The sequence below is a fragment of the Paraburkholderia phytofirmans PsJN genome, assembly GCF_000020125.1.
In the GTDB taxonomy this organism is placed as follows: Bacteria; Pseudomonadota; Gammaproteobacteria; order Burkholderiales; family Burkholderiaceae; genus Paraburkholderia; species Paraburkholderia phytofirmans.
Map to the genome: position 1 here is coordinate 799,341 of NC_010681.1, position 115,012 is coordinate 914,352.

Here is a 115,012-nt window from a genome sequence, read left to right on the forward strand (position 1 = left end):
TAACACTGGTTTTCGACCGCCCGGGCGCGCAGCAGCATTTCCCAGTGCGCGCGGCCGGTCGTGTAGGTGAACGCCGACGGCACCACGACCAGCGCGCAGTCGCCCATGCGCCGGTACAGCTCCGGAAAGCGCAGATCGTAGCAGACCGACAGACCGACGCGGCCGAACGGCGCCTCGAAGGTGCGAACCTCGCCGCCGGGGCAGATGGTGCGCGCCTCGTCGAACGATTCCTCGCCCTTTTCAAAGTTGAACAGGTGGATCTTGTCGTAACGCGCGACCTCGTTGCCTTGCGGGTCGAACACCAGCGTGGTGTTCAGCACGCGCGCGGCTTCGGGCGACATCAACGGCAGCGTGCCGCCGATCACCCAGACCTGGTGGCGGCGCGCCGCGTCGGCGAGAAAGCGCTGGATCGGACCGTCCTGATAGGGTTCGCGCACGGCCAGCTTGTCCGTGTCCTTGAAGCCCATGAAGCAGAAGTATTCAGGCAACAGGACGAGTTGCGCGCCTTCGGCGGCGGCTTCGGCGATCAGGCGGCCGGCCTCGGCCAGATTGCGCTCGCGATCCGGCGTGCTCACCATTTGCAGCGCGGCGACACGGAAGGCACCTTCCAGAGAGCCGCTGGAGACGGTTGAAGAGACGTGTGTTTCGCTCATGAGCGTTTCGAAAAACTCCCGGCAAGGCGGCGGCGCGAACCGCTGGCGCCGCATACGTCGTTCAAGGCTGGCTGGAGCCGCTGGTGCGCCACGGCGCCTGTCCGGCCAGACAGGGCGCCGGATACAGGCTCAGTTCGCTTCCACGGTCGAAGCCGGAGCGTCCATCTTACCGCGATCGCTCCGCACCCGCTCAACGTGCGGTTTCGACCACGAACCGGTAATCGCATAGTCGCGCGCGAACGCGTGCGAGACCGTCTGGCTGAAGGCGACATCGGCCACCAGCGCGCCCAGTCCGAGCAGCGGATTGATAACCGCCGCGGCGATCACGCCGGCGCCGGCGCTGATGGTCGGCACGACGTGCACGCGCAGATCCTGGCTTTCCTGAGCGAGGTCGACCGAGCCCTTCATCTCGGCGCGCGCCGGCGCGGTCACCAACTCGAAGTTCTCGGTGCGGCCGATGCCGTTGTGAACCTGCGCGGTGCCGGTGACATGTTCGAACGGCAAGCCTTCGCCGATCACGTCGCGGAAGTTCAGCGTCGCGAAGCGCGCGAGGCTTTGCAGGCTGAGCACGCCCAACAGTTTGGCGACGCCCGGATCGACCTTGAGAATCTGGCCATGACGCAGATCGACGGCCAGATTGCCGTTGAAGGTCGGATAGTCGATTTTGGTCGGGCCGCCTTGCCACACCACCTTGCCCGACAGCGAGCCGGCGCCGCCCTTGAGCGTGCGCGGCTGACCGAAGCGCTCGAGCAGCGCGCCGGCGTCCTTGATGTCGAGCTTGAAATCGAACACGGTGCGGCGCGGCGTGGCTTCGTCGGCGCTATTGCCGAGTTCGGTCGAAGTGCGCCAGTTCGCGGTGGCGGTCAGCGTGGCGGCGGAGTTCGTGATGTCGAGCTTGTCGAGTTGCCAGACGGGTACGCCGTTTTCGTCGAAGTTGTGCGCGTCGACTTCGAGCCGGCCGACGTTGCGGTCGCGGAAGATCAGTTCGTTGACCACCAGATCGATAGACGGCATGTTCTGCGCCGGCGCGGACATTGCCTGGCCGATCAGATCCTTGTCGGTGGCGGACGGAATCACCACGCGGGCAAAACGCGCCTGCAGCGTGCCGGGCGATTCTTTCGTCGCGCCCGGCAGCCACGACACGTGACCCGACACCTGGTTCGACGCGATGTTTGCCTGCCAGGTGCGGTCCGTATGGGAAGCGCCGACGATCACACTGTCCCAGTGGCGCTTGAGCAGCGTCAGCGTGCCGACGTGCAGCGCGAAGCGGCTCGGCAGGAATTGTGTGACGGTCGGATTCGGCGTGACCGGCGTCGCCGCGGCGGGGGCGGGCGCTTCTTTACTGCGCATCTGCGTGATCAGCGCGCGCCACGCGTCCGCGTCGAATGTGTCGAGGTCGACGGCGGCGATTACGCCTTCGGACGGCAGGTCGGCCGGCTTGTTCACGCCGACCGCGCCGCGCACGACCGTCGGCGCCGTTTGCGGCTGATAGCGCAGCAGATAGGTGGCGGCGATCGGGCCGAAGGTGAGCTCGGCGCGCTGCAATCCAGCCTCGCCCGGCGCGGCGGCGGGGCTGACGGCGAAACGCAGCGGCATCGGCGTGCCGACCGGCTTGTTGAACGGTGCGGGGAAGTCGAGCGCGAGGCCGGTCAGGTCGGAGTTCGCTTTCACTTCGGGCAACCGTCCCTTGGCGCCGCGCACGTTGAGCGCGTAGGGCGCGCTGCCGCTCATGCGCGTCAGCACCTGGGCGGCCGGGCCATGCAGATTGAGATCGCGCGCCGCGTCGACAGCGATATGGCCGCCGAGGTCGAGCGCATACGTGCCGTCCTGCTTCAAGCCGCCGTTCGCATGCACGTCGCCGCCGAGGAACTGCCCGGAGAGCCGGTCCACCTGCGCCGTGTGCTCGGTGAAATGCACCTTGCCCTTGAGTTGCGACAACGGAGGCACGTTGTCGACGCTCAAGCGGTTGTTCTGGAAGCCGAGCGCGCCTTCCACGGCGATGTGCGGCTTCGGCGTGCGCGGCACCGTGAGTTGCAGCGCGAGCGACGCGGGCCCTTCGGCGCGCACCTTCTCGGTTTCATGCTTGGCCATGATGCCGAGCGAACTGGCGTTCACGTAGTCGAGCATGTCGGCGAGCGGGCCGTGGCCATCGCCCTTGATGACGAGGCTCGACGCCTTGGTGCCGAGATCGTCGATCCGGCCGCTGACGCCCATCAGCGCGACCTGCTTGTAATGCGCGCGGTCGACGTCGAAGCGCAGCACGTTCTGCTTGAGCTCAAACACGCCGTCGATGCCGTCGAGCGCCGGCCACACGTTCGGCGTGCCATTCCTCATGTTGCGTGGCGGGAAGGGCGTCGGATCGAACTTGCCGCCCTTGAACGGCGCAACGATATGGAACTGCCCGGCTGCCGGATCGCGCGAGTAGGGGAACTTGGTCAGATCGCCGTGAATTTCGATAGTGGCGCCGTGCGACATGCCGGCCTGCAAGCCGTGGCCGAGATAGATGCGCAGCTTTTCGCTGATGCTGGTCGGCAGATAACGGACGATGCGCGTCACCTGCGCGCGCTGGAAGTCGGCTTTCAGGTCGAGCGAGCCGCGTCCGTGGCCCGGGTTGCTGTAGTCGGCGGAGGCGGTGGCTGCGACGTCGGCGTTCGAGACGCGGAAATCGGCCAGCTTCACGGTGAAGGCAGGGCGGTTTTCGCCCGGCTTCTTCGGGGTGATGGTCCAGTCGGCGCGGCCATGCAGATAGTCGAGCTTCAGCCGCGGATCGTCGAACACGCCCGGCAGGGTGATGGCGACATTGGAGGTGTCGAGCAGCGCGGTGCCGCGGGTCTCGTCGGCATCTACATTGCCCCACAGATTCTCGATGCCGGGAATGCCCGCACGCGGGTGGTTCAGCGGCGTGAGCCCCGGCGGCGGTTCCTGAGCGGCGACGCTGATGCCCTGCAGATCGCCCTTGAAACGATAATGTTCGATCGGTTCGGCGCCGCTCGGGTAACGGTCGCTGCCTGCTTCGCCGGACGCCGGCTTGCCGCGCTCGACTTCGATCACATAGTTGGCGACCAGGCCGCGCGGATTGAAACGCACGAGATTGTTCAGCAGGCGTCGCGGCAGCGGCAACGCGCGGCTGAATTCGGCGAGGATGCCCAGGTCGACCCGATCGCCGCTCACGCTGAAGAGTTGTCCGTGTTGCTGCGAGGCGGTCCGGTAGCGGCCATCGAGCGTGGTGAGCGCGAGCGTGCGGGTGAGCGGCGTGCCGTCGTCGAGCGGCGGCTGGCCGAGTTCGGCGTGCAGGTTGGTCAGTTGCAGTTTGTAGTCGCCCTCGGCGGCTTCGAGGCGCCATGAAAAATTGGCGACTGGCACGAGCAGCTTCGGCTGGGTCGGACGTACCCGCAGGGCGACATCGGTGCCGGCCAATTGGCCGCCTGCCGACTTCATGCGGCCCTCGGCGAAGTCGATCCAGATGGCGTTGTCGATACGGCCGGCAAACGTCTCGATCGGGAAATTGACGTAGCGCGCGAGCGTCGGCAGATCGACGGGGCCGGTCGAGACGTAGACCTGGCCGGTCCAGTTGATCGGCTTGCCGATCGCGGAGAGCGGCGCGTGTTTGAAGTGCGTGCGGAAATCGAGCGGGCCGTGCAGGACCTGGCCGTCGGCGGGCGCCTGCAGCGCGAGGCGGTGATCGTAGCCGTCGTTGAGGATCGCGATACGAATATCGCGTAGCGCCAGCTCCGGCGCGTCATGCTGCGCATCGCGCCAGCGCAGTGCGCCGCCGCGCACCACGATCGCCTGCTGGCGCAGCAGCCAGGTGGACAACGTGTCGTTGCCGCTGTGACGGGTCGGCACCGGCACGCCCGCCACCGAGAGCACGCCGTCGCTGCTGCGCGACACCAGCACGTCCGGCTGATCGACGATCAAACTGGAGAGCGCGGGACGAAACTGCCAGAGCGAGCGCCACGAGAGCGTGGCGGTGGCGTGCGGGATCGTCAGCGCGGCTTTGCCGTCGTGATCGCGAATTATCAGGTTGGTGACGTCGAGGCCCGGCTGGAAGCTGCTCCAGTGCGGCGCGAGCTTGCCGATGGTGAACTGCGCGTGCAGCTTTTCCGAAATGGCCGCTTCGATGCGCGGCCGGAACGAGTCCACGCGCGGCAGCACCACGTAGCGCAAGCCGAGAAACAGACCCATCGCAATGAAGTACAGGACGAGCGCGAGCGCGAGAACCACGTGCAGGATCCGACGCAGCACGATGTGGTCGCTTCCGCTCACAGGCCGGACCTGCACAGTTTCGCGCGGATCGGCGGATTCGTTTCGCTCGGACATGCTGCGGCGGGTGGGCGTATGGTAGTTTTGCGAATTAACGACGAAATGTAACACACGGGAAAGCGTAGGCGGACCTCCTGCAAACCCTGTCTGCATGCCGCCTCGCGACCTGCGGGAGGTGGCCTTACCCCTGTGCTACTGCGAACTGAACCACGCTGATCAAGCAACGAGCGAGCCAGACCCTTGATGACTGACGCCACTCTCCTGAGTTCCAACTATTCACACTACGCGGCGCGCGCTGCGGCCGCCCGTCCGCAACTCGTGGCGCGGGTGGCGGCGCTCGCGTCCGGGCCGCTGACGCGCGAGCGTATCGACGCCCGTTTCGACGCCTTGTGCGCAGAAGCGGCCGGCGCGACGGACGCGCCATTGAACGAAGATGCACTCAAACGGGCCTTGCGCCAATTGCGCACCGAGGTCTTTTGCGCCGTGATGGAGCGTGATCTGGCGGGCGAGGCGGACGTTGCCGAAGTCACCGGCGCGATGACCGACCTGGCGGAGACGACGATCCAGCGCGCGCTCGCCGTCCTGTCAGCGGAACTCGAAACGCTATACGGCGAGCCGCGCGGGCCGCAAGGCGAACGGCTCTCGCTCGGCGTGGTGGGCATGGGCAAGCTCGGCGGGCGCGAGCTGAACGTGTCGTCCGACATCGACTTGATCTTCATTTATGAAGAGGACGGCGAGACCTCGGGCGGCCAGCGTTCGCCGATCGCCACGCAGGAATTTTTCACGCGCCTCGGCAAGCGCCTGATCGGCGCGCTCGCCGAAGTGACCGGCGACGGCTACGTGTTCCGGGTCGACATGCGGCTGCGGCCGAACGGCGACTCAGGGCCGCTCGTGTGCAGTCTCGGCATGCTGGAAGAATATTTCTACGTGCAAGGCCGCGAATGGGAGCGCTATGCGTGGATCAAGGGGCGCCTCGTGTCCGAAGGTGCGAGCGATGCGGCGCAGCGGCTGCAGAAGCAACTCGATGCGATCGTCACGCCGTTCGTCTATCGCCGCTACCTCGACTTCGGCGTGATCAGTGCGATTCGCGCGCTGCATCTGCAGATTCGCCAGGAGGCGCAACGGCGCGCGTCGATGCGGCCCGACAAGGCCGACGACATCAAGCTCGGGCGGGGCGGCATCCGCGAAATCGAATTTAGCGCGCAGGTGTTCCAGTTGATCCGCGGCGGCCAGGACGCGGGCTTCCGCGTGCGGCCGACACTTGCGGTGCTGCGTCATGCGGCCACGCATGGGCTGCTCGACACGTCGGTTTGCGTGAAGCTCTCGCAGGCTTATCGCTTCCTGCGCGAACTCGAGCATCGGCTGCAATACCGTAACGATGCGCAGACCCATGCGATGCCGGTCGATCCGGAGGACCGTTCGGCGCTTGCCCACGCAATGGGCTGCGACGACTATGCCGCGCTGATGACCAAGCTCGATGCCCATCGCGAATTCGTCGAACAGCAGTTCGACCAGATTTTCGCTGACAAAGTAAACGGCCGCGACGGCTGTGGCGCACCCGAAGACGGCGCCGCCGCATGGGTCTGGAGCAGCGCGCTCGCCGACGACAGCGCCGACGAAGCCTTACAGTCGCGCCTCGTCGAACTCGGCGTGGCCGAGCCGGGCGAACTGGTCGCGCGGCTGCGCGCGATCTGGCAGTCGTCGCGTTATGCGGGGTTGGCCGAGCGCAGCCGGCAACGTTTCGACATCGTCGCGCAACGAGCGCTGGAAGCCGCCCGCACGCTGGAACCTGCGGAGCGCCGCGGCGATACGGTCGCGCGCTTCTTCGACCTGCTCGAAGCGGTGAGCCGGCGCGGTGCCTATCTGGCGCTGCTGACCGAATATCCGCAAGCGCTGCATCGTGTGCTGTCAGTGCTCGGCGGTTCGCGTTGGGCGGCGGGCTATCTGATCCGCCATCCGCAATTGCTTGATGAATTGCTGGACGATGAAGCGATCAATAGTCCGTTCGACTGGCCCGAGTTCAAGCGCACGCTGCGCCTGCGTCTGGCCGCGGCGGACGGCGTCGAGCAGCAAATGGATCTGCTGCGCCACGCCCATCAGGCCGAGGTGTTTCGCATTCTGCTGATCGATCTGGCCGGCAAGCTGAGCGTCGAGCATGTGAGCGACCGGTTGTCAGAACTGGCTGACGCCGTGCTCGACGTCACGCTCCAGGCTGTCTGGAATCAGTTGCCGAAACGCCATCGCGACGTGCCGCGTTTCGCGGTGATTGCGTACGGCAAGCTGGGCGGCAAGGAACTGGGTTACGCATCCGACCTCGACCTGATCTTCCTCTACGACGACCCCGACGATGCCGCAGCCGACGTCTACGCCACTTACACCCGCCGCCTGATCACCTGGCTGACGACCGCAACCGGCGCCGGCACCCTGTTCGACGTCGACTTGCGTCTGCGGCCGAACGGCGAATCGGGCCTGCTCGTCACCGATCTGGACGCGTTCCGCCGTTACCAGCTGCGCGAGGGCGACGCGGCCAATACGGCATGGGTCTGGGAGCACCAGGCATTGAGCCGCGCGCGTTACTGCGCGGGCGACGCCGAGATCGGCGCGAAGTTCGAGGCCATCCGCGAACAGGTGCTGACCACGCCACGCGAAGCGGCGCCGCTCATGAAGGAGATCGTCGAGATGCGCGCGCGCGTCGAAGCCGGGCATCCGAACCATACGGCGCTGTTCGACCTGAAGCACGATAGCGGCGGGATGGTGGATATCGAATTCACCGTGCAGTACTGGGTGTTGTTGCACGCGGCGAGCGATCCCGAACTGATCCGCAATACCGGCAACATCGCGTTACTGCGGGAAGTGTCGCGCTTCGGCTTGATGAGCGAGGCGGAAGCGGAGACGGTGGGCGCGGCGTATCGCACGTACCGTAAGTTGCAGCACCAGTTGCGGCTGGATGGGATGGAGAAGGCGCGAGTCGAGCCGGCGCTGGTGGCTAAGGAGCGGGAAGCGGTGCTGGCGCTGTGGAAGCGGGTGTTTGGGTGAGGGTTGGCCGGGAGTTCGCGGTTTGTGCGAGCGGGATTGTGCAGCTTGGTGCCTTGAAAGGGGGCGTGAGCGAATTCGTGGCGTTCGCTCTCCGAAACGGCATGAAGGGTGGTGAGGCCAAGCGAGGTGAGGTGCGGCGAAGCAAGACGTCAGGTCGGCTCGCCTACGATCTTTCGCCGCCGCGGGCATTGTGCCTGCGAGCCGCACGGGTGCTGGTTTTTCCGCGACCAACCGGGCGGCTAACTTTTCCGCGCCAGACGCAGATGGCGAAGGCGCCCCTAGCCAACAACTACGCCGCCAGCATTTCCTTCGCGTGTTTCCGCGTGGTCGGGGTGATCTCCAACCCGCCGAGCATCCGCGCGACTTCTTCGACGCGGCTCGCCTTGTCGAGTGAAGTCACGCTGCTGACCGTGCCGCCTTTGCCGTTGCCCGCTTTCGCCACCTGGAAGTGATGATCGCCGCGCGCGGCGACTTGCGGCAAATGCGTTACGCACAGCACCTGGCGTTGCTGGCCAAGCTGATGCAAAAGCCGCCCGACCACTTCGGCGACGCCCCCGCCAATGCCCGTGTCCACTTCGTCGAAGATCAGCGTGGGTGTCGGGCTGGCGGCGCTGGCAATGACCGCGAGCGCGAGGCTGATCCGCGCCAGTTCCCCGCCCGAGGCAACCTTCGCGAGCGGCCGCAGCGGCACGCCGGCATGACCGGCGACGCGGAACTCGACCTGTTCGAGCCCATGCGCGCCGCCTTCGGGCAGCGGCACCAGCGCGACTTCGAAGCTGCCGCCTTTCATCGACAGTTCCTGCATGCCGGTGGTGACCGCCGCGCCCAGCGCCTTGCCGGCCTTGGCGCGCGCCTTCGAGAGTTTCTTCGCTTCGGTCAGGAAAGCTTCCTTGGCCTTGGCTTCAGCGGCGTGCAGGCTGTCGAGGTCGGCGGCCGCGTCGAGCGCGGCGAGTTGCGCGCGACGCGCCTCATGTTCCTCAGGCAACGTCTGAGGCTGCAGACGAAACTTGCGTGCGGCTGAATGCAGTGCGTCGAGGCGTTTTTCGACCTGGGCGAGCCGGTCCGGATCGAGTTCGAGCTTTTGCGCGTAGTGGCTCAGCGAATAAGCCGCTTCCTGCAACTGGATTTCGGCGGGCTCCAGCGCGGCCAGCACGTCGTTCAAAGCCGGGTCGATTTCCGCCAGGTCGCGCACCTTCGAGACGATCGAGGACAGATGCGTGATCATGGCCTCGTCCGATTCGGACAGTGCGCCGAGCGCGCCCTGCACGCCGTCGATCAGATTGGCCGAATGCGACAGCCGCCGATGCTCGGCGTTGACCTCTTCCCACTCGCCCGGTTGCGGCGCGAGCTTGTCCAGTTCAGTGAGTTGCCAGGCGAGACGCTCGCGTTCGAGTTGCAGTTCACGGTCACGCGTTTGCGCATGCTCGACCGCCTGAACCTTCTCGCGCCACGCGCGCCACGCCCGCGTGACGCTTGCCGCGGTGTCCGACAGGCCCGCGTGGGTGTCGAACAGTTCGCGTTGCGCGTCGGGACGCATCAGCAATTGGTGCGCGTGCTGGCCATGAATGTCCACCAGCATTTCGCCGACCTCGCGCAACTGCGCGAGCGTCGCCGCGGTGCCGTTGATAAAGGCGCGCGAGCGGCCGTTGGCATCTACCACGCGCCGCAGCATCACCGTGTTGCCGTGATGGCCGTCCTCGCCGGTCGTGCCGAGCGCCTGCTCGTCGAGCCATTGCTCGACCTGCGCATGGGTCTCGAACTCAGCGGTGAGGTCCGCGCGGCTTTCGCCAGTGCGCACGACGTTCGCATCGGCGCGGGCGCCGAGCGCGAGCGCCAGCGCGTCGATCAAAATCGATTTGCCGGCGCCGGTTTCGCCGGAGAAAACAGTAAAGCCGCTGTCGAATTCGAGGTCGAGCGCGGCGACGATGACGAAGTCGCGTATCGAGAGGTGGCGAAGCATGGAGGTCGTCTGGTGAGCTTGATGTTCGGGTTTCGGCAGCGGCGGCGTTCGCGTTCCGGTGTGCTCGCCGCTCAGGGCTTGGAGTCTTCTTCGTGCGACGGGTATTCGTTCCAGTGCAGTTTCTTGCGCAGCGTGGTGAAGAAACTGTAGCCGACCGGATGCAGCATCGGCACCGTATGACGCGAGCGGCGCACTTCGATCGTGTCGCCCAGTTCGAGCGAGGTGAACGACTGCATGTCGAAATTGACGTTCACTTCGCGCCCCGAAACGATCTGGATGCTCACCTTCGAGTCGTCCGGCAGCACGATTGGCCGGTTCGAGAGCGCGTGCGGCGCGATCGGTACCAGCACGATACCCTGCAACTGCGGATGCAGAATCGGCCCCTGCGACGACAGCGCGTAGGCAGTCGAGCCGGTGGGCGTGGCCACGATCAGACCGTCCGAGCGCTGGTTGTACATGAAGCGGCCGTCCACCGAGACATGCAGCTCCGCCATACCCGAGAAGCCGCTGCGGTTGACCACCACGTCGTTGAAGGCCAATGCGTGATAGATCGGATTGCCACCGCGCATGATGCGCGCTTCGAGCAGTACGCGTTCCTCGCGTTCGAAATTGCCGGACAGCATTTGCGGCACGATCTCGCGCATGTCGGAGATCGGAATGTCGGTGATGAAGCCGAGCCGCCCGTGGTTGATGCCGATCAACGGCGTGCGGTACGGCGCGAGCTGACGGCCGATACCGAGCATGGTGCCGTCGCCGCCCAGCACGACCGCAACGTCGGCGCGCGCGCCGATCTCGGCGGGACGCAGCGCCGGGTAGTCGGTGACGCCGATCTCGGCGGCGGTGTCGGCTTCGAATACGACCTCGAAGCCGCGCTTCGCGATGCACGAGGCGAGCGCGGTCAACGGCTCGGCGATGCCCGGCGTATTGTTGCGCCCGACGAGCGCGACGGTCTTGAACTGGCTGGTCACTTGCATGCCGGCATTACACCATAGGTAGGGCCTGAAAAGAACCGCAGACAGACCCGGTAGCGGGCCGGCGCGCGCGGGCCGTCAGCGCATCTCGCGATTATCGTTAGAATGGTGAAGCCTTGATGACATGTGCGCCGTGTAAAGTGCGGCCGGGCGCCGGCAGCCGGGCCGCCCAGAAGGTGGCTCGCAAGGTGGTTTGCACAGCGCCGGGTGGAACGCCGGCTTACGGGCCGGATCGAAGGCAGTGCGCCGCCCTTGCAAACGGCGGCGCGTTCGTCAGGGATGGGTGCCCCTAGCGCTCGCGGTAGTCGTGCCATTGAGCTAAAATTTTCCCTCATGCTAGATCCTCGCGCACAAACCCTCCTCAAAACGCTGATCGAGCGCTACATCGCCGAAGGTCAGCCGGTCGGCTCGCGCACGTTGTCGCGCTATTCGGGCCTCGAACTGAGTCCGGCCACGATCCGCAACGTGATGTCTGACCTCGAGGACCTCGGGCTCGTGATCAGTCCGCATACTTCCGCGGGCCGCATTCCCACACCACGCGGTTACCGCCTTTTCGTGGACACCATGCTCACAGTGGAGTCCGCCGCGGACGAAGAAGCCGTGACGCGTACCGTCAAGACTACGCTGCAGGCAGGCGAACCGCAGAAAATCGTTGCGGCGGCGGCCAGTGTGCTGTCCAACCTGTCGCAATTCGCCGGTGTGGTGCTCACACCGCGGCGCAGCCACGTGTTCAAGCAGATCGAGTTCATGCGTCTGTCGGACAAGCGCATTCTGCTGATTATCGTGACGCCGGAAGGCGACGTGCAGAACCGCATCATGGCGACCCAGCGCGACTTCTCGCCCTCGCAACTGGTCGAGGCGTCCAATTACATCAACGCGCACTTCGCGGGCCTGTCGTTCGACGACGTGCGGCGCCGCCTGCGCGAAGAAATCGACGCACTGCGCGGCGACATGACCACGCTGATGCACGCCGCCGTCACGGCCAGCACGGACGAATCCGACACGGGCGAAACCGTGCTGATTTCCGGCGAGCGCAATCTGCTCGAAGTGGCCGACCTTTCGTCGGACATGGCGCGCTTGCGCAAGCTGTTCGATGTGTTCGATCAAAAGACCAGTCTCCTTCAGTTGCTCGACGTGTCGAGTCACGCGGCGGGCGTGCAGATTTTCATCGGCGGCGAGTCGAATCTCGTACCGATCGAGGAAATGAGCGTGGTGACCGCGCCGTACGAGGTGAACGGCAAGATCGTCGGCACGCTCGGCGTGATCGGGCCGACCCGCATGGCCTACAACCGCGTGATCCCGATTGTGGATATCACCGCGCGCCTGCTTTCGCTGACACTCAGCCAGCAGTAGGCGGCTTCGACTCCCGGCTGCGGTAGCGCTTGGCTCCTGCTCCTGCCGCAAATGATGCGTGACGGCGCGCGGCTTGCCAATTGGCCGAATGGCCAGGGGTGTGCGGCGGACCGGTGCATGAAGCGCGCCGCTATAATGAATCCCACCTCAACCGACTCTCCGCCAACACCGGTACTTTGCTGCCTATGCGCTTCGACCTCGAGCGGCCCTCACAGAACGCCAGTTCACACCGTGTCGCCGTGCTGCTGATCAATCTCGGCACGCCCGACGCGCCGACGCCGCGCGCGGTCCGCCGCTATCTCGCGCAATTTCTATCCGATCCGCGCGTGGTCGAAATTCCGGCGCTGCTCTGGCAGATCATTTTGCGTCTGCTGATTTTGCCGTTTCGGGGCGTCGCCTCCGCCAAGAAGTACGCCGCGGTATGGATGCCCGAAGGCTCACCGCTGCGCGTCAATACGGAGAAGCAGGTGGAAGGCCTGCGCCATCTGTTGCAATTGAACGACTACACGGTGCTGGTCGATTACGCGATGCGTTACGGCACGCCGGGCATCCCGGCCATGCTGAATCAGCTCAAGCTGGCGGGCGCCGAGCGCGTGCTGTTGATGCCCATGTATCCGCAGTACTCGTCGTCGACCACCGCCACCGCGTTCGACGACGCCTTTTCGGCACTCAAGCGCATGCGCAATCAGCCGGAAATCCGCACAGTGCGCCAGTACGCGGACCATCCGGCCTACATTGCGGCGCTTGCGGCGCAGGTGCATAACTATTGGCATCAGCACGGCCGGCCGGATTTCGCCGCGGGCGACAAGCTGGTGCTGAGTTTCCACGGAGTGCCCAAGCGCACGCTGGATCTCGGCGACCCGTACCACGAGCAATGCCAGCAAACCGGCGCGCTGCTGATGCAGGCGCTCGAGCTGACGCAGGTGGAATGCCGCATCACGTTCCAGTCGCGCTTTGGCAAAGCCGAATGGCTGCAGCCGTACACGGCGCCCACGTTGAAGGAACTGGGCGCGGCGGGCGTACGGCGCGCCGACGTGTTCTGTCCGGGCTTTACGGCCGACTGCCTTGAAACCATTGAGGAAATCGGCATGGAAGTGCGCGACGAATTCCTCCATGCGGGCGGCAAGGATTTTCATCGGATTCCCTGCCTGAATGCCTCGCAGGCGTGGATTGCCGCGCTGGGCGAAATCGTTGCGCAGAACCTGCAGGGCTGGCCGGTGCAGGCGTTGCCGGTGCCGCATACGACAGGAGCTTGACCAGGCTCATGAACAACAGGATTGCAACCGACGCGGGCGCGAAGCTGCGCATCGACAAATGGCTCTGGGCGGCGCGCTTCTTCAAGACGCGCTCGCTCGCGGCGGACGCCGTCGAAAAAGGGCATGTGCGGATTGGCGGCGCCAGCGTCAAGCCGGCTAAAGACGTGCGGGTCGGCGACCTGGTCGAGATCGAGATCGAGCGGATCGTATGGCAGGTGCAGGTGCTGGGCGTGTGCGACGTGCGCGGCCCGGCGAGCGTCGCGCAAACGCTTTATGCGGAAACCGAAGAGAGCAGGGTAAAGCGGCAGGTCGAACAGGAGCGGCGCAAGACGTATCGCGAACCGGCGGCCGCATTGCACGGCCGGCCGACCAAACGCGACAGGCGCACTATCGACAAACTTTCAGGTGGGGGTTGAACAGCTGTTCCATGGTCGCGTGCACACCGCCGTATTCGGTAGTGTGGTCGTTGACAGCCCCGGACATGCAGATGGTCGTGGTGCCCGCAATCAGAACCAATGCGACCACCGAGATTGCAAAGGTCAGTTTCACGGTACTCCCCTCGGGAAGGTTCAGAATAAAGACGGGCGAATCGGGTGGGAACTGCAATATATCGGAAAGGTTTACGTCAGATTAGGGTTAACGTGTCTTTTCCGATGCTTAAGTGGAGCATAGGCCACTTGTCAGCGGCACTCAATCTCAATTTGATTGCGCAGCAATAATGGTTGTAACCAGGCATTTCCGCAGCACGTCCGCGGTGCGAAAAGTTCCGGGAGAACCGCTTGAAATGGTTGCTCCCGGCCTCATCTGCCGTTTTGATTCACGGTGACTCGCGAAGTTGTCTGTCGCGATTTTGCAACGCACAAACCGCGCCAGGTTTGATGTGCTGCCAGCACCGTTGGCTTTTACCTCGCTTTCACCTATTTAACGACTTTCAGCGACATGGAAAACACGCAAGAGAACCCGACGAGCCAGAATCCCACGCCCGCCGACGAAACCGCGCGCCAGGCCGCCGAGGCCGCAGCACCTCAGCAGGAAGCGGCAGCCAACGCCGCAACCGACTCGCCGGTCAACGCGGAGCAGTCGGCCCTGGCCGAAGCCGAAGCGAAGATCGCCGAATTGCAGGAGAGCTTCCTGCGCGCCAAGGCTGAGACCGAAAACGTCCGCCGCCGCGCTCAGGAAGATGTCGCCAAGGCGCACAAGTTTGCAATCGAGAGCTTCGCCGAGCATTTGCTGCCGGTGATCGACAGTCTCGAGGCCGCGGTCGCCCACTCGTCCGACGATCTGCAGAAGGTGCGCGAAGGCGTCGAACTCACGCTGCGTCAGCTCACCGGCGCGCTGGAAAAGGGCCGCGTCGTCGCCCTGAATCCGGTTGGCGAGAAGTTCGATCCGCACCGTCATCAGGCCATTTCCATGGTGCCGGCCGAGCAGGAGCCGAACACCGTGGTAGCCGTGCTGCAAAAGGGCTTCGTGATCGCCGATCGCGTGCTGCGTCCGGCACTCGTGACCGTCGCCGCGCCGAAGTAAGTGCAGAAGATTCGGTAAGCCGCTTCGTCCGGCAGGCAATGCGCCACGGCAGACACCTCCCGTCGACGCCACCGCGCTCGCCCCAACGGTTTCACAGCAGCGCTGACTGGCATCGCGAACCGGGTTGGTGCTTCATAGCGCGCGGCGTACCTATATGGTTTTCTTCTACCGGGGCAAGCGACCCGGTTGGCAAGGCCTTGAGCAGTTCGGAGCTGTGGCCGCGGTCAGGGAAAAAGATTCCGGCCGACATGCGGGCAAAATACCCGGCGCCAAAAAAAAAGCGGCGCTCAGGCCGATGGAACAGATTCGGGCAAAAGTTCGCCCGATTGAAAAAAATTAAAGACCGCATCGTAAAAGAGGTCTTGAAAACGATGCGGACGCACTTATGTTGAGTGCAGGTAGGAATTGAGAGCGGATCGCCTTACCGCCGGCAGGGCAAACAAGGCGCTTCCCGCAGCGATCAAAGTTAGGAGAATAGGAAAAATGGGCAAAATCATCGGTATCGACCTGGGCACGACCAACTCGTGCGTGGCGATCATGGAAGGCAATTCGGTCAAGGTGATCGAGAACTCGGAAGGCGCGCGTACCACGCCGTCGATCATCGCTTACATGGAAGACGGCGAGATTCTCGTCGGCGCACCTGCGAAGCGTCAGTCGGTCACGAACCCGAAGAACACGCTGTACGCGGTCAAGCGCCTGATCGGCCGCCGCTTTGAAGAAAAAGAAGTTCAGAAAGACATCGCGCTGATGCCGTACAAGATCATGAAAGCCGATAACGGCGACGCATGGATCGAAGTGCGCGATCAGAAGCTCGCGCCGCCGCAAATCTCGGCGGAAACGCTGCGCAAGATGAAGAAAACCGCTGAAGACTATCTCGGCGAGCCGGTCACCGAAGCCGTGATCACGGTTCCCGCGTACTTCAACGACAGCCAGCGTCAGGCCACCAAAGATGCAGGTCGCATCGCGGGTCTGGAAGTGAAGCGGATCATCAACGAACCGACCGCAGCCGCTCTGGCTTTCGGTCTGGACAAGGCCGAAAAGGGCGACCGCAAGATCGCGGTGTATGACCTGGGCGGCGGTACGTTCGACGTGTCGATCATCGAAATCGCTGACGTCGACGGTGAAATGCAGTTTGAAGTGCTCTCCACGAACGGCGATACGTTCCTGGGCGGTGAAGACTTCGACCAGCGCATCATCGATTACATCATTGCCGAGTTCAAGAAGGAGCAAGGCGTCGATCTGTCGAAAGACGTGCTCGCGCTGCAACGCCTGAAGGAATCGGCTGAAAAGGCGAAGATCGAACTGTCGTCGAGCCAGCAAACCGAAATCAACCTGCCGTACATCACGGCCGACGCGTCGGGTCCGAAGCACTTGGACCTGAAAATTACGCGCGCCAAGCTGGAAGCGCTGGTTGAAGAGCTGATCGAACGCACGATCGAACCGTGCCGCGTGGCGATCAAGGACGCAGGCGTGAAGGTCGGCGAAATCGACGACGTGATTCTGGTCGGCGGTATGACCCGCATGCCGAAGGTGCAGGAAAAGGTCAAGGAGTTCTTCGGCAAGGATCCGCGCCGTGACGTGAACCCGGACGAAGCCGTGGCCGTTGGCGCCGCGATTCAAGGCCAGGTTCTGTCGGGCGACCGTAAAGACGTTCTGCTGCTCGACGTGACCCCGCTGTCGCTCGGCATCGAAACGCTCGGCGGCGTGATGACGAAGATGATCAACAAGAACACCACGATCCCGACCAAGCACGCACAGGTCTACTCGACGGCTGATGACAATCAGGGCGCCGTGACGATCAAGGTGTTCCAGGGCGAACGCGAAATGGCAGCCGGCAACAAGCTGCTGGGCGAGTTCAATCTGGAAGGCATTCCGCCGGCGCCGCGCGGCACGCCGCAGATCGAGGTGAGCTTCGACATCGACGCGAACGGCATTCTGCACGTCGGCGCGAAAGACAAGGCGACCGGCAAGGAAAACCGCATCACGATCAAGGCGAACTCGGGTCTGTCCGAAGCCGAAATCGAGAAGATGGTGAAGGACGCCGAAGCGAACGCTGAAGAAGATCACAAGCTGCGTGAACTGGCCGATGCTCGCAACCAGGGCGACGCGCTGGTCCACAGCACGAAGAAGGCGCTCACCGAATACGGCGACAAGCTGGAAGCTGCCGAGAAGGAAAAGATCGAAGCCGCGCTGAAGGACCTCGAAGAAACGCTGAAGAGCGGTTCGGCGGACAAGGCTGCGATCGAAGCCAAGATCGAAGTGGTGGCCACCGCCTCGCAGAAGATGGGCGAGAAGATGTACGCCGACATGCAGGCTGCGCAAGGTGCTGAAGCTGCGGCAGCTGGCGCGGCGGGCGCGGGTGCAACGGCGGGTGGCGCGAGCCAGCAGCAGGACGACGTGGTCGACGCCGAGTTCAAGGAAGTCAAGAAAGACTAAAGCCAGGTCGCGTTTCGACCGTAAAGCCGCACACAGCTCTGTGTGCGGCCCGGCTGCACCAGAGACTGCGCCCGCATTGCAGGACAAACGGGACAGCAAACGTGCAAGAGCGGTTATCTCGCCTGGCGAGCCTTTTAGGCTCTCCGGGCACATTTGTTTTATGGAGGGCGTTGTTTTGAGCCGCATTCAGGCGGCATGAAACAGCGGCCGGACGAGTCGTGAGACTCCAGCATTCAAGAGGAGCCACCGGGCGCATTGCGCGAGTGGCGTTGAACCGATATGGCGAAACGGGATTACTACGAGGTTCTGGGCGTCGCAAAGAACGCGAGCGACGACGAAATCAAGAAGGCTTATCGCAAGCTGGCGATGAAGCACCACCCCGACCGCAATCCGGGCAACAAGGATGCGGAAGGGCATTTCAAAGAGGTGAAAGAAGCCTATGAAATGCTCTCGGACTCGCAAAAGCGTGCCGCGTACGATCAGTACGGCCACGCGGGCGTCGATCCGAACATGGGCGGGGCCGGGGCACAAGGCTTCGGCGGCTTTGCCGACGCATTCGGCGATATTTTCGGCGACATCTTCGGCCAGGCGGCCGGTGGCGCCGCACGCGGCGGCGGCCGCGCGGGTCCGCAGGTGTATCGCGGCGCCGACTTGCGCTATAGCATGGAAATCACGCTGGAACAGGCCGCGCACGGCTACGACACGCAGATTCGCGTGCCGAGCTGGGTGTCGTGTGAAATCTGCCACGGCTCGGGTGCCAAGCCCGGCACGAAGCCGGAAACCTGCCCCACCTGTAGCGGTTCGGGTTCGGTGCGGATGTCGCAAGGCTTTTTCAGCATTCAGCAGACCTGCCCGAAGTGCCACGGCACCGGCACCTATATTCCTGAACCGTGCGGCCACTGCCACGGCGCGGGCAAGGTGAAGGAAACCAAGACGCTGGAAGTGAAGATCCCGGCAGGTATCGACGACGGCATGCGGATCCGCTCCGCCGGCAACGGCGAGCCGGGTATCAACGGTGGCCCGTCGGGCGATCTGTACGTCGAGATTCACATCAAGCAGCACTCGGTGTTCGAACGCGACGGCGACGATCTGCATTGCCAGATGCCGATTCCGTTCACCACTGCGGCACTCGGCGGCGAAATCGAAGTGCCGACACTCGCGGGCCGCGCCAGCTTCACCGTGCCGGAAGGCACGCAGTCGGGCAAGACGTTCCGTCTGCGTGGCAAGGGCATCAAGGGGCTGCGTTCGAGCATTGCCGGTGATCTGTACGTGCACGTGCAAGTCGAAACGCCGGTCAAACTCACCGAGCCGCAACGCGATCTGCTCAAGCAGTTCGAAAAGGCGTTGGTTGAAGGCGGTTCGCGGCATAGCCCGCAAAGCAAGAGCTGGTTCGACCGGGTGAAGAGCTTCTTCGATTAATGGCGGTTTGAAGTTGGCGGTAGGTATGACGGCAGATGAGCGCGGCGCCGTGTTCGCGTTGCTCGACGATTGCGACGCGACGGCGGCGCGCCGTTCGAGTCGTCTGTACACGGGTTTTGTGCAGGAACGGGTGTGCGCGCACGCCGCGCAGCTCGAAGCCGTGTGCGAAACCGTGGCAGCGCAGATGCAGCGCGGTCTGCATGCCGTCGTGCTCGCCGACTATGAGTTCGGCCGGCATCTTCTCGACGGAGATTTGAACCGGTCTTTGAAAACGCAGCGTGGCGATGCCACGCTGCGTTTTTTATTATTCGAACGTTGCGAGAACCTCAGTCGTGAAGAGGTCGACGCGTGGCTCATGGCGCGCGACGAAGGCGCGGCAGAGCCATCAGTGGCGGGCACGATGAACGTGCGTGCGAGCGTCGACCCGGCTGAGTTCAATGCGGCGATCGATGCGATCCACTCGGCCCTGCGCGCCGGCGATTCCTATCAGGTCAACTACACGTATCGGCTCGGCTTTGATGTATTCGGCTCGCCCACCGCGCTGTATCGACGCTTGAGGGCGCGTCAGCCGGTGCCGTATGGCGCGCTGATCGCATTGCCGGGCCGACAGTGGGTGCTCTCGTGTTCGCCCGAACTCTTCATCGAGAAGCAGGGCGCGACGTTGCGTGCGCGGCCGATGAAAGGCACCGCGCCGCGCTCGGACGACCCGGCGGTGGACCGGCGCGCTGCCGAATTCCTCGGCAACGATCCGAAGAACCGCGCCGAAAACGTGATGATCGTCGACCTGTTGCGCAACGATCTGTCGCGGGTGGCGCAAACGGGTTCGGTCAAGGTGCCGGCGCTGTTCTCGGTCGAGCCGTATGCGTCGGTGTGGCAAATGACCTCGACCGTGGAGGCGGCGCTAAAGCCCGCCACGTCGTTCGCCCAGACGTTGCGCGCGCTGTTCCCTTGCGGCTCGATCACCGGCGCGCCGAAGCATCGCACGATGCAGTTGATCGACGAGCTCGAGAGCACGCCGCGCGGACTCTATACCGGCGCGATTGGTTGGCTGGACGCGCCTTCATCGTCTGCTGACACCGCGGACGCGACCACGTGCGATGCAAACCACACCGCCTGCGGCGACTTCTGCTTATCCGTCGCGATCCGCACACTGACGTTGGGCCCGTCGACGCAAACCGGTCATCTGGAAGGCAAGATGGGCGTCGGCGCGGGCATCGTGCTCGACAGCGTCGCCGCCGACGAATATGCGGAGTGCCAATTGAAGGCCAGCTTTCTGACCGGCGCCGAACCGGGTTTCGAGCTGTTCGAAACGATGTATGCGACGCGCGAAGAGGGCGTACGGCACCTGTCCCGCCATCTCGCGCGACTGTCGTCGAGCGCCGCGACGCTCGGCTTCAAGTTCGACGACGCAAACGCCATTGCGGCAGCGATCGCGGTGAAGTGCGCGTCGCTGCCCGCTCAGACGCCGCATCGCATGCGGCTTGCACTGAGCAAAAACGGCACGATTCAGATCACGGTCGCGGTGTTGACGCCGCTGGCCGAATCGATCGTTGGTGTGCTGCTTGGCCCCGATCACGCATTCCCGGCAACCGACGCCGCCGACCCGCTGCTGCACCACAAAACCACGCGCCGCGCCGAATACGATCGCGGCTGGCGCGAAGCCGAAGCGAAGGGCGCATTCGACACGCTGTTCTTCAACGCGCAAGGCGAGTTGACCGAAGGCGGCCGCTCGAATGTGTTTGTGAAGCTGGCTGGACGCTGGTGGACGCCGCCGCTCGCATCGGGCGTGCTACCCGGCGTGATGCGGAGCGTTTTGCTTGAGGAAGCGTTGGAACTGCAGGCGGGCGAACGTGTGCTGACCCGGACCGATCTGCTAAACGCCGAAGCGCTAATGGTGTGCAACGCGCTGCGAGGCGCAGTGCTGGCGCGGATCGTGGGCTGATAGAGGCGGGAGCGCAAGCCGCTAACGGCAGCAAACAACGCTGCGCGGGGCCGCCGCCCGCGCCTCAACCGTGAAATGCATGCAGCAGCCGAATCATCCAGCCGCTCAAACATGCACGCAAACGTGAGTGCAAACCCGATTCGCGCACGTCATGCGGCACGGTCGCGTGATCGCGGATTCCCGCTAGGTCGATCAGGCAAAATGGGCTCATGGCGGTCTCTCCTCGGCTCGCGGTCAGGCCGCATAAACAGGAAGACGAAGATAGACAGCCAGCTTTGCATGCAATCTCGGATCAATCTCAAAACGGGCAGGAAGTGGCCCGCCTTGCCGCAAACTCGATCGATTTGAAACTCAGAACGTATGCTCCGGCCCAGGAAACGAACCATCCTTCACCGCCGCCACATACGCTTCCACAGCAGCGAGAATACTCGGCTGCCCATGCATGAAATCCTTCACGAAGCGGGGCCGTTTGCCGGGGAAAATGCCCAGCATGTCGTGCAGCACCAGCACCTGACCCGAGCAATCCAGGCCCGCGCCGATGCCGATCGTCGGAATACGCAACTGCTTCGTGACGTCGCTGGCGAGCAGCGTCGGAATCGCTTCCATCACAATCAATTGCGCGCCGGCCTGCTGCACGGCGAGTGAGTCGCGCATCAACTGCGTCGCGCCCGCTTCGGTCTTGCCCTGCACCTTGAAGCCGCCGAACGCATGCACGGATTGTGGCGTCAAACCGACGTGCGCGCATACGGGAATCGAGCGCTCCACCAGGAAGCGCACCGTGTCCGCGAGCCATTCGCCACCCTCGAGCTTCACCATCTGCGCGCCGGCCCGCATCAACTCCACCGAGCTTCTGAATGCGTCTTCCGGCGTGCCGTAGGTGCCGAACGGCAAGTCGGCCACGATCAGCGCCGCGGGCCGCGCACGCGCCACGCTAGCCGTGTGATACGCGATGTCGGCGAGCGACACGGGCAGCGTGGTCGTCTGGCCTTGCAGCACATTGCCGAGCGAATCGCCGATCAACAACACGTCGACGCCCGCGCGGTCCAGTAGCGCGGCGAAGCTCGCGTCGTAGCAGGTGAGCATGGCGATTTTTTCGCCGGCGTCGCGCATTGCCTGCAGTTTCGGCACGGTGATGGCGTTCCGGCTCGCTTCCTGCAAATAGGTCATGGGGTCAATCCGTTGAGAAAAGAGAGGTGGCCGCGCCGCTTACAGCGACGTGCCTTTGACAAAGAATTCCTTGCGGCCGCGCATGGTTTCGATGCGTTCGGCGAGTAGCGCAAGGTCCGCGTCCGAGTCGAGCGGATTCAGATGTTCGGCGTTGACCGTCAGTACGGGCGTGCGGTCGTAGTGATAGAAAAACTCGTTGTACGCGTCGCACAGGGCGTGCAGATACGCGTCGGAAATCTGCAGTTCCATCGGCACCGCGCGCTTCTGGATTCGCGCGAACAACACTTCCGGGCTCGCCTGAAGATAGACCACGAAGTCCGGCGCCGGCGCATTGACGTCGATGCGAGCGGCGAGCGCGCGATACAACTGCCACTCGTCTTCCTGCAGCGTCAGACGCGCGAAGATGTCGTTCTTCTGCGTCATGAAATCGGCGACCAGCGGTGTGCCCGATGCGTGTGCCGCGCTCACGTCCTGAGCCTGCTGCGCGCGCTGCAACGCAAAGTGCAATTGCGTAGGCAGCGCGTAACGCGCCGTGTCGCGATAAAAGCGTTCGAGGAACGGATTGTCCTGCGGCCGTTCGAACAGTTCCTGCATCGACCAGCGTTGCGCGAGGCGCCGTGCGAGCGAGGTCTTGCCGACGCCGATCGGCCCTTCGATCGCGAGATAGCCGAACGGAGGCCGCAGTTGCGGCGCCGTGACGGTAAGCGGCGTTGAATTCATTCGCAACGGCCTTTAGGAGTGGTGCTTTCACCTGCGGCCAATGCATTTAGCATGGGGCACTGGCAAGGCCCCTTCACTTTCTTGATGCGCTGATCGCTCACGCCGCTAAGCAGCGCTTCGGCACGGCCGTGCTGCGGGATCACGAGTGAGGGATCGATTTCGACGAGCGGCACCAGCGCGAATGCGCGTTCGACCAAGCGTGGATGCGGCACGATCAGATCGGCTTCGTCGATCGATTGATCGCCGAACAGCAGGATGTCCAGATCGAGCGTGCGCGGTGCGTTGCGAAACGGCCGCTCGCGGCCGAACTGATGCTCGATTTTGTGGCAGAGCGCAAGCAGATGCCGCACGGGGAGCGTCGTATCGATCTTCACGACGCAGTTGAAATAATCGTCGCCGCCCGCGTCGATCGGGGCAGTGCGATACAGGCTCGACTTGGCGAGCACGGAGATGGTGTGCTGTTGTGCGAGGCACACCACCGCGTCTTTCAGGGTCTGGCGCGCGTCCCCGAGATTCGCGCCGAGGCCGAGATAAGCAACCGTCATGGCATAACTTCCTGCAACTATCGTTCGACGGCAACAGCCAACGCTATGTCAGTCTTCGTGCGGGCCGTCATGGCCTGCGTCTTCGGCTGTGCGTTCGGCTGGCGTGCCGCCCTCCAATCCGTCCCCCGGCTTGCGGTTTCTACCGCCGCTGCTGCGCCGCCGTCGTTTTCTGGGGCTTCGGTCCTTCCCGCCCTGCGTGAGCAATGCCTCACGCGCGGCGATGTCTCCTTCTATGAACTCCGTCCACCACGCGCCGACCGACTCATCGAGTTCGCCCGATTCGCAGCGCAACAGGAGGAAATCATACCCCGCTCTAAATCTTTGGTGTTCCAGCAGCTTCAGCGCGCTTCTTCCGGAGCGTTTTTCGAGGCGCAACTGCAGGCCCCAGATCTCGCGCATATCCGACGAGAAGCGCTTGTGGATTGCGAGTTTTTCCGTTTGCATGTCGAGGACGTCGTCCATCGCGCGATGCAATGCGGGCACCGGATATTCGCCGTTCGCTTCAAACTTTTGCCAGCGCTGCTGCACGTCGTGCCACAACAGCGTAGCGAACAGGAAGCCCGGCGACACCGGCTTGCCCGCGCGCACGCGGGCATCCGTGTTGTTCAGCGCGAGCGTGATGAATTTTTCGCCGATGGGCTGTTCGAGCACCACGTCGAGCAAAGGCAGCAGGCCATGATGCAGGCCTTCCTGGCGCAGGCGTTTCAAACACGCGAGCGCATGGCCCGACAGCATCAGCTTGAGCATCTCGTCGAACAGACGCGCGGCGGGCACGTTGTTGATCAGATCGGCCATGTTGGCGATCGGCTCGCGCGTGCTGTCCTCGATCTCGAAGTCGAGCTTGGCCGCGAAACGGACTACGCGCAGCATGCGCACCGGATCTTCGCGATAACGCGTGGCCGGGTCGCCGATCATGCGCAACAGACGTGCACGCATGTCGGCCATGCCGTTGTGATAGTCCAGCACGGTTTGCGTGGCCGGATCGTAGTACATCGCGTTGATCGTGAAGTCGCGGCGCGTGGCGTCCTCGTGCTGCTCGCCCCACACGTTGTCGCGCAGCACGCGGCCGCTCGCGTCCACCGCGTGGGTGCGGCGGTCGAGTTCGTCGCGCTTCAGGCGGCGAGCCGGAGGCGCGTCGGCCGCGGGCGGATCGACCAGCGCGCGAAAAGTCGAGGTCTCGATGATTTCCTGACCGAACTGCACGTGCACGATCTGAAACCGCCGGCCGATGATGCGCGCGCGACGGAACAGCTTTTGCACCTGTTCGGGCGTGGCATCCGTGGCGACGTCGAAGTCTTTCGGCTTGATGCCGAGCAGCAGATCGCGCACCGCGCCGCCGACGATAAACGCGCGGTGCCCCGCCTGTTGCAGACCTTCGGTGACGCGAATCGCGTTCCTCGAGATCAGCGCCTGGTCGATGCCATGCACGTCGTGCGGAATGATGATCGGCACGTCCGGATCGCGCACGGTCTTGACGGGCGCGCTGGAACGGGCGGGTTTGCGGCGCGCTTTGCTCGCGCCTGACGGAGTGCGCGTGGGTGCGCTGCCGGTTTCGTCTGTCTCGGCTTCGGCGGGCAGGTTGTCGTCAGCCGGCGCCGAGTCCTGGCCGAATAGCTTGCGGATAAGTTTTTTGATCACGAGGGTTGAAAGAGTTCGAGGATGCGCCAGCCTTTGGCCTGCGCATGGGCGCGCAATGTGTCGTCCGGATTGGTCGCGATCGGGTCCGTGACTTTTTCGAGCAGCGGAATGTCGTTGTGCGAATCGCTATAGAAATAGCTGCGCTCGAAGTCGCTCCACGTCTTGCCGAGCGAGGCGAGCCACGCTTCGGTGCGCACGATCTTGCCTTCCTTGTAGCTCGGCGTACCGGTGGGACGGCCGGTGTACGGCGAATGCGGCTCGCCGTCGACGGTTTCGGCTTCGCAGGCGATCAGCGCGTCGACGCCGAATGCCTGAGCAATCGGGCGGGTGATGAATTCGTTGGTGGCGGTGACCACGCAGCACAGGTCGCCGGTTTCGCGGTGCTGCTTCACCAGTTCCAGCGCGACGGGAAATATGGCCGGCTTGATGACTTCGTGCATGTACTGCGCGTGAAAGTCGGCGAGTTGCGCGCGCGTGTATTTCGACAGCGGCGTGAGCATCGCGATCAGATAGGCGTGAATGTCGAGCTTGCCGGCCTTGTAGTCGGCGAAAAAGCGGTCGTTTTCACGGGCGAAATTTTCGGCGTCGACCATGCCGTGTTTCACCATGAAGCGGCCCCATTCGTGGTCGCTGTCGGTGGGGATGAGCGTGTGGTCGAGATCGAAGAGTGCGAGGTTAGCCATGGGGGCCTATTTTACTTGAAGCGGCGGATGACGCGGATGAGGCCGCCGAGGTCGGCCCGCCGCGCCGTTCTTCGGCGTCGGGCGAAGCCAGCATGGTACGCAAGAGCGGCAGCGTGACCGCGCGTTTCTGTTCGAGCGAGAAGCGGTCGAGCGCGTCGAGCAGCGCCATCAGACTGGGCATGTCGCGGCGAAAATGCGTGAGCAGGTAGGCCGGCACGTCGTCGGCGAGCATGATGCCGCGCTCGCGCGCCGCGTGTTTCAGCACCGCGGCCTTGCCCTCGTCCGGCAGCGGCGCGAGATGAAACACGAGACCCCAGCCGAGGCGCGTGCGCAAATCCTCGCGCACCGTCATGCCGATGGGCGGCGCGTTGCCCGCGGCGACCAGCGCGCTGGTGGGATGCGCGCGCACCTCGTTGAACAGGTTGAAGACGGCGATCTGCTGCGCGGCCGACAAGGCGTCGCAATCGTCGATCGCATAGAGCGCGACGCGCGGGTCGAAGCTGAACGCGGCGAGACTGCTTTGCGGGCCGGCGAAACGCGCATGCCCCGGCGATGCTTCGTGCACGAGCGCCTGCAACAGGTGCGTGCGGCCGCTGCCCGACTCGCCCCACAGGTAGAAGGTGCGATCGGCCACCGGCCCGGCGGCGAGCGCGTTCTCGAGCTCGCGTAGGCGCGTGACCAGCTCGGCGTTGGCGCCGGCGAAGAAATTGTCGAATGTCGATGGCGGCGGGGTGCCGAGATCGAGCGTCAGTTGACGAAGCACAGTAGGTGAATGCCGAAAATGAGGCTTGGGCCGCAAGCGGCCGTATGACGGGCCGAAATAGTCAAGGAACAGTCAGTTGTTATAGAGCGTGCTCGTCAGATAGCTTTGCCGCAACTCGCGCACGGCGACCGACAGAATTGCGCTGACCGGCAAGGCCAGCAATACACCGAAAAAGCCGAACAACTGCCCGAACGCGAGCAACGCGAAAATCACCGCGAGCGGGTGCAGCCCGATCCGTTCGCCCACCAGCCGCGGCGTGAGATAAAAGCTTTCCAGGATCTGGCCGACACCGTAAATCACGGCGACCGCGCCGAAGCCATACCAGTCGCCGAATTGCAGCAGCGCCGCGAGCAGCGCCAGCGCGAGGCCGGTTGCGAAACCGATGTACGGAATGAACACCGCCAGTCCCGTAAAAATACCGACCGGCAAGGCGATCTCGAAGCGCGCGATAGTCAGCGCCACCGCGTAAAACACCGCCAGTACGCCCATCACGAGCAACTGGCCGCGCAGGTATTGCGACAGCATCTGGTCCATATCGCGCGCGAGTTGCAGCGTCTTGTCGAGCCAGCGGCGCGGCACGACAACCTGCGCACGCGCGAGCATGCGGTTCCAGTCGTACAGCAGATAGAACAGCACGAGTGGCACCAGCACGACGTTGCCGACCACGGTCACCATCACGTTGCCGCTCGTGCGGATATAGGTCCACGCGTACACCGCAACGGTTTGCGCGCTGCCTTCCAGTTGCCCCATGACGAGATCGCGAATGCTGGCGAAATCGAGTGAATCGGCGAGTCCGAGCATGGCCAGCTTGGGTTGCAGCCAGGCGTTCACGTGTGCAAAAAATACAGGCACCTGCTGCTTGAGTTGCGGCGCTTCTTTCTGGATGACAGCCAGAACCAGCAGCACGAGCAGCGTCATGACGAGCGTGAACAGCAGCATCATCAGCAAGGCGGCCAGACCGCGCGGCACGCGCCGGCGCACCATCCACGCCACGCCCGGCTGCAGAATGTACGCGAGAATCGCGCCGAGCAGAAACGGTGTGAGGACCGGGCTCAGCAGCCAGAGCAGAATGCCGACGCCCAGCGCGATAGCCAGCCAGATGAAGGCGCGGCGCTGAACAGGCGTCAGGATCGTAGAGTTCTCTTGCAAGGTGGTTTTCCAGGTGTCGTCGCGACCGGATCAGGTAAAATCGCATTTTACCGACCTTCGAGCTCTTCCCCATGAATCAACCGAAATCCGCCCCGAATTCAACTGATTCGGCCCAAGGTCTGTCGTATCGCGACGCCGGCGTGGACATCGACGCGGGCGACGCCCTGGTCGACGCCATCAAGCCCTTTGCCAAAAAGACGATGCGCGACGGCGTGCTGGGCGGCATCGGCGGGTTCGGCGCGCTGTTCGAAGTGCCCAAGAAGTACAAGGAGCCGGTGCTGGTGTCCGGCACCGACGGCGTCGGCACCAAGCTGCGTCTCGCGTTTCAGCTGAACAAACACGACACCGTCGGCCAGGATCTGGTGGCGATGAGCGTGAACGACATTCTCGTGCAGGGCGCCGAGCCGCTCTTCTTCCTCGACTATTTCGCCTGCGGCAAGCTGGACGTCGGCACGGCGGCAACGGTCGTGAAGGGCATCGCGCATGGCTGCGAACTGTCGGGCTGCGCGTTGATCGGCGGCGAGACCGCGGAAATGCCGGGCATGTACCCCGACGGCGAGTACGATCTGGCCGGTTTCGCGGTCGGCGCGGTGGAGAAGAGCAAGATTATCGACGGCAGCACCATCGCCCCGGGCGACGTCGTGCTGGGTCTGGCTTCGAGCGGCATCCATTCGAACGGTTTTTCGCTGGTGCGCAAGATCATCGAGCGCGCGCAACCGGATCTGAACGCGGATTTCGACGGCCGCTCGCTCGCCGACGCGCTGATGGCGCCCACGCATATTTATGTGAAGCCGCTGCTGGCGCTGATGCAGCAGATCGCCGTCAAGGGCATGGCGCACATCACCGGTGGTGGCCTGGTCGAGAATATTCCGCGCGTGCTGCGTGAAGGCCTGACGGCCGAACTGGATCATCGTGGCTGGCCGTTGCCGCCGCTGTTCTCGTGGCTGCAAAAGCACGGCGGCGTGGCGGATGCGGAAATGCATCGCGTGTTCAACTGCGGTATCGGTATGGCGGTGGTCGTGTCGGCTGCTGATGCCGATGCGGCAATCGGTCTGCTGTCGGCTGCCGGCGAGCAAGTCTGGAAGATCGGCGTGATTCGCGAAAGCGCGGCCGGTGAAGCTCAAACCGTCGTGGTCTAAAGTCAAAGCTTCTGGTACCCGCGTGGTGTAAGAATCGTCTTCAACTCGGTCTTCACCTCGCGGGTTCAAAACTTTGCAGCAATCTCAAAGCAACGCTTCAATCGCTTCAAGCACCCGCGCCGTCGCGTGCGGATCGCAGCAATCCACCACCACCCGCTCTGGCATGCTTCGCAGCCATGTGAGCTGTCGTTTGCACAACTGCCGCGTCGCAAAGACGCCCTTGTCGCGCATGGTCGAATAATCGACCGCGCCATCCAGATACTCCCAGACTTGCCGGTAGCCCACACAGCGCATGGACGCCATCTCGGGCAATAAGTCGCCGCGCTCGCGCAGCTTCACCACTTCATCGATAAAACCGCCGGCCAGCATCGCATCGAAGCGTTTCTCGATGCGCGCATGGAGCACGCTGCGCTCGGACGGCTCCAGCGCAATCGGCACGAAGCGCCACAGGGCAGCCGAGTCGTCTTGCATGACGGGCGCGGCCAGCAGCGCGGACATGGTCTGTCCGGTCAGCATAAAGACTTCGAGCGCCCGCTGAATCCGCTGCGAGTCGTTTGGCGCCAGCCGCGCAGCCGTTACGGGGTCGAGCGCGGCAAGCCGAGCATGCAGGGCCGGCCAGCCTTCGCGTGCGGCGTCGGCGTCGAGCGTGGCGCGCACTTCCGCGTCGGCGGCGGGCAGATCGTTGAGCCCTTGCGTGAGCGCCTTGTAGTACAGCATGGTCCCGCCGACCAGCAAAGGCAGCCGCCCGCGCGCGTGAATCTCGGCGGTCAGCCGTAAAGTGTCGGCGCGGAATTGCGCGGCGGAATAGGCGTCGGTGGGATCGACGATATCGATCAGATGATGCGGCGCCACCGCGCGTTCCTCAGCGGTTGGCTTGGCCGTGCCGATATCCATCTCGCGATAGACCAGCGCTGAATCGACACTGATGATTTCCACCGGACGCCGCGCGGCGAGCGCCAGCGCGGCAGCGGTTTTGCCGGATGCGGTCGGGCCGAGCAGGCACGGCACGACCGTGGGCATACGCGACGTCATGTGCGCGGTCATGGGCAAGCGGGTGCGCGTCGAAGCAGCGTCACGTCATTGCCCGCGCATGAACAGCCGATCCAGATCGGACAGCGTCAACTGATACCACGTGGGACGCCCGTGATTGCATTGATCGGCGCGCTCGGTGGCTTCCATCTGACGCAGCAGCGCATTCATTTCATCGAGCGTCAGACGACGATTCGCGCGCACCGCGTGATGGCAGGCGAGCGTGCCGAGCATCTCGTGCTGACGTTCGGTCAACACGCGCGAGCCGCCGTACGCATGCAGATCGGAGAGAACCGCGCGCGCCAGCGCCTGCAGATCGGCGTCTTTCAGCAGCGCCGGCACGGCGCGGATCGCGAGCGTGGTGGGCGACAGCACGGCGAGGTCGAAGCCGAGCGCGTCGAGCGTGTCGCGCTCTTCTTCCACGGTGCCGATTTCGATCGGGTCCGCCTGCATGGATTGCGGGATCAGCAGCGGTTGCACGGCAATCGTGCGATCGGCCAGCGCGTTCTTGAACTGCTCGTACAGAATGCGCTCGTGGGCGGCGTGCATGTCGACGATCACCAGACCGTGCGCGTTCTGCGCCAGCACGTAGATGCCATGGATCTGACCGAGGGCGAAGCCGAGCGGTTGATCGTCGGCGGCGTGGAAAGCGGGCGCCGGGTAGGGCGCGGACGCGTTGTACGGCGATGGCGATTCGGCTGCCGAGTCGCGCGCTTCGAACAGCGTGGCGCCTTCTGCCGTACCGGTGTTGGTGTCTTTGCGGCCAAACAGCGCGTCGTAAAACGCGAGCGGTTGTGCGACCGGCAGCGTGCCCTGCGTCATGCGAGCCTGGCGCATCCACGTGTTGCCTGGCTGGCCTGGTTGCGACGAGCCGAAGCCGCCGCCCGATGTGCCACCCGAGCCGCCGCCGAAGCCGCCTGCGCCGTTGCCCGCACCGAAAGCGCCGCCGCCGATGCCCGCGCCATCCAACGGCGTTGCGCCAAACGAGGCCGGTCCGCCGGCCGTGGGCTCCAGATGCGCCGCATGCCCGCCCGCCGTCGTTTCCGGCGATGCGCCCGCATGTCGCGCCAGCGCGCGCTGCACGGCGTGAAAAACGAACTGGTGAATCGAGCGCGAATCGCGGAACCGCACCTCGATCTTCGACGGATGCACGTTCACATCGACCGCTTCAGGCGGCAGATCGAGGAACAGCACATAGGACGGATAGCGCTCGCCGTGCAAGACATCTTCATAAGCGGCGCGCACGGCGTGCGTAAGCAGCTTGTCGCGCACAAAGCGGCCGTTGACGAAAAAATATTGCTGATCGGCCCGCCCGCGGCTCGCGGTCGGCAGACCCGCGCAACCGTAGACGGCCAGCGGTCCGGCGGATTCGTCGAGCGGCAGATGGGCGGTCGCGAACGTCTCGCCGAGAATCTTCGCGACCCGCACGGGCGGCTCGCTGGCGTTCCAGTGTTCGATTGCCTTGCCGTTATGCAGCACCGAAATCGCGACATCCGGCCGCGCCAGCGCCGCGCGGCGAATCTGTTCGAGACAATGGCCGAGTTCGGTCTGCTCGCTCTTCAAAAACTTGCGGCGTGCCGGCGTGTTGAAATACAACTCGCGGACTTCGATCGTGGTGCCCTGAGTGCCCGCCGCCGGGCTCAGCACGCCGGTGTCCGCATCCACCCGCACCGCGTGCGCCGCGTCGGCCGTGCGGCTCGTGATGGTCATCTGCGCGACCGAGGCAATCGAAGCCAGCGCCTCGCCGCGGAACCCGAGCGTAGCGACGGCTTCCAACTCGGCAAGCGAGCGGATTTTGCTGGTCGCATGGCGCATCAGCGCGAGCACGAGTTCGTTTTCGGGGATGCCGCAGCCGTCGTCCGTAATCGAGATCCGTTTGACGCCGCCTTCGTCGAGCAGGATGCGCAGCGACCGCGCGCCCGCGTCGAGTGCATTTTCCAGCAGTTCCTTGACGACCGAGGCCGGCCGCTCGACCACCTCGCCGGCGGCGATCTGGCTGATCAACTGATCGGGAAGGGGCTGGATCGCGCGTAACGGGCGTGGGGCGGGCGCGGCGGCGGAAACCGCAGTCGCGGCGTCGAGGCCGGCAGGCGTTTCGGAGAATTCGGACATGGCGAAATTATAGCGATTCGGCGCGGCAAGCCCGCAGCGCGCGCAAGCACACCTACGCGCGGGAGATTTTTAATTGTGGCCGGGCACTTTCTGTATCATGACGCGGTCAATTTCCGGCGGCGAGTGAGCGCTTGCCGCCATCGCCAACAGGCCTGTTCGCACGGCTGTTCTTGCCATCGTCATATTCGCTTCATAAAGGATTCTCTTTGGACACGTTGCTACATTTCGTCAACCTTGTCTTGCATATCGACAAGTTCCTCGGAGACTTCATTCATGTGTACGGCGCCTGGGTCTACGCGGTGCTGTTTCTGATCGTGTTCTGCGAAACCGGGCTCGTGATCCTGCCGTTCCTGCCGGGCGATTCGCTGCTGTTCATCGGCGGCGCTTTTTGCGCGACTGGCGAAATGAACATTGGGTTGCTGATCGTGTTGCTGCTCGTTGCGGCCATCGCCGGCAATACCGTCAACTATATGATCGGGCGGGCCATCGGGCCGCGAGTGTTCAATTCGCACATTCCGTTTCTCGAACGCTTTCTCGATCGCAGCGCACTGCAGAAGACGCACAACTTCTATGAGAAGCATGGCGGCAAAACCATCGTGCTGGCGCGTTTCATTCCGGTGGTGCGGACCTTCGCGCCGTTCGTCGCGGGCGCATCGGAAATGACGGTGAGCCGGTTCCAGTTGTTCAACTTTGCCGGCGCTTTTTTCTGGGTGTTGCTGCTGACGTTGCTCGGCTACTTCTTCGGCAATATTCCGTTCATCCGTCAGTATCTGAATGTGATCGTGCTGGTGGGTATCGGCGCGGCGGTCGTGCCCGTCGTGCTTGGAGCGTTGTGGAAGATGATGCGCAAGAACACGTCGAATGCGAACAACCGCTGACGTTCTACAAGCAGAGCCAGCCAGATGAAAAAAACGGCGTCGCGAATCTCGCGACGCCGTTTCTTTTGGTCCTTCCGATCTCGATGATCTAACAATTGACGATGCGAGACATCCGCGTCTCACGACCATGCTCAGGTCACCGCACGCGGCGCCAGCGGCGTTTCCGGCGTGGGGTAGCCGGCTTCCTTGAACGTCTGGATGATTGCGCGATTGGTGTCGAAATAGACCTGCCAATAGTGCTCATTGTTCGTGTAAGGCCGCACGCAAAGCAGGGGGCCTTCCGGTGTGAAGGTCAGCACTTCGATGTCCGGCGCGGGACTCTCGGCCACGTTCGGAATCTGCGTGACGGCTGCTTTCAATCGGTTCATGGCGTCCGTCGGATCGACGCCGTTGGCGATCTTGGCCGTCAACTCGACGCGCCGCACCGGCAGGATGCTGTAGTTCGAGATAGTGTCGGAAAAAATCTTGTTATTGCCGACGATGGTGGTCACGTTGTCCGGCGTCACGATGGTCGTGCCGAACAAACCCAACTCCGAAACCGTGCCGGTGACGCCTCCCGCGGTGACGAAATCGCCGACCTTGAACGGCCGCAATACCTGCATAAACACGCCCGCTGCGAAGTGGGCAAGCAGGCCGCCCCAGGCAGTGCCGATCGCGAGACCCAGGCCGGCGAGCAGCGCGGCAAACGACGTCGTCTGGACACCGAACACCTGCAGGATCGCGAGGATCAGCAGCAGGTTCAGCAGTGCGCCGAGAATCGAGCCGAGATAATGCGCCAGCGTGGGATCGACACGGCCATTGCGCGCCAGCACTTTGCGCAGTAGTCCGGTGATCAAGCCGATGAGCCAGCGGCCGACGATCCAAAGGACGATCGCCCCGACGACCTTGGTGCCGAGGTCGATGCCTCGGGTCATGATGAAGACGCGTACTGTTTCGAGATCCAAGATGTTCCTCGCTGGGTGAGTTGCCTTCGACTGATTGGACAGCGGTGGTGCAATACAGCGGCAAATGCCCGGCGGCGGGCGCAATGGTAACGCGGGGTAACACTCGGTCTTCGGAAGTTATAGGCGACGGCGCGGGCATGCGCAAGGACCGTTCCAGTTGCTCATATGCCGCATCTGGCGGGAAAAGCAGGCGGCTCGGCGGACGCTTTCAGCGCGATGGCGCTTGCCGTGGCTTACATCGGCAGATTCGATTTCGAATACGGCGAAGTGTGGATGACGAGCGTTTTGTCGGCGCTGACTTTTGCCCTGCGTGCGACACGACGCCGGCTGAGAGCCGCGATGATCGCGAGCAGGTAGGCGCCGCCGCGCTCGAAGAATGCAGTCGACGTGCTGAACTGACCGTAGCGGCTCTGTGAGTCGGCGAACACTAGGAAGGTCAGCGCGGCATCGAGCAGGAATGCGACTGATGCCAGCGCGGCGAATATATGCGAGCCATTGAGTGACGCGCCGGGGACGAAGCGATTGCACAGGTGACAGGCTGCCAGCACGAAGGCAAGCAGAGCCAGGTTCGAGAACAGGTCGAACAGAAAATTAGTCATATTGATGAAATGAAAGCGCAGGGGGCTGCGGCGTTGCCAAAGCGTCTGCTCACGCAGAGTCGCAGCGCATTTCGCCGGATCGGCCGCGATCATTGCACGTCTTTACGTCTCAATAAATGTCCAGTTCGGAGTCCGTTGTTTCCTGTTTGTACCAATCGTGTTGGCGTGGGAAAACGCGGTTGTGTTGAGGAAATGGCGTTGAGTGTGGCGGGAAATTTCCTCAACGTGATTGGTATTTATATGTGGCTGCGATATAAATTTCGCGAGCGCTTTTGCGTGACTTTCCGGGTGTATCTGCGCGAAAGGAGGGCGTGCCGGAGAGGTCGGCGTGAATGCCACTTTTGCCGGCGATCGGTTAGCAGGTGCAAGCTCAACCGCAGTCAAACGCTTGGCTTGCCGTCTCTCGATTTCCATCAGCACCCGGCTATCGACTCTGCGTACCGAAAACTCCGAATACCGAGGGCACCTCCTCTCGCGCGTGAACAGATATTTATGAGCCCGGAAATCTGTAAAGCTGGTTTGTCCGCAGGGAAAGTTGCGTGACGAGAGTATTGACAAGTTCCCGCGATACCGCGAGCGCGGCGTCGACGTTCCCGCGCGCGAACCGATCCCGCATACGGTCGGCCTCGACCCGGTCGGTCTTTGCAACCCGCGCGTAGTCCTCCTCAAACTGCAATTGCTTGTCGGCAATCGCCAATGCCAATGCGTCGTATCGGCTACGCACGATTGGAGCGAGGTGCGCGAAGTCCTGCATCGCGAGCAACTGGACCTTGCGGAATTGCCAGAATGCGCTGCTGTCGTCCGAATCGCCGGTGACACCCCGATAGGATTCCGGGATCGCCGCGCCTTGATAAAACGGAAGGTAGATTCCGAGCGCAGTCATGCCAAGGTCGAGGTACTCCACGTTGGCGATTCCTTCCGGCAGTCCTTTGCGCGTCTGTAGCACATGCGACTGGTAGGTGCGATAGACTGAAATCGGTCTCGCCGTAGCCGCCGGATTTGCGCTTGTGTAAGGATCGCTCGGCGTCCCGGCGAAGTAATCCTGCAGGGCTCGCTGGACATCCGTCACCGCCACCGGGTGATCCGGTCGCCGGAACGTCGGAAAGCCGTTTGCCGTGACGGACTGATCCGCAGCATTCGCAGTAAACCACTTCTGGAGTTGCGCGACCCGCGGGTAGTTGTACCTGACGTCGATCTCATTGTCACGTCCGAATGCACGGCGAAAGCTGAACGGCCCTTCTGTTTCGCGATCGTACAGGCCATGCGTTTGTGCGAAACCAACCAGATTCGGGGACGAAAGAAAGTTGTGGTCGTCAGGATCGAATTCGCCAAGTCGCGACTGGTTAGCCGACACAAAATAGCTGTCGTCCGGGATCCTCATGGCAAGCCATTGATGGCCGCCCGCGTTTTCCAGATACCACGCTTCGTTACTGTCGACGAACGCGACGCCAAAGCCCTCCGCCGATCCGTGTGATTCAACAAGCGCACCAAGCAGTTCGACTCCTTCGCGCGCCGACTTCGCCTGCGAAAGAATAATGGTGGGAATCACTTCTTCGACGATGCCCGTTTCCTTTACGTAGGGATCGACGGACAGAGTCCGCGCGTTACTTACGATGGTTTCGGTAGCCGATACGCCGACGCCGGCATCGTTAAACCCCGACTCGTCGTAGGCGCTGCCGCTTCCTCTTGGAGAACCTGTGTAGCCCATCAGATGCGAGGGCATCTCATATGAAAACTTGTTCTTCATGACGCTGCGCAGTGTGTAGCCGTCGCGCCTCGGGGGATGATAGAGGAAGTTGACGGCAGTTATTCCCGGACCGTCGTCATTGCGCGCCACAAGGATTGAGCCGTCCACCGTCGCTTTCTTGCCGACGATAATCGTGGTGCAGGCCAGCGATAGCTGAGCTGACGCAACGAAAGCGAAGATCGTCGCAAATATTCGTTTCATGTTCATATCCTGAATGTGAGGGAACCCTTGGGCGAGGAGCCCGGCGGCGACCGTTGGACACAGCTCCAAAGCGTGTGACGAACCCGTCGATCGACGCCGCGACGCACACACCCGGATACGGAGAAACCCTGCCGGGTGGGATCGCAAGTGGAAGTGGCGCTGATCGTCCCATCCCGCGAAACCGGGAGGACGACATGGCCGCGACGTGGTCGGGTCGCGGCCTGTTCCGGCAACGGCGACTAGAAGCGGGTGATCATGCCGACGCCGATACCAACCTGGCTGCGCGAGGACGACGGCGTGCTGTTTTGGCCATCACCGATCGACGCGGTGGCGTTGACGATGCTGGTGCTCGTGGCGCTCGCCAGGAGCGTCTGGCCCCCGGCGCGCTGATAGGCCTCCGCGGCATACAGGCCTGTCCGCTTGGACAGGCTGTAGTACTGCACGAGATTGAACTGCGAATAGCTTGCAGGACTGGAGATGCGGTTCGCCTTCGTCGCACGCGTGTAGCTATAGCCTGCGGCCAGGTCCAGTGCCGTAAGTGGCCTCCAGTGCACCACCGCGCCACCTGTATTGAAGATCGCCGTGTCGCGGAATGCGGAACCTGTGCCGGGAACATACTGCACGTTGGAGTACGAGGCAGTAATGTCCCATTGCGGGTTGATGTTATATCCCGCCGTCACCGCAAAGCGCTGCTGTGCTCTCGCCGTCTGGTAGCCGGTATTGATTGCCGAGACGGCGGGTTGGGAGCCGTTATTCGACAGGGTCGAGTTGGAGCCCCAGGGACCACCGTTCGTTGTCGCGTTATTGACCCGCATGAAGCCTGTAGCAATGCCGATTGGTCCATTGGTGTACTGGGCCGCCACGCTCCATGTCGAGCCGCTGTACAGCGATCCCGGAGTACCACTCAGCGCGTAGGAGCCGCCCAGCGTCAGGCCATTGAAGACCGGCGACGTATACTTGAGTTCGTTGCTGACACGATAGCTCGTATCGAGCGAGTCGATATCACCGGGGTGGGCACCGTATGCGCCGGTCAGCCATTTGGTCGGACTGTAGGGTGACAGAAGCTGATAATAAGACGTGTACTGGCGCCCCCCTGTGAACGTGCCGTAGCTTTTATTTTCCACGCCCACAAATGCCTGGCGATTGAACGCCAACCCGGACACAGACTGGGCGCCGGTTGCGCTGCTGAAGCCTTCTTCCAGTACGAAGATGGCCCTCGTGCCATCGCCCAGATCTTCGCTGCCTTTCAGCCCGAACCGGCTGCCCGACCACATGCCGCTGTTCATAGTAATTGACGATTTTCCGCCGGTCGCGCCTTTTGGCGTCGAACTGCTCAAGTATCCGATACCTGCATCAACGATTCCGTACAACGTAACGCTGCTTTGCGCGAAAGCAGGAGCGGCTGCCAGCACTGCGGTGCTGGTCAGGGTAATTTTCACGTGTTTTATTCGCTTCATCGTTCGCTTCCTTGGTGGTGTTGGGTTTGGCTCGAAGGATCTTTTTGTGTGGTGATCGGATCTGTTTTCCTGACTGCCAGAGAGTTGATTTAAATTGGCAGTACAAAGTTTTATGTGTGGATATTTTCGTTTTTGATTGCCTTCATAAGTGAATTAGATCTGAGGTGTTGGCACTGGGTTTAGAGATGAAAGTCGGCTGTGGCCGCTACTGCGCTTTAGACGTCTGCGCTCGGCCGGCGAGCGAATGTTCCGCAATATTGGCTAGCCACGTTGCTATGGTGATTGGTAGTCCGAATAATATTGAAAAATCGGAATCGACAATTTGACGCTACTGCCATTATTTTTGAGCGACATAAAAGTCGACGTATTTCTAGCAGTCTCTCTTTTACGTTACCGTTTATGAACGTTTTAGAAACTTCTAAACATTTCAAAAATAGGCTATCTGCGCTCTCGCATGTTTGCGTAGATAACTACTTTCGGCGTTTATCGATGATCCCTGCCCATTCCAGTCAGCTTGAAGTGGATCAATAGCTGCTCCACGTGCGATCTCATGCATGACTGCCGCCCGACGCGGCGAGGAATATTCCTTTTGGGAACGTCTCTCGCGGGCTCCTCTACTGAATGTGTCTCTTCTGCCTGCTATGCAAACCGTTGCCGTCCATGCCGCACGGGCGTCGTATGCCACCGTGCATATGACCGGCTCGCCGAACCTTCGCTATCGAACCACCGCTTAGCGCAAGCACAGATCGAAGCATATCGCCGCGAATCTACCCGAGGAAATTCTATTTCTTCGGTCGAGTATTCGACTTTGCTATACATAGTGTTTACGCGGACCAAAGATTCACTCTCGATCGCGCCGACTGAAAATCGAGCCGGGCAGTCAGCCTATCCCGCCAGTTTTTCTGGCAGGGTGTTTGGGGACGATCCCGATGACGATGATCGGCAACGTGCGGCGGATGTTCGATCGCCAGAATAGGTCGGCACGCGAGATAGCGCGTTTCGCGAGCCTGTCGCGCAACACGATTGGTAAATATCTGAACATGGATGTTCAGGAGGAGCTGAGGTATCGGCAGCGCTTCCAGCCTTGATTTCGACGCGGAGCGCGTGACCCAGAACAATTTGCGGGCGATGTGCCAAAGGCGCAGATCGCATTTTTGCGGAGCAAAGAAAAAGGGCTCAGCTTGCGCTGAGCCCTTCGTATCTTTGGTAGGCCGTACGGGATTCGAACCTGTGACCAACGGATTAAAAGTCCGCTGCTCTACCAGCTGAGCTAACGACCCAAAAGAGAAGCGAAATTATAGCGATAGCCTCGGCGCGCTGTCAACCCATCGCGGCCATCCGAGCGATCGGCGCTTCAGATAGTGAAGAGCCCGGGCATCACTGCCCGGGCTTTTCAGCGAGAGGCGCGCGTGGCTATGACGTCGGTCACTGCGCGTTACTGCCAACTACTTGAGCAATACCACAACTACTTGATCTGCGAAAGCTTGCTCTGCGCCGACTGTGCGACGTCCGAGCCGCCGTATTGCGCGACGATCTGCTCCAGCGTCTTCTTAGCCGCAGCCTTCTGACCTTGCTCGAGCTGATTGTTGGCAATTGCCAGCAGCGCTTCCGGCGCCCGCGGATGCTGCGGATATTTCTGCACCACGCCCTGCCAGGTCGCCGTCGAACCCTTGTAGTCGCGCAGTGCATACAGCGCGTTGCCGAGCCAGTACTGCGCGGTCGGCTGGTAAGGGCTGTTCGGGAACTTGGCGATGAAGGTGCGGAACGACGCCGCCGCATTCTTGAAGTCGCCGTTGCGGAATTGCTGTGAAGCCGCGTTGAACGAATCGGTCTCACCCGGCTGCACCTCGCCCTGGACGCCGTCCACCGTCTGCTGCTGCGGCTCGAATTTCTTCAGGCGCGTGTCCAGATCGGTGTAGTAGTCCTTTTGCTGCTTTTGCACCGTGGCGAGCTGGTTGGCCATGTCCTCGTTCTGTCCACGCAGCGTGGCGACCTGCTGATTCAGCTGGTCGAGACGGTTGGACTGATCGAGGATGGTGCGCTGCGCGGCCGACAACTGACTCGACAGGCTATCTGTCTTCGAACGCAGGTCGAGAATAGCCTGACGGGCCTGGTCGTCGTCGAAGATGCCCGCATGCGCGGGCACGGCCGCGAAGGCCGTGCCCGCGACGCAGGCCGCTGCGGCAAACCGCAGCCAGGAGAAACGATGCGTCATTCGGCTCATCACCCGTTACTTACTGTTGGTACACGAGGTCGGCGCGGCGGTTTTGTGCCCACGACGATTCGTCATGACCCGTAGCTTGCGGCTTTTCCTTGCCGAGGCTCACGGCTTCCATTTGCGAGTCCGTCACGCCCATCAGCGACAGCGAACGGCGCACAGCTTCAGCACGCTTCTGGCCGAGTGCCAGGTTGTACTCGCTGGTGCCGCGTTCGTCGGTGTTGCCCTGGATCAGGACGTGGCGTTGCGGGTGGCTCTTCAGGTATTGCGCGTGTTGTTGCAGCAGCGATTGGTAGTCGTCCTTGACCGAGTAGCTGTCGAAGTCGAAGTAAATGCTGCGCTTGGCCAGCGGGCTGTTCGGATCGTTCAGCGGGTCGACGTTGACCGTCGCGACATCGTTCGGATTCGGCTGTGCCGAAACCGTACCACCCTTGTTAGCGTTTTCGTCGAGCTTGACGCCCGAGTGGCACGCGGCCAGTGCACCGACCATCAATACGGCAAAAGCGAAGCGAAGTTTGGACATCATTTTGATAACTCTCCTTGTGTTATTGCATCAACGTTATTGCATAAACGGGCCCCAGGATGGCTCGCGTACGCTGCCACCCTGAACGGACAGGACCTGCCGAGTGCGACCGTCGGTCGATACTGCGGCCAACACGCCACGGCCGTTCACCTGTGTGGCGTAAAGAATGTACTGACCGTTCGCCGCGAAACTCGGCGATTCGTCATGTGTCGTGTCCGTCAGGCCTGTGGCGGTGTTGCCTTGCAGGTCCTGGATGTAGAGCTTGAACCCGCCGCCGACGCGCGAGATATAAGCGAGCTGTTTGCCGTCCGGGCTCACGCGCGGGCTGGTGTTGTAGCTGCCCGTGAACGTGACGCGTTGCGCGGCGCCGGCGTTTTCACCTTGCGCCGACATCTTGTAGATTTGCGGCTGGCCGCCACGGTCGCTGGTGAAATAGATCGACTGGCCGTCGGGCGAGAAGCACGGTTCGGTGTCGATCGAGCTGCCTTGCGTGAGACGGCGCAGGCCGCTGCCGTCCGCATTGACGGCGAAAATCTGCGTGTTGCCGGTGCGCGAGAGCGCGACGGCCAGCGTGCGTCCGTCCGGCGACCACGCCGGCGCACTATTGTTGCCCTTCTGGTCCGAAACGACCACGCGGCGGCCCGTAGGCAGGTCGTGGATGTAGACGATCGGCTTCTTCTTTTCGAACGAAACGTAAGCGACCTTGGTGCCGTCAGGCGACCATGCCGGCGAGATGATCGGCTCGGGGCTCGACAGCGCGATGTGCGCGTCCTGGCCGTCCGAATCGGAGATCTGCAGTTGATAACGGCCGCCCGTCTTGATGACGTACGACAGGCGCGTGGCGAACACGCCGCGGCCGCCCATCAGCTTCGCGTAGATGTAGTCCGCGACCTTGTGCGCGCTCATGCGCAGGCCGCTTTCCGGGCTCACCAGCACGAGGCCGCCGAGGCTTTCGCCCTTGACGGTGTCGTACAGCTTGAAGCGCACTTCGTACTGGCCGTTCGGCAAGCGGTTCACGCTACCCGACACGAACGCGTTGGCGCCCTTGGCCTTCCAGCTGCCGAGGTCGACGGAATCCGTTTCGGCAACCGGCGTGGAGCCCGCGTCGATATTCGTGAATTTGCCGCTGCGTTGCAGATCCTGACGCACGATCGTGCTGACTTGCTGCGGCGAGTTCGCTTCGTTGGCGAAATTCGCCGTTGCGATCGGAAACTGGGTGGACCCGACGCCTGTCACGAGGACGTTGAGTTGTGCGTGGGCGGCGCCGCCGACGGCGATCAGGCACGACGCTACAAGTGTCCGCAGGCCTAGCTTGGTCATCAAACTCATGCTGTATGGATTCCCCAAAAACGGTTTTACTAACACTTCAAGACAGCAGACAGACCCGAAAAGAACTAATTCGTTCCCGAGCGCGCCCCGGTGGGCAGGGAGCAGAGTCTGCTGTCAACTGATTGTCAAACTACAGTGAATCAACCGGCCGGGCGCAACGTAATCAGGAAGCTGGTCGGTGTCTTGCCATTGATGTCCAGAGGCATCGGATCGGTACGCTGGACGGCGCGCAGTGCGGCATCGTCCCACGCAGCGTTGCCGCTGCTGCGCGAAATCGTGGCGCCCAGCAAGGTACCCGTCGGTGAGCAGCGTACGGAGACCACTGTCTCCAGGCCACTCGTTTCGCCGCCCCACGAAATATTCGGGCGCACGGCGCGACGCACCTTGTCCGCGTAGCCCGGCGATGCCGCCGTGCCACCCGAACCGCTGCCCGTGCCGCTCTTGCCAAGCCCGTCGCTGTTCGAACTGGTGCCCCCGGCCGAACCCTGCATCATCTGAGCGACGCGCGCGCGATGCTCGGCATCCGCCTTCTTTGCTTGCGCCGCGGCTTCGGCCTGAGCCTTGGCCTTCGCTGCCTTCTGCGCGTCGGCCTTCTTCTGCGCTTCAGCCTCGGCTTGCTTCTGCTGTTCCAGCTTCTGTTCCTGCTGCTGTTCCTTCAGTTGCTGCTGCTTCTGCTGCTCGGCCAATTGCTGTTGTTTCAGCTTGTCGGCCTGTTGTTGCTGTTGCTGCTGTTTCAGCTTGGCCGCCGCAGCTTTCTGCGCGGCGAGTTGTGCCGCCTGCTCGGCAGCCAGTTGCTGCTGACGCTTCGCCTCGGCTTCCTGTTGCGCCTGCAGCTTCTGCTGACGTTGCTGTTCAGCCAATTGCGCCTCGCGAGCCGCTTGCTGCTGTTGACGCTTCTTTTCCTGCAGCGCGATGTCTGCCTGGTCGTCGCGCACCGGCGGAGGAGGGGCCACAACCGGAGCGGGCGGCGGCGGAACGGGACGCGGGATCGCCGTATCCGGCACCTCGGTCCACAACTCCGCTTCCGCGCCTTCCGGGGTGCTGTTTTGCCACTGAATGCCGTGGTACAGGAAGAACCCGAGCAGCGCGTGCATCACCAGCGCGAACGCAAAGGCTCGCCCGGTGCCGCGTTCACGCGGTGGCTGGAGCGGGTATTCGGAATTCTTGCGGATCATTGCGATTTGACGAGCAATCCAACGCGCTTGACGCCGCGAGCTTTCAACTCGGACATCACGTTCATGACGACTTCGTACTTGACGGTCTTGTCGGCGGCGATCACGACCGGCTGATCAGGATGCGATTGCGCGCGATCGGCGATGAAGCCGTTCAGATCGGCTTTCGTCATGTTCTCCTGCTGTTGTGCGCCCGAGTCGTCCTTGTACTTGACGCTCATGTTACCGTCTGCGCGAATGTTCACGATCACGGGCGGCGTTTGCTGTTGCGGCGCGGCGCCGCCGACGGTCGGCAGATTGACGATCGACGGGGCCACGAGCGGCGCAGTCACCATGAAGATCACGAGCAGCACGAGCATCACGTCGATGTAAGGCACGACGTTGATGTCGGCCATCGCGCGGCGCGAGCGGCTGCCGCGCATGCTGGAGGAGCGAGAGCCTGCCATCGTGGACTCCTTACTGTGCCTGACGCTGCAGGATGTTCGAGAATTCTTCGATGAAAGTCTCGAAGCGGATGGCCAGGCGGTCGATGTCGTGCGCGTAGCGGTTGTAGGCAACCACGGCCGGAATCGCGGCGAACAGACCGATGGCGGTGGCGGTCAGCGCTTCGGCAATACCCGGCGCGACGTTGGCCAGCGTGGCCTGCTGCACGTTGGCGAGGCCGCGGAACGCATTCATGATCCCCCACACCGTGCCGAACAGACCGATATATGGACTGACGGAGCCGACAGACGCGAGAAACGCCAGGTTGGCTTCGAGCACGTCCATTTCACGCTGGAACGCGGCACGCATGGCGCGCCGTGCGCCGTCGAGAATCGCGCCCGAATCGTTCAGACGCTTTTCCTTGCCTTTCAGGAATTCGCGCATGCCGGACTCGAAAATCCGTTCCAGTGCGCCGATCGTGTGACGGTTGTTCGCGGCGCTCTGATACAGCGCCTGCAGGTCGCCACCCGACCAGAAATCGCGTTCGAAACGCTCAGTTTGCGCGCGCGCCCGGCGGATCGCAAACCACTTGCGGAAAATGAAAGTCCACGACAGCAGCGACAACAGCAGCAGCAGGGCCATGACAGCCTGCGCCAGCAGGCTTGCGTTGAGTACGAGTGAAACGATCGACAGATCTTGTGTAGTGTTCATAAAGGTTCGTTTTAACGTCCCGAAAGGGGGCGTCCGGCTGCAAGGCCGCTCGAAGCTTGCCGTGAGCAAAACGGAAGCATCGGCGATATTGCAAGCCGAACCATGCTTTGTGTTGCTTGATCGTTACGAGTTCACTGACCCCGTAACAACGGCGTTCATTCGTTGTCCGTTGACACGCGGGGCTCGTTCACGTTCGGGCCGCGCCGCAAGGCGTCGAGAACCGGCGGAGGAATCGCGGCCGGCCGCAGCGCAATGCGGTCCACGCAGCCGACCCGGATGGAACCGGTAGCAAGCAGCGTGCCGTCCCGCCACGCCTCTTGTGCGAAATCGACCGAGGCTCTACCGAGCCGTTCGATCCGGCTGACCACGTTCACTACATCGTCGAGCCGGGCCGGCGCCCGATAATCGACCGCGGTGCTGCGGACGATGAAAATCGCGCCTGCTTCGTCCGCCAGCCGATTCTGGTCGACGCCGCACGCGCGCAGCCATTCGGTGCGCGCACGTTCGAAAAACTTCAGGTAGTTCGCGTAAAACACGATGCCGCCGGCGTCGGTATCTTCGTAGTACACGCGGATTGGCCACGTGTAGCCGATTTCCGCGCCGGGCTGGCTGGTCGACATATTCATGCGGCGCATTTTACCGGAACGCACACCCCCAGGTCTGTTTCAAGATGTGCGCCCCGTCCGGCGGACTTCAGCCGGGATTTCAGCCGCGATGCACGGACAAGGCGGAGAACGATTGAGCCACCGGCATCAGTTCGATCGTGTTGATGTTGACGTGCGCGGGGCGCGTGGCGATCCAGTAGATCGAGTCGGCGATGTCGTCGGGCGTCAGCGGCTGCACGTTTTCGTACATTTTGCCGGCCTTCACGTCGTCGCCGCGAAATCGCACGTTCGAAAACTCGGTGCCGCCGCACAGGCCGGGCTCGACGTTCGTCACCCGCAGCGCGGTGCCGGCCACATCGGCGCGCAGATTCAGGCTGAACTGATGCACGAACGCTTTGGTGGCCCCGTAGACGTTGCCGCCCGCGTAAGGCCAGCTGCCGGCGGCCGAGCCGAGATTGAAAATGTGGCCGCGATTGCGTTCCACCATGCCGGGCAGGAGCGCGTGCGTTACCTGAACGAGCCCCGTGCAGTTGGTCTCGATCATGGTGTTCCATTCGTCGAGACTCGCTTTCTGCGCCGGTTCGATGCCGAGCGCGAGGCCGGCATTGTTGACCAGCACGTCGATGGCGGCGAAGTCGGCCGGCAGCGAGGCCGGCACGGCTTCGACGGCGGCGCGGTCGCGCACGTCGAGCTCGTACGGCAGAAGCGCGTCGCCGAGTTCGTCGGCGAGCTCTTGCAGGCGGTCCTTGCGGCGAGCGGTGGCGACGACGCGATGGCCGCCTTTGACGAAGGCGCGAGCGATGGCGGCGCCGAATCCGGCGGACGCTCCGGTGACGAACACGATCATTGCAGTGGTTCCCAGGCTGGTAAGAGAGAAAGGCCCCAAGCCTACTTCCATTGCGGCGCTGCGGCAAGGATGAACCAACCGCACGAGAGGCCGTGGCAGGGAGGCGACGCGAGTTTCCGTGGGATTTTCCTCAGACGGTTGTGCGCCGCATAAGAACGCTCTGCGGGCCGCCAGGCGGGCACCCGCGGGGGCGGCCGGAAGCCGGTTGCCTATTCGATCCGCTTCCAATAAACTAACGCGCTCATCCCTGCGTGACTGGCGATAGAACCGGTTCAAACAACCGGATTCAAGGTGGAGCAACCCACCGTGAAGCGCAGGGTGCCGTTTTGCCGTTCGCCTGGGCAGCCGTGATCCGCGCGCATCGATCTGCGCTGACGGTGGCTGTCCTGCCTCGCGTGTGCGGCGACTCTCCATCCGCCACGTCAGGGCTGGCCCAGCCGCCAGCAGCGCTGCGTACCCTCTACGCAAGATTCGGCGCACGATCCGGTCAACCTGAACACATTCAACGGAATCCGTATGTTTGACAGAGCCCAAAGCACCATCGCCAACGTCGATCCTGAACTCTGGAAGGTCATCGAGCAGGAAAACCGCCGTCAGGAAGAGCATATCGAACTGATCGCGTCGGAAAACTACACGAGCCCGGCTGTTATGGCTGCGCAAGGCTCGCAACTCACGAACAAGTACGCTGAAGGGTATCCGGGCAAGCGCTATTACGGCGGCTGCGAATACGTCGACGTCGCCGAGCAGCTGGCGATCGACCGCGTCAAGCAACTGTTCGGCGCCGAAGCCGCGAACGTGCAGCCGAACTCCGGCTCGCAGGCCAACCAGGGCGTGTTCTTCGCCATGCTCAAGCCGGGCGACACGATCATGGGCATGAGCCTCGCGCACGGTGGCCACCTCACGCACGGTTCGCCGGTCAACATGTCGGGCAAGTGGTTCAACGTGGTCAGCTACGGTCTGAACGAAGCCGAAGACATCGACTACGACGCTGCGGAGAAGCTCGCTCAGGAACACAAGCCGAAGCTGATCGTGGCGGGCGCCTCCGCGTTCTCGCTGCGTATCGACTTCGAACGCATGTCGAAAATCGCGAAGTCGGTCGGCGCGTACTTCATGGTCGACATGGCGCATTACGCCGGTCTGATCGCCGCGGGCGTCTATCCGAACCCGGTGCCGCACGCCGATTTCGTCACCACCACCACGCACAAAAGCCTGCGTGGCCCGCGCGGCGGCGTGATCCTGATGAAGGCCGAGTTCGAAAAACAGATCAACTCGGCAATCTTCCCGGGCATTCAAGGTGGTCCGCTCATGCACGTGATCGCCGGCAAGGCCGTCGCGTTCAAGGAAGCCCTGTCGCCGGAATTCAAGGCCTATCAGCAGCAAGTCGTCGAAAACGCGCGCGTGCTGGCTGAGACGCTCGTCAAGCGCGGTTTGCGTATCGTGTCGGGCCGTACCGAAAGTCATGTGATGCTCGTCGACCTGCGCGCGAAGAAGATCACCGGCAAGGCTGCGGAAGCCGCGCTGGGCGCCGCGCACATCACCGTCAACAAGAACGCGATCCCGAACGATCCGGAAAAGCCGTTCGTGACGAGCGGCGTGCGCCTCGGCTCGCCGGCCATGACCACGCGCGGCTTCGGCGTCAAGGAAGCCGAGCAGGTGGGCAACCTGATCGCCGACGTGCTGGACAACCCGGAAGACGCCGCCACGATCGAACGTGTGCGCGGCCAGGTCGCTGAGCTGACCCAGCGCTTCCCGGTTTACCGCTAAGCCGCCATGCATTGCCCCTTCTGCCGTCACGCCGATACGCAAGTGGTCGACTCGCGCGTATCCGAAGACGGCGCGACGATTCGCCGGCGCCGCCGCTGCCCGGCCTGCGACAAACGTTTCACGACGTATGAGCGGGTCGAGCTGGCGTTGCCGTCGGTCGTCAAGAAGGACGGTAGCCGCACTGAGTTCGACCGCCGCAAGATCGTCGCGAGCATGCAACTGGCGCTGCGCAAACGCCCAGTGGCAGCGGACGCGATCGACGCCGCGGTTGCCCGCATCGAGTATCTGTTGCTCGGCAGCGGCGAGCGCGAAGTGCGCAGCGAGCGCCTCGGCGAACTCGTGATGAACGAATTGCGCGCGCTCGATACCATTGCCTACGTTCGTTTTGCTTCCGTCTACCGGCGCTTCGAAGACGTCTCCGAATTCGAAGACGTGATTGAAGAATTTCGCCGCGCCTCTTCTCCTCCCAAGCCTTCCCGCAAACGCTGAACGCAGTCGCATCGCGCGTTGCGTTTGAAGCGCCGATCTGTTTCGCGTTGTTTCGCGCATCCGTATCTCCCGCTGCCGTTATGGATTGTCGCGTGCATTTTTGCGCGGGATAGCGTCTGAGTGCCATCTGGCCGTTCGGCCGATTGTTGGTCGATTTGCAAGTCGCTAGATTGACTGCATTCTTCGAATCGATCAGGGATGCAGATGAATCAGAATGCAGTCCGTCCGCCGCGATACCGCGGCTTCACGCTTGTCGAAACGCTGGCCGTTATTGCGTTGCTGGCCGTGGTCGCTGTAATGGCCACGCCGTCGTTCGTAGCGTGGCACGTGCGAGACCAGGTCGACGCCCGCGCGAAGGCGCTTGCCTCGACGCTCGCTTATGCGCGCAGTGAAGCGTTACGCCGAGGCGCGCGCGTCACCGTGTGCCGGACCGATGCCGCGCGCCATTGTCTCGCGGCGGGGCAGCCGTGCGGCAATGGCGTCGCTGACTGGTCGTGCGGCTGGGCCGTTCTGGCCGACCGTGGCGGCACGCTATCGCTCTTGCGCGCGCAACCTCTGCTTGCGGCCGTGCGTATCACCGGCACGCAGACGAATCTCACGTTCACGCCGCCGGCCGGACAATTGATCGGTACGTTTCGCAGTTTCGATATCGCGCCGCGTACACCGTCGAGGGTGACGCAAGGGGACAAGTGGCGACGCTGCATTCACATTGCTGCGGGCGGCCGCGCGCGGGTCGTCGAGGGCGCATGCGGAGCAGCGTCATGATCAGATATTCGCAGAGTCTGTACTTGCGCTGCTGCGATTCCAGATGTGGCGGCAGCTCATTGATCGAAGTCATGCTGGCTGTCGCCTTAATGGCGGTCACCGCGCTGGGCTTGATCGCCGGTCAGTTATGGACCGCGCGCGAAGCCCGCGCGATGTCCCAGCGCGAACATGCTGCCTGGATAGCCGATTCCGTCGCGGAGGCGATGTGCGCTCCCACTTCGGGCGACTCGGCGGTCAGGCAATGGAGCGCGCGGGCAGCGACACTTTTGCCGCATGGCGAAGCCTCGGTGGGTGACATAGGCGGTGTGTCCGCGGCGCGTGTGACCTGGACCGCACTACGCGACTTGCCACCTTCTGACGACGTCATCGACAAGCCCGCGCCCTGCGGCGGAGCGGATCTGCCCGCGGGCTCGTCATGCGTAGTGCTAGCGTTTGCAAAATGACGCGGCGTTCGAATTCTGCTCGCGGCCACACCCTGGTCGAATTCGTGATTGCGATGGCGCTGGGACTGCTAGTGACTGCGGGTGCCGTCTCGCTCTACACGACGCAGCGGATCGCATTCGAACGCGCGGGCGATGCGATGCGGATTCGCGAAGCCGGTCTGACTGCGCTGACGCTGATTGGCCAGCAATTGCAAATGGCGGGCTTCGTACCCGCGGACATCGTGCGGTACAACAGTCCGCCGCCGCTGTTCGGATGCTCGGGAGGCCGCCCGACCGGCGCGGACGATAGCCCTGCCTGCGAGACCTTGCCCAGTCACTCGGACGGCGTCGCGGTCCGTTATGTTGGCGACAACGTCTCCACGTGGCCGTCGGCCAGCGGGCAAACAACCGATTGCCTCGGACAGGCCGTGTCAGGCAGCAGCGCCGCGCTCGGCGACCAGGGCGTTGCGGTCGTCAACCGGTACTTCGCGAGGGTCAGCGGTTCGACCGGTGAGCCGGAGCTGTACTGCGAAGGCAACGGCAGGACGGGATCCGCGCAACCGCTGGTCGAAGGCATCGAGCGCCTGCGGATCAAGTACTGGTTAGCCGGTGGGCTGGCCGCGATCGACGCCTCTGCCGTGACGGCCGATCAATGGGCGAAGATCGTCGCCGTCGATCTTTGCGTGCTTGTACGCGGCGCGCCATTGGGGCAACAGCGTTCGCGCTATGTCGATTGCGATGGCGTAAACGCTCTCGGTGCGGATTCGCGAACGCGTCAGGTGTTCTCGCGGCGTGTGGCGATACGCAATCATGTGGAGGGTTCGCTATGACGAGATCGCGAATGGAAAAGCAGCCGTACCGCACAGAGGGCAAGTGCATGAGACTTCACGATCAATCGGCAAACCTGACAAACCTGGCAGGCCTCAATCGAATGAGGTGCAACGTACGACGCACCAGGCAACACGGCATGGTCCTGCCGATCGTCCTGTTGATTTCAACAATGATGCTGGTCACATCCGCGGCCTGGTTCGAAACCTCACTGGCGGCAGCGCGTGGCACCACCAATGTTCGCGATTATTTGCAGGCCTTTCACGCCGCGGATTCGGCGCTGACCTTGTGCGCCCGCAGTGTCATCGCGGCTGCAAGTACGCAGTCCGCAGCACCGCTGCCGGTCGCGTCCGGCACACCGGCGCAATGGAAACTCGCAGCCGCATTCGAAGCAGGGGCCGTGACGCCCGTGGCGCAATGGCCCGGATCGGCGCGCGCGCCGCAATGTCTGATCGAGGCGTGGCGTCTCGCCACTCGTGCCGACGCGCGGGCCTATCTATTGACGTCGCGAGGTTTCGGCCATACCAGCGAGTCGCAGGTATGGCTGCAAATGGAACTGGTGGTCGATGGAGAGAAGATCGAACGTCATTGGCGGCGCGTTGCCGCCAGGCCGTTTTGACGGAGGCGACATGAAGTCGCATGCATCCGGATTCACGCTGCTCGAGTTGATGATCACGCTAGCGATTGCCGCCACGCTGGCCGTCTTTGCCGTGCCTTCGTATCGCAGCCATGTTGCGCGAACTCATCGAATCGACGCGGCGTCCGCGCTCTATCGCGCGGCGCAATTCATCGAAGGAGGGACAAACGACAGCGCGCCGACATTGCCGCCGGGCCTCGATCAGGCGCCGCAATTCGGCACGGCTGTCTATCGCCTGCATGTACTGCCCGCGGACGATGCAAACGGTGGCTATGCGATCGAAGCAACGCCGAGCGAATCCGGCCCGATGCGCGACGACACATGCGGCATTTTCACGCTCGATGCGACAGGATTACGCGGCAACAAAAACGCGGCAACCGGTTCGACCGCCGCTAGCGGCGACTGCTGGAATACGAGCTAGCGAACCAAACCGAGGCGTAGGGGCATGCAGGGTTGCCCTCAGTACCCACCATCCGTCGACTCAACCTTGCCACCCGATGACGCCGCCGAATCCCTCTTCATCTGCTGCCAGATCCGATAGGCTTCCCACCCGGCAAGACCGAGGCTGCCCCATTTGAGCACGGGTTTCGCGCCGGCTACGACGGTTGTGCGTAGCGGCTTGGCAAGCACGATCGAGGCGATCGAACTGATGAGCGGATATTGTTTGAGCAGGGCGCCGAAGCTGCCGGCGTTGACAAAACTCGCCTTCGAGCCTTTGCCCATGCGCATGCCGCCGAAACCCGGCAAAATAAATTTGAGCCAACTGAAGTGCGTGACCGCTTGTCGCAACTCGATGGTCGCCTGAGCGAGTTCCATGCGCTCGACATCCGCGCGCACCAGCAGCAGCTCCTTGCGCAGTGCGCGCAAATGCGGCGCGCTCAGATCTTTGGCCTGATGGCGCTTGTTACGGAACGCGGTATCGGAATGGTTCTGGCTCATGGCGTGTCGGCGGCAGTGAAAGTGGAGCAGAGGAACGGCGCTGCAAATCGCGCAAGCTTGTTAAGCGAGACGCAGAACCAAAGAGACGCAGGACGCGAGTGCCACGCGGTTGCGTCTCCCGGCTCACGGTTTGCGGAACACGTCGCGGTCTTTTTCAAACTCGGCGAGGGTCGCTTCGAACACCATCGGCGCATTGCGCAAACCGCTGCGCGCTTTCAGCGCGCAGGTCAGCCCGGCAATCGCGTAGACCGCGGTGATGCCGGCCAGCGCTTGCCAGCGGTAAGTGTCCCAGAAGGCGATGGCGATCAACGCGGTCAGCGCGATCAAGGCCATGGTGGCGAGCATCATGGCGGCAAGGCCGAGGAACAGCACGGCGAGCAAACGGTCCTTCTCTTCTGCGAGTTCGATGCCGACCAGTTCCAGCCGCGTTTGCAGAATGGCAAACACGGAACCGATTATGCGGCGCAACGGACTATGTTCTCCGCGCTGCGATTGTGTTTCGATCGTCATGGCTGTGGGCGTTGCGCGTGAAGGCCTAACCGGCGCGCGCGCGCGCCAGAAGAAGCGGACCGGCCAGGCATGCGCCGGTCAACTCGATTCGCTGGTGCGCCGGACGAGAAATGCCCGGCGACATTGCCAGTGTTTTACTTGCGGTTGATCAACAGCCCAAGCAGCACACCGGCGCCAGCGGCAATGCCGATGGACGCCCACGGATGCTCGTGCACGTAGTCGTCGGTGGCGCGGGCTGCCTTCTTGCCTTTTTCGACCACCACGACCTGAACGTCGGCCGCCTTTTCCCTGGCTTGCTTCAGGCGCGTCAGCGCCGTTTCACGCAGTTCCGAAGCGCGCTCGCCGGTGGCGCTCGCGGCCTGTTTCAGCAGATCTTCAGCGTCCGCGAGGACGGTTTTGATATCCGACATCAATCTCTCCTTGTTGATTTCCGACATTGACAGCTCCCCTTCGTCTCACGCCACGCGTGAATCGTAACCAAAGAAACGGCCGCTGGCGAGCGCAGGGCTCGGTTGGTTCACAACTCCGCACGAACCGTTCCCGCTTGAAGCATAGCCACAAACAACGCCACCACCGCACAACGTGCAGACAAAGTTTGCTTAAGATGGAGTTGATCTGTCCCGCAAAGTTTCCACTAAATCGGTGAAAATTACAAAAACGCATAAAGTAGTGACGCGATGTTGGTTCGTCATACACCGTCACCCCCGTATGCTTTATCGTTGCGGGGCGCCGCGTGTGAATGCTCGTGCGGCAATGTCCAAACCCATAGGAGATGCACAATGAGTCTACGTCTTGGCGATATCGCGCCGGATTTCGAACAGCAGTCGAGTGTCGGCCCGATCAAATTCCACGAATGGCTGGGCGATAGTTGGGGCGTGTTGTTCTCGCATCCCGCCGACTTCACGCCGGTCTGCACGACCGAACTCGGTTTGACCGCCAAGCTGGCCGACGAATTCGACAAGCGCAATGTGAAGACCATCGCGTTGTCGGTGGACAGCGCCGAGTCGCACAAAGAGTGGATCAAAGACATTAACGAGACTCAAGCCGCCAATGTCGGCTTCCCGATTCTCGCGGACGGCGATCGCAAGGTCGCCGAGTTGTACGACATGATTCACCCGAACGCCAACGAGACGCTCACGGTGCGCTCGCTGTTCGTGATCGATCCGAAGAAGAAGGTGCGCCTGATCATCACCTATCCGGCCAGCACCGGTCGCAACTTCGACGAAGTGCTGCGCGTGATCGATTCGCTGCAACTCACCGATAGCCACTCGGTCGCCACGCCGGGCAACTGGAAGCAGGGCGATGACGTGGTGATCGTCCCGTCGCTGAAGGACGAGGAAGTCATCAAACAGAAATTCCCGAAAGGCTATAAGGCGCTGCGTCCGTATCTGCGCATGACGCCGCAGCCGAAAAAGTAAAAGGTTGTATCGCCGCGAAGCGCACCGTTAGCCACGGTGCTCTCGATCGGATGAAAAAAAGCCAGTTCACGAATGAACTGGCTTTTTTATCGCGCTGCGCAAACCTGCCGCAATCGGAGCAATCCGCGCGATCCGTTCTTCAGAAAACCTTCAGAAAAAAGCCTGAATGCCGGTTTGCGCGCGCCCGAGAATCAGCGCGTGGATGTCGTGCGTACCTTCGTAGGTGTTCACCACTTCCAGATTCACCAGATGCCGCGCGATGCCGAACTCGTCCGAGATGCCGTTGCCGCCGAGCATGTCGCGCGCGAGCCGTGCAATGTCCAACGCCTTGCCGCATGAATTGCGCTTCATGATCGAGGTGATCTCAACGGCCGCGGTGCCTTCGTCCTTCATGCGGCCGAGGCGCAGCACGCCTTGCAGGCCGAGCGTGATTTCGGTTTGCATGTCGGCAAGCTTCTTCTGGATCAACTGGTTCGCGGCGAGCGGCCGGCCGAACTGCTTGCGATCGAGCACGTACTGACGCGCGGTGTGCCAGCACGACTCCGCCGCGCCGAGCGCGCCCCAGGCAATGCCATAGCGTGCCGAGTTCAGACAGGTGAACGGACCGCGCAAACCGCTGACTTCCGGAAAGCGGTTCTCTTCCGGCACGAACACTTCGTCGAGCACGATCTCGCCGGTGATCGACGCGCGCAGACCCACCTTGCTGTGGATGGTCGGCGCCGACAGTCCTTTCCAGCCCTTCTCGAGAATGAAGCCGCGGATCGCGTCCTTGCCATCTTCTTCGAGCTTCGCCCACACGACGAACACGTCGGCGATCGGTGAATTGGTGATCCACATCTTCGAGCCCGACAGCGAATAGCCACCGTCGACTTTCTTGGCCCGCGTGACCATGCTGCCTGGATCGGAACCGTGATTCGGCTCGGTCAGACCAAAGCAACCGATCCATTCACCGGTGGCAAGCTTCGGCAAGTACTTCTGCTTCTGCGCCTCCGAGCCGAATTCGTAGATCGGCACCATGACCAGCGACGACTGCACCGACATCATTGAGCGGTAGCCGGAATCGACGCGCTCCACTTCGCGCGCGATCAAGCCGTACGCCACGTAGTTCAGACCGGGGCCGCCGTATTGCTCAGGAATGGTCGGGCCGAGCAGGCCGAGTTCGCCCATCTCGCGAAAGATCTCGATGTCGGTCTTTTCATGACGGAACGCTTCGAGCACGCGCGGCTGCAGCTTGTCTTGCGAGTAAGCCGCGGCGGCGTCGCGCACCATGCGTTCGTCTTCGGTGAGCTGCTGATCCAGCAGCAACGGGTCTTCCCAGTGAAACTGCGCGGCCTCGGCCATGGCTTATCTCCTGATTCCTTGCTTGACGGAAACGTGTTTGCGCTTGACTTGAGTTCCGCTATGCGAAACAATGTTTTGCAAACCACGTCCGAGTGTATCACCCCATGACGCCAACATCCACTCCCTCCGAACCGCTCGACGAGCGCAAATTTGTCGTCGCTCTGGCACGCGGGCTGGATTTGCTGCGCGCGTTCAAGCCGGGCGAAACGATGCTCGGCAATCGCGATTTCGTCGAACGCACGGGTTTGCCGAAGGCGACCGTCAACCGTCTTGCTTATACGCTGACTGTGCTCGGTTATCTGCGGCTCGACGAAACGCTGGGGAAATATGCGCTCGACGCCGGCGTGTTGTCGCTCGGTTTCGCGTTGCTTTCGGGTACGGACACGCTCGAACTCGCGCGCCCGCACATGCGCGTATTCGCACGCGACGTGGGCGCCGCAGTGTCGCTCGGTTGCCGCGACGGGCTCGACATGATCTATCTGGAGACGATCCGCAGCGAGACCGCATTGACGCTTGGGTTGGCGTCCGGTTCGAAACTGTCGATGCTGACGAGTTCGATGGGCCGCGCGTATCTGGCCGTGCAACCGTTCGACGTGCGCGCCGCGTTATTGGCGGAATTGAAAAAAGCGGCGGGCAAGGCAGGCGCCGAACTGGTCGCCGACGCCGAGCAGGAAATCGCCGCCTTCGCCGAGCAGCGCTGCTGCTATTCGTTCCGCGCGTGGCACGACGACGTGAACGCGGTCGCCGTGCCGTTTCGCGAGCCGCGCGACGGGCGCTGGCTGGTGCTGAGTTGCAGCGGGCCGGCGTCGTCGATGGGAGAGGATGTGTTTCGTGACAACGTCGCGCCGCGGCTGAAGGCGGTTGCGCGGCGTTTAGGCGATACCGGTTGACGCGAGCGGCGCGCGTTTGTCAATGCACCAGGTCAACGCGCTCCTCAAACCGCCCGGTCGTGATAATGCGCATTGAACAGCGGCCCTTGCACGAAGCGCACATCGTACTGCTGCAAAGCCTCGAACTGCGTTTCATCCACCACGCGGTTGAAGATCAGCGGGATTCGCAGCCGGCCCGCATAACCCACTAGCGGTTTAACCGTGGCATCGCGCAAAGCGGTCCCTGCATCCATCTTGAGAAAGTCGAGCCGCGCGGTCTCCGACACCGACAGAATCTGCCCTGCATTGGACAGATTGCCCGCCACCTTGAAGCCGTAGTGCTGGTAGCTCTTGGTCAGATAACCGAGAAAAGTCTTGTGCGCGACCGCCGCTGCGGGCAGCTCGATCACCACCCGCGAAGGGTTCAATCCGAACGACACCAGCACGCTCGAAAAATGCCGCCCGTGGTCGTACTTCACGCTCTTGAGCAGCCGCTCGTGCACGCGCAGAAATAGCAGACCATGCCGCTGGGCGCCAAAGAAATTGATGGCATGCAGCGCACGCGACATGCGGTCGAGCGCGACCAGTTCCTGATCGTCGGCGATGCGGTCGAACGGATCGAATACGTCGAACGGCGCCGCGTCGACCTGGTGCGTGACGGCCTGGAAGCCGAGTTCATCGCCGAAACGGTCCACCCCTTCGACCCCCGACGAAAGCGACTGCGCCAACGCATGCACGCTGATATCGAAGATCGGCTCATAGGCACTGGCGAGTTCGAAGCCGTCGAATTGCGCCAACGCGACGTCGTGATGCAAGCCTTGCCCCATCACCAGATGCTCGCAAAGAAACGGATGATCGGCGGAGCGGGCGATGAGGTTGGGGATGGTCGGCGGAATCATGTAGGCGTATGGATGGCGGTAGTGAGGCGCATCCATTGATGGTAGCAGTCTGAACCGCGCTCACATGAACAAATTGCTCATAACGTTATCCGGCCAACGCTTGTGCCGACGGGCCGTCCGGGGCTTTCAGGCGACGTTTCAGGGTTTACGTTGATTTCACTATACGTAATTCGTTTTACTATACGTAAATTGCGATGCGGCTTCCATCGCGTGATAGCTTGTGCCTTGCATGCAGCTTAGGTGCCGATCACAGGCGCTTTCCAGCAGTGTTCGGCCCCATCGCAACCACCGAACAAACCATCCAGTCAGCATCAGGAGACGACCCAATGAGCGCGAAACCGGCCGCGGCCGCTGCCAATGTGATCGAAGTCGAGCAGGTGCTCGGCGAAACGCATCACCCGGCATTCCAGTTGCTGCTGCTTGTGCTGTGCGGGCTGTGCCTCGTGATCGACGGCTTCGACGCGCAGGCAATGGGCTACGTTGCGCCGAGCGTGATCGGCGAATGGCATGTGTCGAAGGCGGCACTCGGTCCGGTGTTCAGCGCCAGCCTGTTCGGCATGCTGCTCGGCGCGCTCGGACTGTCGGTGCTGGCGGACCGCATTGGGCGCCGTCCGGTGCTGATCGGGTCGACGTTTTTCTTCGCGCTGTCGATGCTGGCCACGCCCTTCGTCACCACCATCCCCGCGTTGATCGCGCTGCGCTTCATCACCGGTCTCGGGCTCGGCTGCATCATGCCGAACGCGATGGCGCTGGTCGGCGAATTCTCGACCCCCGCGCATCGCGTCAAGCGCATGATGCTGGTGTCGTGCGGCTTTACGCTGGGCGCGGCGCTCGGCGGCTTTATCAGCGCGGCGCTGATTCCGGCTTATGGCTGGCGCGCGGTGTTCTGGGTTGGCGGCGCGGTGCCGCTGCTGCTCGCTTTGGCGATGCTTGTTGCGTTGCCGGAGTCGCTGCAATTCCTCGTTCTCAAAGGCCGCAGCGAGCGCGCGTTGCGCTGGCTCGCGAAGTTCAACCCGGCGCTGCCGATCGACGCGAACACACGGCTCGTCGTGCGTGAGAAGGGCAACGGCGGCGCGCCGGTCGCCGAGTTGTTCCGCGCCGGGCGCGGTCCGGTAACCTTGATTTTGTGGGCGATCAGTTTCATGAACCTGATCGATCTGTACTTCCTGTCGAACTGGCTGCCCACGGTGATGCGCGACGCCGGCTATTCGCCGAGCACGGCGGTGATCGTCGGCACGGTGTTGCAGACGGGCGGCGTGGTCGGCACCTTGCTGCTCGGCTGGTTCATCGAACGTTTTGGTTTTGTGCGCGTGCTGTTCGTGTGTTTCGCGGGCGCGGCGCTGGCGGTCGGCACGATCGGCACGGTGGCGCATGCGTTGCCCTGGCTGCTGCTCGTGGTGTTCGCGGGCGGCTTCTGCGTGGTCGGCGGACAGCCGGCGGTCAACGCGCTGGCCGGCCATTTTTATCCGACCACGCTGCGCTCGACGGGCATTGGCTGGAGCCTCGGCATCGGCCGGATCGGCTCGGTGATCGGGCCGCTGATCGGCGGCCAGTTGATCGCGCTGAACTGGTCGAACGCCGCGCTGTTTCATGCGGCCGCCCTGCCGGTGCTGTGCTCCGCGCTGCTGGTGATCGCGCTGGCCGCCGCGACGCGCCAACGCGGCCAGTCGCCGGAGCCGCGGACCGCATGAAATGACGAAATCGAGTATCAACGGAGAACCTAGCATGGATACCCCAACCCGTACGCCGCACAACGGCCGCTCGCGGCTCGAAATCGAGCCCGGCTATCAGTCGGGCTTCGCGAACGAATTCGCCACCGAGGCCTTGCCGGGCGCGTTGCCACAAGGCCGCAACTCGCCGCAGCGCGCGGCTTATGGTCTGTACGCCGAACAACTGTCGGGCACGGCGTTCACTGCGCCGCGCGGCCATAATCGCCGCTCGTGGCTGTACCGGATTCGGCCGGCGGCAGTGCATATGCCGTTCACGCCACTGCCCTCGGAGCGGCTCGTCGCCAACTTCGCCGAGGTGCCGCCGACGCCGCCCAACCAGTTGCGCTGGGACGCATTGCCGATGCCGGCCGAGCCAACCGACTTCATCGACGGCTGGGTGACGATGGCGGGCAACGGCGCGGCCGAGTCGATGACCGGCTGCGCGATTCACGTGTACGCGGCGAACCGCTCGATGCAGGACCGCTTCTTCTACACCGCCGACGGCGAATTGCTGATCGTGCCGCAGGAAGGACGCCTGCACATCGCCACCGAGTTCGGCAAGCTCGACGTCGGGCCCTTCGAAATCGCGGTGATTCCGCGCGGCGTGCGTTTCGCGGTGAGTCTGCCGGACGGCGTGGCGCGCGGCTACATCTGCGAGAACTTCGGGGCGTTGCTGCGTTTACCGGATCTTGGTCCGATCGGCTCAAACGGCCTCGCCAATCCGCGTGATTTCCTCACGCCGCACGCGGCCTACGAAGACCGTGAAGGCGATTTCGAACTCGTCGCCAAGATGAACGGCAACCTGTGGCGCGCGGACATCGGCCATTCGCCGCTCGACGTGGTCGCGTGGCACGGCAATTACGCGCCCTACAAGTACGATCTGCGCCGCTTCAACACGATCGGCTCGATCAGCTTCGACCATCCGGATCCGTCGATCTTTCTCGTGCTGCAATCGCAAACCGACACGCCGGGTGTCGATAGCATCGACTTCGTGATCTTCCCGCCGCGCTGGCTCGCCGCCGAAGATACGTTCCGTCCGCCCTGGTTCCATCGCAATGTGGCAAGCGAGTTCATGGGCCTCGTGCACGGCGTCTACGACGCCAAGGCCGAAGGTTTCGTGCCGGGCGGCGCGTCGTTGCATAACTGCATGTCGGGTCATGGTCCCGATGCGGAGACGTTCGAGAAAGCCTCGCACAGCGATACGTCGACGCCGAAGAAAGTCGGCGACACGATGGCCTTCATGTTCGAAACCCGCACGCTGATCAAGCCGACCCGCTTCGCGCTCGAAACGGCGCAATTGCAGGCGCATTACTACGAGTGCTGGCAAGGTCTCACGAAACACTTCAACCCGGAGCAACGATGAACGCATTGAGCGATCTTCAGGCGACGCTCGATCCGTCGCGCAAGAGTTGGGTCGAGTCTGCCAACGATTCGACCAACGATTTTTCGATTCAGAATCTGCCGTTCGGCGTGTTTAGCGACCACCTGAATGCGACTCGCCGCGTGGGCGTCGCGATCGGCGACGGCATCGTAGATCTGGCCGCGCTTGAAAGCGCGGGTCTGCTGAGCGTGCCTTCGTCGGCTGCGGGCAACAGCGTGTTCGTGCGCGACGCGTTGAACGATTTCATCGCACTCGGTCGTGACGCCTGGCGCGGCGTGCGCATTCAGTTGAGCAAGCTGCTGTCACGCGATAACGCGACGTTGCGCGACGACGCCGAACTCCGCGGCCGCGCGCTGATCCGCCAGGCCGATGCGCAATTGCATCTGCCGGTGCAGATTCCTGGCTACACCGATTTCTATTCGTCGAAGGAGCACGCGACGAACGTCGGCTCCATGTTCCGCGATCCAAAGAATGCGCTGCTGCCGAACTGGTCGGAGATGCCGATCGGGTACAACGGGCGGGCGTCGTCGGTAGTGGTGAGCGGCACGCCGGTGCGTCGTCCTAATGGGCAGTTGAAACTGCCGGATCAGGATCGTCCGGTGTTCGGCGCGTGCCGCAAGCTGGATATCGAACTGGAAACGGGCTTCGTGATCGGCGCGGGCAATGCCTTGGGCGAGCCGGTTGCGTGCGCGGATGCGGAAGCGCATATCTTCGGCATGGTGCTGCTGAACGACTGGAGCGCGCGCGATATTCAGCAATGGGAATACGTGCCACTCGGTCCGTTCAATTCCAAAGGTTTCGCCACGACGATCTCGCCGTGGATCGTGACGCTCGACGCACTCGAACCGTTCCGCGTCGCGCAACCGGCGCAGGAATTGCAGCCGCTCGCGTACCTGCGTCATGAGGGCGAGCATGCGTTCGATATCACGCTGGAAGTGAGGCTGCGCCCGCAGCAGGCGAAAGAGGCGAGCACGATTTCGCGGACCAACTTCAAGCATATGTACTGGACGATGGCCCAGCAACTCGCGCATCACACGGTATCGGGCTGCAATACGCGCGTGGGCGATCTGATGGGCTCGGGCACGATCAGCGGACCGACGGAAGATTCGTTCGGCAGCCTGCTGGAAATGACGTGGAACGGCAAGAAGCCGTTGAATTTGCAGGAAGGCGGCACGCGCAGTTTCATTGAGGACGGAGATGAACTGACGCTCGCCGGATGGTGCCAGGGTGACGGTTATCGTGTGGGTTTTGGCGCGTGTGTCGGAGAGATTTTGCCGGCGTTGAAGTGACGCCTTCATAGCGGGCGAGGCGCGGACCTATCCGTAATTTTGTGGGCGAGGGATATCATGAGAGGTAAAAGTCATGGATATGCCGATGAAGAAGAAACGCACCGTCGCTTCTCAGGCAGCGGCCCGAGGGCCGCTGCCTGCCCTGCCGGAAGGTCTGCTTGATGACCTGGTCAAAGGCCCGATGACGCCCAACGAGGTTCAGGACCTGATGCTGGCATTCAACAAGGCACTCATCGAGCGCGCGATGGGCGCCGAGATGAAGATGCATCTGGGCTACCCGGCGGGTCAGCCCAAACCCGACGGCCAGGGCAACGAACGTAACGGTGCCAGCGGCAAGACGCTCCTCACCGATTATGGCCCGCTGCGGGTCGATCTGCCGCGCGATCGTGACGGCAGTTTCGAGCCCATCCTGATCCCCAGACACGAGCGCCGTTTCACCGGTTTCGATGAGCGCATCATCGCCATGTACGCGCGCGGCATGAGTGTGCGCGAGATCCAGGCGTTTCTGGCCGAAACCTATGGCACCGAGGTTTCGCCCGATTTCATCAGCTCGGTTACCGACGAGGTGATGGCCGAAACGCTCGCCTGGCAGAACCGTCCGCTCGAGCCGATGTACCCGGTCGTGTTCTTCGATGCGCTGCGCGTGAAGATCCGTGACGAGGGCGTGGTCAGCAACAAGGCCGTCTATCTGGCGCTGGGTATCCAGGCTGACGGCCAGCGCGACGTGCTCGGCCTGTGGATCGAACAGACCGAGGGCGCAAAGTTCTGGCTCAAGGTGTTCAACGAGCTCAAAACGCGCGGCTGCCAGGACATCCTGATCGCCGTGGTCGACGGCCTGAAGGGACTGGCCGAAGCGATCGGCACGGCGTACCCGCGTACGGCCGTGCAGACCTGCATCGTGCACCTGATGCGCAATAGCCTGGAGTACGCGAGCTACAAGGATCGCAAGGCCGTCGCTGCCGCGCTCAGGCCCATCTATACCGCTGTGAACGAGCTGGCCGCGCGGCAGGCGCTGGAGGCCTTTGCCGAAGGACAATGGGGAACGAAGTATCCGACTATCGTGCAATCCTGGCGGCGGGCGTGGGAAAACGTCACGCCATTTTTTGTGTTTCCGCCGGAGATACGCCGGGTCATTTACACCACAAATGCCATTGAGAGTCTGAACATGCAACTGCGCAAGATCATCAAGACCCGTGGTCACTTCCCGAATGACGAGGCGGCCATCAAGCTGCTGTGGCTGGCGCTTCGCAACGTGCTGGCAAAGTCCGTACGCACCACCTTCGACTGGAAATCAGCCATGAACCAGTTTGCCATCCTGTTTGGCGAGCGCTTCACCAACGCACGCGGCTAAATCCGCTAACCGCCTCGCACACAAAAATGCGGACAGGTTCCGAGGCGCTCGCAGCGTGCATGACAAAAAACGGGGAAGCCGCGATCAGTGGCTTCCCCGTTTTGTTGTTCGCGCATCATCTTGCGCTGCGCCAGAGACTGTTGATCGATCGGCGATCGGCGATCAGCGAACCGCCGACTGCGTGCCGCAAACTGTGACCCGCGATCCCACCTCGCGATCCGCACCCGCCGCCTCTCTCAAAGCCGCCGCGAAAAACGCCAAAGCAGCGGAGAGCGGCAGATCGGCGATCGCATCGCTGCCGACGCCGCAGTGCTGCATGAAGATCAGCCGATCAACCCGCGACTCGCACGGGCGCGCGCCGTCTTTCCCACCAAACCGCCGCCAGAAACGCCAACGCAGCTACGAGCAGCACGCCGACCATCGCGTCGTTCCCGACGCCCTTCATCAACGCCCCAGCCACCAGCGGGCCGCCGAAACTCGCCGCGCTCCACGAGGCGCCCACCAGCGAACTCGCGGACACCAGTGCGACACCGCGAAAGCGTTCGCCGCAGGCAACCAGCGACAGCGTATAAATCGCACCGGCTGCCGCGCCAAGCACGTATAGCAGCGGCCAGCACAGCCACGGCGAGGCGATCGCCCACGGCAGCAAGGGCAACAGCGCCACGACGACCACACCGCAACCGATATGCACGCGCTCCCGTCCAAGCCGGTCGGCGAGCCAGCCAATCGGAAATTGCATCGTCGTATCGCCGAGCAACAACGCCGACGCGAACAGCACGGCCACCTCGCTCGTCATGCCGTGCGACATGGCGAAGAGCGGCAGCAGCGAAAGCGCGATCGTGTCGAACAACGCGAAGAAGCCGGTGCCGATCACGAGCGCGGGCATCTGCGGTAAAACACGACGCCAACTGCCGTGCGCCGAGTGCTCATCCTCGGATGCTTGCGGGGTCTTGCGGATCGTGGCGAGCATCGGCAGGGCCAGCAGGAAGATCGCGCCGCAAATCAGGAAGCGCCATTGCGCGAAGCCGGCAATCTGACTCACCAGCACCGGACCGGCCATCTGGAACAGCGTGAAGTTGGTCGCGTAAATAGCGATGACGCGGCCGCGCGTGGCGTCGTCGGCCAACTGGTTGACCCAGGCTTCGCCGATCGTGAAGAGGAGCATCAGCGCGGCGCCGCACAGCACGCGCAGCACGGCCCACAGCCACAGGTTCGAGGTGAGCTGCATCAGCGCGGTGGCGAACGCCACTACCAGCACCGCGCCGACGATCACCTGGCGGCCGCCGAAACGCGCGGTAATCCATCCCGCGAGCGGCACGATGACGAGCCCGCCACCCGCTTGCGCGGCGGTCAGCAGGCCGACGACGTCGGTGCCGTAACCGGCTTGCGTGAGCGCGAGGGCGGTGAGGGGAAGTGTCGCGCCGCTGCCGAGTCCGACGACGGCGACGCTCAGGATCAAAGCGAGGAAATCGCGAGTGAAGATGACTTTCATCGGCCGAGATGCTACTACGGCCGTGAGTCGACCGCACCTGCGTGCGGTTTGAGAGGACCGCGAAAAGGAGCGCTTAACCCACCATCGCCATGCGTTGCGCACGCCGGTCGATCGACACCGACCACAGCGTCAGCACCAGCGCGCCGATCGACGTCGCCACGCCCACCCACGGCAGCGTCGTGAGCGGTGCGCCCGCGCCGATCGCCATGCCGCCGAGCCAGGCGCCCGTCGCATTGCCGAGGTTGAAGGCGCCCTGATTCAAGGTCGAGGCCAGATTCGGCGCATGGCTCGCGCGGTCGACGATCAGCATTTGCAGCGGCGGCACGATCGCGAAGGCCAGAATGCCCCACACGAAAATCGTGATCATCGCCGGGATCTCAGCATGCATGGTGCCGGCAAAAATAGTCAGGATCACGACGATCGCCAGCAGGAACGCCACCAGCGAGGGCATCAGCCGCCAGTCCGCGAGCTTGCCGCCGAGCGTGCTGCCCACCGTCAGGCCGAGGCCGAACAGCAGCAACACGAGCGTGACGGCGTGCGGCGTGAAGCCGGTCACGTCTTCAAGAATCGGCGTGATGTAGGTGAAGGTGGAAAAGAGGCTAGCCGACGCCAGCACGCTGATGCCGAGCACCATCAGCACTTGCGGGTTCTTCAACACGCTGAATTCGCGCACGAGGCTCGCTTTCTGCATTTCGATCTTCGCCGGCAGGCACACGGCGAGCGCGGCCGCCGCGACGACGCCGATGCCCGTCACCGCCCAGAACGTGGCGCGCCAGCCGACCGCCTGGCCGAGCGCGGTGCCGAGCGGCACGCCGAGCACGTTGGCGAGCGTGAGGCCCGTAAACATCAACGCGATGGCTTGCGCGCGGCGGTTCGGCGCGACGAGGCCCGCAGCCACCACCGAGCCGATGCCGAAGAACGCGCCATGGCAGAACGCCGTCACGATGCGCGCGGCCATCAGCACCGCGTAGCCCGGCGCAACCGCGCACAGCAGATTGCCGACGATGAACACGCCGATCAGGCTCATCAGCGCCTTTTTACGCGGCATGTTGGCGACGGCGATCGCGACGATCGGCGCGCCGATGGTGACGCCGAGCGCATACGCCGACACCAGCATGCCGGCCGCCGGGATCGACACGGACAGGTCGCGCGCGACATCGGGCAGCAGCCCCATGATCACGAATTCGGTGGTACCGATTCCAAACGCGGCGACGGCAAGAGCAAGCAGGGGTAAAGGCATGGCGAAGGAGCGTGAATCGGCGCGACGGGAGGCGTCGCGCGGCCGGCGCGCGCTTTCGGGGCGAAAACGCGTGCGCCGTGCAGGGGGTAAAGCAGTAGGGGATTCTACCTAAGTCAAAACGGGCTTGCTGACCGTCGACACGGATGTTGTTTTTTGCTGAAAACCGCTGTCGACCGCGAGCCGCGCTGCGTATTTAGCGGCCGCCGTCATTGGGACCGAGCGAACTGCCGTGCCGGCCGGCGCCACGCGCGAAGTGTGCCGCGCCCGCCACGCCCTCGTCGAAAACCGCTTGATAGCCGCCGGCGCCTTCACGGCGCAACGCTTCGGCGAGATCGTCGAGCATGCTGTTTTCCAGCACCGAACGACGATCGGCGAGCAGTGCGGCCTGCGGAAAGGCGGCCAGTTCGGCGGCCAATTGCTCGGCCGCCGCGCGTGCCGTGCCTTTCGGTACGACACGATTGGCAAGACCGAAGCTGAGCGCTTCCTCCGCACTCACCGCACGGCCGGTCAGGATCAGGTCCAGCGCGCGAGACAGTCCGATCAGGCGCGGCAAGCGGATCGTGCCGCCGTCGATCAGCGGAATGCCGACGCGTCGACAGAACACGCCCAGCACCGCGTCCTCTTCGACGACTCGAAGATCGCACAGCGCCGCCAGTTCCAGCCCGCCCGCCACCGCATAGCCCGCAATCCCGGCAATCACCGGTTTGCTGAAGCTCATGCGTGTCGGTCCCATCGGACCGGGGCCACTGCCGTCCGCGTGCAGTTCGTTGCGGCGGGTGTCGTCGGCGAGAGCAGTCAGGTCCGCGCCGGCGCAAAAGGTGCCGCCCGCGCCGAACAGCACCGCCGCGCGCCAGGCCGGCTCCGCCTCGAAGCGGGCGAACGCGGCGCTGAGCGCCTCGGCGACAGGACGATCCACCGCATTTCGACGCGCGGGACGCTCAAGGACGATCGTGGCCACGCCGATATCCTGGTTAGCTTCGATGCGCACGTGGTCGTTGAAATTTTGCGTGGTTATCATCGTTGTCACCGTAGAAGTCATCAGCGTCTGCCCGCTTATTGCGGGGTTGTGAGCAGTGTGCTCATGCAGAGTAATTAATACCGTGGTCTGTCATGCTTCTTACACAATCGGCTCGTAGCGTAAGCGCTCTCCTAACACGCTGGCGTCTTTTCGCCAGCTTATCGAGCCTGCCTTTGCCCTTGTCCAATTCATCGTCAGCCGCCGCGCCGGCTTGTGCCGAAACGGTCTGGACCGTGCCTCTGCAAGAGCATCCATGGTACGACCATGTGCGCCTGAAACGCGTCTTCGTCACGGACGGCACGCGCCATCAGGTCGTGCTCGTCGACGTACGCAAGCTGCTCGCGTGCGCCGATCGCGACAACACCGATTACGTGCTCAAGCCGGTCGCCGAATGGCATTCGGGCAAGGCGCGCGGCATTCGCGAGTTTCTCGATCCGGAGAATCCGCGTATTCCGCAGATGCCGTACGTGACCATCTCGACGCGTCGTGCGCCGGGTCTGCTGGGTTGGTTCGGACTGGAGCGCGAAGGCGTGGTGGCGTTTCGCAACGGCCAGCATCGTGCGCGCTATCTGGCCGATGCGGGCGCGCGCTGGTTTCCGGTGGAAGTACACGAACGTGAGGCGACCTTGCTGCGCGAACTCTGCGGCGCCGCGGACGACGCGCGCACCGTGATCCGCGCGACGCCGCTGAACACCGGCGGCGTCTAGGCGGGCGCGCGCACCACATTGCGCGGCGTGCCGGCTTGCCAGGCCGCGACGTTATCGAGCGTGGTCTGGGCGATCTCGTTCATCGCCTCGCGCGTGAAGAACGCCTGATGCGCGGTGACGATCACGTTCGGGAACATCAACAGACGCGCGAGCACATCGTCCTGCAAAGGCAAGTTCGAGTGATCCTCGAAGAACAGGCCACTTTCTTCCTCGTACACGTCTAGCCCAAGATGGCCGAGCTGGCCGTCCTTCAGGGCGCCGATCAGCGCATTGCTTTCGACTAGGCCGCCACGGCCCGTATTGATCAGCATCGCGCCGCGCTTCATCTTGGCGAGCGCGGGGCCGTTGATGAGATGGTACGTGTCGGGCACCAGCGGACAATGCAGGCTGACCACGTCGGACTCGGCGAGCAGCGCGTCGAGCGGCACGTAGCGGGCGCCGAGCGCGAGCAGATCGGCGGCGGGCTTGCCCGGATCGTACGCGAGCACCTGCATGCCAAAGCCCGCCATGATGCGCCCGAATACGCGGCCGATCATGCCGGTGCCGATCACGCCCACGGTCTTGCCATGCAGATCGAAACCGAGCAGACCGTGCAGCGAAAAGTCGCCTTCGCGCGTACGTGCGACAGCGCGCGGCAACCGCCGATTCAGCGCCAGAATCAAGCCGACCGCATGTTCGGCCACCGCGTGCGGCGAATAGGCCGGCACCCGCGCGACCGTGATGCCGAGGCGCTCAGCCGCGGCGAGGTCGACGTGATTGAAACCCGCCGAGCGCAGCGCGATCATGCGCGTGCCGCCGGCATGAAGCCGCGCAAGGACCGCCGCGTCGACGTTGTCGTTGACGAACGGACACACCACGTCGTAGCCCTGCGCGAGAATGGCCGTCTCGCTGTCGAGGTGCGACTCCTGGCAGTGCAACTCATAGCGATGCGTGGCATTGGCTTCGGTGAATGTGTCACGGTCGTATTGGCGGCTGCTGAACAGGATCATGCGCATGTCGGGCTCCGAAGAATGCATGCCGGCGCTAAAGAAACGGACTCATGACGCGGCAGTGAGCGATCCAGTATAGGTTAGCCTCGCGCACGCACTGCATTGCCAATCCATTCGCCTTTGCTAAAAATCATTGTTTTGCGAAGTCAAGCGAAACGCGAGTTAAAAATAATATTGACAGCCACACAAAATTACAATATTCATTAAAAAACGCAGTTCCAAAAAAGCATGTTCGCTCATGCTGTTTTAAATTGACCATCAGCAGACGATGTCTTTTTCAAGGCGCAAGGCGACTTCGCGAGGAAAGAGTGACTGTCGAGCTATCGGAAGACTGTTTCAATGCGTGCCGCTGCAGTGCGGCAAATCAGCTCGGGCGCATTTCGCGTCATTTCATTGCCATAAATTAAATTTCACTCATTCGTGATGCGGGTTGAGTAAAGCGTGCGTCATACTGCGACGAATTAATCTATTCGAATTTTTCGAATGGTTATTCAGTCTCCTGCTAATAAACCCGTCAATCGGCGAGCCAACATGATCGGTGAATTGCTGACGTCTCAACCGGAGATCGCGCTGTTCGCAAGCCTTGCAATTGGATATTTCATTGGTTCGTTCCGCATCGGTCCGATTCAGCTCGGCGGCGTGTGCGGCACGTTGATCGTCGCGTTATTGCTGGGCCAGACGGGTGCGCGCATCGCCCCCGATCTGAAGAACATCGCTTTCGCGCTGTTCATCTTCGCGTTGGGTTTTACCGGCGGGCCGCAGTTCTTCGCCAACATCGGCCGCGGCTGGCGTTATGGGCTGCTGTCGGTGGTCGAGATCGTGTCGGTGCTGGCGCTGATCATGATCGCGGTGACCGTCATGCGGCTCGATGCCGGCACCGCGGCCGGTTTGCTGGCCGGCGCCGCAACGGAATCGGCCGTGATCGGCACGGCGTCCGAGGCGATTGCCAAGCTCGGCTTCGGCGACGCGGAAACGGTCCGGCTGCAGGCCAATATCGTGACCGCGTATAGCGTGAGCTACCTGTTCGGCCTGATCACCATCGTGCTCTTTACGAGCCAGTTCGCGCCGCTGCTGTTGCGCGTCAATCTGCGCGAGGAAGCCGAGCGCGTGTGGCGCAAGCTCGGCGGCGAAGGCTCGTTCGGCGAGGGCCAGCGCGCGGCTGCGCCGGCGCTGGTGGGGCGGGCGTTTTTTGTCGGCGCGGCGGCCGGCGCGACGATCCAGGCGTTCGAACAGCAGTACGGCTTCAACCTGACGGTCGAGCGCGTGCGGCGCAACGGCGCGAACGTGCCGGCCGAACCGCAACTGACGCTCGCGCCCAACGACGTCGTTCTGCTGGCGGGGCGGCGTGAAGCGATCGTGGCGGCCGCGTCCAGTCTCGGCGACGAAGTGAGCGGCGCGGACTTCGGCCTCGTGATCGCCGAAAAGGTCGATGCCGTGCTGACGCGCCGCGATCTGCACGGCCGGACCATCGCGCAGGTGCGCGAACAGGCGACGCCGGAAAACGGCCGCGGCGTCTACATCGCGGCGGTTACGCGGCTCGAAACCACGGTGCCGGCGCTGCCCGGCACCGAACTGAATCGTGGCGACGTATTGACGCTAGTGGGCGCAAAGGCCGATGTCGAACGCGGCGCGAAGCGTTTGGGCTACATACTCGTCGCGACGCAGAAAACCGACTTCGTCTATCTGGCTCTGGGCGTGCTGGTCGGTATGGCGATCGGCCATCTCGGCGGACGGGTGGGCGGCGTGTCGGTCGCGCTCGGTACCGGCGGCGGTTGTTTGCTGTCGGGACTGATGTTCGGCTGGATCCGCTCGCGGTATCCGCTGATCGGTTCGCTGCCTTCGGCGGCCGCGCAAATCCTCAAGGACTTCGGTCTTGCCACATTTATCGCGGCAGTGGGGCTGTCGGCGGGACCGGACGCCATCAAGCTGGTGCGTGAATACGGTCTCGCGTTGCCGGTGGCCGGAATTCTGATGGTGCTCGTGCCCGGACTGCTGTCGTTATGGATCGGCCGCATGTTCCTCAAGCTCGAGGCGCCCATGCTGCTCGGCGCGATTGCCGGCCAGCAATGCAGCACGCCGGCGATCAGCGCACTCGTCGGCGTGACGGGAAATTCCACACCGGTGATCGGCTACACGATCACGTATGCACTCTCGAACATTCTGTTGCCGCTGATGGGGCCGGTAGTGGTCGGCCTCGCCGGGAAATTCCACTAGGCGGGCAGATGTGCCGGACGTGCGCGACACGATGGCGCTCCGTGTGCACAGCGCGCAGTCAGTAAAGTACTCAGCATCGCCAACTATTCAGCGAGGGCACGATGGACTGGCTACATCACATCTTTCAGAAATCACCCGAGATTGCGCTGTTTCTGTCGCTCGCAGTCGGCTACTTCATCGGGCAGATCAACTTCGGCAAGTTCCAGTTGGGCGGCGTGGGCGGGTCGCTGCTGGCCGCGGTCGTGATCAGTCAGGCGGGCGTGACGATCGATAACGGCGTGAAGTCGGTCATGTTTGCCGTCTTCATCTACGCGGTCGGCTACGACTCCGGGCCGGGGTTCTTCAATTCGCTGAACCGCAAGACGCTGCGCGAGATCGCGATGGCCTTGTTTCTGGCGGTCAGCGCGCTGGTTACGGTGGTCATCTGCGCGAAGCTGTTCCATCTGAACAAGGGACTCGCCGCCGGGCTCGCGGGCGGCGCGCTCACGCAGTCGGCGATTATCGGCACGGCGGGCGACGCGATCGCGCGCCTCGGCTTGCCCGCCGATCAGGTCAAGTCGCTGCAATCGGATGTGGCGATCGCCTACGCGGTGACCTACGTGTTCGGCTCGCTGGGCGCGATCATCGTGTGCGTGAATATTCTGCCCAAATTCATGGGCCAAAGTTTGCGCGACGCCGCGATCCAGGCGGAACGCGAGTTGACATCAGGCGCGCCGTCCGTCGCGCCGGGGCAGCTTTCCGCGTTACCCGAAATGGTCGGCCGCGCGTACAAGATCGACGTCAGCGCGGGGAAAACGGTGAAGGCCGTCGAAACGCAGCATCAGGACCTGTTGACGATCGAGCGGATCAAGCGCGATGGCCAGCAACTCGACCCGGCGCCCGACCTCGTATTGAAGCCCGATGACGTGGTGCTGGTGGTGGGCCGCCGTGAAGCCGTGGTCGCATTCGGCGCGAGCGGCGGCGAGGTGGCCACCGTCGAGGACGTCGGTGTGGTCATGCAGACGCGCCAGGGCGTGTTCACGCGCAAAGGCATGAATCACACCACGATCGCCGCCGCGCGAGAAGTGGTGGACCGCGATATGCGCCACGGTGTCTACATCCAGGGTATTTCGCGCGCCGGTCAGCCGTTGCCGATTCTGCCGGAAACCGAACTCGAGCACGGCGACGTCATCACCTTCTATGGTTCGCCGAAAGACACCAAGCGCGCCGTCGAAGCCGCCGGCTACGAGTTGCCGTACAGCATCAAAACCGACTTCATCTACATGGGCGTCGGCCTCGTGCTCGGTTTGCTGATCGGGCTGATCGTGATCAACGTCGGCGGTATTCCGCTCACGCTCGGCTCGGGCGGCGGCTGTCTGCTGGCCGGCCTGCTGTTCGGCTGGATGCGCGGCAAGCATCCCATGTACGGCGTGATGCCTTCGGCGGCTTCGCGGCTGCTGCAGGATTTCGGTCTGGCGGCATTCGTGGTGGTAGTGGGGCTCAACTCCGGCTTGCAGGCCGTGGTGACGGTCAAGCAACTCGGCATCACGATTTTCCTGCTCGGTGTATTCGTCACGCTGTTTCCGTTGCTGCTCACCATGCTGTTCGGCCGCTACGTGCTGAAGTACAACAACGCGGCCATTCTGGCCGGTGCGCTGTCCGGCTCGCGCAGCGCGAATCCGGCATTCGGCGGCGTCCTCGACAAGGCGGAAAGCGCTGTGCCGACTGTGCCGTTCGCGATCACGTATGCCATCGCGAACGTCGCGTTGACGCTGCTCGGGCCGCTCGTGGTCGGGCTCGTCTAGCGCGGGCGCAATCGATCTCTCGCGCCGGCGCTCATCGAGCGATCATCGCCGCGCCGGCGTCTTTCACTTGACTCATTGGAGAACGCATCATGGCAAAAGAGAAGGGCGACAAGAAGCATGCAGATATGGCGCAAGCAGGCATGGCCGCGCTCAGCCCGTTCGAGTTGAAGGACGAGCTGATCAAGGCGGCCGGGGGCGCCGCCGTGGAGCGGCCCGCCAATGCATCGATGCTCAACGCCGGCCGCGGCAACCCCAATTTTCTGGCGACGATTCCGCGCCACGGCTTCTGGCAACTCGGCCTCTTTGCGATGCGCGAATCGGAGCGCTCGTTTGCCTACATGCCGGAAGGCGTGGGCGGCTTTCCGCGACGCGAGGGTCTCGAAGAGCGCTTCGATCTGTTCCTGCGCGAGAACAAGGGCGTGGCGGGCATCGACTTCCTGCGCGGCGCGGTGTCGTATGTGCGCGACCAGTTGGGATACTCGGCGGGCGACTTCCTGTATGAAATGTGCGAGGGCATTCTCGCTTCGAACTATCCGGTGCCGGACCGCATGCTCAAGCTGTCCGAATTGATCGTCGGGCAGTATCTGCGTAAGGAGATGATCGGCGACCATCCTTTTGTCGGCGAGTTCGACGTGTTCGCGGTGGAAGGCGGCACGGCGGCGATGACGTACATCTTCAACACGATGCGCGAGAACCACCTGATCAAGGCCGGCGACACGATCGCGCTCGGCATGCCGATCTTCACGCCGTACATCGAAATTCCGCGTTTGAACGACTACAGGCTCAACGTGGTGAATCTCGAAGCCGACGTGGCGAACGGCTGGCAGTATTCGAAGAAGGAACTCGACAAGCTGCGCGATCCGAAGGTGAAGGCGTTCTTTCTCGTGAATCCGAGCAATCCGCCTTCGGTGAAAATGGACGACGAAAGCCTTCGGTACATTGCCGACATCGTCAAGGAACGGCCCGATCTGATCCTGCTGACCGACGACGTGTACGGCACTTTTGCCGACGACTTCGTCTCGCTATTCGCGCTTGCGCCGAAGAACACCATTCTCGTGTACTCGTACTCGAAGTACTTCGGCGCGACCGGCTGGCGTCTGGGCACGATCGCGACGCATCGCGACAACGTGCTCGACAAGCTGATCGCCGATTTGCCGAAAGACGCGAAGAAGCAGTTGCACGAACGTTACGAGTCGATCACGACGGAGCCGGACAAGCTCAAGTTCATCGACCGCCTCGTGGCCGACAGCCGCACCGTCGCGCTGAATCACACGGCTGGTTTGTCGACGCCGCAGCAGGTGCAGATGGTGCTGTTTTCGCTGTTCTCGCTGATGGACACGCCGGACGCCTACAAGAACGCGTTGAAGCGGCTGATTCGCAAGCGCAAGCAGGCGCTCTACGAAGAGGTCGGCATTTCGTTCAAGGACGACGATCCCAACCAGGTCGACTACTACACGATACTCGACGTCGAATTCCTCGGCGAGCGGATGTTCGGACGCGAGTTCGTCGATTGGCTGCTGAAGAACACGGAGCCTTCCGAACTGCTGTTCCGTCTCGCCCGCGAAGCACGCGTTGTGCTGCTGCCGGGCCTTGGCTTCGGCACGCAACATCCTTCGGGACGGGTGTCGCTCGCGAACCTCAACGAGTCGGACTACCGGCAGATTGGCCGCGCCATGCGCAAGCTGATCGAGGAACTGGTGGAGCGCTTCAATGCCGCGACCGGCAAGAATCTCGACAAGACCAAGGTTAAATAACTGTCATTTGCGCGGATGCTGCACGAAATTTCGCGCACATAAGCACAGTCAAAAAACTTGCGCAATCGCGCGGATCAGTGAATGATCGGACACGCGGCCTCGCCGGCGTTACTGCCGGCGAGGCCGTTTGCTCCCTGGCGTTCCGTTATTCACGTACCGATCATCATGCCGACTTCCTCATTCACTTCCGCTGCTTCCATCGTGCCCTGCCCGGTTGTCGAATCGCTCGACGCCATTCTTCCCGAAGAGCCGCTTCTGATGATGGGCGCCGGCCCCGTGCCGATTCCCGCGGCCGTCGCCAAGGCCAACACCATCGTCATCAATCACCTGGGCGCCACGATGGTGAAGGTGATCGGCCAGGTCAAGACGATGGCGCGCTACGTGTTCCAGACCAAGTCGAAATGGGTGCTGGGCGTGGCGGGTCCGGGCTCGGCCGCGATGGAAATGGCGATCTCCAACCTCGCTTGGGAGGGCACGCGCGTGCTGTCCATCAAGAACGGTTTTTTCAGCGAACGGATGGCTGAAATGGGGCGGCGCGTCGGCGCGCACGTGAGCGTGCTCGACGTCGCGGACGGGGCGGTAGCGAGTCTCGACGAAGTGGCCGAGGCGATTCGCCGCGAGCGCCCTGAAGTCGTGACCGTGGTGCAGGGCGAGACGTCGAATACAGTGTGGAATTACCACCTGAAGGACATCGCCGCGCTTGCCAAGGCGGCGGGCGCGCTGGTCGTCGTCGACGCGGTGTGCACGTTGAGCACCATGCCGCTCGAAATGGATGCATGGGGCATCGACGCGGTGATCACGGGCGGGCAGAAGGGCTTGTCGTCGATTCCGGGCGTCTCGCTGATCGCGTTTTCCGACGCGGCCTGGACGCGCGTGAAAACGCGCACGGCGCCGAACGCGCATTGGTGTCTGGACGCGTCGCTGGCGGAGAACTTCTGGCACAACGCGGGCTATCACTACACGGCGCCGGTGTCCGGCGTGCTGGCATTGCACGAGGCGCTGCGGCTCGTGTGCGCAGAGACGCTGGAGAAGCGTTTCGCGCGGCATCTGAAATGCTCGCAGGCGCTGCAGGAGGGAATCTCCGCGCTCGGGCTCAAGCTATACGCGCCGCAGGCTTGCCGGCTGAACTCGGTGGTCGGGATCGAAGTGCCGGCCGGTTTGAGCCCTGGCGATATCTGCGGGCATATCTCGCGGCATCATCAGGTGGAGATTTCGGGCTCGTTCGGATTGCCGATCGTGCGCATCGGTCAGATGGGCGAGCAGTGCCGTGAGCACAACCTGTTCAGGACACTGCACGCGCTCGGCCGCACGATGGTCGATCTGGGGTCGGCGGTCGATCTGCCGGCCGGTGTGGCGGCGCTGGAGAAATCGTTGTCGGGCGGTGCGCGCGCGGTAGCGCGCTAACGGCGCGCAGGTTCACGCGAAGAGGTGAATGCGCGTGTGCGCGCATAGCGTGGACTGTGTGAACTGTGCGGGTTGTTTGGTGCGGCGGCATCGAATGACGGCCGCCGCGCATCCCATTGTTCGGCTGCGAATTCAGGTGATGGCAGGCGAGCCCGGCGCCCGCGCATTGCGCAGATAAAGCATGGTCGAGAGGCCGACCGCGGCGGCGGACGCAACCGCCGCGAACAGAAACACCTGCGCGTAGCCGAACTCGCCGGCAATGTAGCCGGCCAGCGGCCCGGTAATCCCCAGCGACAGATCCAGAAACACCGAGTACGCCGACAAGGCTGCGCCGCGGCTTGCCGGCGGCACGAGTCCGACTGCTTCCACGCCGAGCGCCGGGAACACCAGTGCGAAGCCGAAGCCGGTCAGCGCCGCACCGGCCAGCGCGATATGCGGTTCGGGCGCGAGCCACAGCATCAGCAGGCCGGCACATTCGAACGAAAACGAAGCGATCGCGACGCGGAAGCCGCCGTAGGTTTTGATCGTATTGGCGAACAGCAGGCGCGCGCCGATGAACAGCGTGCCGAAGACCGTCAGCGACAACGCCGCGTTCGGCCAATGCTTCGCGGCATAAAACAGCGTGATGAAGGTAGCAATGGAACCGAAGCCGGCTGAGCCGAGCGCAAGACCAAGGCCGTGCGGCAGTACGCGTGTGAAAACGCTGCGGTACGACATGCGCTCGCCGTGCACGATGGGCACCGGCGCGATCGGGCGGGCGAGGTAGAAGCCGAGCGCCGCTAGCATAATCACCAGAATGCCCAGCGCGGCAAAGCCCACCGTATGCGCGATCGCCACGCCGAGCGGCGCGCCGACTGCCAGCGCGCCATACGTCGCGATACCGTTCCACGAGATCACCCGAGCATTGTTGCTGGTGCCCACCCGGCCGATGCCCCAGAGAATCGCACCCGTGCCGCACAGGCTCTCGCCGAAGCCCAGCACAAGACGGCTGCAGACCAAAAGCCCAAGACTCACCACCGGCCAGCGCCCGCACAGCACAGCCAGCAGCAACAAAACCCCGCTCGCACCGCAACCCAACAAGCCGATTGTCACAGTCCGCTTCGGCCCCAACGTATCCGCGGAACGGCCGGCCAGCGGCCGCGACGCCAGCGTCGCCAGGTATTGCACGCTGATTGCCGCACCCGCCAGCACGGCGCTATAACCGAGGTCGTCGTGAACGTAGCCCGGCAGCACGGCCAGCGGAATTCCGATCGTCAGATAGCAAAGAAACGTGAAAAAGACGACCGGAATGATCTGCATGGTCGTCGCGAATTCGGTGCGAGGTGTCGCTGAGTCGGTGGACATGGGGAAAACGAGACTTGAAATCGGCGGGAAGGCGTGATTTTCCCATGGAACCGATTCTCTTGCAGGACTTGCTTAATAATTCGTCGGACGAAAAGCTGCTTCGGGAGCCATATAGTGGTCTGTTTTTGCCCCTTTAGTGCCTAATTTTTGAGCTCAGTCGACCAAACTACCGCAATTTAATATGTCCGTTTTGCTTCATTAAATTTTAAAACACTGCAAAACTTCCTAATCACCATAAGCCAACCGCCTTCCAAACTCATCTCGATATCGTTTGGCGGATATGTCCCGCATGCGGTCCGAGCTATGGGTTGTATTTATTGACGGTGATAGTTTTCGAACCATCACTGCTGCAGGTCCCCACGGACACAGAACATTCGAGAGTAACGAGACATGACTGAGCCGATTCGCTTCTACCACCGCAACGCGATCCGCGAGATCAAGGACGCGCCCGTCACCCGCACCGTCCTGCAATATCTGCGCGAAGACGCGCATTGCACCGGCACCAAGGAAGGCTGCGCCGAAGGCGACTGCGGCGCGTGCACGGTCGTGATCGGCGAGCGCAACGAGGCAGGCGGCGTCGACTTCAAGGCGGTCAACGCCTGCATCCAGTTCGTGCCGACGCTCGACGGCAAAGCGCTTTACACGGTCGAAGACCTGCGTCAACCGGACGGCTCGCTGCATCCGGTGCAGGAAGCGATGGTGGAGTGCCACGGCTCGCAGTGCGGTTTCTGCACGCCGGGTTTCATCATGTCGATGTGGTCGCTGTACGAAAAGCACGGTCACGAACATAGCTGCGCGAACAAGACCGTGCCGTCGCGCGACGCGATCAGCAACGCGCTGACCGGCAACCTGTGCCGCTGCACGGGCTATCGTCCGATCGTCGACGCGGCAGTGCGCATGTTCGAAGCGCCCGCGCCGAAGGCGCCGGTCGACATCGAAGCGCTGTCGAAAACGCTCGCTACGATCGAGCGCAAGGACACCTTCCACTACCAGCACGCCGGCCAGCAATTCGACGCGCCGCGCACAATCGAGGCGCTCGCGAAGATCAAGGAAGCCGCACCGGCCACGCGCATTCTCGCCGGCAGCACGGACATCGGCCTGTGGGTCACCAAGATGATGCGCGACCTTGGCAACATCGTGTATGTCGGACAGATCGCCGAATTGCAGAAGCTCGAAACCAACGACGAATGGATCGAGATCGGCGCGGGCGTGAGCGTCGAAAAGGCCTACACGGAAATCGTCAAGCAGTACCCGGAACTGTTCGAAATGCAGCAGCGTTTCGCATCGTTGCCGATTCGAAACGCCGGCACGCTCGGCGGCAATATCGCCAACGGTTCGCCGATCGGCGATTCGATGCCTGGCCTGATCGCCCTCGGCGCGCGCGTGATCGTGCGGGGCGGCGAGACCGAGCGCGAAATGCCGCTCGAAGATCTGTACCTCGCGTATCAGAAGAAAGACATGGCTGAGCACGAGTTCGTCGTCGGCCTGAAAGTGCCGTCGCGCACTGGCGTTCGCAAGAACCTGCAGTTCCGCTCTTACAAACTCTCGAAGCGTTTCGATTCTGATATCTCGGCGGTGTGCGCCGCGTTCTCGTTCATCGCGGACGGCAACGTGATTCGCGATCCGCGCATCGCGTTCGGCGGCATGGCGGCCACGTCCAAACGCGCGACGCACGCCGAAGCCGTGTTGCGCGATGCCGAATGGCACGAAGCCACGGCACAAGCCGCGATGCTCGCGCTCGGCAACGACTACGCTCCGCTCTCGGACATGCGCGCGACCAGCAACTACCGCCTCGAATCGGCGAAGAACACGCTGTACCGCTTCTGGCTCGAAACGCGGCCGAACAATCCGCTGCCCAAGAGCGCGCTCGATGTGCGCGCGGTCGCAGCGGCGTGCGCGCCTGCAGGCGTCTAAGCAGAAGCCCAACGGATACGGAGAACACACACAATGAATCAGCATGCCGAACCGTTCCTGAAAGACCTCAAGGAGCTCGACGACTTTACGCAGGTCCACGTCTCGCGTCCGCACGAGTCCGCGCATTTGCACGTGAGCGGCCGCGCGACCTACACCGACGACATCCCGACGCTTGCCGGCACGCTGCACGCCGCGCTCGGTTTGTCGTCGAAAGCGCATGCGAAGATCGTCTCGATATCGCTCGACAAGGTGCGCGCCACGCCGGGCGTGGTCGCGATCTTCACCGCCGACGACATCCCGGGCGTCAACGACGTCGGCCCGATCATCCACGGCGACGATCCGATTCTCGCCGACGGCCTCGTGCAATACATCGGCCAGCCGATCTTCATAGTAGTCGCAACATCGCATGACACCGCGCGTCTCGCCGCGCGCCGCGCCGACATCGTCTACGAGGAACTGCCGGCGATCCTGACGGCGCAGCAGGCGCGCGCCGCGAACCAGCACGTCCTGCCGCCGATGAAACTCGCGCGCGGCGAAGCGGACACGAAAATCGCCCGCGCCGCGCATCGCGAAGCAGGCGAAATGCTGCTCGGCGGCCAGGAGCAGTTCTATCTGGAAGGCCAGATTTCGTACGCGGTGCCGAAGGACGACGACGGCATGCACGTCTACTGTTCGACGCAACACCCGACCGAAATGCAGCACATGGTCGCGCATGCGTTGGGCGTGGCGTCGCATAACGTGCTGATCGAGTGCCGCCGCATGGGCGGCGGCTTCGGCGGCAAGGAATCGCAATCGGGTCTGTTCGCGTGCTGCGCCGCGCTTGCCGCATGGAAGCTGCTGTGCCCTGTGAAACTGCGTCCGGACCGCGACGACGACATGATGGTCACGGGCAAACGCCACGACTTCCACTACACGTATGAAGTCGGCTACGACGACAAGGGCGTGATCGACGGCGTGACGGTCGACATGACCTCGCGCTGTGGCTTCTCCGCCGACCTGTCCGGTCCCGTGATGACGCGCGCGCTGTGCCACTTCGACAACGCGTACTGGCTCTCCGACGTGACGATCGACGGCTTCTGCGGCAAGACCAACACGCAGTCGAACACGGCGTTCCGTGGCTTCGGCGGTCCGCAAGGCGCGTTCGCGATCGAATACATCATGGACAACGTCGCGCGCTCGGTGGGCGAGGATTCGCTCGACGTGCGCCGCCGCAATCTGTACGGCAAGACCGAGCGTAACCAGACGCCGTACGGCCAGATCGTCGAAGACAACGTGATTCACGAGTTGATCGACGAACTCGAAGCGACCAGCGAATACCGCGCACGTCGCGCGGCGATCAACGAGTTCAACGCGAACAACGAAATCCTGAAGAAGGGCATGGCGCTGACGCCGGTCAAGTTCGGCATCGCGTTCAACGTGACGCACTTCAACCAGGCCGGCGCGCTCGTGCACATCTATACCGACGGTTCAGTGTTGGTGAATCACGGCGGCACCGAAATGGGCCAAGGCTTGAACACCAAGGTCGCGCAGGTCGTCGCGCATGAACTGGGCATTGGCTTCAACCGCATTCGCGTCACGGCGACCGACACCAGCAAGATCGCCAATACGTCGGCGACGGCGGCTTCGACGGGTTCCGATCTGAACGGCAAGGCCGCGCAGGACGCCGCGCGCCAGTTGCGCGAACGTCTGTCGGCGTTTGCCGCCGAGCGTTTCGGCGCGGGGAACGTGAGCGCGTCGGAAGTGCGTTTCATGCATGACCGCGTCGTGGTCGGCGAAATGATCGTGCCGTTCGAAGAAGTGATCGCGAAGGCTTATGTCGCGCGTATTCAACTCTGGTCGGACGGTTTCTACGCGACGCCCAAGCTCTACTGGGATCAATCGAAACTGCAAGGCCGGCCGTTCTACTACTACTCGTACGGCGCGGCCGTGTCCGAAGTGGTGATCGACACGCTGACCGGCGAAATGCGCGTGCTGCGCGCGGACGCATTGCATGACGTGGGCGCTTCGTTGAATCCCGCGCTCGACGTCGGCCAGGTGGAAGGCGCGTTCATTCAAGGCATGGGCTGGCTCACGACCGAAGAGCTGTGGTGGAACCCGGGCGGCAAGCTGATGACGCATGCGCCGTCCACCTACAAGATTCCGACCGTCAACGATACGCCGCCCGATTTCCGCGTGCGCCTCTTCAAGAACCGCAATGCGGAGGACAGCATCCATCGTTCGAAGGCGACCGGCGAGCCGCCGCTGCTGCTGCCGTTCTCGGTGTTCTTCGCCGTGCGCGATGCGGTGTCGGCAGTCGGCGACCACAAGGTCAATCCGCCGCTCAATGCACCCGCGACCAGCGAGGAAATCCTCAAGGCGGTCGGCGCGGTTCGGGCCGCAACCATAGCGGCGCGTCAATAAGCGTGGTTATAGCGCGGCAATGAGCCGGGAAAGAAGCACGTGAACAACACACTCACTGGAATGATTGCCATGAACGATTTTTCATCCGTTCAGATCGGCCGACACAGCGCCGTGCAGATGCCGCGTCCGGCGCCGATGCATATCGTGCTGTTCGGCGCGGGGCACGTCGGGCACGCGCTCATCAAGCTGCTCGGCAGCTTGCCGTGCGTGGTCCAGTGGGTCGACGAACGCGACGAACTGTTTCCCGACGAAACGCCCGCCAACGTGCAAGTCGAAGCGACCGACACGCCGGACGCGATCGTCGATGCCGCGCCGCCCGGCGCCTACTTTCTCGTGATGACGCATAACCACGCGCTCGATTTTTCGCTCGCCGCGCGCATCATGCGGCGGCGCGATTTCGCCTACTTCGGCATGATCGGCTCAAAGACGAAGCGCGTGAAATTCGAGCGTCGTCTGCTCGATCGTGGCGTGGATCTGGATCGGCTGGTGGAGATGACGTGTCCGATCGGCGTGGCGGGTATCGTCGATAAGGCGCCTTCGGCGATTGCCGTGGCGGTGTGCGCCGAGTTGTTGCAGATTCGCACGCGACAGGTCGTGGCGCAACGCGCAACGCAGCAGTTCTGCGCGAGCGTTTGATGTCTGAGCAATAGACCGAATCAGAACGAGACGCTCGACCGGCGCCGATCGAACGGCAAAACTCAAAACGTCAGCCCGTTGCGGCTGACGTTTCCTTTTTGGGCGCCCGCTTCGCACGCCGCACCTTCTGCGCGACCAGCGTATCCGACACCTGCGACATGAGCGTACGCAGCCAGCCGACATCGCTCGGCCGGTCCGGCTGCGGATGCCACAACTGATAGCACTTGATGCGCGGAAACGGAATCGGCACGTCGATCACCGCGAGCGGCAGCATGCCCGCGTAGTGCATCGCAAAGCGGCGCGTCGTCGTGAAGATCAGATCGGATTGCAGCAGCGTCTGCGGCACCAGCCCGAAGTAGGGCAGCGTGGCGACGATGCGGCGCTCGGCGCGCGCCCGTGCGAAACCGATGTCGATGGCGCCGCTGCTCGCGCCGCTATACGGCGTCGGCGCGAGATGCGGCGCGGCGAGATACGCTTCGCGCGTCAACGGCATGCGCGTCAACGGATGATCGGCGCGCATCATGCACACCACGGTGTCGGAGAACAGATCGCTGCGCTCGAAACGCGGCTCGGGCTTCGGCCAGTTGCCGATCACCAGATCCAGTTCGCCGGCGTCGAGCGCGGCGGAATAATCGAGCAAAGGGCTGAGCGAACCGATCTCGAGCCGCGCATGCGGCGCCGCCTCGCGAAACTGCGCGATGACCGTCGGCATGAAGAAGTCGTTCAGATAATCCGGCGCGGCCACGCGAAACGTGCGGCGCGAGCGGCCGGGATCGAAGTCGCCGTGCGGCGTCGCCACGAAGTCCACGTCGCGCAGCACGCGTTGCGCGGCAGCCAGCAGCGATTCGCCATATTCGGTCGGCACCATGCCCGATTTGCCGCGCACGAGGATTGGGTCGTTCAGCGTTTCGCGCAGTTTGCGCAGCGCGGTGCTGATGGCGGGCTGGGTCTGATTCAGACGCAATGCTGTCTGCGTGACGCTGCGCTCGACCAGCAGCGTGCGCAGCACGCGCACGAGCCAGATATCGAGGGAAGCGGCGGTGTCGTCCATGGTTTAAGCAAGGCGGGGCAAACGAATCGGATCCGATGAGGCGTCTTACGGAGCCGCTCGCGAGATTCTCGCAAGCGCGCAGCGCCAACGCGCATGGCGCGAAGGTCATAACCTTAGGCCCGTTTGCGGTGTAGCGGCATAGCGGGCCCGGTATGGCCGGCATCAGCAAGGCTGTTTTGCCGCGACAAAGCCACGTAAGCGCCGTGCGGCGCGCGCTTTATCCGCGCGACGCTTACGTATCGCCTACGTTTGAATGTTCGCGAGCCCCGACGGCAGCGAACTGATCCGTTTGACTTCTCTCGACTCGAGCCAGTTCGGCGTGCGCGCGCAGTAAAGCACCATGGGCAGCGCGTCTTCGCCCCAGAACAGTTGATCGTTCAGATAGAAGGTCGGCACACCGTAGACGCCGAGGCCGATCGCATCCGCCGTATTGCGCTGCAATTGCTCGAGCACGGCTGCGCTTTTGACGATCTCCGGACCGTCGGGCATGCCGACGCGGTCGCACAACTCGGCAAAGGCCGCTTCTGTGGACGGATCGCGTCCTTCACGCCAGATGAAGCGGAATATCTCGCGCACGAACTGGACGTCGCCGTTCGCCGCGGTGGCTAGCAGCAGCGGCTTCATGGAATCGAACGGATGCGCCGGCGGCATCTTGTACGGAATGCCGAGTTGCTCCGCGCGAAAAAGCGCGTGCCGGTACAGGAAGGTGCGTTTCGAGGGCACCCCGTAAGCCGGCCGCTGTCCCCAGTGACGATAGAGATCGTTCAGTACGACCGGTGTGAACACGAAGTCGAAGCCCGGCCATTTGTCGTGTTGCTCCAGCAACAGATAGGTAAACGGCGAGACAAAGTCGTAAAACCACAGCGGTTGCCTGGCGTCGATGCCAACGGTCATAAATGTCTCCCGAATTGCCTGTTCCGCACGGCGCGTCTGCTGTACCGTCGGAATTGTAATGATCTTACGCGGTGCAGCCGCGGCTTGCACCCGTCAATATGGTTTGGCGTTGCCTTCGTCGCCGCCATCGCGTGTTTCGCCGATTTCGGCCGCTTCGTTCGCGGCGGGCGGTGTGGGCTCCGCACGATGTTCGCCTGAATTGCTCTCCGCGCTTTCCGCTTCGTTGGCGGCGTCGTCGCGCTGGGCGTCGCGGGCCTGCGTGAGCCGCTGGCGCACGAAGCCGATATGCTCGCGCAGCACGTAAAACTGATCCGCGTAGGCGAGCGGCATCTTCAGACCGTTGACGGACTCCTCGATCGCGTCTAGCCGCTCGATCAGTGAGGCGCGTTCGCTCGGCGAATGGTCGCTGAGCGCGCTGCGTTCGATCGCGATCAGCGCGCCGTACCAGCGATAGATGCGCGATTTCACCCGCCATGCATAGAGCGATGGCACCAGACGCAAGGCCGGCACCAGCAACACGATCAGCGGCACGACCACCACCAGCAGCCGGTCGGCGAGACTCGCGAGCCAGAACGGCAGGATGCGGTAGAGGAAGCTTTTGCCTGACTTGTAGTAACGGGCGGCGTCGTCGCTGATCGGGAAATCGTGAGCGAGCGGCGCGGGGAATTCGCCGGCGCGCTGCATGATGTTCGCCTTGCCGTGCACCTCGCGCGCGGCTTCGATCAACAGGTCCGACAGCGCGGGATGCAGCGAGTCGCGCGCCACCAGTTCGGCGGTCGGCGCCACCATGTGAATCGGCGCGGACGGCAGGTTCTTGCCGAGGTCGAACGCGCCCATCGGCATTTCGAGTTGCGTCAGGTAGGGAAAGCGGCGCGTGTAGGCGTCGGCCTGCGAGAAATCGTAGAACTGCACGTTCGGCGTGCGGTACAGCTTGCCCATCACCGCGGGTTGCGCCGAATCGCCAGCGAGGAACGCCGCGTCGACTTTGCCGGAGACGAGTGCCTGGGCGGCGTCGTCGCCGGAGAGCGGCAGGAGTTTGGTCGCGCCGCCCGGCACGATGCCGTTGGCCTTGAGCAGCGCAAGCGCGAGTTCGCGCGTGCCGCTGCCTTCGGCGCCCACCGCGAGCCGCTCGCCCTTGAATTCGGAAAGCCGCGTGACGGTCGGTCCGTGATAGAAGATCGCGAGCGGCACATAGGCCACGCTGCCGAGCGACATCAGCCCTTCAGCCGCCGGGCCGGGCGCGACGCCGTCCTGCACGAAGCCGACATCCACATCCGACTTCGGGTCCGACAGCCGCTTGAGATTCTGCAGCGAACCCTCCGACGGCAGCACCTTCAGCGTGATGCGGTTGCGCGCCAGAATCTCCTTGTACTTTTGCGCGGCATTCCAGAAGGTGCTGCCTTCGGGGCCGGCGCTGATGGTCAGCGTGCTGGGCGGCGCGGGCTGGATCAGCCGCACGGCGACCCAGATCGCGACGGCGACGATCAGCAGGATCGGCCCGAACGAGACCGCGAGATCGCGCCAGGAGATCGCGACGAAACGGGCAACGAGACGGGGAGGGCTTTTGCGGCCGGTGGCTGGCTTCATCGGATGACGTGACGGCTACGGTCGAAAGTGAACAGGGGCGGCGCACCGCGGCGCGCAAGCCGCGCGGCGGTGCGGCAGCGCGCGTCGCGCCGATGGTACCTGAGATTCACCGCCCGGCGAAACGCGTGGCGGCTACCGGCGCCGACAAACCCGTAACAAATCGTGAACGTGGCGAGACAGTCCGCACGCTGACGCGATTTGCATCTTAAGCATCTCGACTATCGCTAAACCCGACTAAACCCTTTGCGATTCTGGCCCGGCTAGATTAAATTGTGCATCGCTGCCGCAAACGGATGTTTTGCGCGGCGCGACCCGGCACGACATACAAGAACCGGGCGCGTCGGCGGACCTCGCGGCTTGCCGGTTTTCGTACCGCACTGCATGCCCGTCATCGCGTGTGGCAACGGCAACCGGCCTCTCTCGCCTCTCGCACATCGTGTTACAGCCATAGTCGGCCGTCGCTCGCGCGCGCCTTGTCGCGTGCGCCTCGCATGGTCGCCGGAAGTCGTAACGAAGCCGCTTGTCTATGCGGTCCAATGTGAAGCAAAGGAGAAGAAAAGCTATGAAATCGGTCGGTTTTCTGAAAACGCTGGGTTCGGTTGTGGCAATGGTGGTGGCGTGCAATGTGTACGCTCAGGCAAGCGACGCAACGGCAACCGGCACGACCGCCGCGCCGGCTGCGAGCGCCAAGGCGACCAAGAAGGCGAATAGCCAGCTGGGCCGCAAGGTGCGTAGCGCGCTGGCCAAGACACAAGGTGTCGACGTGTCGAACATCGCCGTGCGTGCTCGTGGCGGCGCAGTGACGCTGACGGGTTCGGTGCCTGACCAAGGCCAGATCGACGCTGCCGGCCAGGCCGCCAAGGGCGTTGCCGGCGTGACGTCGGTGTCGAACAAGCTGACCGTTGTGCAGCAGTAAGCAGGTTGCGGCACCTGGCGCGGGCGGTTCACGCCGTCACGCGCCATCGTGATGCAGACGTGGCACCAGGGTTCCGGCAAAAAACCGGAGCCTTTTTTTAATTTTTATCTGGCGATTATTGAAGCGGCGATGATGAGGCTTCAGCCGTTCGAACGGGACGGCGGCGCGGCCACGGTCCGTCTGTGCGCTGTGACACACTGCTGACGCGTTGCTAAGCGTACTGTGACGGATAGCAAACCGGAGTCAACGCCATGGAAACCTCGCCTTTGCGCTATACCGATCTGCCTATCGGCGATCGGGCGGCTTTCGAACTGGTGTGCGCGCGGCACGGTTTCGCACCGGCGCATTTCGACATCAGCGCCTGCGCGGATCCAGGCGATGTGGCGCACGAACGTCTCGTCACCGTGCGGCGCGGCGGCTGGGCGCAGTCCTATCATGACCGTCACGGTCAATGGATCAGGCAGTTCGAGTCCGATCTGACCTGCCGGTTCTTCAAATAGCCGCTGGACGTTTGCGTCGGCGCGATTGCGTCGGCGTGCGTCGATATTTTTCAGGCGGTTTCAGGCCAGCACGAGGCGCACGCCAACCAGCGTGAGCGTGGCGGCGAGCAGATTGCGCAGCAGCTTGTCCGGCGCGCGCGACGACAGATAGCTGCCTATCGCGATGCCCGGCAGCGAGCCCACCAGCAACGACAGCAGCATCGACCAGTCGATCGAGCCGAGCAGCCAATGGCCGGCGCCCGCCAGCAGAGTGAGCGGCACCGCATGCGCGATGTCCGAGCCGACAATGCGCGTGGTCGGCAAGAGCGGATAGAGCAGCAGCAACACCGTCACGCCGATCGCGCCCGCCCCGACCGAAGTCAGCGACACCAGCACGCCGAGCACCGCGCCGGTCAGCATGGTGAGCGCGAGCGTGCGTCCCTGACGCGGCGTGCGCTGCTTGCGCGCGCCGAGCGCCGCGAGTTGCGGACGAAATACCAGCGCCACCGCCGTCACCAGCAACGCCGCGCCGAGCACGACCTGGATCAGTCGGCCGGCGCCCGGCGTGTCCATCCCAAAACGATGCAGCAGGATCAGCGTGATGGTGGCCGCCGGCACGCTGCCAGCGGCGAGGCGCAGCGTGACCTGCCAGTCGACCGAGCCCTTCAGGCCGTGCACCAGCGTGCCGGTCGCCTTGGTGGCGGCCGCGTACAGCAGATCGGTGCCGACCGCGGTGGCCGGATGCACGTTGAACAGCAGGACCAGGATCGGCGTCATCAGCGAGCCGCCGCCGACGCCCGTCAGTCCGACCAGAAAGCCGACAAACAGGCCGGAGACGGAGTACAGCAGATCGATGTGGGGAAGTGCCATTGAGCGGACCGCTGACGGTCGGGTGAATTGGACGGGTTATGGGCGGCAAGTCCGGCGCGCCGGCCTTCGACGGTCGACGGAGAGCGGCGCCGAGGCCGCCGGGGCGCGGCGAAAGCCGCTATTGTCGCAAAACTGCCGCGTTTGCGTATGAAGCGGCATGCATACGGTCGATCAATGCCAGTACTTCAGGCCGGGTCTCGCCTTTCGCGTGGACGACCTAGTACGTCAGCGGAGAGGCGATTTCATGGCGGCTCACGCGCATGAAATCGCTACGCTGCAGATAGGCGTCGGCGGGCGCCAGGAGGCTCGCGACGCTATGGGGTGGGTTGATGGCGATTGCCGGCGTGGTGGTCGTGGCGCCGCGCGGGCACTCGTGAAAGCGAGGCTGCACCCGCAACCAAAGCGCTAGCGCAAGGCGATGTGTTCCAACGCCCGCTCAAAGCGCCCGGCGAATTTCCACGACGCCGAACGCCGCCAGCGTGAACCCGACAATCTTGTCGATGGCCACACGCAGTTTGCTGCCGATCGCATGACGCGCGAGCGACACCACGGTCACGAGAAAACACCACCACGCGATCGAACCGCAAAACACGCCGCCGACCGTGGTCAGCGCAATGCTCGATGAGAACGCGCCGCGCGGGGCGAGCGTCGTGAACAGCGCGGCGAACATGATGACCGTTTGCGGATTGGTCAGCGTGAGCAGCAAGGAACTCGCGTACGCGCGCAGCGCGCCGGCGCGGCCCACTTGCGCAAGCTTGCCGTTGCCTTCGCCGGTCGACGCATCGGCGGGCACTTTCTGCAGCAGCGTGCGCACCCCCAGATACAACAGGAACAACCCGGCCAGCAGATGCAAGGGCCGGTCGTACGCGAGCATGAACTGCGAGATGCTGACGAGGCCGAGCGCCGCGATCAAACCATAGGCGGCGTCGCCGGTCGCGATGCCGAAACCGATGGCAAGCCCCGCTCGCGGACCGCCGGTCAGCGTGCGGCGGATACACAGCATGCCCATCGGGCCGACCGGCGCGGCAATCGCGAGGCCGACGCCAGCGGCGGTAAGGAAAAGACTGGTGGTGGACATGGCTATCTCTGGAGAATTGTTCTGTTGTTTCTGCCGTGATGCCGCGCGCCGCAAAGATGCGTGCGCCCGACAAGCCCCTCAGCATAGCCAGACTGGAAAAGCCCGGCAAGTGCGGGCGCGGTTATGAGCTCAGGCGGAGCAAGTGGTTTAAGCGTCTCACGCAGCGGTGAGCGCCTCCGGTGCCCAATCAGTCCACACGACTCGACAGTTCAAGCAACTCCCGCGGTGGATACCCTGAGATGGCCTCAGCCGCCGTCATCGTCGGGCATAATTTTCCCACTTCGAACCTTGGGAGCACGCCCGCTCATGTGGCAGATCGATCAGGTCACCTTGCGCTTGTTCATTGCCGTCTGCGAGGAAGGTACGATCGCGCGCGCGGCCGAACGCGAGTTCATCGCGCCGTCGGCGGTCAGCAAGCGGCTCGCCGATCTCGAGGCGCTGGTCGACGTCGCGTTGCTCTCGCGCAGCCAGCGCGGCGTGCGCGCAACCGCCGCCGGCGAGGCGCTGCTGCGGCATGCGCGGCTCATCATGCGCGGCCACGAACGCTTGCAGGCCGAACTCAGCGAATACGCGGCCGGTGCGCGCGGCCACGTGCGCGTGCTGGCGAACGTGTCGTCGATGGTCGAGTTTCTACCCGAGGCGCTTTCGGCGTTTCTGAAGGCGAACCCGCGAATTCGCGTGGACGTCGAAGAGCGCGTGAGCGCGGAAATCGTGCGAGGCCTGGAAGAGGGCGTCGCCGATCTCGGCATTTGCCGCGACGTCGTGGCGATGGGCAGTCTCGACGTTGTGCCCTATCGCGCCGATCATCTCGCGCTGATCGTGCCGCGCGATCATCCGCTCGCGGGCGAGGCCGCGATCAGCTTCGAGCAGACGCTGGCGTTCGATCACCTCGGGCTTTCGTCGAATGCGTCGGTGAACGCGCTGATGCAGCGCATCGCGGTGGAAAAGGGCCACGAACTCAACTATCGCACCTACGTGTCGACGTTCGACGCCGCCTATCGTTTCATCCAGGCCGGCCTCGCCGTGGCGATCCTGCCGCGCGAAGCGCTGCCCCGCCATGCCGCCGACGAGTACGGCATCATCGCCGTGCCCTTGCGCGAAGCATGGGCCGAACGGCGCTTCGTGATTTGCATGCGCGACCGCCAGGCCCTCACGCTCGCCGCATCGCATCTGCTCGATCATCTGTTGAACGCGGTGTGAGGCGAGGCCTGCGGATCCAACGGCATCCGCGCATCAAGGCCTTCTGAAAAGCCCTTAAGGGTTTCCCCTTTGCGACGGCTCACGCCCGTCCCGCCTGCCTGAGCCGCCATCGCGAGCGGCGATGGAGTGCGTCGCCAACGCAGACTTTCCCGCGCGCCGATGCGCGGGCACGCTGTCACTCAGTTGCTTCATTCCCCGCATTCTCCGCGGCATTCAAGACCGGGATACAAGACCATGAGTGACATTCAGGAGCGCGTCGTCGTGACCGAAGTCGGTATGCGAGACGGTCTGCAAAGCATCGCCCGCACGATGCCCACTGAGTTCAAACGACGCTGGATCGACGCCGCCTATGCCGCCGGTGTGCGCCATATGGAAGTCGCCTCGTTCGTGCCGGCGAAGCTTCTGCCGCAAATGGCCGACGCCGACGAAGTCATCGCCCACGCGCTCACCTACGACGATCTGATGGTGACGGCGTTGGTGCCGAACCTGAAGGGCGCGCAACGCGCGCTCGAAGCCGGCGTGCACCGCATCGTCGCGCCGATCTCGGTGAGCAGCGCACATAGCCTCGCGAACGTGCGCAGGACGCCGGCCGAAATGATCGAGGCGTTCGCGGCGATGCGCGAGTCGATCGACGGTACGTCGAAAGCGGGCGGCCGACGCGTCGAACTGATCGCCGGGTTGTCGACGGTGTTCGGCTGCACGCTGCAAGGGGCGGTGCCGTACGCGGATATCGCCGCGATCGCTCGCGCCGCGGTGCAAGCGGGCGCCGATGTGATCGCGCTCGGCGACACCACCGGCGAAGCGACGCCGCGTCAGGTCGGCGAGATCATCGAACTGGTGCGCGACGTCGTGGGCGGCAAGCTGCACTCGCTGCATTTCCACGACACGCGCGGTCTTGGTCTCGCCAACACACTGGTCGCGTTGCAGCACGGTATCCGCGAGTTCGACGCGTCGCTCGCCGGGCTCGGCGGCTGTCCGCACGCGCCGGGCGCGACCGGCAACGTCAACACCGAAGACCTCGTGTTCATGCTCGACAGCATGGGCTATGAGACCGGCATCGACCTCGACCGTCTGCTCGCGTCGCGCGCCGTGCTTGCCGATGCTTTGCCAGGTGAACCGCTGTACGGCTATCTGGCGCGCGCCGGCTTGCCGAAACAGTTCAGCGCCACCCGTCAACGTTTCGAATCCTCCGACTCGCAGGTACTGCAATGAATCCGCTTTCCTCTACTTCTTCTTCGGCGGCTCAGCCGCAGTCCGGCGCGCTGCCGCTCGCGGGCATTCGCGTGATCGAGTTGTCGCATATGGTGATGGGCCCGACCTGCGGGATGATTCTCGGCGACCTCGGCGCCGAAGTGATCAAGGTCGAACCGCCGCGCGGCGACGGCACGCGTCGTTTGCTCGGCACCGGCGCGGGCTTTTTCCGCACCTTCAATCGCAACAAGAAGAGCGTGGCGCTCGACCTCGATAGCGAAGCGGGATTGGCCGCGTTGCACAAGCTGGTCGATACCGCCGATGTGTTCGTCGAGAACTTCAAGCCGGGCCGCATGGCGAGCCTTGGCCTCGATTACGCCTCGCTGCGCGAGCGCAATCCGAAGCTCGTCTACGTCTCGCACAAAGGCTTCCTGAACGGTCCGTATGAACACCGTCTCGCGCTCGACGAAGTCGTGCAGATGATGGCCGGCCTCGCCTATATGACGGGACCGGTAGGCCGTCCGTTGCGCGCGGGCAGTTCGGTCAACGACATCATGGGCGGCATGTTTGGCGCGATCGGCGTGCTCGCCGCGCTGCATGAACGGAGTACAAGCGGTCGCGGCAAGGAGGTGCAGAGCGCGCTGTTCGAGAACTGCGTGCTGCTCTCCGCGCAGCACATGCAGCAGTTCGCCGCGACCGGCGTGCCCGCCGCGCCAATGCCCGAGCGCATTAGCGCATGGGCGGTGTACGACGTGTTCACGCTCGCCAACGGCGAGCAGATGTTTATCGCCGCGACCGGCGACGGGCAATGGCGCGCGCTGTGCGCGATTCTCGGCCGTGCGGATCTGTTGGCCGACCCGCGCCTCACTACCAACAACGACCGCGTGCAGGCGCGCGACTGGTTGCTGCGGACGCTCGGCGAAACGCTGAGCCAGTTCGAAGGCGCGGCGCTCGCGCCGCAGTTCGAGCGCGACCACATTCCGTTCGCCTCGATCACGAAACCCGAAGCGCTGTTCGACGATCCGCACCTGAACGAGAGCGGCGGTCTTGCGCGCCTCACGCTCGACGACGGCAGCGAAACCGCCATGCCTCTGCTGCCGATTTCACTCGACGGCGCACGTCTGCAACCGCGTCAACCGATCGCGAAGATTGGTGAGCACACCGCGCAAGTGCTGCGCGATCTGGGCTACGACGAAGCGCAGATCGCGGCGCTGGGCGGCGGCTCGACGCAGGTGCCGCGTGAAGCCGCGGCCTGAGCGCTGCGCTCGACGCATCGAACGCAATCAAATCAATTTCATCCGGCGCGAGACCGGATCAAGGAGACAGACGATGAAGTCGTCGAATCAAGCGGTGTATGCAACGGCGGTCGGCGATGCCGGCGCGCTCGGCGGATTACCTTCCGGCGCGGGCGCATCCGCGGACGGCCGAGCGGACGAAATCGCGCTGGACGGCGCGCGCATTTCCGCGCGGCTCGACCGCCTGCCGGCCACACGTTCGATCTGGAAGCTGGTGATGCTGCTGAGCCTCGGGCTCTTCTTCGAACTGTACGACCTGATGTTCTCCGGCTACATCGCACCGGGACTCGTGCGCAGCGGCATTCTCACCGCGACCACGCACGGGCTGTTCGGCACGAGCGGTGTGGCGAGCTTCATTGCGGCGCTGTTCGCGGGACTGTTCATCGGCACGGCCGCGTGTGGGTTTCTCGCCGATCGTTTCGGCCGTCGCGCGATCTTCACGTGGTCGCTGCTCTGGTACACGGCGGCCAATATCATCATGGCGTTTCAGGACACGGCGCTCGGGCTCAATCTCTGGCGTTTCATCGCGGGGATCGGCATTGGTGTGGAGATCGTCACGATCGGCACGTACATCTCCGAACTCGTGCCGAAGCATGTGCGCGGACGCGCGTCGGCGTGTTCGCAAGCGGTCGGGTTTTGCGCGGTGCCGATCGTCGCGTTTATGTCGTATCTGCTGGTGCCGCATCGTTACTTCGGTCTGGATGGCTGGCGTCTGGTCGTGCTGACCGGCGTGGTCGGCGCGATCGTGGTGTGGTGGATCCGTCTGCGTCTGCCGGAGAGCCCGCGCTGGCTCGCGCAGAAAGGCCGCATCGACGAAGCGGACGCGATCATGACGCGGCTCGAAGCACGCGTCGAGCGTGAGTATGGACGGCCGCTGCCGGAGCCGGCCTTGCCCGAACCGGTCCGCGCACGGGCGGCGTTTCGCGATCTGCTGGTGCCGCCGTACCGCAAACGCACGCTGATGCTGATCATCTTCCACGTGTTTCAGACGATGGGGTATTACGGTTTCGCGAACTGGATTCCGACCTTGCTGATCAAACAGGGCATTACGGTGACGACGAGTCTGATGTACGCGAGCATCATCGCGATTGCCGCGCCGCTCGGGCCGTTGCTGGGCTTGCTGATTGCCGACCGCTTCGAGCGCAAGACGGTGATCATCTGCATGGCGGCGGTGAATGTGGTGTGCGGGCTGGCATTCAGCCAGGCGCGCGAGACGGTCTTGCTGGTGAGCCTGGGCGTGTGTCTCGTGCTAGCGGGAAATATTATTTCGTATAGCTATCACGCGTATCAGGCCGAGTTGTTTCCGACCAGCATCCGGGCGCGGGCCGTGGGATTCGTTTATTCGTGGAGCCGGATCTCGGCGATGTTCTCCGCGTTCGTGATCGCAGGATGTTTGAGCCGCTTCGGCGTGGACGGCGTGTTCGTGTTTATCTCCGGAGCGATGGCGGTGGTGATGCTGGCCATTGGGATGCTTGGACCGAAGACACGGGATGTGGCGTTGGAGGATATTTCGAAGTAATTCGTTGAGGAGAATGCCCGCCTGTACGTGGCGGGCCTGCTCGGTTAGTGCTTTTTCTGGGTCGCCGTCACGCTCGGTGCTATGCGGATCGGCGGCGCGCCGGATGGCGAAGTGGCGGGTTGGGGTTTCTTCGCCTGCTTCGGTTTCTTGACTTCGCGGTTACTGCGCATTTGACCTTTTGCCATGATGGACTCCCCAATTGGCGGTTTTTGCTCCGCATACGAGCAATACGCTAGTGTGCGCCTGTTTTAGCGCTTTATGTTGGGGTTTCTGGTTTTTAGGACACTCGCCCGGCTTGGGTCGCAGCGAAACTTACATCAGGCCCAGCAGCCTGCCCGGTGCGCAAGTCACGCAAGAAATCTGACCGGTTTTTTCCAGTGAGATGAAAGCAATCGCCAGCGCCACGAGAATAATCGAGGCGACGGCGAATATCTGTTTCTTGCGCGAGCGTCGCGAAGCGGTCTGCGTCTCGGCTCCGGCAGCTACGGTCCGCACCGCTACTGCGGGCTCCGCATGCAGTGCGTCGACATCCTTGACGAGTTCCGAAAGCACGCCTAGTTTTTTGCCCACGATCTTTCGTTTGAGATGGACGCGCTTGAGTTCGTTTTCGAGTTCGGTGAAGTACGACTCCAGCGAATTCGATTCGGCTTTCAACCGTTCGAGCATCGACGAGACGTCTTCTGCTGCTTCAGGTGTGGGGAGGGGAATGTTGTGGTTCCAGCTTTCAGCGATCGGAGTTCTGTAGTTCATCTGGTAGGGATTGCTCACGTCTTACCTCGCCTGCTGAGAGTGCTGGCCTGTTGACTGTTTAAAGGAGTAGCGGATTCTAGGCAGCGGGAACCTGCTTCGCTATAAGACAAATCTCAAGGTTTGATGCGTTGCTGTAACACAGTGACTCGTTTCGACGCCGGACTTGCGGTGCCTGTTTCCAGTAGCCAAAAAATAACGTCAGCCGGCCCATGAGCCGGCTGACGTTTTTCGTGTCCGCCGAGTACCCGAATCCGGGTCCATCAAACGCGTGTCTTACATGCCGGCGTATCCCACCGGCGTCGTCGCGTTGGCCTTGGCGACCGACGCATTGTTCGACACCACATACACCGGCGATTCAGTCAGGTTGAGCGTCAGCACACCGTTGCTGTACTTCGCATTGGTCGCGTTGCCCATCATGTCGACCACCTTCACGGTGCCGCTCGTGCCCGGCGCGTCGACGTTGAGGCTGTACGCGACGCTATAGGTCGAGCTAAAGCCCGCGCTGGCGCTCCACACGTTGTTGTTGTGCGCCCACAAGGCGGTGACAACCGCGCCGTTGCCTACCTGCTGGAACGCGTACGCGTAGACGCCGTTCGGCGTGCCGTTCACCGGACCGAGCGTGGTGGTGCCGTCGAGCGTGTGCGTCATCGCGCTGATCGCCATGGCGACCGGCTTCGGGCTGATGTTGGTCGCGCCGTACGCGCCTTGCGCATCGCTCAGGTCGAAGAAGGTGCCGTAGCCGACTTCATCCGGATAGTCCGCGCCGTAGAACACGTAGGTCTGGTCCGCGCCTTCGCCGAGCGTGATGATGTGCATGCGCGCCGCGACCGCCGCTTGTGCGTACAACACGTTCGCGCTCGGATAGTTCGGGCCGTACGACGTGCCAAGGTCGTAGCTGATGCCGGCTTCCGTCGAGAACAGATGCATGCCGGTGCGGTAGTCGGTGGCCATTTCCGCGCGCAGGTTGCGCATCTGGCCGCGCAACGAACCGTCGGCGGTGGACGGGTCGCTGTCGTAGCGCTCAGGCGGATGCGACGGCGAGGTGCCCGCGTCGTAGTAACCGTGCGTGGCGACCGCGTCGATGAATTGGCCGAAGCCGAGCGAGGCGAGGCGCTTCAGGTGCGAAGTGGTCAGGCTCGGGAAGGCATCGGCCGGGCCCATCACCATCGCGTGCGGATCGGTTGAATGAATGCCCTGGTAGACCGCCTGATACAACGCGACGAAGTTGGCGTCGGTGTCGGTCCACATCTGGTTCGGTTCCCACGTCACCTGATAGTAGTTCGCCGATTGAGTCGGGAAGTACGCGGCGCGGATCGCGTTCGATTCCGTGCCGACGCGGCTCATATAGCTCTGGTAATACGACATGTCGGTCGGCAGCGTCGTGTCGTCCTGGAAGGCGCCGGTGCTGCTCGCCCACGCAGGAATGCCGTCGAGGCGGATCAGACGCATCACGTTGCCGCTCTTGTAGAACGAATCGAGATTATTCGCCGACGGGTTGAACGTGTTCGGTCCGTTCGGTTCCATGCTGGAGAGCTGGCGGTCGTCGATCGTCGACGAAATGCCGAGCGCGGCGAGCAGCGGACCGTTGTCGTTCGCGCCTTGCATGCCGAAGCGATGCTGCTCCTGACGCGCATAGGTCACGGCCGGAACGACGCCGGACAGGTTCGGCGTTACGCCGAAGCTGGCGATGCCGACCGGACGCGTGCCGGCTTGCGGCAACTGGCCGCCGTTCTTCGCGAGCGTGCCTGTCGCCGCGAAATAGCCGGCCAGCGTCGAGGTGCAATTGAACGTGATGGTTTTCGCGCCGCTCGCCACGGCGGTGCTGCCGCTCGCGGCGACGCGGCCGAGCGTGTCCGTGACGGCCCAGTTCAGCGTGTCCGCGCTCGGCGCGTTGGTGTTGAAGACGAGCTGGAAGGTGCTGCCGGACGCGAAGATGCGCGTGTTGTCGGCGCTTGGCGTATCGGCGGAGATCGTCGCGCTGCCTGAGCCGCCCGACGTGGTGGGCGAGGCGCAGCTCATGGCCGCGGTACCGCCCGCGGCGTTGAGAGCGGCAGTGCCGGTGCTGGCGTTGCCGGCGGCAGACGTGCTGGCCGAACTGCTTGAACCGGTGGCGCCGGCTTGAGCTGCCGCGGTGCTGGCGGCGCCGTTACTGCCGCCGCCACCGCCGCATCCGGCGAGTGCGAGGGAGAGTGTCGAGAGTAGGAATAGTCGTGATTTCATCAATCTGTAAGCAATGCGTGAGCTGATCATGGGGCGACGTCCTCGCGCACAGCGCGTCGGGAGGTCGGGCGAACAGCGGGGTTCATTTGCAAGCCAGCCGATGACCGAGGCTTCGACACTGGCGTCCTGAGTGCGCAGCTTTGTAGCTGCGCGAGGGTGATGCCTTCCCGGGATGCCGGCCCCGGATGCTTCTCTGCTGAGAAGCTTTTGTCATACGAAATCCACCGCTCAGAGGAGCGGATTTTGGCGGAATCGGACGACCGGGGAAGGTACGACGAAAACGGCCAGCGTGTCGAGGAGCAGCGCGATTCAGATCGCAGTACGTGAACTCATGGCGTAGCCATTGAATTTCTTACTGCCCCGCAAGCTGGAGAAACTTAGTTTGGGAAGAATCGACCGCAACGATACGCATTAGTATGCTTAAAAGAAGTAACGAGTCGTTACGTATGAACATTAATGCAGTACTAATTGCTTTGATCGCACAAAAGTATCTGTCAGGCGAAACCAGTGTTTTCCCGCCAGAGCGAATTGGGGCCGCAATAATTTGAAACGGATGCCTAACTATCGGGCGCGGTCAATCGACTGAGAAATGGGCGCTAGCGCTCATTGGTCAGCCGAAAAGCTCTTGGGGTTGGCGTAAAAGTGCTGAACCTTGGGTGTAACGTTTCTTCGCGACATGGACTTCGCAGCGGAACTGTCGCTGTTTTACGAAGACATTGACGCGCTCTGCAAAGCGGAACGCGCCAACCACGATGTTGGATGCCGACGTTACTTTGCGTCTGCCATAACGGGGGCGGCATCCCTCCGCTGCGCAAAAAGGGCGGTTATCCAGAGAGATAAATCGTGAGGATTCTTCAACTGGTTCATGCGCCGCGTTTGTCCGGCGCAGAAGTACTCGTAAAAGGATTGGCCATCCATCATCAGCGCGGTGGCCATGAAGTCTGCATGACATCGCTGCTTCCAGAGCAGGAGGATTTCGCCGCCATTCATGCAGAACTTCAGGCAGCCGGCGTCACGTGTCTGTTTCCCGAGGTTCGCTACGGCAGGGTGGGAAAGCTGCTGCACCTGTATCGCGTGGTGCGGCGATTCCGGCCCGATTTCATCGTCGCTCATGCCACGCTTGCCGCGCTGTATGTGCGCCTTCTGCCGGTCCATACGCCGATTGCGTGGGTCATGCATTCCGGCGTCAACGATTTCGAGAACGGCGCGCTCAAGCGGGCCGAACGCCTGCTCTCACGGCGGGCGAGAGCCATCATCGGCGTGTCGCAGCAGAATATCGACGACTACCTTCGGGAGATTGGCCGGCATCCCGCCATGGTTGTGATTCCGAATGGCGTGGATGCGCAGTTGTTCTCACAAGCCAACGACGCCGTCGCGCCGGACATCGGCGTGCACCCGAAGCAGATCGTCCAGCTCGGCCGCTATATCGAAGGCAAGAGCCAGCTGGACACGATTCGCGCATTCGAGCGCGTGCTGCAATCGGAACCGGAGGCGCGCCTGCTGTTCTGCGGCGTGGTCGAAGATCTCGACTATCACAGGGCGGTGCTGTCGCTGGTTCGTCAACTCGGCCTGGAAAACAGGGTGACGGTGGGCGGGCCGCGTTCCGACGTCGCCGCGATTCTGCGCGCCTCGCGGGTCTTCGCGATGCCGTCGCGTTTCGAAGCACAGAGCATTGGTTTTCTCGAGGCGCTTGCGTCGGGTATTCCAGTCGTGGCGAGCCGGATTCCCTCGTTCGGTTTTGCGAGCGCGTTTGCCGGCGTCAGTCTGGTCGACACGACCGACGCCGAAGCCTACGGTCGCGCGCTGTTGCACGCGCTCGACACGCCGCGCGCGAACCGGCAACTGGCCGGCTACACGCTGCACGACACCGCGGATCGTTACATGACGATCGCGCAGAAGTTCGTTCACCCGCTGCAGGTTTCGGCCTGACGTCGATCGGACCGGCCGGCTTGCTGAACGTTACTGCGGTTACTGCGGTTACTGCGCGAGCCGGTCGATTCGCACGGTTTCCGAGAAGAGCCCCGGTAATTTGCCGAGTTCCTGAGCTTCGCCCAGCGCCAGGCCGTTTCCGGATGGATAGCGCGTGATTGCCGGCGCGCCGCCGGTGAAATAGAAATCGCCGAGGGTCGCGTCGGTCCGACGAAACAGCACGAGTGCCGCCCCCTGTTTGTCGCGCACGAATTCCGGAAACACATCCGACCACGACATGCCATGCAAGGTCGCCGCCTGGGCCGGCGCGCTCGCCGCGCCGCTGAGGTCGAGCGTGGCGACGTCGATCATGGCTTCTTCGCTCGATTCGTCCAGATGCGGCGTCAGCAGAATCAGCGTATTGCTGTCGCGGCCATGCACGGCGCCCATTGTCACTTTCACGAAGTCAGGCGCAAAACTCGCCGGCAAGACGTTGCGTTCGCCGATGCTCATGCGTGTGCCCTCGTTGGCGATCGGCGTGAGCGCGAGGCGTCCGTTAGCGCCGTCCACCGCGATCAGAGAGGCGCGCGAGCCCGCCGTTTCGCGTGCCAGCAGATTGACGTTCTGCGGCAGATTCCTGGCCTGCGCCCAGAGCACCGGCGCCGATCCCGTCGAGGCGCCCGGTCCTTGCGAAGACGCCATCCATAGATCGAGCCCGCTGTCGGCTCGCTTCTGCGCGATCAGCACGCTGGCCCGTCCCGTTCCGGTGAAGTTCGCCGCCACATATTGCTGCGTCAGTTCCGGCCGGAACGCGTTGCTCGTCTGCAGCCAGAGGCGTGGCGCCTCGAACGACTCGCCGGTACTGCGAAGCAACCAGAACGCGGTGCCGCCCTGGCGTGCCGCGATGATCATCAGATCCGCCTCGCCGTCGCCGTCGAAATCGCCGAGGAGGAAGCGCACGCTGTCGAAGCACAGTTTGTCGCCGGCGCAACTCGGTGCGATAGCCTGAGGATCGAACGGAACGGCGCTCGCGTACCACAGCGCGGGTGCCGAAGCTTTGGCGAGGGAAGCGGCATACACGTTGAATCCCGGCCCGTCGTGTTGCCGCTGGACATACACCGCGGATTGCTCGCCCGAGCCGGCAATATCGCCGACCATCGCCGTGGCGAGCCTCAGGTCGTTCGCCTGTGTGTGCTGCGTGGTGGCCCAGCGGTAGCGCGTGGTGAGCGCGGTACAGCCGCGCATGGTCAGCTTGCCGTCGTTTTCGCCGAGGCAATGCCGCAGCGGCGTATAGACGAGGCCGAAGTCCCACGGCGTCCAGCTTTGCGCCACGTCCCATTGATCGCAGGTTTCCGCGACCAGGTATCCGTCGCGCTCGGCGATACATTGCGAGGTCGCGACGCTCACGAGCGCGGCGTTGCGCGTATTGCCGGGATACACGGTCAGCGGATCCCATCGCCATTGCTGCGTGGACGAGTCCGTGCAGGCGGCGAGCGTCGGCGCGCGTCCCGGTCCCGCGGACGTCAGGCAGCGGCTCGCTGCCGCGTTGAACAGCTGAATTGTATGAGACACGAAATCCGGCACGCGGCGATCGGCGCGATCGGCAAACGCGTAGCGTCGCGAAATCCAGTTACCGTCCCATTGAAACTCGCCGAATACATGGGACGACTCGCTGCCGTCGATCGAAAAATAACTGGCGACGATGTCGCGCTTGCGCTGCACTTCGGCTGCGGGAAGATTGCCGGGCCAGCCGCCGGTCGGATAGGTGACGTGGTAGACGATCGGCACGCCTTTGCCGAGCGTCTGCGCGACGTGGCGGGTAATACGCGCCGAATAGATATGATCGGGATGCTCGATAAACGGCACGGTGTCCGGATTGAGCGTGTAGATCAGCGTCGCTGGCGCGAGCATCGCTTTTAACGTGGCCGACAAGGAGTCACGATCGTATTTCACGCGCACGGAGCCGTCCGCGTTCATCGGATACGTGGAAATCGTGGCGTGTTGTTCCCACAGCAGGCCGAGCGGCACGCGGCCGCCGCGCACGGCGCCGCCGGGCAGGCGAAGTTCGAGCAGTCGCACTTGCGGCCTGGCCTTCAGCACCATCTGATGCACGAGCTTGCCGGCAATCGTGACGTTGGATTCAAGCCACTCGTCGGGCACGCCGGCCATGCGCGCGTAAGCGAGCCGCGAGGCCCGCTCGCGGGTTTGCACGTAAGCGAAGTCCGCACCGTTGGCGCCGCCGATCAGATGCACCGTGGTAATGCACCAGCCCGCGTCGAGACGCTCGCTAATGGCCGGATCGACGAAAAGCAGATCGTCGTCGAGATGGGCGACCACCGTGACCAATGTGCCGGGACCGCACTCGGCCGCGCGCGCCGCGCCCGGCAGGAAGGCGAAGAAGAGAACCGCGAAAAAAGCAAAGAATGAATCGCGAACGAGCGGGCTTGCCGATAATCGCATAGTGATTCGAGCTCTGACGGTAAGCTCGAATCATACTGTAGCGGCCTTGGCCGGCACGTTGCCGAACTCACAGTCAGCGGCAAATTGCGATCCGGCGGCGCGGGTTCAGCCTCATGCGGCGGCTTGCTGCTCCGTTAGCGGAAGTAGGCTTTGGTGTTGTCGTGAACATCCTCGCGCGCGAGCAGGTCCGAAGGCGCAAGCCACACATATTCGCTGTGCTGCTCGGGCCGTCCAAGCGGCGCGGTGCCCGTAAGCGTGAGCGAATAAGCGAGCACGATGTAGTGCGTCGACACGTCCGGCTCGCCCGCGAAGTTGTCGCTGTAGTGATGTTCGAACACGCCTTCAAAGCTTGCCGTCGAGCGCGCCAGTTTCGCGATGCCCAGCTCGGCGTCGGCGATGCGGGCAAACGCGGCGTCGAGTGTTTCGTCTTTGTGGATGCGGCCGCCTGGAACGAACCAGGTGCCGCGCGCAGGGCGGTTGCGGCGGCGGCCGACCAGCACGCGCCCTTGCGTGTCGCTGACGATCAGATCGAACGCAACCAGAGGCGTGAGGCGAACCACGTCCAGGAAATCGATCTCGGTCAGCAGCATGTCATCTCCCGCAGTTCTCGCGCTGGTTGCGCGCGCCATCGACTAATAGTCGCGATGGTGATCGTCGTGTCGCGTGAGCCGGCCCGAGACGCTCGTCAGAAAAAGCGCGAGCACAATCGCGCCGATCGTCGCGAAGAAAAACGCGCCGATCATCGCGGCCAGTATCAGCGTCATCCATGCAAGGCCGTTCATGTCTCGGCTCCAGCGTGTTGATAGGCATGCTAACGTGCCCCCGCTTGCATACTATGTGCGCCAGTCGCCGCAGAGGCTGTCCCATCACGCCGAAGTATCGGCACATCGCGCCGCTAATGCGCCACGTAACCCTCGGGCGTGGTGACCGTGTCCTTGAAGACGTCCGCGTTGCCGGAGACGACATAGACCGGCGCGGGCGAGAGTTTCAGGTTAGCCACGCCGTCGCGGTACGGCAAGCTCGTCGCGTTGCCCATCATGTCGAACGCCGTGACTTCGCCGGTCGTTCCCGGCGAGTCGACCCGCAGACGATAGTCCACGCTGCGGCTCGCGTCGAAGCCGCTTTTGGCGTTCCACTTGTCGTTGTCGTGCGTCCATAGCGCTGTCACGATCTTGCCGCCGCCGAGCCGGCGAAACGCGTAGGCGTAGACGCCTTTGGGCAGATCCTTGAGCGGGCCGAGCGTGTCGGTGCCGTCGACGATGCGCGTCATCGCCGCCACCGCAAGCGCTGCGGGTTTCGGGCTGATGCGGGCCGGACCGTAGGCGCCTTTCGGGTTATCGAGCTCGAAGAAAATCCCGTAGCCGGGCGCGGCGTCCGGCATATCCGCGAGATAGAACACGTAGGTCATGTCGGCGCCTTCACCTAGCAGAATCAGATGCGTGCGCGCCGTCACGGCAGCTTGTGCATACAGCACATTCGCGCCCGGATAATTCTTGCCATACGATTGCCCGATGTCGTAGCTGATGCCGGTTTCGGTCACGAAGAGCGGTGCGCCGGGCTTCAGGTACAGACGCATTTCGTGGCGCAGCGCGCGCATTGCGGCGGGCAGCGCGCCCGGCACGGTGCCGTGATTGCCGGTGTCCGCGACACGCTCGGGCGGATGCGAGGGCGTCGTGCCGATGTCGTAATAACCGTGAATCGTCATGCCATCCATATAGCGGCCGATTCCTAGCGGACCGAGCTTGCGCATCCACATGACGTTGCCCTGCACCGACGAATAGGTCAGACCCATGACCACCGCATGCGGATCCGTCTGATGGATGCCTTCCCAGACGGCCTTGTACATGGCGATGAAATTCGCGTCGGTGTCGCGCCATGGCAGACCGCCGTCGGCGTCCGGTTCCCACGTCACCTGATAGTAGTTGTCGCGCTGTTTGGGAAAGTAAGTCGTGCGCACGCGATTCGACTCGGCGCCCACCTTGGCCATGTAGTCCTTCATTTGCGCGAGCGATGTCGGCGCATAGCTGTGCGTCTCGGTCCCGGTTGGGCTCGCCCACTGCGGAATGCCGTCGAGCTGAATCAACCGCAGCAGGTCGCCGCGCCGGAAGAACGGCGTGAGCTGTTTGCTCGCGGGCTCGAACGTGCCAGCTTTTTTCGGCTCCTCCATATACCAGTTGCGATTGTCATTGACCCATGTGAGGCCGAGCGCGGTATAGACCGGCCGATAACCGTCGCCGTCGCAGCAGTGTTGCCTCGGCGCAAGATAAGCCGCGCCCTGTCCGCCGAAGCGGTGCAGATCTTCGTACGGAAAACGCACGGCGGGTAATGCAACGGACACATCCGGCAGCACGCCGAACGTCGCAATGCCGGCGGGGCGCGTGCCGCGCGATTCGAGCTGACCATGTGCACGTTCCAGCGACGCGGACACCGCGAAGTAGCCCGCCACGCTCGACGCGCAGCTCAACGTGGACAGCGTTGCACCTGCCGCGACGGGAAAGCGTCCGCTGGCGCGCACGGCATTCCAGGCGTCGCGTATCTGCCAGTTGAGCGTATCGGCTTGCGTTAGTCGTGTGGCGAAAACCAGCGCGAACGATTTGTTCACGGCGAAGAGACGCGTGCCGTCGCTGGGCGTATCGGCTTCGAGCAGATCGCCATTCGCCGCTGCGGGAACTTGCGATGAGGGCGACGAGCAGCGCAGCCCTTGCCCGGGTGGCGCCTTCAAGTCTATTGGTGTGGCGGATTGCATTGCGGCGCTCGGCGCTGCGTCCTGCTTCGCGACAGGCGCGGGTGCATCGCTCACCGCCGCCATCGCGCAACGTTTCTCCACTCCGGGCGCAGGATCGCCGAAAACACCGTTATTGCACTCGGCGCTATTCGAGAATGTTTTGACGACGTGTTGTTGCGGCGTGCCGTACAGCACGTCGCGCGTGCCGTTGAAACGGCAGGTGCCGTATTCTGCCGCGCACGGTGTCCACTTCCTGCCGTCTGCGCTGAACTCGCCATTGCTCACACCATTCGCTTGCGGCGCAGCATCCGCGGCTGCGCATCGGCCGGCCGTGAGGCCAAGCAGAATGACCGCCGTCGCCGCGAAAGCGATGGCAATTCCGGGGCTTCCCCCACGGCCGGAAAAGGCTCCGTCGCGCTTTCGCGGCGCGCGCTGCTCGCGTACATTCGACATGTGTTCCCCGTGTCGTTCGCAGTCCGTCCAAAGGTTAGAGACGCGTCGCTCAACTACTAGTTCACCAGGTCAGAGCCGCCTCGTGTGACCTCTTCAAGTAATGTGTTGCGGAAACCGCATAGTGTATTTCCGCAAACCGGTGGCGGAAATAGCTCGGTGCTCCTTCGGCACATTCGGCCATTGGCCCGTCTATTGCCGTGCGGCCTAAAGCTGCCTTATTCCGGTGTTTCACGTTTGAAACATTAATCGTCACGTTTATATTCCCGAGATCCAATAACAACCAAGTAAATAATTTTGTCGAACTCTCAAGTGTTTATATTGGTTGTTCGTTTTACTTATTGCCATCCCCGCGCATATATCGTCAGAAGAAACCCAGATGGGCAAGGGGCGCGGCGAATACGCGGATGTAAAGCCGAATGAACTCATTCTGGCACCAGAATGGGGAAAAATAACTTTAAATCGGCATAGCGGCGGATGGAACAAATTGTAACTGCGCCGTTTTCGAGTAGTCGTGGTGTGTGCGGTGGCGTACGAAATGGCGTTTTTATTTGCATTAACATTCGCAGAATGCAAATTCATTCCTATGCGGAATCGGCAATTAATTCGTTGAAAAGACGGCGGTAGCGGGGTTGTTCCGAAAATCCCTGGTTGGTCACCCTGTCCATACGCCAACATGTCTGCGCTTTCGGTCATGGCGGCAAAGTGCTTGAGTGGCGGTGACTATGATGCGCTGCACAGAGGATGGCCTCTCTGTGGCCGTCCAAGGTGAAAAGTAGATCCGTTTTCTGGTGAGAGGATGACTATGACCTGCGCGAGTCTCGAGTCCGCAATGCTGCGCTGGGTGCACGCTCCGAGCAAGGGTATGCGTCGCATCGCGATACTGATGTTCAACGACTGCTCGCTGCAGGGAGCAGGGGTTGTCGCCGAGGTGTTTCAGGCAGCGAACGAAATGGCCTCGTCCGGCTCGGGCGGCTGGTTATACGACGTTTCGTTCCTGTCTGCCGACGGCGGCATGGTGACGTCGTCGTCCGCGCTGCGAGTCTGGACAGACGGACTCGACGCGCGGCATTACGGCGGTTTCGACGCGCTCTATGTAGCGGGCGGCAAAGGCGCGCTGGCCGCGGCTAGCGATGAACGCCTGATTGCGTGGCTGCGCCGTGTGCGCCGCAACACCGGCATGATCCGGCCGATCGCGGAAGGTCGCGCGTTGCTCGAGGCAGCCTACGTGCCCGACAGTCAGGAGGTCGGCGATGCGCATGCGCAGTCCGCACCGGCGCGGCAGCCCGAACAGCCAGCCGATGCGGGCGACCGTCTCGAATCGATGCGAAGCGCGCTCGCCATGATCAAGCGCGATCTCGGCGGCGCCACGGCGCGTACCGTTGCCGAGCGCCTGCTGGCGGACTCGTGCTCGAATCTCGCGCCGCTGCTCGGCGAAGACGGCGGCCTGAGTCCCGGCGACAAGGTGCGCGCGGCAGCTCGCTGGCTGCAAGAGAATTGCCAGCAGGCGATTTCGATTGCCGACGCGGCGCAGTTCGCCGCGATGAGCGAGCGCAACTTTCTGCGCCGCTTCAAGATGGAAATGGGCATTACGCCCTCCAGTTTTCTGTTGCACGAGCGTCTTGCGGTGACTTGCAGCCTGTTGACCGAATCGGAATTGCCGGTCGACAAGATTGCCCGGCGTACCGGCATGGGCAACGGCGATCGACTCGCGAAAGTGTTTCGCAAGCGGATGAGAATTTCGCCGACCGAATTTCGGATTCAAAGTCGCCGACTAGTCGGCGAATAGCGCGACGGGGCCAGCCGGATGCCGTGTGACAACACGGCATCCGGTCCGTACTTCTGTCGAACTTTGGGAATTGTAAGGAATGCGAATATGTTGACTCAGGGAGCTGTAGGCGCCGCATCGGTCGACACGAACGGTGCGGATGCCGCGACGGCGGGCACGCGTTGCACGCGCATCGCCCCAGTCATTCTGGCGGGCGGCTCGGGCACGCGGCTGTGGCCGGTGTCGCGGGAGAACTATCCGAAGCAACTGATCGACGTCGTCGGTTCCGACTCGCTGCTGCAAGCTACCGCGCGGCGCATGGACGGCTTTCCGGCCGGATGGAGCGTGGATGTCTCGCCGATCATCGTATGCGGTGAAGAACATCGCTTCGTGATCGCAGAACAACTTCATGAAAATGGCGTCGACGCTCGTCTTATTGTGGAGCCGGCGCGTCGCGATACGGCGCCCGCGTTGACGCTGGCGGCGTCGCTCGCATGCGCGGACGGTGGCGACGCGATTCTCGTCGTCATGCCCGCGGATCACTCGATCGCCGACGTGCCCGCTTTGCAGGCCGCGCTTGAACTTGCCGCGCGCTATGCCGAGCAGGGTTCGATCGCGACGCTGGGCGTGCCGCCCACGCGGCCCGACACCGGTTTTGGTTATATCCGCGTTGGCACCGAACTGGCGGGAGGCGGCCACGCAATCGACGGTTTCGTCGAAAAGCCCGCGGAAGAACTTGCGGCGAAGTACGTCGCGGCAGGCATGTATTGGTGGAACAGCGGCATCTTCATCGTGCGCGCGAGCGTGTGGCTCGATACGTTGAAGCGTCTGCAACCGGACATGCACTCGGCCTGCGAGCGCGCATTTACCGGCGGCCGCCTGGACGGTGCGTATTTCCGGCCGCTGGTCGATGCGTTCCTCAGCGCGCCCGCGAACTCGATCGACTACGCGGTGATGGAGCGCCTCACCGAGACGGCGGGCTCTGAAACGCCGGATAAGGCGCCGGCGACGCCGGCAGGAGTGGTGGTCGGACTGAATGCCGGCTGGTCGGACCTGGGTTCCTGGGATGCCGTCTGGGCCGCGATGGAGAAGGACGCCAACGGTAACGCAGGACGCGGCCGGGTCACATTCGAAGGCGCGGTGTCGAGCTATGCGCATTCGGAAGGCCGGCTGGTCGCCTGTGTCGGCACCACCAACGTGGTGGTGGTCGAAACCGCCGATGCCGTGCTGGTGGTCGACCGCTCGCATGTGCAGGACGTGAAGGGGCTGGTGTCGCGCATCAAGGCGCAGCACGCGCCGGAGGCCGACGCGCATCGCAAGGTGCGCCGTCCTTGGGGTTTCTACGATTCGATCGACCATGGCGAGCGTTTCCAGGTCAAGCGCATCGTGGTGACGCCGGGCGCGCAACTGTCGTTGCAATTGCATCACCACCGCGCGGAACACTGGGTCGTCGTGCGCGGCACGGCGCTCGTCACACGCGGCGAAGAGCAGTTTCTGCTGAGTGAAAACGAATCGACTTACATCCCGCTCGGCATCAAACACCGGCTCGAAAACCCGGGCAAGGTGCCGCTCGAAATCATTGAAATCCAGTCAGGCGCCTATCTCGGCGAAGACGACATTGTGAGGTTCAACGACAACTACGGCCGCTGCTCCTAAACAGCACGCCGGACTCAACTGCGGACAAGAACGGCAAGAACGAGGTGACCAGAATGCGCAAGTTTCAGGATTTGCTCGCGCGAATTTTTGATGTTGCATTGGTATTGGTGGGTGCGGCGGTGGCGTCGCAGATCCGCTTTGATTACCTCGCTCAGTCCGGATTTTATTGGGCGCTCGTGATGTTCTCCGCGGCCTTCGCACTGGCCATCTTTCCGGCGTTCGGCGTCTACGAATCATGGCGCGGCCGCTCCAAGGCAGTGCTGGCCGGCCAGGTATCGCTCGCCTGGCTGATGGTGCAGGTCAGCGCGCTCGTGCTGATGTATTCGCTGCATCGTATCGACTTCGTGTCGCGTCTGTGGTTCTCGTACTGGACGGCGGTGACCGGCGGCCTGCTGATCTCGTACCGCCTGATGACGCACGCCGTACTGGCGAGGGCACGCAGCGCGGGTTTGAATCTGCATCAGGTCGCGATTGTCGGCAGCGGCTCGCAGTGCGACGCGATTATTCGCCGGATCAACGCCGCGCCGACCACCGGTTTTCGCGCCACCGCCGTGTACAACGCGCGTCCGCAGGTGTCGCCGGTCGCAAGCCCTGGAGTTCAGGTGTTCGACACGGTCGACGCGCTCGCCAACTATATGCGGACCAACGACGTGCACGAGCTGTGGCTGATGCTGTCGCTTTCCGAAGAGCCGCTGATCTGTTCGCTGGTCAGCGAATTCCGCGACGATCTGGTGAACATCCGCTTCATGCCGGACGTGCGCAGCCTCGCGCTCTTCGAGGGCAGCGGCGTGATCGATCTGCTCGGCGTGCCGGCGATCAATCTCGTGGCTTCGCCGCTGTCCGCCAACTCGATGCTGAAGAAGGAAATCTTCGACCGCCTGTTCGCCCTGACCGCCTTGATCGCGCTCGCACCGATCATGCTCGTCATCGCGATCGCGGTGAAACTGTCCTCGCGCGGTCCGGTTCTGTTCAGGCAGAAACGCAAAGGCGCCGACGGTCGCGTCTTCACAATCTATAAGTTCCGTTCTATGCGGTTGCACACGGAGCAAAAGGGCACCGTCAGGCAAGCTACGCGTAACGATCCGCGAGTCACGAGAGTGGGCGCCTTTTTGCGCCGCACGAGCCTCGACGAATTGCCTCAATTCTTTAACGTGTTGCGTGGCGACATGTCGGTCGTAGGACCGCGTCCCCACGCACTCGAGCACGACGACCTCTACCAGAAAGTGGTCGCGGGCTATATCAATCGCTACCGCATAAAACCGGGGATCACGGGGTGGGCACAGATCAACGGTTTTCGTGGCGAAACCGACCGCATCGAGAAGATGGAACGTCGCGTCGAACATGACCTGTATTACCTGGGCCATTGGTCGTTCGCGCTCGACATGCGGATTATCGGCGCGACGATAGTCGCCGGACTGGTGCATCGAAACGCTTATTAGTTGTTAACAAAACGCCGCGCGCTTCGTCCCTTGAGGAAAAACGCCGTGGCACAAGGAGGAACATCATGAGCTCGCTTGGTCTACGCACGGGAAGTCTCCTGGTTTTCGCTACTGCAACACTGCTTTCCGGATGCGGGATCGCACCCGGCCAGCGGATGATCACACCGGCCGCCATTCAGGATACCGGTGGTGATTACAGTACTGAGCCGTCGCAGCAAACGCAGATTCCGATTACGGATATCAATCTTTCGCTGCTGCGCAAGATGAACCAGGCGCAGACGGCTTCGACGCTGCCGCCGGCGACGACCGCACTGTTCGGCAAGCCGACCGCCTACAAGGTTGGCCCTGGCGACGTGCTGCAGATCACCGTGTGGGATCACCCGGAACTCGCGGCCGCGCTTGGTCAGCCGCAGCAGAACACGAAGACGTCGGACGCCGCGCCCGGCTTCCTGATCGACGAAAACGGCGACGTGCAGTTCCCGTATGCCGGCACGGTACATGTGGCCGGCAAGGACGCCACGTCGATCCAGAAGGAGCTCTACAAGCGTTTGAGCAAGGTGTACCAGAAGCCGGAAGTGACGGTGCGGGTGGCCTCGTTCCGCGCGCAGCAGATCTATATCGACGGCGAAGTGCGCACGCCTGGCGCGCTGTCGGTCACCGACATTCCGATGTCGCTGACGAACGCGATCGGCCAGGCCGGCGGCCTCAGCGCCAATGCGGATCGCAGCCGCGTGGTGTTGCTGCGCAACGGCGTGCCGTATCAGCTGAACGTGGACGACCTGATCAAGCGCGGCAAAAATCCTTCGGACATCTACCTGCAACCGGGCGACGTGCTGCGGGTGGCATCGCGTGAAGACAGCGGCGTCTACGTGATGGGCGAAGTCAACAAGCCGGCGACCATCCTGCCGATGCGCAACGGTTCGTTGACGCTTTCGCAGGCGATCTCCGACAGCGGCAGCTTCGACTCGAACACGGCCGCGGCGCGGCAACTGTTCGTGATCCGCAACTCGACGAGCGAAACGCCTGAGGTGTACCACCTCGACGCGACCTCGCCGGTGTCGATGGTGCTCGCGAATCAGTTCGAACTGCAACCGAAAGACGTGGTGTATGTCGGTCAAGGCGGGCTGGTCCGCTTCAACCGTGTGTTGAACCTGCTGCTGCCGGCGATCAATGCGGCTGTAACGGGTGCCGTTCTCGCGAAATAGTAACCGCACAGTGTGAACTCGAACCTCCGGACCTTGTTGGGTGAAGAAAATGGCAATCAACTTTGAAAACCGTTACACCGACGTGTCCGGTCCGGACGAGCTTCACCTGTCGGACTATCTGCGCACGATCGTGCGAGGTTGGCGCACGATCGTCGTGGTGACGCTGATCGCGCTCGCGCTGGGGTGCGCGTACGCTTTCCTCGCGCCGCCGACGTACCGCGCGGATGTTCTGTTTCATGTAGAGGACAAGACGGCGAACGCCAATGCGAACGGCAAGGATTCCTTGCCGCCGCTTACCGGCATGTTCGACACCAAGCCTTCGACGGCGGCGGAGATCGAGTTGCTGAAGTCGCGGCTCGTCACGGAAGAGACCGTCAAGAAGCTGCACCTCGATATCACGGCTACGCCGCGCTATTTTCCGGTTATCGGCGGAATGATCGCGGGGTTGGTGAACGGGCAATGGGGCTTCAAGTTGCCGCAGTTCATCAACCTGTCCGGCTATGCATGGGGCGACGAGAGCATTTCGGTGTCGCAGTTCGATACGTCGAAGGAGATGTACGACGCGACCTTCACGCTGGTTTCCGGAAATGACGGGTCGTACGTGCTGCGGGACAAGAACGGTATTGCGATTCTGTCGGGGAAAGTCGGCGAAACCGTGCAAACGGATACCGCCGACGGCCCGATCACGCTGCGCGTCGATAAGCTGGTCGGCCCCGCCGGCTCGCGTTTCGAATTGCAGCGCGCCTCGACACTGAGCACCGTGGACCGTCTGCAAAAGGCTTTGGTGGTGCAGGAAACCACGCTGCAATCCGGCGTGATCCGCGCGAGTCTGGAAGGCGGCGACGCCGGCCTGACGGCTGCGATCGTCAACAGCATGGCGCGCGAGTTCGTGCGTCAGGACGTGGAGAGCCGTTCGACCGAAGCCGAGCACATGCTGGCCTTCCTCGATCAGCAACTGCCGGGCTTGCGCAAGGAACTAGACGACGCCGAGCAACGCTACAACAAGTTCCGCAACACGCACGGCACGGTCGACCTGGGCGAAGAAAGCCGCCTGCTGCTGCAACAGATCGTCGATAACAAAACCAAGCTGATGGATCTGCAGCAGCAACGCGCGGAGATGTCGCAACGCTTCACGGCGAATCACCCGGCGGTGGCCGCGCTCGACGCGCAGATCGCCGCATTGCAGGGCGCGGCGGCCAACATGAACCGCAGTGTGGCAGTGATGCCGGACACGGAGCAGACCGCTTTGCGTTTACTGCGCGACGTGCACGTCGACACCGAGCTGTACACCAATCTGCTGAACAGCGCGCAGCAACTGCGCGTGGCGAAGGCGGGGCAGGTGGGCAACGTGCGCGTGGTCGACTTCGCCGAAGCGCCTGATGAACCGGTGCGGCCGAAGCGCGTGCTCGCGATCCTGATCGCGCTCGGCGGCGGCCTCGTGCTCGGCATTCTGCTGACCTTCTTCAAGCGCGCGATGTACGGCGGCGTGGAACGCCCGGACGAACTCGAAGGCATGCTCGGCGTGCCGGTATTCGCGGTGGTGCCGCGCAGCCAGACGCAGTTGAAGCTGCAGGAAAACGTCATGCTGCGCCGTCGCGGGCTGCATGTGCTGGCCCAGCAGGCGCCGGAAGACATCGCCGTGGAAGGCGTGCGCAATCTGCGCACCTCGTTGCAGCTCTCGCTCGATCACGCGGAAAACAACGTGGTGATGATCACCGGCTCGCGGCCCGATTCCGGCAAGTCGTTCCTGTCGGTGAATCTGGCGGCGCTGGTGGCGTCGGCGAACAAGCGCGTGCTGATTATCGACGGCGACATGCGGCGCGGCGACGTGCACTCGCATTTCGGTGTCGCGCATCAGCCGGGTCTGTCCGACGTGCTGAGCGGCGGCGATCTGGGCTCGATGATTCAGCGCGACGTGCTGCCGGGTCTCGACGTGCTTGCCAAGGGCACGCTGCCCTCGCATCCGGCCGAACTGCTGATGAGCAAACGCTTCGAAACGATGCTCGAAGAACTGAAGGCGCATTACGACCTGGTGATCATCGATACGCCGCCGGTTCTCGCGGTGACCGACTCGACGGTGATCGGCAAGTACGCGGGCACGACGCTGCTGGTGGTGCGCCACGGCCGCCATCCGCTCAACGAAGTCATGGAAACGGCCAAGCGGCTGCGCAATGGCGGCGTGGGGCTCCGAGGCGTTCTGTTGACCGATGTGCCGCAGGAAGGCGCGTTCCTCGGCTCGGGCTATCAGGGCGGCTACTACGGCTACGACAGCATCGCCGGTTAAGGCCGCGGCCGGCCGCCCGCAAAAACGCGCAGCAAAGCTTCGGGCATTGGTGGGATTGCAAAGGTTAACGAGGAGAAGGCTCCATGAAACGTAAGGTCGCGCTGATCACCGGCATCACTGGACAGGACGGGTCGTATCTGGCGGAACTGCTGCTTTCCAAGGATTACGACGTACACGGCATCAAACGCAGGTCATCCCTGTTCAACACAGACCGGATCGATCACCTCTACCGCGATCCCCACGATCCGGACCAGCGCCTCTTTCTGCACCACGCGGATCTGACCGACTCGACCAGCATTCTGCGCGTGATCCAGCGCGTCGAGCCGGACGAGATTTATAACCTCGCCGCGCAAAGCCATGTCGCGGTGTCGTTCGAAGAACCGGAATACACCGCCAACGCGGACGGCCTCGGCGCCTTGCGGATTCTCGAAGCGATCCGCATTCTCGGCTTGCAGGAGAAAACGCGCTTCTATCAGGCCTCGACCTCGGAACTGTACGGTCTCGTGCAACAGGTGCCGCAATCGGAGACCACGCCGTTCTATCCGCGCAGCCCGTATGCCGTCGCCAAGCTGTTCGCGTACTGGACCACCGTCAACTATCGCGAAGCGTACGGTCTCTACGCGTGCAACGGGATTTTGTTTAATCACGAATCGCCGGTGCGCGGCGAGACGTTCGTGACGCGCAAGATCACGCGTGCCGTCGCGCGCATCGCGGTGGGTATGCAGAAGACCTTGTATCTCGGCAATCTGTCGGCGCTGCGCGACTGGGGCCACGCGCGTGATTACGTGGAGATGCAATGGCGCATGCTCCAACAGGAGCAGCCGGAGGATTACGTCATCGCCACCGGCGTGCAGTACAGCGTGCGTCAGTTCGTGCAGCATGCCGCTGCTGAACTGGGCGTCACCGTGCGTTTCGAAGGCACCGGCGTGGACGAAATCGGCATTGTCGAAAAGGTGGAAGGGCGCGAGATCAGGATGTCGCCGGGCGACGTGATCGTGCGCGTCGATCCGCGCTACTTCCGGCCCGCCGAGGTCGAGACGCTGCTCGGCGATCCGTCGAAGGCGCATGCGAAGCTCGGCTGGCAGCCGACCACCTCGTTCGCCTCGCTCGTCAAGGAAATGGTGCGCTCCGACTATCAGATCGCGCGACGTGACGCGCTCGTCACGCTGGCCGGATTCACGGCGCTGGAACATCACGAGTAACGGCGATGAACAAACAAGCACGCATCTTCGTCGCGGGCCACCGTGGCATGGTCGGCTCCGCGCTGGTCAGGCGTCTCGCCGCCGACGGGTATCAGAACGTGATCACCCGCTCGCGCAAGGAGCTCGATCTCACGGATCAGGCGGCCGTGAATCGCTTCTTCGAAAGCGAAAAGATCGACGTGGTGCTGCTCGCGGCCGCGCGCGTGGGCGGCATTCTCGCGAACGCGACGCAGCCCGGTGAGTTCATCTATGAAAACCTGGTGATCGAAACCAACGTGATCCACGCCGCGTATCGCGCCAAGGTCGAGCGGCTGGTGTTCTTCGGTTCGTCGTGCATCTATCCGAAGCAATGTCCGCAGCCGATCCGCGAGGAGTATCTGCTGACCTCGCCGCTCGAGCCGACCAACGACGCCTATGCGATCGCGAAAATCGCCGGCGTGAAGCTGTGCGAAGCGTACAACCGCGAGTACAACACGCAGTACGTCGCGTTGATGCCGACCAATCTGTACGGCCCGAACGACAACTACGATCTGAAGAGCAGCCACGTGTTGCCGGCGCTGCTGCGCAAGGCGCACGAAGCGAAGCTGAACGGCGACGCCACCTTGACGGTGTGGGGATCAGGCACGCCGCTGCGTGAGTTCCTGCATGTCGACGACCTGGCCGCGGCCACGCTGTTCGTGCTCGAGCACAACGTGACCGAAGGCCTCTTCAACGTCGGCGTGGGTAACGACCTGTCGATTCGCGAGCTGGCCGAATGCATCTGCAAGGTGGTCGGTTTCGAAGGCGAACTCGTGTTCGACGCCTCGAAACCCGACGGCACGCCGCGCAAGCTGCTCGACGTGTCGCGACTCGCGCACATGGGCTGGCAGGCCACGATCGGCCTCACCGACGGCATTGCCTCCACCTATCGTGACTTTGTCGAATCACACGCTGGTTCGACGCCCGCCGCCGCCATCGAAGCGTAGGCGCGTGGACGGCCGCCTCGGCGCGGCTTTGGATTGACGGACCAAAGGGGACGCTGTGCATGCGCAGGACGCGTCATGCACGCAGTACGATATTTCTAGGAGTGGCATAAAAATGACAGCGTCAGTCACGATCTTCCACAACGTCGTGTGGTCGCGCCACAAGGGTGTCGTGTTTTCCGCCTTGCATAACATTTCGGCATCCGGAGCGATTCGCTATTCGATGGTGCAGATCGCCGACACCGAGCACGACCGCGTCGGCTTTTCCGACGTCGATTATTCGTTTCACCGCTATCCGATGCAAAAGCTGTTCGATGGCTGCTACGAAGACGTGCCGACCATGAAGCTGATCGCGCGGCTCACGTGGGAAGTGTTGCGCACCAAGTCTGATCTGATCGTGCTGCCGGGCTATCACCGGCCGGAATACTGGGCGATGCTCGCGGCGTGCATCGTGACCGGTAAACGGCGCGCGGTGTTCTGCGATTCAACCGCGCGCGATCGGCCCAAAAAGTTGCTGACGTCGATTCCGAAGCGCGTGTTTTTCTCCTTGTGCGACGGCTATTTCGGTTTCGGCGAGCGCAGCCGCGAGTATCTGCTATCGCTCGGCGCGAAGCGCGACAAGATTTTCGTGCCGTGTCAGGCCGCGGCGATGCCCGGTTCGTTTTCGCCGGAACGTGCGCTGGTCGAGCGGGTTGCCGGTCGCGCGGGTAATCCGCCGGTGTTTCTGTTCGTGGGACGTTTGTCCGAAGAGAAGGGCATCGGCACGCTGATCGACGCGTTCGCCGGATTGCGGCGGCGTATTCCGGCGGCGAAGCTGCGCATTGTCGGCACCGGCCCGATGTGCGACGCGTTGCATGCGAAGGTGGCCGAGCTCGAACTCGGCGACGCAGTGACATTCGTCGGCAGTCTGCAGGACGAACCGCTGACGCGCGAGTATTACGGCGCCACCTGCATGGTGCTGCCGAGTTACAGCGAACCGTGGGG

Annotated in this window: 98 protein-coding genes, 1 tRNA gene and 1 riboswitch (2 of these 100 only partly in view); of the genes, 49 read left to right on the plus strand and 50 right to left on the minus strand. The window is 63.0% G+C overall.

All coding sequences use genetic code 11. The features are described from left to right. Together BPHYT_RS03545 and BPHYT_RS03550 are read right to left on the minus strand one after the other, a co-directional pair. Positions 1-653, minus strand: the 5' portion of a protein-coding gene (locus BPHYT_RS03545; RefSeq protein ID WP_012431787.1) for a carbon-nitrogen hydrolase family protein. Its footprint begins 199 nt before the window's first position; 653 of the gene's 852 nt are visible here — the first part of the coding sequence; it begins with the start codon at positions 651-653; its stop codon lies beyond the left edge, outside the window. 129 nt (positions 654-782) lie between these two features. Further along, a complete protein-coding gene (locus BPHYT_RS03550; RefSeq protein ID WP_041758245.1) occupies positions 783-4,973 on the minus strand; it encodes a YhdP family protein in 4,191 nt (1,396 codons plus the stop codon). Positions 4,974-5,159: 186 nt separating this feature from the next. On the opposite strand from BPHYT_RS03550, the gene glnE reads away from it, so the two are divergent. Beyond that, positions 5,160-7,952 (plus strand): bifunctional [glutamate--ammonia ligase]-adenylyl-L-tyrosine phosphorylase/[glutamate--ammonia-ligase] adenylyltransferase, encoded by a 2,793-nt coding sequence (gene glnE, locus BPHYT_RS03555; protein WP_012431789.1) that lies wholly within the window; start codon positions 5,160-5,162, stop codon positions 7,950-7,952. 289 nt (positions 7,953-8,241) lie between these two features. On the opposite strand, the gene recN is transcribed toward glnE, so the two are convergent. Together recN and BPHYT_RS03565 are read right to left on the minus strand one after the other, a co-directional pair. After that, entirely contained in the window at positions 8,242-9,912 is a 1,671-nt protein-coding gene (gene recN / locus BPHYT_RS03560) for a DNA repair protein RecN (protein WP_012431790.1), read from the minus strand. A 71-nt stretch (positions 9,913-9,983) separates the two neighbouring features. Next, positions 9,984-10,886, minus strand: a complete 903-nt coding sequence (locus BPHYT_RS03565; protein WP_012431791.1) for an NAD kinase — start codon at positions 10,884-10,886, stop codon at positions 9,984-9,986. A 330-nt stretch (positions 10,887-11,216) separates the two neighbouring features. On the opposite strand from BPHYT_RS03565, the gene hrcA reads away from it, so the two are divergent. From hrcA to pabB, 8 genes are all read left to right on the plus strand, one after another. Then, complete coding sequence (gene hrcA / locus BPHYT_RS03570; protein ID WP_012431792.1) at positions 11,217-12,236, plus strand: heat-inducible transcriptional repressor HrcA; 1,020 nt, start codon at positions 11,217-11,219, stop codon at positions 12,234-12,236. Positions 12,237-12,421: 185 nt separating this feature from the next. After that, the gene (gene hemH, locus BPHYT_RS03575; protein ID WP_012431793.1) at positions 12,422-13,492 is read left to right on the plus strand and encodes a ferrochelatase; all 1,071 of its coding nucleotides are present in this window, start codon (positions 12,422-12,424) and stop codon (positions 13,490-13,492) included. Between the two features lie 8 nt (positions 13,493-13,500). Further along, positions 13,501-13,908, plus strand: a complete 408-nt coding sequence (locus BPHYT_RS03580; RefSeq protein WP_012431794.1) for an RNA-binding S4 domain-containing protein — start codon at positions 13,501-13,503, stop codon at positions 13,906-13,908. A gap of 523 nt (positions 13,909-14,431) precedes the next feature. After that, positions 14,432-15,016 (plus strand): nucleotide exchange factor GrpE, encoded by a 585-nt coding sequence (gene grpE / locus BPHYT_RS03585; protein WP_012431796.1) that lies wholly within the window; start codon positions 14,432-14,434, stop codon positions 15,014-15,016. A gap of 154 nt (positions 15,017-15,170) precedes the next feature. Then, positions 15,171-15,356, plus strand: a complete 186-nt coding sequence (locus BPHYT_RS38075) for a hypothetical protein (RefSeq protein ID WP_148225059.1) — start codon at positions 15,171-15,173, stop codon at positions 15,354-15,356. A gap of 143 nt (positions 15,357-15,499) precedes the next feature. Then, positions 15,500-17,452 carry a molecular chaperone DnaK gene (dnaK, locus tag BPHYT_RS03590; RefSeq protein WP_012431797.1) on the plus strand — a complete coding sequence of 651 codons (1,953 nt, stop codon included), beginning with the start codon at positions 15,500-15,502 and terminating at the stop codon, positions 17,450-17,452. Positions 17,453-17,731: 279 nt separating this feature from the next. Further along, positions 17,732-18,871 carry a molecular chaperone DnaJ gene (dnaJ, locus tag BPHYT_RS03595; protein WP_012431798.1) on the plus strand — a complete coding sequence of 380 codons (1,140 nt, stop codon included), beginning with the start codon at positions 17,732-17,734 and terminating at the stop codon, positions 18,869-18,871. A 25-nt stretch (positions 18,872-18,896) separates the two neighbouring features. After that, positions 18,897-20,813 carry an aminodeoxychorismate synthase component I gene (gene pabB / locus BPHYT_RS03600; protein ID WP_012431799.1) on the plus strand — a complete coding sequence of 639 codons (1,917 nt, stop codon included), beginning with the start codon at positions 18,897-18,899 and terminating at the stop codon, positions 20,811-20,813. Positions 20,814-20,877: 64 nt separating this feature from the next. On the opposite strand, the gene BPHYT_RS38575 is transcribed toward pabB, so the two are convergent. The 8 genes from BPHYT_RS38575 to BPHYT_RS03635 form a co-directional block, all read right to left on the minus strand. Continuing rightward, positions 20,878-21,024, minus strand: a complete 147-nt coding sequence (locus BPHYT_RS38575) for a hypothetical protein (RefSeq protein ID WP_012431800.1) — start codon at positions 21,022-21,024, stop codon at positions 20,878-20,880. Positions 21,025-21,164: 140 nt separating this feature from the next. Beyond that, positions 21,165-21,980, minus strand: coding sequence for a 3-methyl-2-oxobutanoate hydroxymethyltransferase (panB, locus tag BPHYT_RS03605; protein WP_012431801.1), 816 nt, complete (start codon positions 21,978-21,980; stop codon positions 21,165-21,167). A 39-nt stretch (positions 21,981-22,019) separates the two neighbouring features. After that, a complete protein-coding gene (locus tag BPHYT_RS03610; RefSeq protein ID WP_012431802.1) occupies positions 22,020-22,700 on the minus strand; it encodes a deoxynucleoside kinase in 681 nt (226 codons plus the stop codon). Beyond that, a complete protein-coding gene (folK, locus tag BPHYT_RS03615) occupies positions 22,697-23,245 on the minus strand; it encodes a 2-amino-4-hydroxy-6-hydroxymethyldihydropteridine diphosphokinase (protein WP_012431803.1) in 549 nt (182 codons plus the stop codon). Before folK ends, BPHYT_RS03610 begins: the two co-directional genes overlap by 4 nt. A gap of 48 nt (positions 23,246-23,293) precedes the next feature. Then, entirely contained in the window at positions 23,294-24,883 is a 1,590-nt protein-coding gene (pcnB, locus tag BPHYT_RS03620; protein ID WP_012431804.1) for a polynucleotide adenylyltransferase PcnB, read from the minus strand. Continuing rightward, positions 24,880-25,566 carry a histidinol-phosphatase gene (locus BPHYT_RS03625; protein WP_012431805.1) on the minus strand — a complete coding sequence of 229 codons (687 nt, stop codon included), beginning with the start codon at positions 25,564-25,566 and terminating at the stop codon, positions 24,880-24,882. Before BPHYT_RS03625 ends, pcnB begins: the two co-directional genes overlap by 4 nt. Then, positions 25,559-26,329, minus strand: coding sequence for a DnaA regulatory inactivator Hda (gene hda, locus BPHYT_RS03630; protein WP_012431806.1), 771 nt, complete (start codon positions 26,327-26,329; stop codon positions 25,559-25,561). The genes BPHYT_RS03625 and hda overlap by 8 nt, the downstream gene beginning before the upstream one ends. 72 nt (positions 26,330-26,401) lie before the next feature. Continuing rightward, positions 26,402-27,478: an AI-2E family transporter gene (locus tag BPHYT_RS03635; RefSeq protein ID WP_012431807.1), complete on the minus strand. Its 1,077-nt coding sequence runs from the start codon at positions 27,476-27,478 to the stop codon at positions 26,402-26,404. 71 nt (positions 27,479-27,549) lie between these two features. On the opposite strand from BPHYT_RS03635, the gene purM reads away from it, so the two are divergent. After that, the gene (purM, locus tag BPHYT_RS03640; protein ID WP_012431808.1) at positions 27,550-28,617 is read left to right on the plus strand and encodes a phosphoribosylformylglycinamidine cyclo-ligase; all 1,068 of its coding nucleotides are present in this window, start codon (positions 27,550-27,552) and stop codon (positions 28,615-28,617) included. A gap of 84 nt (positions 28,618-28,701) precedes the next feature. Here the strand turns inward: purM and miaA are convergent, their stop codons facing one another. Together miaA and mutL are read right to left on the minus strand one after the other, a co-directional pair. Further along, positions 28,702-29,649 carry a tRNA (adenosine(37)-N6)-dimethylallyltransferase MiaA gene (miaA, locus tag BPHYT_RS03645; RefSeq protein ID WP_041758742.1) on the minus strand — a complete coding sequence of 316 codons (948 nt, stop codon included), beginning with the start codon at positions 29,647-29,649 and terminating at the stop codon, positions 28,702-28,704. Between the two features lie 45 nt (positions 29,650-29,694). Continuing rightward, positions 29,695-31,758 (minus strand): DNA mismatch repair endonuclease MutL, encoded by a 2,064-nt coding sequence (mutL, locus tag BPHYT_RS03650; RefSeq protein WP_012431810.1) that lies wholly within the window; start codon positions 31,756-31,758, stop codon positions 29,695-29,697. A gap of 206 nt (positions 31,759-31,964) precedes the next feature. On the opposite strand from mutL, the gene BPHYT_RS03655 reads away from it, so the two are divergent. Beyond that, on the plus strand, positions 31,965-32,636 hold the full coding sequence (locus tag BPHYT_RS03655; RefSeq protein WP_012431811.1) for a DedA family protein: 672 nt from the start codon (positions 31,965-31,967) through the stop codon (positions 32,634-32,636). Between the two features lie 131 nt (positions 32,637-32,767). Here the strand turns inward: BPHYT_RS03655 and BPHYT_RS03660 are convergent, their stop codons facing one another. From BPHYT_RS03660 to BPHYT_RS03675, 4 genes are all read right to left on the minus strand, one after another. Beyond that, positions 32,768-33,580 (minus strand): mechanosensitive ion channel family protein, encoded by an 813-nt coding sequence (locus BPHYT_RS03660; RefSeq protein ID WP_012431812.1) that lies wholly within the window; start codon positions 33,578-33,580, stop codon positions 32,768-32,770. Between the two features lie 233 nt (positions 33,581-33,813). Continuing rightward, positions 33,814-34,272, minus strand: coding sequence for a hypothetical protein (locus tag BPHYT_RS03665; protein ID WP_012431813.1), 459 nt, complete (start codon positions 34,270-34,272; stop codon positions 33,814-33,816). Positions 34,273-34,669: 397 nt separating this feature from the next. Then, positions 34,670-36,127 carry a C69 family dipeptidase gene (locus BPHYT_RS03670; RefSeq protein ID WP_012431814.1) on the minus strand — a complete coding sequence of 486 codons (1,458 nt, stop codon included), beginning with the start codon at positions 36,125-36,127 and terminating at the stop codon, positions 34,670-34,672. A gap of 239 nt (positions 36,128-36,366) precedes the next feature. After that, positions 36,367-37,584, minus strand: a complete 1,218-nt coding sequence (locus BPHYT_RS03675) for a porin (RefSeq protein ID WP_012431815.1) — start codon at positions 37,582-37,584, stop codon at positions 36,367-36,369. Positions 37,585-38,513: 929 nt separating this feature from the next. Between BPHYT_RS03675 and BPHYT_RS37945 the strand changes: the two genes are divergently transcribed. Beyond that, complete coding sequence (locus BPHYT_RS37945) at positions 38,514-38,672, plus strand: hypothetical protein (RefSeq protein WP_238535671.1); 159 nt, start codon at positions 38,514-38,516, stop codon at positions 38,670-38,672. Positions 38,673-38,788: 116 nt separating this feature from the next. Here the strand turns inward: BPHYT_RS37945 and BPHYT_RS03680 are convergent. The 9 genes from BPHYT_RS03680 to ydfG form a co-directional block, all read right to left on the minus strand. After that, positions 38,789-38,864 (minus strand) — tRNA-Lys (locus BPHYT_RS03680). A gap of 185 nt (positions 38,865-39,049) precedes the next feature. After that, positions 39,050-39,799 (minus strand): tol-pal system protein YbgF, encoded by a 750-nt coding sequence (gene ybgF, locus BPHYT_RS03685; protein WP_041758249.1) that lies wholly within the window; start codon positions 39,797-39,799, stop codon positions 39,050-39,052. A 19-nt stretch (positions 39,800-39,818) separates the two neighbouring features. Then, a complete protein-coding gene (pal, locus tag BPHYT_RS03690; protein ID WP_012431817.1) occupies positions 39,819-40,328 on the minus strand; it encodes a peptidoglycan-associated lipoprotein Pal in 510 nt (169 codons plus the stop codon). Between the two features lie 33 nt (positions 40,329-40,361). Beyond that, positions 40,362-41,654, minus strand: a complete 1,293-nt coding sequence (gene tolB / locus BPHYT_RS03695; RefSeq protein WP_012431818.1) for a Tol-Pal system beta propeller repeat protein TolB — start codon at positions 41,652-41,654, stop codon at positions 40,362-40,364. A gap of 140 nt (positions 41,655-41,794) precedes the next feature. After that, entirely contained in the window at positions 41,795-42,829 is a 1,035-nt protein-coding gene (gene tolA / locus BPHYT_RS03700; protein ID WP_012431819.1) for a cell envelope integrity protein TolA, read from the minus strand. Beyond that, a complete protein-coding gene (tolR, locus tag BPHYT_RS03705; protein ID WP_012431820.1) occupies positions 42,826-43,272 on the minus strand; it encodes a protein TolR in 447 nt (148 codons plus the stop codon). The genes tolA and tolR overlap by 4 nt, the downstream gene beginning before the upstream one ends. Before the next feature lie 10 nt (positions 43,273-43,282). Next, positions 43,283-43,960, minus strand: coding sequence for a protein TolQ (gene tolQ / locus BPHYT_RS03710; protein WP_012431821.1), 678 nt, complete (start codon positions 43,958-43,960; stop codon positions 43,283-43,285). Positions 43,961-44,115: 155 nt separating this feature from the next. Beyond that, positions 44,116-44,595 (minus strand): tol-pal system-associated acyl-CoA thioesterase, encoded by a 480-nt coding sequence (ybgC, locus tag BPHYT_RS03715; protein WP_012431822.1) that lies wholly within the window; start codon positions 44,593-44,595, stop codon positions 44,116-44,118. Positions 44,596-44,665: 70 nt separating this feature from the next. Next, positions 44,666-45,412, minus strand: coding sequence for a bifunctional NADP-dependent 3-hydroxy acid dehydrogenase/3-hydroxypropionate dehydrogenase YdfG (gene ydfG, locus BPHYT_RS03720; protein WP_012431823.1), 747 nt, complete (start codon positions 45,410-45,412; stop codon positions 44,666-44,668). 241 nt (positions 45,413-45,653) lie between these two features. Next, a riboswitch (ZMP/ZTP riboswitch) is annotated at positions 45,654-45,762 on the plus strand. A gap of 166 nt (positions 45,763-45,928) precedes the next feature. On the opposite strand from ydfG, the gene glyA reads away from it, so the two are divergent. The 7 genes from glyA to BPHYT_RS03755 all read left to right on the plus strand — a co-directional run bounded on the left by glyA (position 45,929) and on the right by BPHYT_RS03755 (position 50,738). Then, on the plus strand, positions 45,929-47,176 hold the full coding sequence (gene glyA, locus BPHYT_RS03725) for a serine hydroxymethyltransferase (protein WP_012431824.1): 1,248 nt from the start codon (positions 45,929-45,931) through the stop codon (positions 47,174-47,176). 6 nt (positions 47,177-47,182) lie between these two features. Beyond that, positions 47,183-47,665: a transcriptional regulator NrdR gene (nrdR, locus tag BPHYT_RS03730; protein WP_012431825.1), complete on the plus strand. Its 483-nt coding sequence runs from the start codon at positions 47,183-47,185 to the stop codon at positions 47,663-47,665. A 198-nt stretch (positions 47,666-47,863) separates the two neighbouring features. After that, positions 47,864-48,430: a GspH/FimT family pseudopilin gene (locus BPHYT_RS03735; protein ID WP_041758251.1), complete on the plus strand. Its 567-nt coding sequence runs from the start codon at positions 47,864-47,866 to the stop codon at positions 48,428-48,430. Next, a complete protein-coding gene (locus BPHYT_RS03740) occupies positions 48,427-48,873 on the plus strand; it encodes a type IV pilus modification PilV family protein (protein WP_012431827.1) in 447 nt (148 codons plus the stop codon). Before BPHYT_RS03735 ends, BPHYT_RS03740 begins: the two co-directional genes overlap by 4 nt. Continuing rightward, positions 48,870-49,682, plus strand: coding sequence for a type IV pillus assembly protein (locus tag BPHYT_RS03745; protein ID WP_012431828.1), 813 nt, complete (start codon positions 48,870-48,872; stop codon positions 49,680-49,682). Before BPHYT_RS03740 ends, BPHYT_RS03745 begins: the two co-directional genes overlap by 4 nt. After that, positions 49,679-50,299 carry a pilus assembly PilX family protein gene (locus tag BPHYT_RS03750; protein WP_012431829.1) on the plus strand — a complete coding sequence of 207 codons (621 nt, stop codon included), beginning with the start codon at positions 49,679-49,681 and terminating at the stop codon, positions 50,297-50,299. The genes BPHYT_RS03745 and BPHYT_RS03750 overlap by 4 nt, the downstream gene beginning before the upstream one ends. 10 nt (positions 50,300-50,309) lie before the next feature. Beyond that, positions 50,310-50,738 (plus strand): type IV pilin protein, encoded by a 429-nt coding sequence (locus BPHYT_RS03755; protein ID WP_012431830.1) that lies wholly within the window; start codon positions 50,310-50,312, stop codon positions 50,736-50,738. Between the two features lie 38 nt (positions 50,739-50,776). Here the strand turns inward: BPHYT_RS03755 and BPHYT_RS03760 are convergent, their stop codons facing one another. From BPHYT_RS03760 to BPHYT_RS03770, 3 genes are all read right to left on the minus strand, one after another. Beyond that, positions 50,777-51,256, minus strand: a complete 480-nt coding sequence (locus tag BPHYT_RS03760; protein ID WP_012431831.1) for a DUF3318 domain-containing protein — start codon at positions 51,254-51,256, stop codon at positions 50,777-50,779. Between the two features lie 123 nt (positions 51,257-51,379). Beyond that, the gene (locus BPHYT_RS03765) at positions 51,380-51,766 is read right to left on the minus strand and encodes a phage holin family protein (protein WP_012431832.1); all 387 of its coding nucleotides are present in this window, start codon (positions 51,764-51,766) and stop codon (positions 51,380-51,382) included. Between the two features lie 134 nt (positions 51,767-51,900). Continuing rightward, entirely contained in the window at positions 51,901-52,203 is a 303-nt protein-coding gene (locus BPHYT_RS03770) for a DUF883 family protein (RefSeq protein WP_011486909.1), read from the minus strand. A gap of 342 nt (positions 52,204-52,545) precedes the next feature. Between BPHYT_RS03770 and BPHYT_RS03775 the strand changes: the two genes are divergently transcribed. Next, positions 52,546-53,184: a peroxiredoxin gene (locus tag BPHYT_RS03775; protein ID WP_012431833.1), complete on the plus strand. Its 639-nt coding sequence runs from the start codon at positions 52,546-52,548 to the stop codon at positions 53,182-53,184. 150 nt (positions 53,185-53,334) lie between these two features. On the opposite strand, the gene BPHYT_RS03780 is transcribed toward BPHYT_RS03775, so the two are convergent. After that, positions 53,335-54,525, minus strand: coding sequence for an acyl-CoA dehydrogenase (locus tag BPHYT_RS03780; RefSeq protein ID WP_012431834.1), 1,191 nt, complete (start codon positions 54,523-54,525; stop codon positions 53,335-53,337). 104 nt (positions 54,526-54,629) lie between these two features. Between BPHYT_RS03780 and BPHYT_RS03785 the strand changes: the two genes are divergently transcribed. Continuing rightward, positions 54,630-55,415, plus strand: a complete 786-nt coding sequence (locus BPHYT_RS03785) for an IclR family transcriptional regulator (protein ID WP_012431835.1) — start codon at positions 54,630-54,632, stop codon at positions 55,413-55,415. A 44-nt stretch (positions 55,416-55,459) separates the two neighbouring features. Here BPHYT_RS03785 and BPHYT_RS03790 read toward each other — a convergent pair whose 3' ends face one another. Continuing rightward, positions 55,460-56,293: an EAL domain-containing protein gene (locus BPHYT_RS03790; RefSeq protein ID WP_041758746.1), complete on the minus strand. Its 834-nt coding sequence runs from the start codon at positions 56,291-56,293 to the stop codon at positions 55,460-55,462. Between the two features lie 326 nt (positions 56,294-56,619). Between BPHYT_RS03790 and BPHYT_RS03795 the strand changes: the two genes are divergently transcribed. The 4 genes from BPHYT_RS03795 to BPHYT_RS03810 all read left to right on the plus strand — a co-directional run bounded on the left by BPHYT_RS03795 (position 56,620) and on the right by BPHYT_RS03810 (position 62,023). Beyond that, on the plus strand, positions 56,620-57,984 hold the full coding sequence (locus tag BPHYT_RS03795) for an MFS transporter (protein ID WP_012431837.1): 1,365 nt from the start codon (positions 56,620-56,622) through the stop codon (positions 57,982-57,984). A gap of 34 nt (positions 57,985-58,018) precedes the next feature. After that, on the plus strand, positions 58,019-59,365 hold the full coding sequence (gene hmgA / locus BPHYT_RS03800) for a homogentisate 1,2-dioxygenase (protein WP_012431838.1): 1,347 nt from the start codon (positions 58,019-58,021) through the stop codon (positions 59,363-59,365). After that, a complete protein-coding gene (gene fahA, locus BPHYT_RS03805; RefSeq protein WP_012431839.1) occupies positions 59,362-60,672 on the plus strand; it encodes a fumarylacetoacetase in 1,311 nt (436 codons plus the stop codon). Before hmgA ends, fahA begins: the two co-directional genes overlap by 4 nt. A 79-nt stretch (positions 60,673-60,751) precedes the next feature. After that, positions 60,752-62,023: an IS256 family transposase gene (locus tag BPHYT_RS03810; RefSeq protein ID WP_407669186.1), complete on the plus strand. Its 1,272-nt coding sequence runs from the start codon at positions 60,752-60,754 to the stop codon at positions 62,021-62,023. A gap of 331 nt (positions 62,024-62,354) precedes the next feature. Here BPHYT_RS03810 and BPHYT_RS03815 read toward each other — a convergent pair whose 3' ends face one another. The 3 genes from BPHYT_RS03815 to BPHYT_RS03825 form a co-directional block, all read right to left on the minus strand. Next, positions 62,355-63,515: an MFS transporter gene (locus BPHYT_RS03815; protein WP_012431841.1), complete on the minus strand. Its 1,161-nt coding sequence runs from the start codon at positions 63,513-63,515 to the stop codon at positions 62,355-62,357. A 73-nt stretch (positions 63,516-63,588) separates the two neighbouring features. After that, on the minus strand, positions 63,589-64,755 hold the full coding sequence (locus BPHYT_RS03820) for an MFS transporter (RefSeq protein ID WP_012431842.1): 1,167 nt from the start codon (positions 64,753-64,755) through the stop codon (positions 63,589-63,591). A gap of 193 nt (positions 64,756-64,948) precedes the next feature. Then, on the minus strand, positions 64,949-65,773 hold the full coding sequence (locus BPHYT_RS03825; protein WP_012431843.1) for a crotonase/enoyl-CoA hydratase family protein: 825 nt from the start codon (positions 65,771-65,773) through the stop codon (positions 64,949-64,951). A 92-nt stretch (positions 65,774-65,865) separates the two neighbouring features. Between BPHYT_RS03825 and BPHYT_RS03830 the strand changes: the two genes are divergently transcribed. Continuing rightward, the gene (locus BPHYT_RS03830) at positions 65,866-66,480 is read left to right on the plus strand and encodes a plasmid fertility inhibition factor family protein (RefSeq protein ID WP_012431844.1); all 615 of its coding nucleotides are present in this window, start codon (positions 65,866-65,868) and stop codon (positions 66,478-66,480) included. Here the strand turns inward: BPHYT_RS03830 and BPHYT_RS03835 are convergent. Beyond that, positions 66,477-67,475 carry a 2-hydroxyacid dehydrogenase gene (locus BPHYT_RS03835; RefSeq protein ID WP_012431845.1) on the minus strand — a complete coding sequence of 333 codons (999 nt, stop codon included), beginning with the start codon at positions 67,473-67,475 and terminating at the stop codon, positions 66,477-66,479. The genes BPHYT_RS03830 and BPHYT_RS03835 overlap by 4 nt on opposite strands. 525 nt (positions 67,476-68,000) lie before the next feature. On the opposite strand from BPHYT_RS03835, the gene aspT (BPHYT_RS03840) reads away from it, so the two are divergent. From aspT (BPHYT_RS03840) to BPHYT_RS03855, 4 genes are all read left to right on the plus strand, one after another. After that, entirely contained in the window at positions 68,001-69,683 is a 1,683-nt protein-coding gene (gene aspT / locus BPHYT_RS03840; RefSeq protein WP_012431846.1) for an aspartate-alanine antiporter, read from the plus strand. Positions 69,684-69,784: 101 nt separating this feature from the next. Then, positions 69,785-71,467 (plus strand): aspartate-alanine antiporter, encoded by a 1,683-nt coding sequence (aspT, locus tag BPHYT_RS03845; protein ID WP_012431847.1) that lies wholly within the window; start codon positions 69,785-69,787, stop codon positions 71,465-71,467. Between the two features lie 89 nt (positions 71,468-71,556). Continuing rightward, positions 71,557-73,221 carry a bifunctional aspartate transaminase/aspartate 4-decarboxylase gene (locus tag BPHYT_RS03850; protein WP_012431848.1) on the plus strand — a complete coding sequence of 555 codons (1,665 nt, stop codon included), beginning with the start codon at positions 71,557-71,559 and terminating at the stop codon, positions 73,219-73,221. A gap of 165 nt (positions 73,222-73,386) precedes the next feature. Beyond that, positions 73,387-74,625 (plus strand): pyridoxal-phosphate-dependent aminotransferase family protein, encoded by a 1,239-nt coding sequence (locus tag BPHYT_RS03855; protein ID WP_012431849.1) that lies wholly within the window; start codon positions 73,387-73,389, stop codon positions 74,623-74,625. 132 nt (positions 74,626-74,757) lie between these two features. On the opposite strand, the gene BPHYT_RS03860 is transcribed toward BPHYT_RS03855, so the two are convergent. Beyond that, a complete protein-coding gene (locus BPHYT_RS03860; protein ID WP_012431850.1) occupies positions 74,758-75,969 on the minus strand; it encodes an MFS transporter in 1,212 nt (403 codons plus the stop codon). 390 nt (positions 75,970-76,359) lie between these two features. Between BPHYT_RS03860 and xdhA the strand changes: the two genes are divergently transcribed. From xdhA to xdhC, 3 genes are all read left to right on the plus strand, one after another. Continuing rightward, on the plus strand, positions 76,360-77,883 hold the full coding sequence (gene xdhA, locus BPHYT_RS03865; RefSeq protein ID WP_012431851.1) for a xanthine dehydrogenase small subunit: 1,524 nt from the start codon (positions 76,360-76,362) through the stop codon (positions 77,881-77,883). 33 nt (positions 77,884-77,916) lie between these two features. Then, on the plus strand, positions 77,917-80,283 hold the full coding sequence (xdhB, locus tag BPHYT_RS03870; protein WP_012431852.1) for a xanthine dehydrogenase molybdopterin binding subunit: 2,367 nt from the start codon (positions 77,917-77,919) through the stop codon (positions 80,281-80,283). Between the two features lie 69 nt (positions 80,284-80,352). Beyond that, positions 80,353-80,919, plus strand: a complete 567-nt coding sequence (gene xdhC / locus BPHYT_RS03875; protein WP_012431853.1) for a xanthine dehydrogenase accessory protein XdhC — start codon at positions 80,353-80,355, stop codon at positions 80,917-80,919. Between the two features lie 70 nt (positions 80,920-80,989). Here the strand turns inward: xdhC and BPHYT_RS03880 are convergent, their stop codons facing one another. The 3 genes from BPHYT_RS03880 to BPHYT_RS03890 form a co-directional block, all read right to left on the minus strand. Continuing rightward, the gene (locus BPHYT_RS03880; protein ID WP_012431854.1) at positions 80,990-81,970 is read right to left on the minus strand and encodes a LysR substrate-binding domain-containing protein; all 981 of its coding nucleotides are present in this window, start codon (positions 81,968-81,970) and stop codon (positions 80,990-80,992) included. A gap of 243 nt (positions 81,971-82,213) precedes the next feature. Next, positions 82,214-82,864 carry a 2-hydroxychromene-2-carboxylate isomerase gene (locus BPHYT_RS03885; RefSeq protein ID WP_012431855.1) on the minus strand — a complete coding sequence of 217 codons (651 nt, stop codon included), beginning with the start codon at positions 82,862-82,864 and terminating at the stop codon, positions 82,214-82,216. A 93-nt stretch (positions 82,865-82,957) separates the two neighbouring features. After that, positions 82,958-84,451 carry a TAXI family TRAP transporter solute-binding subunit gene (locus BPHYT_RS03890; RefSeq protein ID WP_012431856.1) on the minus strand — a complete coding sequence of 498 codons (1,494 nt, stop codon included), beginning with the start codon at positions 84,449-84,451 and terminating at the stop codon, positions 82,958-82,960. Between the two features lie 562 nt (positions 84,452-85,013). Here BPHYT_RS03890 and BPHYT_RS03900 point away from each other — a divergent pair. After that, a complete protein-coding gene (locus BPHYT_RS03900) occupies positions 85,014-85,367 on the plus strand; it encodes a BON domain-containing protein (protein ID WP_012431857.1) in 354 nt (117 codons plus the stop codon). A gap of 251 nt (positions 85,368-85,618) precedes the next feature. Then, positions 85,619-85,867, plus strand: a complete 249-nt coding sequence (locus tag BPHYT_RS03905; RefSeq protein ID WP_012431859.1) for a hypothetical protein — start codon at positions 85,619-85,621, stop codon at positions 85,865-85,867. A 60-nt stretch (positions 85,868-85,927) separates the two neighbouring features. Here the strand turns inward: BPHYT_RS03905 and BPHYT_RS03910 are convergent, their stop codons facing one another. Next, positions 85,928-86,716 (minus strand): sulfite exporter TauE/SafE family protein, encoded by a 789-nt coding sequence (locus BPHYT_RS03910; RefSeq protein WP_012431860.1) that lies wholly within the window; start codon positions 86,714-86,716, stop codon positions 85,928-85,930. 436 nt (positions 86,717-87,152) lie between these two features. After that, entirely contained in the window at positions 87,153-87,794 is a 642-nt protein-coding gene (locus BPHYT_RS03920; protein WP_012431861.1) for a LysE family translocator, read from the minus strand. 306 nt (positions 87,795-88,100) lie between these two features. Here BPHYT_RS03920 and BPHYT_RS03925 point away from each other — a divergent pair, with 306 nt between their 5' ends. The 4 genes from BPHYT_RS03925 (at position 88,101) to BPHYT_RS03940 (ending at position 92,999) form a co-directional block, all read left to right on the plus strand. After that, a complete protein-coding gene (locus BPHYT_RS03925) occupies positions 88,101-88,994 on the plus strand; it encodes a LysR family transcriptional regulator (protein ID WP_012431862.1) in 894 nt (297 codons plus the stop codon). Between the two features lie 234 nt (positions 88,995-89,228). Continuing rightward, on the plus strand, positions 89,229-90,206 hold the full coding sequence (locus BPHYT_RS03930; protein WP_012431863.1) for a hydroxymethylglutaryl-CoA lyase: 978 nt from the start codon (positions 89,229-89,231) through the stop codon (positions 90,204-90,206). Then, complete coding sequence (locus BPHYT_RS03935) at positions 90,203-91,441, plus strand: CaiB/BaiF CoA transferase family protein (protein ID WP_012431864.1); 1,239 nt, start codon at positions 90,203-90,205, stop codon at positions 91,439-91,441. Before BPHYT_RS03930 ends, BPHYT_RS03935 begins: the two co-directional genes overlap by 4 nt. Before the next feature lie 73 nt (positions 91,442-91,514). Further along, on the plus strand, positions 91,515-92,999 hold the full coding sequence (locus BPHYT_RS03940; protein ID WP_012431865.1) for an MFS transporter: 1,485 nt from the start codon (positions 91,515-91,517) through the stop codon (positions 92,997-92,999). A 44-nt stretch (positions 93,000-93,043) separates the two neighbouring features. On the opposite strand, the gene BPHYT_RS38580 is transcribed toward BPHYT_RS03940, so the two are convergent. From BPHYT_RS38580 to BPHYT_RS03950, 3 genes are all read right to left on the minus strand, one after another. Further along, positions 93,044-93,184: a hypothetical protein gene (locus BPHYT_RS38580; RefSeq protein ID WP_167315743.1), complete on the minus strand. Its 141-nt coding sequence runs from the start codon at positions 93,182-93,184 to the stop codon at positions 93,044-93,046. A 127-nt stretch (positions 93,185-93,311) separates the two neighbouring features. Continuing rightward, positions 93,312-93,767 carry a hypothetical protein gene (locus BPHYT_RS03945; protein ID WP_012431866.1) on the minus strand — a complete coding sequence of 152 codons (456 nt, stop codon included), beginning with the start codon at positions 93,765-93,767 and terminating at the stop codon, positions 93,312-93,314. A gap of 255 nt (positions 93,768-94,022) precedes the next feature. Beyond that, entirely contained in the window at positions 94,023-95,564 is a 1,542-nt protein-coding gene (locus BPHYT_RS03950; RefSeq protein WP_238535619.1) for a hypothetical protein, read from the minus strand. Between BPHYT_RS03950 and BPHYT_RS39025 the strand changes: the two genes are divergently transcribed. Beyond that, complete coding sequence (locus BPHYT_RS39025; protein ID WP_238535620.1) at positions 95,533-95,871, plus strand: hypothetical protein; 339 nt, start codon at positions 95,533-95,535, stop codon at positions 95,869-95,871. The genes BPHYT_RS03950 and BPHYT_RS39025 overlap by 32 nt on opposite strands. Positions 95,872-96,737: 866 nt before the next feature. On the opposite strand, the gene BPHYT_RS39030 is transcribed toward BPHYT_RS39025, so the two are convergent. Beyond that, positions 96,738-96,905, minus strand: coding sequence for a hypothetical protein (locus BPHYT_RS39030; RefSeq protein ID WP_238535672.1), 168 nt, complete (start codon positions 96,903-96,905; stop codon positions 96,738-96,740). Here BPHYT_RS39030 and BPHYT_RS03955 point away from each other — a divergent pair. Further along, positions 96,828-97,898 carry a glycosyltransferase family 4 protein gene (locus tag BPHYT_RS03955; RefSeq protein WP_238535644.1) on the plus strand — a complete coding sequence of 357 codons (1,071 nt, stop codon included), beginning with the start codon at positions 96,828-96,830 and terminating at the stop codon, positions 97,896-97,898. The two genes, BPHYT_RS39030 and BPHYT_RS03955, sit on opposite strands and share 78 nt — an antisense overlap. A gap of 48 nt (positions 97,899-97,946) precedes the next feature. Here the strand turns inward: BPHYT_RS03955 and BPHYT_RS03960 are convergent, their stop codons facing one another. The 4 genes from BPHYT_RS03960 to BPHYT_RS03970 form a co-directional block, all read right to left on the minus strand. Further along, positions 97,947-100,337 carry a PIG-L family deacetylase gene (locus tag BPHYT_RS03960; RefSeq protein WP_012431869.1) on the minus strand — a complete coding sequence of 797 codons (2,391 nt, stop codon included), beginning with the start codon at positions 100,335-100,337 and terminating at the stop codon, positions 97,947-97,949. Positions 100,338-100,471: 134 nt separating this feature from the next. After that, positions 100,472-100,924, minus strand: a complete 453-nt coding sequence (locus BPHYT_RS03965; protein ID WP_041758750.1) for a GDP-mannose mannosyl hydrolase — start codon at positions 100,922-100,924, stop codon at positions 100,472-100,474. 45 nt (positions 100,925-100,969) lie between these two features. Beyond that, positions 100,970-101,119 (minus strand): hypothetical protein, encoded by a 150-nt coding sequence (locus BPHYT_RS38585; protein WP_012431871.1) that lies wholly within the window; start codon positions 101,117-101,119, stop codon positions 100,970-100,972. Positions 101,120-101,232: 113 nt separating this feature from the next. Then, positions 101,233-103,515 carry a hypothetical protein gene (locus tag BPHYT_RS03970; protein WP_012431872.1) on the minus strand — a complete coding sequence of 761 codons (2,283 nt, stop codon included), beginning with the start codon at positions 103,513-103,515 and terminating at the stop codon, positions 101,233-101,235. An 802-nt stretch (positions 103,516-104,317) separates the two neighbouring features. Here BPHYT_RS03970 and BPHYT_RS03975 point away from each other — a divergent pair. From BPHYT_RS03975 to BPHYT_RS04010, 8 genes are all read left to right on the plus strand, one after another. After that, positions 104,318-105,301, plus strand: coding sequence for a helix-turn-helix domain-containing protein (locus tag BPHYT_RS03975; protein WP_012431873.1), 984 nt, complete (start codon positions 104,318-104,320; stop codon positions 105,299-105,301). An 87-nt stretch (positions 105,302-105,388) separates the two neighbouring features. Beyond that, complete coding sequence (locus BPHYT_RS03980) at positions 105,389-106,936, plus strand: mannose-1-phosphate guanylyltransferase/mannose-6-phosphate isomerase (protein ID WP_012431874.1); 1,548 nt, start codon at positions 105,389-105,391, stop codon at positions 106,934-106,936. A 53-nt stretch (positions 106,937-106,989) separates the two neighbouring features. Beyond that, positions 106,990-108,375 (plus strand): undecaprenyl-phosphate glucose phosphotransferase, encoded by a 1,386-nt coding sequence (locus BPHYT_RS03985; RefSeq protein WP_012431875.1) that lies wholly within the window; start codon positions 106,990-106,992, stop codon positions 108,373-108,375. Between the two features lie 65 nt (positions 108,376-108,440). Next, positions 108,441-109,580 (plus strand): polysaccharide biosynthesis/export family protein, encoded by a 1,140-nt coding sequence (locus tag BPHYT_RS03990; RefSeq protein ID WP_012431876.1) that lies wholly within the window; start codon positions 108,441-108,443, stop codon positions 109,578-109,580. A gap of 49 nt (positions 109,581-109,629) precedes the next feature. Further along, a complete protein-coding gene (locus BPHYT_RS03995) occupies positions 109,630-111,864 on the plus strand; it encodes a polysaccharide biosynthesis tyrosine autokinase (protein ID WP_012431877.1) in 2,235 nt (744 codons plus the stop codon). Between the two features lie 83 nt (positions 111,865-111,947). Continuing rightward, positions 111,948-113,066, plus strand: coding sequence for a GDP-mannose 4,6-dehydratase (gmd, locus tag BPHYT_RS04000; RefSeq protein ID WP_012431878.1), 1,119 nt, complete (start codon positions 111,948-111,950; stop codon positions 113,064-113,066). A gap of 5 nt (positions 113,067-113,071) precedes the next feature. Next, the gene (locus BPHYT_RS04005; protein ID WP_012431879.1) at positions 113,072-114,031 is read left to right on the plus strand and encodes a GDP-L-fucose synthase family protein; all 960 of its coding nucleotides are present in this window, start codon (positions 113,072-113,074) and stop codon (positions 114,029-114,031) included. A gap of 112 nt (positions 114,032-114,143) precedes the next feature. Continuing rightward, positions 114,144-115,012: the 5' portion of a glycosyltransferase family 4 protein gene (locus tag BPHYT_RS04010; protein ID WP_012431880.1), read on the plus strand. The gene runs 274 nt beyond the window's last position; only the first 869 of its 1,143 coding nucleotides appear in the window; its start codon is at positions 114,144-114,146; its stop codon lies off the right edge, out of view.

What these genes read in the sequence shown, in the direction of transcription:
- fahA (WP_012431839.1), top strand. Translation starts at nt 59,362, where the DNA reads ATGAACGCATTGAGCGATCTTCAGGCGACGCTCGATCCGTCGCGCAAG.
- grpE (WP_012431796.1), top strand. Translation starts at nt 14,432, where the DNA reads ATGGAAAACACGCAAGAGAACCCGACGAGCCAGAATCCCACGCCCGCC.
- dnaK (WP_012431797.1), top strand. Translation starts at nt 15,500, where the DNA reads ATGGGCAAAATCATCGGTATCGACCTGGGCACGACCAACTCGTGCGTG.
- BPHYT_RS03905 (WP_012431859.1), top strand. Translation starts at nt 85,619, where the DNA reads ATGGAAACCTCGCCTTTGCGCTATACCGATCTGCCTATCGGCGATCGG.
- BPHYT_RS03765 (WP_012431832.1), bottom strand. Translation starts at nt 51,766, where the DNA reads ATGACGATCGAAACACAATCGCAGCGCGGAGAACATAGTCCGTTGCGC.
- BPHYT_RS03785 (WP_012431835.1), top strand. Translation starts at nt 54,630, where the DNA reads ATGACGCCAACATCCACTCCCTCCGAACCGCTCGACGAGCGCAAATTT.
- BPHYT_RS03935 (WP_012431864.1), top strand. Translation starts at nt 90,203, where the DNA reads ATGAATCCGCTTTCCTCTACTTCTTCTTCGGCGGCTCAGCCGCAGTCC.
- aspT (WP_012431846.1), top strand. Translation starts at nt 68,001, where the DNA reads ATGATCGGTGAATTGCTGACGTCTCAACCGGAGATCGCGCTGTTCGCA.
- aspT (WP_012431847.1), top strand. Translation starts at nt 69,785, where the DNA reads ATGGACTGGCTACATCACATCTTTCAGAAATCACCCGAGATTGCGCTG.
- BPHYT_RS03760 (WP_012431831.1), bottom strand. Translation starts at nt 51,256, where the DNA reads ATGAGCCAGAACCATTCCGATACCGCGTTCCGTAACAAGCGCCATCAG.
- BPHYT_RS03885 (WP_012431855.1), bottom strand. Translation starts at nt 82,864, where the DNA reads ATGACCGTTGGCATCGACGCCAGGCAACCGCTGTGGTTTTACGACTTT.
- BPHYT_RS03860 (WP_012431850.1), bottom strand. Translation starts at nt 75,969, where the DNA reads ATGTCCACCGACTCAGCGACACCTCGCACCGAATTCGCGACGACCATG.
- BPHYT_RS03980 (WP_012431874.1), top strand. Translation starts at nt 105,389, where the DNA reads ATGTTGACTCAGGGAGCTGTAGGCGCCGCATCGGTCGACACGAACGGT.
- BPHYT_RS03990 (WP_012431876.1), top strand. Translation starts at nt 108,441, where the DNA reads ATGAGCTCGCTTGGTCTACGCACGGGAAGTCTCCTGGTTTTCGCTACT.
- recN (WP_012431790.1), bottom strand. Translation starts at nt 9,912, where the DNA reads ATGCTTCGCCACCTCTCGATACGCGACTTCGTCATCGTCGCCGCGCTC.
- xdhB (WP_012431852.1), top strand. Translation starts at nt 77,917, where the DNA reads ATGAATCAGCATGCCGAACCGTTCCTGAAAGACCTCAAGGAGCTCGAC.
- glyA (WP_012431824.1), top strand. Translation starts at nt 45,929, where the DNA reads ATGTTTGACAGAGCCCAAAGCACCATCGCCAACGTCGATCCTGAACTC.
- xdhC (WP_012431853.1), top strand. Translation starts at nt 80,353, where the DNA reads ATGAACGATTTTTCATCCGTTCAGATCGGCCGACACAGCGCCGTGCAG.
- BPHYT_RS03985 (WP_012431875.1), top strand. Translation starts at nt 106,990, where the DNA reads ATGCGCAAGTTTCAGGATTTGCTCGCGCGAATTTTTGATGTTGCATTG.
- BPHYT_RS03580 (WP_012431794.1), top strand. Translation starts at nt 13,501, where the DNA reads ATGAACAACAGGATTGCAACCGACGCGGGCGCGAAGCTGCGCATCGAC.
- glnE (WP_012431789.1), top strand. Translation starts at nt 5,160, where the DNA reads ATGACTGACGCCACTCTCCTGAGTTCCAACTATTCACACTACGCGGCG.
- ybgC (WP_012431822.1), bottom strand. Translation starts at nt 44,595, where the DNA reads ATGCGCCGCATGAATATGTCGACCAGCCAGCCCGGCGCGGAAATCGGC.
- BPHYT_RS03780 (WP_012431834.1), bottom strand. Translation starts at nt 54,525, where the DNA reads ATGGCCGAGGCCGCGCAGTTTCACTGGGAAGACCCGTTGCTGCTGGAT.
- BPHYT_RS04005 (WP_012431879.1), top strand. Translation starts at nt 113,072, where the DNA reads ATGAACAAACAAGCACGCATCTTCGTCGCGGGCCACCGTGGCATGGTC.
- BPHYT_RS03930 (WP_012431863.1), top strand. Translation starts at nt 89,229, where the DNA reads ATGAGTGACATTCAGGAGCGCGTCGTCGTGACCGAAGTCGGTATGCGA.
- BPHYT_RS03940 (WP_012431865.1), top strand. Translation starts at nt 91,515, where the DNA reads ATGAAGTCGTCGAATCAAGCGGTGTATGCAACGGCGGTCGGCGATGCC.
- BPHYT_RS03750 (WP_012431829.1), top strand. Translation starts at nt 49,679, where the DNA reads ATGACGAGATCGCGAATGGAAAAGCAGCCGTACCGCACAGAGGGCAAG.
- BPHYT_RS03735 (WP_041758251.1), top strand. Translation starts at nt 47,864, where the DNA reads ATGCAGATGAATCAGAATGCAGTCCGTCCGCCGCGATACCGCGGCTTC.
- BPHYT_RS03900 (WP_012431857.1), top strand. Translation starts at nt 85,014, where the DNA reads ATGAAATCGGTCGGTTTTCTGAAAACGCTGGGTTCGGTTGTGGCAATG.
- BPHYT_RS03920 (WP_012431861.1), bottom strand. Translation starts at nt 87,794, where the DNA reads ATGTCCACCACCAGTCTTTTCCTTACCGCCGCTGGCGTCGGCCTCGCG.
- hemH (WP_012431793.1), top strand. Translation starts at nt 12,422, where the DNA reads ATGCGCTTCGACCTCGAGCGGCCCTCACAGAACGCCAGTTCACACCGT.
- BPHYT_RS03890 (WP_012431856.1), bottom strand. Translation starts at nt 84,451, where the DNA reads ATGAAGCCAGCCACCGGCCGCAAAAGCCCTCCCCGTCTCGTTGCCCGT.
- BPHYT_RS03745 (WP_012431828.1), top strand. Translation starts at nt 48,870, where the DNA reads ATGACGCGGCGTTCGAATTCTGCTCGCGGCCACACCCTGGTCGAATTC.
- xdhA (WP_012431851.1), top strand. Translation starts at nt 76,360, where the DNA reads ATGACTGAGCCGATTCGCTTCTACCACCGCAACGCGATCCGCGAGATC.
- BPHYT_RS38075 (WP_148225059.1), top strand. Translation starts at nt 15,171, where the DNA reads ATGGTTTTCTTCTACCGGGGCAAGCGACCCGGTTGGCAAGGCCTTGAG.
- BPHYT_RS03610 (WP_012431802.1), bottom strand. Translation starts at nt 22,700, where the DNA reads ATGAATTCAACGCCGCTTACCGTCACGGCGCCGCAACTGCGGCCTCCG.
- BPHYT_RS03830 (WP_012431844.1), top strand. Translation starts at nt 65,866, where the DNA reads ATGCTTCTTACACAATCGGCTCGTAGCGTAAGCGCTCTCCTAACACGC.
- BPHYT_RS03925 (WP_012431862.1), top strand. Translation starts at nt 88,101, where the DNA reads ATGTGGCAGATCGATCAGGTCACCTTGCGCTTGTTCATTGCCGTCTGC.
- hmgA (WP_012431838.1), top strand. Translation starts at nt 58,019, where the DNA reads ATGGATACCCCAACCCGTACGCCGCACAACGGCCGCTCGCGGCTCGAA.
- purM (WP_012431808.1), top strand. Translation starts at nt 27,550, where the DNA reads ATGAATCAACCGAAATCCGCCCCGAATTCAACTGATTCGGCCCAAGGT.
- tolQ (WP_012431821.1), bottom strand. Translation starts at nt 43,960, where the DNA reads ATGAACACTACACAAGATCTGTCGATCGTTTCACTCGTACTCAACGCA.
- BPHYT_RS03755 (WP_012431830.1), top strand. Translation starts at nt 50,310, where the DNA reads ATGAAGTCGCATGCATCCGGATTCACGCTGCTCGAGTTGATGATCACG.
- BPHYT_RS03850 (WP_012431848.1), top strand. Translation starts at nt 71,557, where the DNA reads ATGGCAAAAGAGAAGGGCGACAAGAAGCATGCAGATATGGCGCAAGCA.
- BPHYT_RS03835 (WP_012431845.1), bottom strand. Translation starts at nt 67,475, where the DNA reads ATGCGCATGATCCTGTTCAGCAGCCGCCAATACGACCGTGACACATTC.
- miaA (WP_041758742.1), bottom strand. Translation starts at nt 29,649, where the DNA reads ATGACGTCGCGTATGCCCACGGTCGTGCCGTGCCTGCTCGGCCCGACC.
- BPHYT_RS03975 (WP_012431873.1), top strand. Translation starts at nt 104,318, where the DNA reads ATGACCTGCGCGAGTCTCGAGTCCGCAATGCTGCGCTGGGTGCACGCT.
- panB (WP_012431801.1), bottom strand. Translation starts at nt 21,980, where the DNA reads ATGACCTATTTGCAGGAAGCGAGCCGGAACGCCATCACCGTGCCGAAA.
- BPHYT_RS03995 (WP_012431877.1), top strand. Translation starts at nt 109,630, where the DNA reads ATGGCAATCAACTTTGAAAACCGTTACACCGACGTGTCCGGTCCGGAC.
- BPHYT_RS03740 (WP_012431827.1), top strand. Translation starts at nt 48,427, where the DNA reads ATGATCAGATATTCGCAGAGTCTGTACTTGCGCTGCTGCGATTCCAGA.
- BPHYT_RS03910 (WP_012431860.1), bottom strand. Translation starts at nt 86,716, where the DNA reads ATGGCACTTCCCCACATCGATCTGCTGTACTCCGTCTCCGGCCTGTTT.
- ydfG (WP_012431823.1), bottom strand. Translation starts at nt 45,412, where the DNA reads ATGATCGTGTTCGTCACCGGAGCGTCCGCCGGATTCGGCGCCGCCATC.
- pabB (WP_012431799.1), top strand. Translation starts at nt 18,897, where the DNA reads ATGACGGCAGATGAGCGCGGCGCCGTGTTCGCGTTGCTCGACGATTGC.
- BPHYT_RS37945 (WP_238535671.1), top strand. Translation starts at nt 38,514, where the DNA reads ATGACGATGATCGGCAACGTGCGGCGGATGTTCGATCGCCAGAATAGG.
- BPHYT_RS03550 (WP_041758245.1), bottom strand. Translation starts at nt 4,973, where the DNA reads ATGTCCGAGCGAAACGAATCCGCCGATCCGCGCGAAACTGTGCAGGTC.
- gmd (WP_012431878.1), top strand. Translation starts at nt 111,948, where the DNA reads ATGAAACGTAAGGTCGCGCTGATCACCGGCATCACTGGACAGGACGGG.
- BPHYT_RS03815 (WP_012431841.1), bottom strand. Translation starts at nt 63,515, where the DNA reads ATGAAAGTCATCTTCACTCGCGATTTCCTCGCTTTGATCCTGAGCGTC.
- tolB (WP_012431818.1), bottom strand. Translation starts at nt 41,654, where the DNA reads ATGAGTTTGATGACCAAGCTAGGCCTGCGGACACTTGTAGCGTCGTGC.
- tolR (WP_012431820.1), bottom strand. Translation starts at nt 43,272, where the DNA reads ATGGCAGGCTCTCGCTCCTCCAGCATGCGCGGCAGCCGCTCGCGCCGC.
- mutL (WP_012431810.1), bottom strand. Translation starts at nt 31,758, where the DNA reads ATGTCCGAATTCTCCGAAACGCCTGCCGGCCTCGACGCCGCGACTGCG.
- nrdR (WP_012431825.1), top strand. Translation starts at nt 47,183, where the DNA reads ATGCATTGCCCCTTCTGCCGTCACGCCGATACGCAAGTGGTCGACTCG.
- BPHYT_RS03960 (WP_012431869.1), bottom strand. Translation starts at nt 100,337, where the DNA reads ATGCGATTATCGGCAAGCCCGCTCGTTCGCGATTCATTCTTTGCTTTT.
- BPHYT_RS03880 (WP_012431854.1), bottom strand. Translation starts at nt 81,970, where the DNA reads ATGGACGACACCGCCGCTTCCCTCGATATCTGGCTCGTGCGCGTGCTG.
- BPHYT_RS03565 (WP_012431791.1), bottom strand. Translation starts at nt 10,886, where the DNA reads ATGCAAGTGACCAGCCAGTTCAAGACCGTCGCGCTCGTCGGGCGCAAC.
- BPHYT_RS03790 (WP_041758746.1), bottom strand. Translation starts at nt 56,293, where the DNA reads ATGATTCCGCCGACCATCCCCAACCTCATCGCCCGCTCCGCCGATCAT.
- hrcA (WP_012431792.1), top strand. Translation starts at nt 11,217, where the DNA reads ATGCTAGATCCTCGCGCACAAACCCTCCTCAAAACGCTGATCGAGCGC.
- BPHYT_RS38580 (WP_167315743.1), bottom strand. Translation starts at nt 93,184, where the DNA reads ATGGCAAAAGGTCAAATGCGCAGTAACCGCGAAGTCAAGAAACCGAAG.
- BPHYT_RS38585 (WP_012431871.1), bottom strand. Translation starts at nt 101,119, where the DNA reads ATGAACGGCCTTGCATGGATGACGCTGATACTGGCCGCGATGATCGGC.
- tolA (WP_012431819.1), bottom strand. Translation starts at nt 42,829, where the DNA reads ATGATCCGCAAGAATTCCGAATACCCGCTCCAGCCACCGCGTGAACGC.
- BPHYT_RS03855 (WP_012431849.1), top strand. Translation starts at nt 73,387, where the DNA reads ATGCCGACTTCCTCATTCACTTCCGCTGCTTCCATCGTGCCCTGCCCG.
- BPHYT_RS03970 (WP_012431872.1), bottom strand. Translation starts at nt 103,515, where the DNA reads ATGTCGAATGTACGCGAGCAGCGCGCGCCGCGAAAGCGCGACGGAGCC.
- BPHYT_RS03625 (WP_012431805.1), bottom strand. Translation starts at nt 25,566, where the DNA reads ATGGCTAACCTCGCACTCTTCGATCTCGACCACACGCTCATCCCCACC.
- folK (WP_012431803.1), bottom strand. Translation starts at nt 23,245, where the DNA reads ATGACGGTTGCTTATCTCGGCCTCGGCGCGAATCTCGGGGACGCGCGC.
- ybgF (WP_041758249.1), bottom strand. Translation starts at nt 39,799, where the DNA reads ATGACGCATCGTTTCTCCTGGCTGCGGTTTGCCGCAGCGGCCTGCGTC.
- BPHYT_RS03665 (WP_012431813.1), bottom strand. Translation starts at nt 34,272, where the DNA reads ATGATCGCGGCCGATCCGGCGAAATGCGCTGCGACTCTGCGTGAGCAG.
- BPHYT_RS03795 (WP_012431837.1), top strand. Translation starts at nt 56,620, where the DNA reads ATGAGCGCGAAACCGGCCGCGGCCGCTGCCAATGTGATCGAAGTCGAG.
- BPHYT_RS03825 (WP_012431843.1), bottom strand. Translation starts at nt 65,773, where the DNA reads ATGATAACCACGCAAAATTTCAACGACCACGTGCGCATCGAAGCTAAC.
- BPHYT_RS03670 (WP_012431814.1), bottom strand. Translation starts at nt 36,127, where the DNA reads ATGAAACGAATATTTGCGACGATCTTCGCTTTCGTTGCGTCAGCTCAG.
- BPHYT_RS03675 (WP_012431815.1), bottom strand. Translation starts at nt 37,584, where the DNA reads ATGAAGCGAATAAAACACGTGAAAATTACCCTGACCAGCACCGCAGTG.
- BPHYT_RS38575 (WP_012431800.1), bottom strand. Translation starts at nt 21,024, where the DNA reads ATGAGCCCATTTTGCCTGATCGACCTAGCGGGAATCCGCGATCACGCG.
- BPHYT_RS03775 (WP_012431833.1), top strand. Translation starts at nt 52,546, where the DNA reads ATGAGTCTACGTCTTGGCGATATCGCGCCGGATTTCGAACAGCAGTCG.
- BPHYT_RS03820 (WP_012431842.1), bottom strand. Translation starts at nt 64,755, where the DNA reads ATGCCTTTACCCCTGCTTGCTCTTGCCGTCGCCGCGTTTGGAATCGGT.
- BPHYT_RS03810 (WP_407669186.1), top strand. Translation starts at nt 60,752, where the DNA reads ATGCCGATGAAGAAGAAACGCACCGTCGCTTCTCAGGCAGCGGCCCGA.
- BPHYT_RS39030 (WP_238535672.1), bottom strand. Translation starts at nt 96,905, where the DNA reads ATGGCCACCGCGCTGATGATGGATGGCCAATCCTTTTACGAGTACTTC.
- BPHYT_RS03770 (WP_011486909.1), bottom strand. Translation starts at nt 52,203, where the DNA reads ATGTCGGAAATCAACAAGGAGAGATTGATGTCGGATATCAAAACCGTC.
- dnaJ (WP_012431798.1), top strand. Translation starts at nt 17,732, where the DNA reads ATGGCGAAACGGGATTACTACGAGGTTCTGGGCGTCGCAAAGAACGCG.
- pal (WP_012431817.1), bottom strand. Translation starts at nt 40,328, where the DNA reads ATGATGTCCAAACTTCGCTTCGCTTTTGCCGTATTGATGGTCGGTGCA.